The sequence below is a fragment of the Neolewinella xylanilytica genome (assembly GCF_002934605.1).
Classification (GTDB): domain Bacteria; phylum Bacteroidota; class Bacteroidia; order Chitinophagales; family Saprospiraceae; genus Neolewinella; species Neolewinella xylanilytica.
In genome coordinates this window covers 1,727,742-1,843,084 of the sequence record NZ_PTJC01000006.1, presented here as the reverse complement: position 1 = coordinate 1,843,084, position 115,343 = coordinate 1,727,742, and the positions used below count along the sequence as shown (strand labels likewise).

Below are 115,343 nucleotides of genomic sequence, written 5' to 3'. Positions count from 1 at the left end.
CGTAGAGATCTAGGTCGCCATCTCCATCGGCATCGAAAAGGGCCATTCCGGCATCTTCGGTTTGACTTACTTGCTGCAGAACGGCTTGCTCCGATCGAATTAGCTTTCCACCACGCTGGAGGTAAAGCTGACCGGATTGATTGCGGGCACCCCCGACGTACAGATCATCCAGGCCATCCCCGTTGATGTCCCCCGCCACTGCCTGAGGCCCCTCTCTGCCGAGGGTGCGAATGACAAGCCCCTCGGCGAGTAAATCCTGATAGTGGTCCTCCTCGTGAGGTACTAAATCCAGGGCCACCGATCGCAGGAGGGGAGCCGATGGTTCGATCAGGTCGGCAACCGGCTGGGGAAGCACGGCCGTTCGGTCGACCGCGTCGAAAGCAATGTAGATACTGTCCGATGATTCCCCGGGGACAACCATCGACACCGAGCGGTCGGGCCATACCACCCGAATCGAATCGACTTCTTGCCGACACCCAAAATGTTGTCGGTAGTCCACGCTGGATTGAAATCCGCGACTGGGCATAACGGCCGAGCTAAGCTGCTGATCCCCGGCAAAGACCGTTACGGTGGCACCGACGGCGAAGGGGTTCGTGGACGGGTCTCCCTTCAGGACCACGGTTAACCCACGTACGTTGGGCAGCTCGGTGGCGCCGTTGCGCAGGATCGTAAGCGGTTGGTTAACGTTATTAATCACCAGGTCTTGATCCCCGTCGTTGTCGAGGTCTCCGTAAGCAGCCCCATTCGAAAACGTAGAATCGGGCCTTACCCACCGACCGGACACATCTTCAAAAGACAGATCGCCACGGTTCCGGTAAAATTTATTGGGTAAGGGTTCGGAAGGCATTTTCTCGATGATCCGTTCCACCTCTTCCTTCTTTCCGGTAAGGGCCATCTTGCGAACGATGTCGTCCGCAAAAAAATCGATGAAATCCTGGCTCGTCAGGTTGTGATAAATTCCATTGCTGACGAAGATATCGCGGTACCCATCCAGATCCGCATCGAAAAGCAAGGCACCCCAGCTCCAGTCGGTGGCTTCCACGCCGGCATACTGTGCGATCTCGCTGAATGTACCGTCGGCATTATTCAACTGGAGCGTGTTGTGCATGTACTGGTGGTAGAACCCCCGCTGCAGCTTCAATTCGTGGCTATTCAGATTTTCGAACTGCACGGTCGTTTTTCGACGGTAATCGGATTCAGGGAGCATTTCCGTAGTGAAGAGTTCGGGATATCCATCATTGTTGATGTCGGCCAAATCGGCTCCCATGCTCGCCAGACTGAGGTGGCGCATATACTGTTCGACTTCCTCCCGAAAGGTTCCGTCGCCTTGATTGATGTAGAGGTAGTCCCGCTCGAAGAAGTCGTTCGATACATAGAGGTCGGGATAGTAGTCGCCGTTGACGTCCCCGACCGTGATTCCCAGACCGAATCCGATCAAACTGCCATAGATACCGGCCGATTTGCTTACATCGACGAAGGAGCCGCCATCGTTACGTAGCAACCGGTCGCCCCCGCCCTGCAAAAAAGGTTGCACGTCCCAGTCCGCCGCGTATCGTTCCCGCTGATTACTGAAATTGAGGGTGTTTACGGGGATGAAACTGTTATTGAGCAGGTAGACGTCCAGATCGCCGTCCAGATCATAGTCAAAGAAGGCAGCGTGGGTCGAATAACCGTCATCGGCTAAACCGTATTCCGCCGCGGCATCCTGGAAAGTCCCGTCCCGTTGATTGATGAACAGGCTATTGCGTTGGTTGACCCCTTTCTGAAAACCGGCATTACAAACGTAAATGTCCAGCCAGCCGTCAGCGTTGATGTCGACCAGGGTTACCCCGGTGCTCCAGTGGTCGGAGAGTTCAATGCCGGCGCGTTGGGATACGTCTTCAAAGTTCCAGTCGCCGCGGTTGAGATACAGCTTGTTTGGCCCCTGATTAGCGGTTAGAAACAGGTCGTTAAGCCCGTCATTATTCAGATCGCCAATCCCCACGCCACCGCCATTATAGAAGTTGCGGTAGCTGAAAATGTTGAAGTCTTCGGTATTTCGAACGGTGTTGGTAAACGCTATTCCCGTTCGGGAAGCATCCATTGACTCAAACAAGGAGGGTGCCGCTTCTCCGGCACTTGGTTGAGGAGTATCCTGGGCACACTGAAACATCAGCGGCAACATCAGGTAAATAATATACCGGTGAGCACCAGAATGAAGCATAGGGGTAAAAGTAAAAAAGAGCGAGCAGCCGGGCTGCTCGCTCTCCTGAAACACCCCGGGTGAGGAGGTAGATTGTCGGCTAGTAGCCAGGATTCTGGACCAGGTTCGGGTTAGAGTCCAGGGCCTGCTGTGGAATGGGGAAAAGCACCCGGGTAGGGTCCGTGACGGTCTTGTGATCCCAGGTATCGGTGAAGGTTCCGAAGCGGATTTGGTCTACCCGGCGTAGGCCTTCCCAGTAGAGTTCGAAACCGCGCTCCATCAGCATCCCATCGAGGTCGATGGAGGAAAGCTCGGGGGTTCCGCGAGTGGCGCGCATGGCGTTGACCGTTTCGAGTGCCCCTTCGGCGTCTCCCAGGCGCAATTGAGCCTCCGCTTTGTTGAGCTGTGACTCGGCATACCGGATGAGGATGTACTTCCCGGAGCGGGCGGGGTGATACTTGATTACCCGAACGCCGGCATTTGTGGGCACACCGGCCAGATCAACCTCCTCCGTGAAGAAAAGTGGCTGCTGGGTCCGGGTGTCAATCAGGACGTTGCCCTGGTCGTTTACCTGCTGCCCCTGAAGGAAACCGGTTCCGATACCGGAAGACGGCGTTCCGTCCGGGGTAGGCTCGTTACCGATGCGGGGGTCCGCCGGATCGAAGGAGTTGTAGAAATCTGCCAGGGTGGTAAAGCCGTTCCAGCCGGATGGTGTTTGGCTGTAGTGAAGCGTCATCATCCAGCGGTTTTCGGGCGTTCCCTGATTGCTGACGAGAATAGGTTCGTGATCGGAGCCAGCCTCGAAAATTTCAAAGTAATTCGGGTCGAAGCTGTAGCCTTCTTCCGTTACCATATCGGCGTAGTCAATTACCTTCTGAAGGTCTTCGGGATTGTGCTCGTAAGGACCTGCCGGGTTCTGGGCCAGGTACACCGCTTTGTTCAGGTACATGCGGGTAAGCATCGAATAGGCAGCAGCCTTGGTACCCTGAATGTTCTCCCCCGGGCCGGCACTCGGTAGACTATCGATAGAGGCCTCCACCTGGTCGATCGCCAATTCAATCGCTTCGCTACGGGGGATTACCCGGGGAAGCTCGTCAACTCCCTGTTCGAATTCGCGGAAAGGAACCACTCCGTAAAGGTCCAGCACGTGCCACATGAAGTACCCCTGGAGAAACCGACCGTGCGCTTCCTGTCGGGCATTCGGATTTGCCGCCAGAATCTCGGCCGTATTAAATATGCGGCTATTCAGCGTATTCCAGGCATTCAATACCTGGGCGTGGGTGGCATCCCAGGTGTGGGCATGGAGGGTGCGCCACACACCATTATCTCCCCAGTCGACTCCCCGGGTGGGCGGGATCAACTCGTCGGACGGGTGTTCGAAGAGGCTGTAGGTATTCGCCTGATCCGTGAAAGTGGAGAGGCCGTTGTACACCGCTTCTACGAGCTGCTCGGGATCCCCGGCAACCTGACCGGACCCGGTATCCTCCACGATAATAGAGTCAACCTCCTCGATCTCGAGATCGGTGCAGGCGGTGAGCACCAGCAACGTGCCAGCGACCGGTGCCATAATTCCCCACTTAAAAAGTTGAGATGTCATGATGTTATGATTTTGGTTATCGAAGTTCAGCCGAGGCGCCATCCGATAAGGGTAGGTTAGTTTTAGAAAGAAGCACTTAGTCCAAAGGTGATGGTACGGGCCCGGGGATACGCCGTGTAGTCAATACCAACCGAGGGTACGCCATTGATTGGTTTGCTGATGCTTACCTCGGGGTCCTGCCCGCTGTATCCCGTGATCACGAAAAGGTTCTGACCGGTTACGGACAAACGCATGTTCGACAAAATACCGTCACCGGTCGGCAGGGTGTATCCGATACTTGCGTTTTGTAAGCGCACGAAGTCTCCTTTCTCGACAAATCGGGTGGAAACATCCGGGGCGTTGAGATTGCCTTCTCCATTGCCGACAACCTCTTCCGAAACGTTCCGGCCATTCGCCAGGGCGCCGGCCGTAAAGAAGGCGTTGGCCGTGTTGTTGTAGATGTAGAACCCGAACTGGCCGGTAAAGAAGAGATTGACATCGAAGTTGCCAAAACCAAATTGATTCGTCAATCCACCGGTATATTTCGGTAGTGGGCTCTGGCCGGTAAACTGTTGGAAGTCGCCCTCCGGGTAGATGGAATTGCCTTCGGCATCGTACCCCCCGAATTCCCGCAAAAAGAAGGCGTACAAGGGCTGCCCGTTGGCAATACGCTGAGCGAATGCGCCGGTAAGCCCCTGGCCGCTAATTTCTCCGGTATTGATAAGGCCGTCAAAATCCTTGACGATATTGTTGTTGTAACCAACGTTGAAAATGACGTCCCAGGTGAAGTTGTCGTTGTCTACCGCGATGTAGTTAATCGCGAGTTCAACGCCTTCGTTGACTACGTTCGCATCGAGGTTCTGCCAGACGAATGGTTGGACGGCAGGTTGTGCCGAGGTGACCTGAATCAAGAGGTCGTTCGTGCTTTTGTAGTAATAATCGATCGAGCCGCTGATGCGGTTATTGTTGAAACCCCAGTCGATACCGGCGTTGATCTGGGAAGTAGATTCCCACTTCAGGTCCGGGTTAGCAAAGGCTACGGTTCCCAGACCGCCACCGTCGATGGTCGTCGTACCGGCATTGTATCCGTAGTTTCCATAGCGCTGCCTCCGCTGGTACTGGTTGTGGGGAATTTCCTGATTACCCGTTACCCCGTAGCCAATCCGCAGGCCGAGGTCCGAAAATGCCTCAGGAGCGAAAAGCTCTTCCAGCAGGCGCCACTTAAAGGCGAAGGAGGGGAAAAGACCGTACCGGTTACCATCGCCAAAACGGGTGGATCCATCCGCACGCAAGGTGGCGGTGACGAGGTATTTGTCTGCAATGTCGAAGTTGATGCGACCGAAATAAGACTGCAGCTCGTCCAACGTCCGAAAAGAGTTACCGAAGGCCCCCGTGCCGTTTACCTGATCGGCCGAGGAGACGTTGTTGATCATGATGTCAAGATCGGAAGTGCGGAAATTCGCGTAGCTAGCACCCTTACCGATCCGCTCAAAGCGTTGGTAGGAATACCCCAGCAGTCCCTGAAAATCGATAGCACCGCCGAGGGGGGCATTGAGCGTGAAGTAGTTTTCCCAGAGGTCGTTGTTTACCTGAAGGTCGTTCAAGCTAAGGCGGCCAATGTTTTCGACGCCCTGAACGCGCTGGTCACGCGACTGTGCATCGGTGCGGCTGGAAAAGGAGCGGTCGATACCGTAAACGGATTTAAAGCTCAGTGCATCGGTGATGGCGAATTCAGCCGATACGTTGCCCAGTAGCCGCAGGGTGTTGGTAAAGCCCTCGTACAAATTCAGCAGCGCCAAAGGGTTAGGTTCCGTCTGGCTTACCTGATTAAAGGTTCCATCGGGGTTATAGATCGGCTGGGTAGGGTTGGCTTTTAGCACGTTACCCAATAGATCGCCCTCGAAGCCGGCGTTGGTCGTGATCGGCACGTTGTCGTCGTGGATATCCGAGACCGTCACCTGAGTCGCTAAACCGAGGCGATCATCGATGAAGCGCTTGCTACCGTTAAAGCGTGCGGAAATGCGCTGAAGCGCCGATTGCTCCACGATACCTTCCTGGTCGAGATAGGATGCGGAAAACCGGTAGCTTCCATCCTCTCCGCCACCGCCAAAGGAGAGGCTGTGGCTCTGGGTAAACGCGGTGCGAAAAAGCTCGTCTTGCCAATCTACCTCCGCGCCACCATCGAGGGCCTCGGTGGCGGCGTCGCCATTAAAGCTGCGGTAAGCATCCAGAAACTCTTGCGGGCCGAGAACATTGTAGCGCTTGGAAATCTGGTCGATCCCGATATTCGTTTCGTACGTCAGAATACCCTGACCACCGGCACCGGACTTCGTAGTAATGATTACCACGCCGTTGGCACCCCGAGAACCGTAGATAGCCGTGGCCGAAGCGTCTTTCAGCACGTTGATGCTTTCGATATCGCTGGGATTCAGGAAGTTGAGCGGGTTACGCGCGCTGGTGTTCCCCAAACCGCCAATGTTACCATCTGCGGACGTATTCTCGCCACTCAGGGGAACCCCGTCGACCACGAATAAGGGGTTATTGTTTGACCGAACGGAAGAAGTGCCCCGGATCCGGAAATTTACGCCGGCCCCCGGTTCACCGCTCGTTTGCGTGACCTGTACGCCCGCGGCGCGACCCTGGATCAACTGCTCGGGTGACGTAATTACCCCCTTGTTGAAATCCTCTTCCGACAGTACCGTAACCGCTCCGGTTAAATCCTGTTTTTTGACGGCACCGTAGCCGACTACGACGACCTCCTGCAGGAGCTCGCCGGACGTTAATTGGATATCGTAGGCAGTCTGCCCCTCTACCAGCGGGATTTCCCGCGATCCATACCCGGTATACGATACGGTGACGGATGCTGCGGCTTCTGGTACACTTAGGTTGAAGTTGCCGTCAAAATCGGTGACGGTTCCCGTCGTAGAACCCGTTATGACTACGCTGGCACCGATCAACGGGTCACCCGATTCGGCATCCGTTATGGTACCCGTGATGGTTTGTTGGGCTAATCCGGTCGCTGACGTTAAGAGTAACATCAACACGAACCCTAGCCCGCTACGGATGTGGAAGAAGTTAAGCTTCATGTTCAAATATATGTTTTTGTGATGTGTAAATAGTTGTGGCCATGACGGTCCCATTAGGAGACCCATGATTGCCTGCGTGCTGCCGCTCAAGACAGCACCTACGTATGAGCGGGGAGATTTGCAAAGGAGTGTGATTACATGATCGAATATAAGCCGGCAAGCCGTAGTACAAAGATGCGAAATGATTGTCACGTATTAAATCGTCTCACCAATTAAACTATAACATCTAAACAAGTTACTACGCATTACTTTGGAAAACTAAAGGCTTGCACCAACTTCTCAACGCCCTGAAACCGGAAACGCTGCCCGCTGTTTTGGATTTCCAGCTACCGATCGCCCACTAGCAAACTGCTCCCTTCCTATGATTCCACGATGTTCCCGCGCCTGCGTCCTGACCCTCTGGGGCGTCTTATGCGTGGCGACGTCCTGGGCCCAACGGCTGGACATGAAAGTTCTCGGGAATTACCGGCAGATTGAAATCCCGTTTGACGTGGAGAATGACTTTATCGTCATTCCCATCCTGATGAATAACCTTATTCCGCTACGCTTCATCGTCGATACGGGAGCCGAAAATACCGTACTGCTGGACCGGACCATGACCGACCTCCTGGAGGTCAATTATATGCGCACCTTCCAGGTCCGCGGTTCGGACATGAACGACGTGCTTACCGCCTATTTGGCTACCGGCATCCACATGCGCCTCGCCGACCGGCTACTGGCGCGGAATCGAACGATCCTGGTGCTGGAAGAGAATTACTTCAATTTCGAGCGGATCACGGGTACGACCATCCACGGCATCCTCGGCGCAGACTTCCTGATGCGGTTCATCGCTGAATTCGATTTCCGGCGCCAGGTGATGATCCTGCACGATCCATCCGAATTTCGTCTGCCCCGCGCTTACCGCGAAGTGCCCTCCGATTTCATCCGCAACCGCCCCTTCCTTCACATCGACATCGGGGTGCTGTCCGGGAAACCTACCTCGCGTCGCCTCCTGATGGACACGGGGGCGGGGCTCAGCCTGCTGCTTCACACCTATCCGGATTCCAATCACATCGATCTGCCGGAACAGACCATTCCTACCTACATTGCCAGCGGATTGGGCGGCACCCTCCAGGGGAGTGTCGGGCGAAGCCAGTTAGTGAGCCTGGCAGACCGCAAGATGAGCAACGTGGTGACTTATTTTCAGGAAATGGACTCCACTGCCATATCCTATATCGGCAACCGCGAAGGCATTATCGGAAATCAGATTCTCCGTCGATTTCGCGTCCTCATCGATTACGTGAACCGCAAGGTGCACCTGCGCCCCGAAGGTGGACGGTGGAAGCAAAAATTTCGCTTTGACCGGTCGGGGCTGAGCTTGCTCGCCGGCGGCGATAACCTGCGCAGTTATACGGTCAGCAATGTCGTCCCGGGGAGTCCGGCCGATCTGGCGGGAATCCAGGTGGGTGACCGGGTCCGGACCGTGAACGGCGTACCGGTGACGCTGCTTACCCTGGAATCGATTATCCGGAAGCTGCAGCGTCGGGTGGGTAAACGGATTCGGATGCGGATGTACCGGGCGGGTCGCCTGTACGAGGTAGAGTTCCGATTACAAAACCTGATCTAATTTGGCCGCTCATGACTTACCCTACTTATCCCCCTCCCCGACGACTTCTCCTGGGTTGGCTGCTCCTGCTCCTTTCCTGCGCCCTGAACGGCCAGCTAGTCGGCGACCGCCAGAACGGGCTGGCGAGCTATTACTCGCCGGAGTATGACGGTGCCGAAACGGCATATGGGGTGATTTACGACCGGACCGAACTGGTCGCGGCCCATAAAACCTACCCACTGAATAGTACGGTGCGCGTAACCAATGAGAATAACGGAAAGTCGGTTGTGGTCCGCATCGTCGATAAAGGGCCCTTCATCCGCGGCCGGATCGTTGAATTGAGCGAACGCGCCGCCGACGAGTTGGGCATGTTAGGGGAACGCACGGTTCCGGTGGAGCTGCAACTACTCGCTACGCCGGATCAACGTCCGCTGGACCAGGCTACTCCCCCGCCAGTCCCGCCAGCCAGTGAGGTAGTCTCCGCACCCGCGCCCCGGCGCCCGGAACCGTTACAGGAGGAAGCCGTGGTGCCCGAGCCAACCCCCTCCCCCGATGTGGCAACCCCCGGGTTTCCTGCGGCTACGCCCCCTTCCACCAGTGCAGCGAAGGGCTCCGGTTTGGGTAATCGGCGCGACTTCGGTCCGGGATTGTACCGGGTACGGCTGGAAGGATCGGATACGGGTCGGTTCGGCGTACAGGTGGGGAGCTTCAAAAACCTGGAAAGCGCCATGGATATGATCGTCAACCTACAGGGTCGCTACTTCGACGAGATCCTGTTGCACAAGGAGTCCGCGAGCGCTGCATTCAATTACCGGGTAATTTTGGGCACCTTCGCGGACAAGGATAGCGCCAAACATTATGCCGCTTCCCTGAAACAACGCTACGGGATCAACGGGTTTACCATTGACCTACCCCGCTAAGCAACCGATTCCTATGATCCCGCGCACGCTGTTATTGCTTCCCCTGCTGATCCTCACCGCCTGCGTTCCTAAAGCGCAGTACGACTCCCTGGCGACGGAACGAAATTATTACCGAAATCTGTCGACGCAAACCGATAGCACCACGTCCGCCCGCCTGGGAACGGTAAACGACAGCCTCCAGCAGGGTCGGACGGTGCAGCAACGCCAGCTACGACAGATCGAAGACCTCACCGCGACCAATCGCTCCCTGAACGACCGCATCACCGACCTCACCGCTCGGTACGAGTCCATACTAGACCAAAACCGAGCGCTGGTAGAAAACCTCGGGAGCGACGGCAACCCCCGCCAGGAAATGCTCGACCGGGAGGCCGAGCTCGACCGTCGGGAGGCCATACTGGATCGTCGCGACCAACAACTACGGGCTAGGGAAGAAAGTCTGACCAGCCTGGACCGGATGCGGAACGACCAACCGACCGCCTACGATTCCCCCGCGGATGCGCGCGGTGTCAGTCCCGTAGATCCGGAATCCGCCAGTCAGTTACAATTGGATAACCTACAGGAGGAAATGCGGCAACTCCTGCTCGCCCTGACCGATTCCGGCTACGTGCTTCGCCGACCCGATGCCAATACGCTGGAAGTCATCCTGGGGGGTGAGTTGACGTTTGAAGACGCCAACGTCGTCAGTCTGGAAGGGCAGCGGATCCTGCGGCGACTGGGCGGGACCCTGCGCAATTACCCCGGACTGCGCTACACCGTCGTCGGTCACGCGGAAAGCATCGAGGGAGACCCCCTACTCGCCTACCAGACCAGTACGGCACGCGGCGTACGGGTGGCCCTGCAACTGGCACAGTTCGGCATCGACCCCGGCGCGATCGTAGCCGCCGGACAGGGCTTTTATGGCCCCGACGATACCCCCGAGCTGAGTGGGCTGGACCGGGAAAGGCGCACGGAAATTATCATTCGCCCGGCGGAGTGAAGGCGCGCCGGTACCCCTCCACCATTCGTACCACCCGGCCGTAGTTTAACAGGCCCTCTTCAATACCCTGCGCTTTTAGGTAGGCCGTATACGTAGCATCCCGCAGGACGGGCGCAATGTCGCGGTATTGCTCCCCGTTGGCGTAGATGGCTTCCAGGTCATTGCGTATGCCAGGGGCTAGCCGGCTTTCTCGCCACTCGAGGTAGCCCTCGGGGTCGGCGTAGCGAAGCAGGCCGGCGATATGCCGCCAGTAGGCCAGTTCGAGCGCGTAGCGCAGGAGGGGATCGTCCGACTCGTCCGCCGCCAGGTACCCCCAGAACGAGCAGGTACCTTCGTCACCGAATCCGTAAGCGTGCGCCAGTTCGTGCGCCATGACCGCCGGCTTCTGCAGGGGGTGCAGGCCAGCGTCAATATTCCCCTGCCCCGCCCAGGGCCAGTACACTCCGGCGGTGCTCAGGCGCAACAGAATGCCATTCGGCAGCAATTCCCAGGCCCGGGGCGCCCCGGGAGCGGGATACCGGTGGCGTTCGAGGGCGGCGGCCACCAAGGGGCGCACGGATACCTCCAGGTCGGTTGGAAAGCGGTCGATGGAAATGGCAACCGTATCATGGGTAACCGCGGCGCGGAGGTGCGCCAGGCGATCGCCCATCCGGAAGACGCGTTCCCGCAGCTCGGGCAGGGGCGGCTCGTAAAGCTCGAACGCCAGCCGCTCCTCTACGGGCTGGCGACCGTAATTATAGCCCCACAACCATAAGAAGGCAATGACCAGCGTGATGAGGTAAGCCAGTAGATGCAGGCCGACGGCCAAGGCGGCGCGCCGCTTCCGTTTCTCTGTCGCCGCGGAGCTGATCCGGCGAAAACGGCGCATTTCAAGGACGATCAGGCCGATGATCCCGGCCCAAAACAGGTAAAATACCGGTACGGGAACCAGGCCGATTGAATGATCCCAGACCGATCGGAACAGGGGAAACAGGCCCCGACTATAGGCAATCTCCAGCACCGAAGCGGGTAGCAAGACGCGCAGCGCTAAACTGACAACGAGCAGTCCACCGAGCCAGGGAAGGGCGGCGGTGCGCAGGTGCGGAAAATTACGGGGATGGGGCACGTTTAGGGGCGAAGATCTTTGTACATACAACTATCAGGTCCCCCTGGCGTTTAATTGTCGTGCGTTTTGCACGAATAATTTAAATTATACTAGCATGGCTTTTACCCTAACGGACAGCAACTTCAAAGCGGAAGTACTCGAAAAAAAAGGCATCGCGCTCGTAGACTTTTGGGCGGAATGGTGCGGCCCCTGTAAAATGATCGGCCCGGTCGTAGAGGAGTTATCCCAGGAATACGACGGTAAAGCACTGATCGCCAAAGTCGACGTTGACGAAAACGCGGAACTAACCCAACGTTACGGCGTCCGGAACATCCCGACCATCCTTATCCTGAAAGACGGAGAGGTGGTCGACAAGCACGTCGGTTTCGCAACGAAGGAGGCACTCGCCAAAAAGATCGAAGCACAACTGGAAGCGGCCTAACCGCCTCCGGTTTTCTATCTTGACTAAGGGCCTCTCCGGACTACCGGGGAGGCCCTTTAATTTGAATAAATCTAAATAAGTACCCGTCCGGATACGGCCCGCAACCACACTATTGGTCTACGGATTTACTTGTTAGCTTTGCTGCTCACAAAAATCGAGTACTTGGTATGGCGACAAAAACTGCAGATCGTACGGTGTCCCGCGTTGGCTGGTTTCAAAAAATGATTACGTCCAGCGTAGGCCAGAAGATCGTCATGTCCCTCACCGGCCTATTCCTGATCACCTTCTTGGTGGTGCACTTGATCGGCAATCTTCAGTTGATCCTGGTGGAGGATGAAGGCTATAGTTTCAATAGCTACGCCTACTTCATGACCAATAATCCGGTCATTAAAACCACTTCGATCCTCCTTTACGCCTTTATCATTATCCACGCCGTACAGGGCCTTGCGCTTTGGTATTACAACCGGAAAGCGCGTGGCACGCAACGTTACGCCGTCAAGGTGGACCGCACCGCCGGGGCCAGCAAATCGTCCGTTTACATGGGATCGCTGGGGATGGTAATCCTGGCGTTCATCATCGTACACATGGTGCAGTTCTGGGGGCAGATGCACTTTACCGACAACGTCGGGGCCTTTGAGGCCGAAGGGTACAAAGGCGCCAAGAATCTTTACGCGCTCGTCAGTGCCACCTATGAGAATATTTGGATGGTGATCTTTTACGTGGTAGCCATGATCTTCATTGCTTTCCACCTCTGGCACGGTTTTCGGTCCTCCTTCCAGTCCCTGGGACTGAACCACAAGAAGTATACCCCCCTGATCAAAGCGGTCGGGTACGCCTACAGTGTGTTGGTGCCGTTGGGTTTTGCCATCATCCCCATCATCATGTACCTCCGCAATCACGGGGCCCTATAATCAGCTGAAGTAAGAATCTATGCCATTTCAATCCAACGTACCCTCCGGGGAATTGTCTGAAAAGTGGAAGCAGTATCGCTCTTCCATGCCCTTGGTTGCGCCGAACAATAAGCGCCGCCTGGAAGTGATTGTCGTCGGCACGGGACTTGCCGGTGGAGCCGCCGCCGCTACCTTTGGCGAGTTGGGCTACCGGGTCAAGGTATTTACCTTTCACGACAGCCCCCGCCGTGCGCACTCCATCGCCGCCCAGGGAGGCATTAACGCGGCTAAAAACTACCAGAACGACGGCGACAGCGTCTACCGACTCTTCTACGACACCATCAAAGGAGGCGATTACCGCAGCCGGGAGGCCAACGTACACCGTCTTGCGGAAGTGAGTGTCAACATCATCGACCAGGCGGTTGCCCAGGGTGTCCCCTTCGCCCGCGACTACGGTGGACTCCTCGCCAACCGCTCCTTCGGTGGCGTGCAGGTCAGTCGTACTTTCTATGCGCGGGGACAAACCGGTCAGCAATTGCTGCTCGGTGCCTACCAGTCGCTGAGCCGCCAGATCAGCCTCGGCAACGTGGAGCTGTTCAACCGCCACGAAATGGTGGACCTGGTCATGGAAGATGGCAAAGCGCGGGGCATCATCGCCCGTAACCTGCTCACCGGAGAAACCGAACGACACGCTGCCCACGCGGTCGTGCTCGGTACGGGAGGGTACGGCAACGTCTTTTACCTCTCCACCAACGCCATGAATTCCAACGGTTCGGCCGCCTGGCGGGCCGTTAAGCAGGGCGCCTACATGGCAAACCCGTGCTTCACCCAAATTCACCCAACCTGTATCCCCGTCAGCGGAGAATATCAGTCGAAACTGACGCTGATGTCGGAATCCCTGCGGAACGACGGTCGGGTGTGGGTACCCAAAAGCCAGGAAGACGCGGCCGCCATCCGGGAAGGTCGTAAAACGGGCCTGGACATCGCCGAAGCCGACCGCGACTACTACCTCGAGCGCCGCTACCCCGCCTTTGGCAACCTGGTACCCCGCGACGTCGCCAGCCGGGCCGCTAAAACCGCCTGTGACGAAGGCCTCGGCGTCAGCGCTACGGGTTTGGCCGTTTACCTGGACTTCGACGATGCGTTCGTGCGCTACGGTAAATCGCGGGCGCACAGCCTCAACGAGCCCAATGCAAGCAAGGACCGCATCCGTCAGCTGGGCGTAGCCGTAATCGAAGAGAAATACGGCAACCTCTTCGAGATGTACGAAAAGATCACCGGGGAAGATCCCTACGTGATGCCGATGAAGATTTACCCCGCGGTGCACTACACCATGGGCGGCCTGTGGGTAGACTACAACCTACAGACCAATATACCGGGGCTCTTCGCGATCGGGGAGGCCAACTTCAGCGACCACGGCGCCAACCGACTGGGAGCTTCCGCCCTGATGCAAGGCCTGGCCGACGGCTACTTCGTTCTGCCGTACACCATCGGCACCTTCCTGTCGCAGGAAATTCGTAACCCGATGGTGGATCCCGATGGTCCCGCCTTTATGGAAGCCGAAGCGAAAGCTAAAGCGCGCATCGACCGGATCATGAACATCCGGGGTACGAAGTCCGCCGAAACCTTCCACCGGGAGTTGGGCAAAATTATGTGGGAGTACTGTGGTATGGCCCGCAACGCCGAAGGGCTGCAGAAAGGACGACGCATGATCCGGGAGCTGCGCAAGGAATTCTGGGAATCGGTTTACGTACCCGGCCAGGTTAAGGAATACAATCCGGAGCTGGAAAAAGCCCTGCGGGTAGCCGACTTCCTCGAGTTGGGAGAATTGATGATGCTCGATGCCCTCGATCGCAACGAAAGCTGCGGCGGTCACTTCCGGGAAGAGTACCAGTCCGAAGACGGCGAGGCCCTACGGCGTGACGACGAGTACGCTTACGTCAGCGCCTGGGAATGGGACGATACCGACCCCATCCTGCACAAGGAAGAATTGATTTTCGAAAACGTGGAACTGAAGACCAGGTCCTACAAATAATTCGCCATGGAAAACATGACACTGAAACTGAAGATCTGGCGTCAGGGAGGAAAATACCCTAAGGGAGAGTTCGTGAACTACACCCTCGACGGCGTAAATACCCACATGTCCTTCCTGGAGATGCTCGACGTACTGAATGAAAAGCTCATCCAGCAAAAAGAAGAGCCTATCGCCTTCGAACACGACTGCCGCGAAGGAATATGCGGTACCTGTTCGCTCGTCATTAACGGCTACCCTCACGGACCGATGCAGCAAACCACGGCCTGCCAGCTCCACATGCGGCATTTCCGCGACGGTGAGACCGTAACTATCGAGCCCTGGCGCTCCCGGGCCTTCCCGGTAGTGAAGGACCTCGTCGTGAACCGGGATGCCTTCGACCGCATCATCCAGGCCGGTGGATACATCAGCATCGATACGGGCCAGGCTCAGGATGGCAATGCCATCCCGATTGAAAAAGATCAGGCCAGTCACGCCTTCGACGCGGCAACGTGTATCGGTTGCGGTGCCTGTGTAGCCGCCTGCCCGAACGCCTCGGCCATGCTTTTCGTGGGCGCCAAGGTCAGTCACCTGGCACAGATGCCCCAGGGCAAGGTAGAAAAGGATACGCGCGTTCAACGCATGATCGCCCAGCACGACGCCGAAGGGTTCGGCCGTTGTTCCAACATCACCGCCTGCGAGGCGGAATGCCCCAAGGGTATTTCGGTAGAGCACATCGCCCGCCTCAATCGCCAGTACATCGGCGCTACGTTGGGGAGTGAAAAGGTAGCGAACTAAGCCGATCCCATCCGGAAGCGCAAACGGTAACGGGAGCCTTGGGTGAACCGAAGACATGTTTCTTCGGAATTCACCTAAGGCTCCTTTTTTTAATGTACCTCCCTGAAAGGCCCGCGGCTACGTACCGGGGACACCAGCGGACGGTTTCCCTTCCCTCCAGCTTGTGACGCGGCTATTCCTGCCCACGCCGTACCGGACCAAGCGTTACCGTAAGCTTACTGCACCTTGAAATTGTAACTGATGCGACCGCACTGCTCGGCGGGGGCAAGTTCATTGGCCGCGAAGCGCCACCGGAGGGCGTTTTTACGTGCGGCTGCGACAAGGGCCGGATCGGCGGTGCTGCTGCCATTCTGGGTGTAGTCGGCGCGACTGATCTCACCGCGGGGATTGACGCAAACCTCGATAACTACGGTACCGGACACCTGGCTGTTTTCCTGGACCGGAGGGCTGGCGAGGACGCCACGACCGCTCAATCCACCACTCACGCGACCACTACCGGTGGAAATACCACTCAGGCGATCGGCGTTGGGATCTCCGTTATCGACGCCCTGATTGCCGGGGCGGCCGGTATTGCCGTTACCCGATCCTTGCCCGAAGGCGCCACCGAGTTGTCCCTTGAGTGCATCCGCTTCCGCCTGCCGGCGGCGGGCGGCCTCCGCCTCAGCCTGGCGCTGCCGTTCGGCTTCCGCTTCCTGCCGTCGGCGGGCCTCGGCCTCGGCTTGCTGTTTCCGCCGTTCCGCCTCCGCCTCTTGCTGGATGCGGCGTTGCTCGGCCTGCCGTTGTGCTTCTTCCCGTGCCTTTTGCTTCCGTAACGCGACTACTTCCGGATCTTCGGTCACGACGACTTCGCGTTGCTCCGGTTGCGGGTCCGGATCGACCCGGGGCGGTGGCGGTGGCGGATTCTGGGGAAGGGGGGGCGTAGGCACGACCACTTCCTCGGGCTCCGGCTCAGCGGGGGCCGGGGCATTCTCTTCGCCCTGCCCCATATCCACGATACCGAGGTTTACCAAAATACCGGGTTGCCCCGGGGGTGGGTTCTGAAAAAAGAAGATGGGCCATAGCAGCAGGGCTACGATCAGGATGGCCCCTACCGTGGCGACGATCTTGCCGGTGCGGTCGCCACGCTTTTCACTTTCCGTTAGTGTAATGTCCATTTGCTTCAATTTATCCGCTAGATGCAGAACACCGCGGGATTGCATAATAGTGTACCACGGGGAGTACTTTACGGATTTGACAACACCCTTACACCCGCGCGCGGCGCCCTACCCTCTTCGGGCTTCCCACACCAGCCATCCGATCAAGAGAAACTGGAGGAGTAGCCGCAGAACGGCAATCAGCTTGCTTCCGATTACCGGTCGATCGCGGAGCAAATCTACGACATGGATGGGCAAGAAGAGCGCCATAAGAATAGCCGCCGACCAGAGAGAAAGTTCACGAGTGGCGGGAACCAGCATGCCCAATCCGATGAGAATCTCGGCTACTCCGCCGGCTACATTGGCCGCTACCCGCGGCATCCAACCGGGGATAATGGGGTAGTAAAAGGAAGGATTCACAAAGTGGTAGATGCCGGCGGCGATCAGGATCACCGCGAAGCCATAAGCAAAAAGCGTCATAAAGGGGAATTATCGGGTTCCGTGAAAACGGTGGCCCAGAATCAACTCGATGCGGGTTTCGTCCACTCTCGTATCCAAAGTCTCCGTGGCATCGTAGCTGGGAAGATAGGCCGCGGTAATGGCAAGGTAGTTGTGCCGGCCATTATACCCGAAGGCCAGTCGCGTGCGAAACCGCAAACTGAGCCGCACCCCCTCTACCTCGCGTTGGGATGCCACCGGATCGTAGTCTACGAACCGAACTTCCGGGCCTACTACGGCCAGCGGCGTAACGAATAGATTTTTGCCGAACAGAAAGGTGTAGGCGTAGCCCAAACCCACCCCGAATTTTACCTGGGAATACCGGTCAATGACCAATGCATCGGATTCCGGGGCGGGCAGCGTAAGTTGGTTGGCTGTAAGTACCTGCCGGTTAGCCATGCCGGCCAACAGAAAAGAACCCGAGTTTTTCAACTGTCTGCTGCGCTGCCTAAAGGCCGAACCGAGGCTGAATTCCTTGGAATTGAGGATACGGAACCCGTACACCAGGATATTCAGGAACTTAATGTCGCGGCGGAAATAATCGGGATCTCCCGGGCTGCGCCGTACGAAGCCGACCGTGCGTCGGGCATTGAGATTCAGGTAAAACTTATCGCGGTAAAGCTGCAAGTTTACGCCAAGTGAAGTGGCGTCCCCCAGCTCGCTGTCGGTGCCCAGGTCACTCACGGGAATGCTAAAGGTGTAGCCCAACCACTTGTAACGCCCACCGAACCGGACGGCCAGCCCCTTATTGGAGAGCGTAAGCGACTGCGCCCCACCGACGGATATGCTGGCTGAATTGTCCCGGTAGCGAAGGCCGCCGTTGACGCGGGTACGGGAGGCGAACGTTTCCACGTACGTACTATCGAACTGAGCCACTGCCGTGGCCAGCTGCAGCATGCCGATCAGTAGGAAAAGGCACCGTAGGGCTCTACTTCCCATGCTCACTCCGCAGGTAGTCCAGGGCTAAGTTAGTGTAAAGCTGGACGCCATATTTCAGGCCTTCCTCGTCGATCACGAAATCCGGGGTATGGTGACCGGGAGCTTCCGAACGATCCATGTCGGGCGACATGCCTCCCAGAAAGTAAAAGACGGAAGGAACTTCCAGGGCGAAGTAGGAAAAATCCTCGGCACCGGTGATCGCGTTCACCAGGTGGACGTTATCCTCTCCCAGCGTGGATTGTACCGTTGGCAACATCCGCTGGGTCATATCGGGATCGTTGTAGGTGACCGGATAGCCCTTGTCGATGGTTACCTCCGCGCTGGCACCGGAGGCTTCTGCGATGTTCGTCGCGGTGGCCCGGATGCGCTCGAATACCTCCTGTTTCATGTCCTCGTCCAGCGTACGGATGGTGCCGATCATGGTCACCGCTTCGGGAATAATGTTGTTGCGAACGCCCCCCTCGATGACGCCCAGGCTGATAACCACCGCCTCCTTGGTCAATTCGCTTTGGCGGGAGACGATCAGCTGCAGACCAGTGACGATCTGGGCGGCTACGGTAATGGGGTCGATCCCCGCCCAGGGGGTGGACCCGTGGGCTTGTTTACCCTTTACCGTGATCTCGAACCGATTGGCGGCGGCCATCATGCCGCCGGGTTTGTAATTGACGTGTCCGACGGGGGTTTGCGAGTTGATGTGAATACCGAAGGCTGCTTCCACGTCATAGTCACGGAGGACCCCCTCCTTAACCATCAGCTCCGCCCCGCCTTCTTCCCCCACCGGCGCGCCTTCCTCGGCCGGCTGGAAAAGGAAAACAACTGTGCCGGGAAGCTCCGCCTTCCGTTCACTGAGTAACTGGGCGGCGCCCATGAGCATGGCAACGTGGGTATCGTGACCGCAGGCGTGCATTACGCCTACCGTATCCCCCCGATAGGTACCGGTGGCCTTGCTCGCGAAGGGCAGATTGGCGCGTTCCGTAACGGGCAGAGCGTCGATATCCGCCCGAAGCGCCACCGTCGGTCCCGGCAGTTCTCCTTTCAGGATGCCGACCACACCGGTGTGGGCGACGCCCGTTCGTACCTCCATGCCGAGCGTACGTAAATGGTCGGCGATGTACTCGGCGGTTTTGAATTCCCGGTTGCTGAGTTCCGGATACTGGTGTACGTGCCGGCGCCATTCGACCACCTTGCCGTCAATGGCCTCGGCGGCGCTGGCTACGGAACCGTAATCGGATTGGCCATGGGCAACAGCGGCAAGGCAGAGCGACAGTACGATAGTTGGGATACGCATAGGATCTCGTATTTACCCGGTAAGATACGTAGCCACGGTGCTGGCTAGCAAACCTTATCGGCACAGGCCGAGGATGCGAACGCATCGGGCTTGGCCTTGAAGACGAAGCCCATCCCCAGGATATAGCCCATCGCTTCCTTAAGCGCAACGTTGCTTTGGAAGTGGGGGTCGGTATTGATGTCGGCGTGCACCTCCAGTTCGACTTGGTGGCGGTCCAGGATGCCACACAGCGCGTAAGCGATCTCCACCGACCGGCCGACTTCCAGGATCATGCGTTCCCGCAGACTCATCCTCGCTTCGCTTTTGTAATTGGCGATGAACATGAATCCGCCCCGCTTTTCCCGCAGGAAGACAATGACGGTAGCAAATTCCACGGTCTTACCCCGTACCTGGCTATCGGTACCGATGCAGACCTTGAGGCGGTGCCCGGCGGCAACCTCCCGGACGACGGTCTTTTCCACCGCTTCCTGGATGTCGCCCTCAATCCGACGGCCGTCATAGCGACGCCACTTCATTTCAGTTAACGCCTTGGTATTCATCCGTTTTGCATTTGGTTGCTGATACGGTGAAGATAACCAACCCCCTAGCTTGGGAAGTTGCAAAGCATATGACCAATAGGTTAAAATTTATCCTCCCGTGTTAACCCGGCTTACGTCCTTAAACGCGTACATTACCCACATGCGGGAATCCAAAGCAAAAACCGCCGGCGGCGCGAACTTTAAGTTTCGCGAACTGAAGGTGTATAACTCGACGGAGTACCTGTGGGACAACGTCAAGAAGTATCGCCAGGTGTTCGACCGGTTCGAGACGGCTTACGTCTACGCCGAATTATCGCTGTACAACAAAGCGTTCGATGTCCAGGATTGGGCGTTGCGGATTGAATTGAAGTGCTTCCGGGTAGAGGACCAGAACCGGACGGAAATCTGCAGCCTGACGATTGACAAAGAGATCAGCCGCTTCGACCCCACCGTTTACGTCCGCGAAGGCTGGGGAAATCAGAAGAAAGGAACCTTTTGGAAAGCCGGCACCTATTTCTGGGAGGCCTACATCGGCGGCCAAAAGGTGGGAAGCAAATTCTTTTACATCATCGAGGCGGAAGACGACGACAGCCCCGACGAAGACGAGGAACGGATTGCGGATCAGTACCTTAAGCTGCAGTCCGTAAAGATGTACGAGGGGCCCTACGACGACGTATCCTCCGATGACCGGACCTACCTCAAACAGTTTTCCAGCCAGGAGACCCGGTACATTTATCTCGAGCTGGACTTCCTCAATTTACAGCCGAGTCAGGATTGGCACCTCGAGCTGTTTACCAAGTTCCACAACCAGACCAGGGAGCTGAAGGGACAGGTATCGCGGTTGATTCAGGTCGAGCCCGAGAAAGACCGTATACAGCTCACCGTCGGTTGGGGAGCCGCTACGCCAAACCTGTGGCGGGAAGATCAATACACCGCGGAGATCGTATTCCTCGATTCCCTCATCGCCACGGTTCACTTCGAGGTGAGCGACGAGTCGATGGAAGGTAGCCCCAAAGTGTACCTCCCCGGTCGGGATCACCCCGTGCTCCTGAACGCCGAAGGGGAGGATAGTGAGGAGTTCGAGCACATCATGGCCGACCTGGATGCCCTCATCGGCCTACAGGAGGTGAAGCAACAGATGCGGGAACACGCCGTCTACATCCAGTTCCTGCAATTGCGTCAGAAGCGCGGGTTCGCTATGGATACGGGCATCGACGTGCACGCCGTCTTCAGCGGTAACCCCGGTACCGGAAAGACCACCGTTGCCCGAATGATGGGCAAGCTATACCAAAAGATGGGCCTGCTGAGCAGCGGCCATACCGTGGTTGCCGACCGGGTAGACCTGGTGGGGGAATACATCGGGCAGACGGCACCCAAAACCCGGGAAGTCATCGAAAGCGCGAGGGGTGGCGTCCTCTTCATCGACGAGGCTTATTCCCTGGCTCGTAACAACGACGACGGCAAAGATTTCGGCCGCGAGGTCATTGAAATCCTGGTGAAGGAAATGTCGAATGGTGCCGGCGACCTGGCCGTCATCGTGGCCGGCTATACCGACGAGATGAAGCGGTTCCTCGACAGCAACACGGGCCTGAAATCGCGTTTCAAACTCTTCTACGAGTTCCGAAATTTTTTACCCCAGGAGTTAAGCCAGATCGCGGATTACGCGGCAACGCGCCTTGGCGTAACGATGACGCTCGCCGCGAAGGCTCTGATCAACGAAACGATCACCAAATCTTTCCGCGAACGCGATCGCACTTTCGGAAACGCCCGCTACGTACACGACCTCATCGAAAAAGCGAAAGTGCAAATGGCATTGCGGATCATGGCGCGCGACGACAGCGGGGAATCGCTCAGCGACGAGTACCTCAGCACCATCGAAGCCGAAGACGTAGTAAAGCTTACCCCATCGACCGTCCGCGAACGACCTACCATACCCGTCAATGAGGATTTACTGACCAGTGCCCTGGCCGAACTCGATGTCCTGATCGGCATGGACGCGGTGAAGGCCCAACTCCACGAGCTGGTCCGGCTGGTCCGGTATTACCGGCAGTCCGGCCGCGATGTCCTCAATGCCTTTCACCTCCATACCGTCCTGGTGGGCAACCCGGGAACGGGCAAAACCACCGTTGCCCGCATCCTGGCCACCCTCTACAACGCCCTCGGCATCCTGGAACGCGGGCACATCGTGGAAACCGACCGCCAGGGACTAGTGGCCGGCTACGTAGGTCAAACCGCGGAGAAAACGGCCAAGGTGATCGAGGAAGCCATCGGCGGGCTGCTGTTCATCGACGAAGCCTACGCCCTTACCCAAACCCAGGCCGGACAGCGGGGTGACTTCGGTGACGAAGCGATTCAAACCCTGCTGAAACGGATGGAAGACCAGCGGGGAGAATTCTTCGTCTGCGTCGCCGGGTATCCCGACAATATGGAAACCTTCCTCAAAGCCAATCCGGGCCTGAGTAGCCGCTTCGACAAGATTCTGAAGTTCGAAGATTACAATCCGGAGCAACTCGGCCGCATCGCCGACGAGATGTTCCGCGACCGTGGGGTCCTGTTATCCGCTCCGGCCCGGCAACACCTCCAGGCTTACCTGGCCTTCCTGCACAAGTACCGGGACGCTTACTTCGGCAATGCACGTACGGTCCGCCAGCTGGTGGTGGATATCCTGCGCCGGCACGATCTACGACAGGCGGAAAGCGGCAAAGGAAAACGGTCGCCGAGCGCGCGGATTTCCCGCGCCGACGTCGAGCATCTTAAACTGGATACGAAGGAACTCTCGATCCAGCGGAAGCGCATCGGTTTCTAGAACTCGGTGAAGACCGATTCGTCCATATCGTTAGTAACGGAAATGTCCTGCAGTTGAAAGCGTCCGCCCCGGTCGCCGGATAGCATGACGCCGGCGTAATCCTGGTAGCCGTCAAAGGGGGTACTGATGGCGGGCTCCGCATCGTCCGCGGTCCGAAAAAACTGCCAGGTGTTTATGCGGTAGTTCTCCTTGTCTACGTAAAGGCGATACTTGTTTCCGGGAGTGTCGCCGACCTCGGTAAAAGTCAATTCGAGGATGTCCGAGGGGCGATTTTTCTGGGGGTCCTCCCCTTCACCGGCGTACTTTAGGGTGACGCCGCTGTCCTTCAGTTTAAAGGGTTGAACGAGCCAGTAACTGTCGTTGATCCACATCGAGTAGGCATCCTGCAGGTAGAGATCGATGCTATCGGGCTCGGTCATCTCCATACCGTTCTTGCTGACCGCTCCGGTGAGGTCGTCGTCGCTGAAGTCCAGCAGATAGATCATGCTGTCGTTGGGAACGTCGATCCGAACGCGGTCTTCTTCCTTATCCCAGGTTAGCCGTCGGGCCCCGAAGAAATTCCACTGTAAAAACCGCACGTCGTCGTACGCCTTCCGCCCGCCGTGGTACTTCACCACGCTATCCGCGATGGCAATGGCCTGGGGGTCGGAACCGGCCAGATCGAAGCCTTCCGCCGCCGGATTGATCTCGCTGGAATCGCTCGCGCTGGATTCGGTGGTGGAATCGGTGCTATCACAGCTGCTGATGCCTAAGAGGCCGAGCAAAAGGAGGGGGATGCTGAATTTCATACGGGCCATAACACTAAACTACCGCAGCAGTTCAGCTTCCAGGTAGACGGGTTGATGATCGCTGAATTGAAAGTCCTGGTCGATCGTCTTAATTCGTCGTAACCGGATATTCGGGCTGCACAGGAAGAAGTCGATAACGCTCTTTTCCGACCGGTGGGAATCGTAGGCTTCGTCGGACTTCCGGACGGTAGCCGCCGCCGGGTCGTACGCCCAGGCCCACCCGGGTGGCAGGTAGTCGAAATCGATGCCCGGGGGAAGGATCGTTTCCTCTACGGTGGGGTTTAGGGAGAACCAGCTAAAGCCGGGTGGAATCTGATTCCAGTCACCACCAGCTACTACGTAGTTGCCCGCCGCATAATCTTCCAGCACTTGTTCCCGCAGGTAACGCATTTGCTCCCGCCGCAGGCTTCCGTCGCTGTCGTAGGCCGAAAGGTGTAGGTTGTACACCACCAGATCCGGACCGAAGGCGGTGGTGAAAACCTGGCGCAACGCGCAGCGATCGAGCTGAAACAGCCGGGTCGGCCAGGGAAACTCCCCCGGTAACTGAAGGCGTTCGGACCGCGTGGGACGGTAGCGGGAGAGAGTCACCAGGCCGGATTGTACACCCCCGTAGTGGTCCCAGGGTTGAAACAGGGGAATGGGTACGCGGTTACTTTGGAAATTGGGGGCGTAATAGGCCGAGTAATCGGGACGAGCCTCGCGGGCGGCGGCGAGTTGATTGATGAAGTAGCTACGCCGGCTAGCGGTGTCGACTTCCTGCAAAAAGAAGAAGTCACTCTGGGTACTGGTCACCGTGAGCTCCTGGCCGGCAACGTAACGGGTTACATTCGCTTCGGGCGATCGGACTTTGCCGAGGTCGGTCCAGAAAAAGTCACCCCGGTTGTAGAAAAAATAGTCATCGGCGCCGAGCCCGCCATAGCCCACGTTCCAGGTTAGGAAGCGAAGCAGGGAATCCTGGATGACCGTTTCCGTTCCCGTCCGTCCGGCGCTGGCATCCAATGGAGTGACGCCGGTAGGTTGCCAGTCGGTAGCCGTACCGTAGATCAGGATGACCGAAAGGTAAAGGACCAGGATGGCCAGCGGAATACGCAGGAAGCGCCAGAGGTTACGCATGCTCAAAGGTAAGCCGCCCCGCCCGCCCCGCCGCGGCTTGCAAACCTTTGGTCGGTTATGTTGTAAACAAAGCCATGAAAATAGAGCGCATACCCTTCACCGAAGTTCCCCAGTTTTCCCAGCGCGATGTGGCCTATGCCACGGAGAACGAAGCCTTACGACCGTTTTACAAGTACGGCGTCACCAAAGCAGCCTTCGCCTCGGTAATCGAGGACAAAGCCGCTGACGAAACCGACCGCGAGCTGCTTGTGGATACCCTCCTGGCACAGTATGAATCCCTCGGTTTGCAGGATGAAGTTCCCGAATCCCTTTCGCTCCTGCGCTCGACGCAAACCTATACCGTAATTACGGCCCACCAGCCCGCCCTCTTCACCGGACCGCTTTACTACATTTTGAAGATCTGCTCCACCATCAACCTGGCGCGGCAGCTAAAGCAGGCTTACCCGGACAACGACTTCGTACCCGTCTTCATCAGCGGCGCCGAAGACCACGATTTCGCGGAAATCAACCACGCCCAGGTGTACGGCAACCGGATCGAATGGAAGCAGGACGCCGGTGGACCCGTGGGCGCCCTCTCCACCGATAGCCTCACCGAAGCCCTGGCGGAACTGAAGGAAATTTTGGGCGACCGCCCCACCGCCCAGGACATCTACGCGCGCATTGAGCAGGCCTACACCCAACACGATACGTACGGTGCGGGCGCCGCAGCGCTGGTGCACGAGCTGTTCGCGAAGGAAGGATTGATCGTGGCCGACATGAGTCACCAGGCCTTCAAAGCCGCCTTTGCCGGGTTCATGGAACGGGAGATCTTCGAATCCGTCAGCCAACCCCTGATCGAAAGCGCCCAATCCCGACTAGAAAAGCTCGGCTACAGTGGCCAGGCCCACGCCCGCGAGATCAACCTCTTCTACCTCACCCCGAATCGCCGCGACCGGATCGTGCGCAAGGATGGCGGCTTCGCGGTACTCGATACCGACAAGATCTTCACCGAGGAGGAACTGCGCCAGGAGCTACGCGACCACCCCGAACGCTTCAGCCCCAACGTGGTGATGCGCCCCCTCTTCCAGGAGCTGATCTTTCCGAACCTCGCTTACATCGGCGGCGGCGGGGAGATCGCCTACTGGCTGGAGCGGAAGGAACAGTTCGAAACTTTCGGCCTGAATTTCCCGATGCTGATCCGGCGCAATTCCGTGCTCTGGATCGATAAAGGGAACCAGAAAAAGCTCGAAAAACTAGACCTCGATTACCGCAAGCTCTTCCAGCCGGCGGACCTCATCATCCGCGACTACGTAGCCGAACAGTCGGAAAACGAACTGAGCCTGGCGGACGAACTTCAGCAACTGGAACAGCTATTCAAGGGCATCGCCGACAAGGCCGAAGGCATCGACCCCACCCTGGCCAAGGCGGTCATGGGTGAACACGCCCGTCAGGCCAAGGCGGTAGAGAACCTCGAAGGCCGGCTGCGCCGCACCGAAAAGCAGCGCTTCGAAACCTCTATGAACCAAATCCGTTCGCTTCGCGACAAACTCTTCCCCGACAACGGCATGCAGGAGCGCTACGACAACTTCCTGAATATTTACCTGCAGGAAGGCGAGGAGATGTTTCAAACCCTGATCCAGCACCTGGATCCCCTGGAGCCAGGTCTCGTGGTCATCCAACCCTAGCGCTTTGCCCCGGAGGTGACGATCTCAATGGCCCGCTCTAACTGGGGGTCACGGCCATGGAGCCGGTCGAGCATGGTATTATCGACGGTGACGTCGGGTTCCACGCCGGTCTTTTCCAGGTTCTGTCCTTCCAGGGTGTAGCATCCCCAGCTGGGCAGTCGGTAGGATGACCCGTCGACCAGGCCGCCGCCGCTGGTAAAGATGATCCAGCGGTAGGTAGGCATGCCGACCGTAGTACCGAGGCCCAGTTGCTTGAAGCCTTCGGCCGTCATTTCGGCGTCGCTGAGGCTCTGCTCGTTGATGAGCAGTACGATAGGCTTGGCATCGGGAATGAAGTTCGGCTGGAGGGTTTTCTCTCCGCCGCGGTACCCCCATTTGAGGTAGGGACGCTGGCTCAGGAATTGGAGCACGTCGTTGTGCACGTTGCCGCCCGTGTTGTAGCGTAGGTCCAGGATCAGCGCATCGCGGTTGTGGCCTTCGGACACCATTTCGTTGAGAAAGTTGTCGAGTTCGCCGCCGCCCATGTTTTTCATGTACACGTAGGCTACGTTCCTATCCGTGGCTTCGTCCACGCGGCGCTGATTCTCGTCCACCCAGGCGTCATAGCGGAGGTCCCGGCCCTGACCGTAGGAAACGGGGTGCAGCCGCACCAAGAATGGCTTCCCGTCGCGTTCGAAGGTCGCTTCGACCTCCGCGTCGACGCTGGGGCGGGTGAAGTAGGCTTCCCGGTTTTGGGCGGGGTCGATGGGTTGGCCGTCCAGCTCGACCAGCCGGTCGCCGGGCCGCAGATTGATGTCGTAAAAGTCGGCCGGGCCGTCGGGAATAACCGATTCCACCACGTAAGGTGCATCCGCCCGGAAGGCAATGCCCAGGTCGAAGGTCTTCGATCCGAAGGTGGTCTCCTCCTCGTCGCCGCTGGAGTAGAAGCCGAAGTGGGAAGTATTCAGCTCGCCGAGCATATCGTTGATCAGTCGCCGCAGATCGCCCCGGGTGCTGACGTAGGGCAGAAAACCGGCGTAGTGCTCCCGCACCTCCGCGAAGTCGACGCCGTGGAATTCGGCATCGTAGAAGTTTTCTTCCAGATTGGCCCAGGTCTCGTAGTACATCTGCTCGAACTCGGGCCGCAGGCTCCGGCGGAAAGTGTAGTCGAGTTCGATGGGCTCGGCCTTGTTCTTGTCGAGGTCCAACTTGAGGATCTTACCGCCACCCAGGAGGTAGTGCTTGCCGTCGGCGGTGACCAAGTCATCCGCCCCACCGGCTCCCTTCGCCTCGATGGATTCGGTCTTGGGATCCTCGAAGGGACTAAGTACGGTCTTAAAGAGCTGGGTTTTTCCTCCCTCCTGATCGCTGCCGTAGATAACGATCTGCTTTTCGTCGTCCTGCACTACCGCCAGGCTGCCCTGGTCGCCAAAGGCCGTGCCGATCTGCTCGATCCGTTCCATGATGCCCCGGGGCTCGATGATGGTGACGGAATCCTTCTCCGTTTCTTCTTCACTAAAGATCTCCGCGAAACGGGCCGCCCGGAAGGGCTCCCGCATCCGGCGCAGCGGCAGGCGGTAAACGTTGGCGTCTCCCCCACCCCGCGGATAGCCGGGCTGGTGGCGGGAGGAGTGAAAGTAGAGATACTTACCGTCTGGCGACCAGTAAGGCCCCCACTCCGACACGCCCGTTTCGGTCAGGTTTTGGTGGGTCTTGTCGTCGACGTCATAGACCAGGATGTCCATCTCAAAGTCGCGACGGGCGTTCACGGCCACGTAGGCATCGTCGGGCGACCAGCGGGGAAGCGTGTTCTGGATGGCCCAGAATTCGTCGGTCAAGATCGTCTCGCTGCTGAAATCGGAGAGGTCGAGCATCCGCAGCTCGTCCCGGCCACTGAAGTACACCGCCATGGTGGTATCGTGGTTAATCACCACGTGACGATTGTTGCGGTTCTCGTTGGTGTGCTGTTGCATTTCGCCGCTGCCGTCGGCCGGAAGCGTGAACCAGTTCAGGTAACCGGCCACGGTCTGATTGAAAAGTAGGGTGCGGTTGTCCTTTAGCCACTTTACCTCCCGCACGCGACCGGGACCGGTGTTAAGTTGGCGAATGAATTTCCCTTCCTCGTCGGCTACGAAGAGTTCGCCGCGGGAAACAAAGGCGAGCTTTTTGCCGTCGTGGGCCACGTCGAAGGCCGTGACGTTGCCGGCCGTCTTAAAGTCCTGCTGCTTGGCCAATCCCTCGAACCCACTGACGGTCACCGGCACCTTGCGCTCCTGGCCGCTGGCGGGGTCGTAAGTGTAGAGCTGATAGTTCTTCACGTAGGCCAGTCGGCTCCCGTCGGCGCTTACGGCCGGGGAAAAGATAGACTGGTCGCTGGCCACGAGGCGCTCGGTTTCCCCATTCCCGTCGAGGCGATACAGATTATATTCCTCGTTATCGCGGTCGGAAACGAAGTAGATCGTCCCTTCCCGGTCGATAACGGGCAGCATGTCCTTGCCCTCCCAGTCGGTGAGTTTGGTATAGGTGTCCGTAGCGGCGTCATAGCGCTTGATGTCGGGATTGAAAGGCCCGCGGTAGCGTTTGCGGTGGACGAACAGGCTGCTCTCCCAGCTCTCGTTGAAGTAGACGCTGCCGTCGGGATGCTCGGCGACGTTGTGAACCGTATTGAAGTAGTTTTCCCCGAAGTGGCGGCTCGGGGTGCCGCCGGCCAGGGGTACCGTATAGGTGGACATGCGGTTTTCCCGCCCCGAGGTGAAATAGATTCGGTCGTTGTCCCAGGACCAACTTTCGACCTTATCGTCGGCCTCGTGAAAGGTAAGCTGGCGAATCTCGCCGCCTTCGAGGGGCATCAGGTAGACGTCGAGGTTGCCGTACTGATTACCACTGAACGCCAGGTAGCGGCCGTCGGGACTGATGGACGGGTTGGTTTCGTTGCCCTCCAGGGCCGTAATCCGCACGGCCATACCGCCGTCAGTGGGTATGCGCCAGAGGTCCTGGTTATAGCTGAATACGATCTCGCTACCATCGGGGGTCAGCGTAGGCTCGTCAACGAAGTAGATATCCTGGGCGGTCAGGCTGCCGCAAAGCAAGTAAAGCAGGGGAAGAAGTTTCATCGGGCCGGGTTGGGATTGAATGCCCAAATTACAAAAGCCCCGCCGGCAATTGCCCTATCCGAGCACGGTTCCTTCCGCGACGTCGACCCCCCGGAGAAATTCCTCCACGGCCATGCGCTTCCGCCCCGCTAGCTGGAGTTCGTGGATGTACAAGTAGCCATCCTGGCAGGCGACCTTCAGCTGGGTTTTGCCGTCGGTCACGACGGTGCCCGGTGCTCCTTCGGTGCGCGCAGCTTCCACCCGCGTGCGGATCACTTTCAGCTGCTCGCCCCCGAGGAGCGTCCAGGCGGCGGGCCAGGGGCTCAGGCCACGCACGAAGTTGTGCACCTCCCGGACGGGCCGGTCGAAATCGATGCGCGCCATTTCCCGGTTCAGCTTCGGGGCGGGGGTGGCGGCCGTGTCGTCCTGTTTACGTAGTTCGTAGTCGCCGGCTTCGATCTGGCGGACGGTGTCGACGACGAGGTTGGCCCCGTCGTGCATCATGCGGTCGTGGACGTCGCCGGCGGTGTCGTTCTCCCCGATCGGGATACGCAGCTGTTGGAGGATGTCGCCTGTATCGATCTCGTGGCGGATGAAAAAGGTCGTGGCGCCGGTCTCCAGCTCCCCCTGGATCACGGCCCAGTTGATGGGGGCGGCCCCGCGGTACTTCGGCAGCAGCGAGCCGTGCAAATTAAAGGTCCCCAACTCGGGCATATCCCACACCGCTTCGGGCAGCATGCGGAAGGCAACGACGATCTGAAGGTCGGCGTTGAGGGCGCGCAGTTCGTTCTGAAAACCGGGGTCCTTCAGGTTTTTGGGTTGCAGGACGGGGATCCCCAGCCGCTGGGCCGCAACTTTTACCGGGGACTCGAGGAGCTGCTTTCCGCCGCGGCCGCCCATTTTATCCGTGGCCGTGACCACGCCCACCACCGGATAACCGGCCTCGACGAGCTTTTCCAGACTGGGAACGGCGAATTCGGGCGTACCCATGAAGACGATGCGAGGCGAAATTTTCATGGGCACAAAGGTAGGAATTGGGCGCCGGGGCGCGGGAGCAATACGGTCAACGTACCTTGCCGTACGTTATGGACGAATTTCACTGGAAGAACGAGGAGGGCCTGCGCATCTACGCCGTCGACTGGCACGTAGACAATCCCCGGGCGATTGTCGGCATCATCCACGGCCTGGGCGAACACTGCCGCCGCTACGAAGGGGTCGCCGAATTCTTCAACGCCCACGGCATGGCGGTTATCGGCTATGACCGTCAGGGGTTCGGGCGCAGCGAAGGCCGGAAGGGCTACGCTAAAAATTACCGCAGCTACCTCGACGGGGTGGCCCAGCTGATGGTCCACTGCGAGCGGCGCTACCCCCACGTGCCGGTCTTCCTCTACGGCCATAGCATGGGCGGTCAGTTGTTGTTGCACTACCTGATCCACCGCAAGCCGGCGATCCGGGGCGCGATCGTTTCGGCCCCCCACATCGCGGAAGCCTTCAAACCCAACCCCCTGGTGGTGGCGGTGGGAAAACTGATGCGCCGCGTCTACCCCACCTTTACCCTGGATAACCAGTTGGACCTGTCGGCCCTGAGTCGGGACCCGGCGGTCATCGAGGCGTACCGGAAAGACGCCTATGTGCACACCCGACTGAGCAGTCAGACGGGTATCGACTTGCTCGACCGCGCGCTATTTCTGCAACGGTACGCCGGCGGGCTACCGGTACCCACCTTGCTCCTGCACGGTAAGGGCGACCGGATCACTTCCCCGGACGCGACCGCTGGCTTCGCCGAACGGAACCCCGGTGGCGTGACGCTGAAAGTTTACCCCGAGGCCTTTCATGAGTTGCACCATGAGCCGATAGCGGCCACCGTGCTGGCTGACGTACTGGATTGGATGGAAGCAGGGCTCGCTGAAAGTGTGGGGAAACCTACCACTCCCTGAAAGAAAGGGGGGGCGGTAATTTGTGAATGATACTCCCACTTTATCCGCAATCTTATCCGGTGGTCGGAACAATGGTGGGCATTCCGGCCGGTAGCTACGTGACTGTGAATATGATACTAGCTCTTTACCGACTTGTTGCCGGTACCCAGCATTTTCACCGACGCGCGCGATTGACCATTCCCTGGAAAGCGAAACCAGGATAGTATGACCTGTCCGAACTTTAAGGCAAACATCGATCAAGAATTGCTTTTCGTGCCTCGGCACGGGCCGGTTTTCTCCTATTCGTTTACATCGGGCTCGCGGAGTGGCTAGTTCTCCGAGCCCGTATGTTTTTCTGCACTATGAAACAGCTTTCGGAGCTGGTAGGGCTACTGGGTGCGGACCACGCGTTATGCACTTGTAACCTCGCCAATCCTTCCGCGCTCACTACCCTTTACGCCTACTTACAGCATACCGAACACCCTTGCGCTGACAGCGCCGCTGCACAACTGGACCTGGAAGCCGGCGATCCGGCATTTCGGAAGGTTAAGCATCGATTAAAGTTGCAGCTGTTTAATGCCCTGACGGCCATTAAACCTACTGAGCGGACGGCGGATCGACGGGAGCGGGCCCACGCTTACGTCTGGAAATTGATCGCGATCGCCAAGCAGTTGCGCACTTCTCTAGCTTCCTCCGTACTGCTACCTTACCTGAAGGAAGCCTTTCGCATCGCCGAGCAGTTCGAGCTGGTCGATGCGGCTTACCAATGCGCGGTGATGCTACGCCGGCAGTACGCCAATCGCCACTTCGATCCGGAGAAGTACGCCCATTACGCGGCGGAAGCGATGCGCTACCAGCAAATATCCCGGTGCTACCAGGATGTCGTTGCCCGCTTCAATTACGTTGCCTACTTGCGCAACACCCATTCAACGGCCGAGGAAATTCAGGAAGCGGCCCGAAGCGCCTACCTGGAGCACCGGCACGCGATCGAGGCTTACGATCTGGCGCTGATTTCCTACATCGTTTACTTGCTCGAACTTAACATCCACCTGGCCGTGCACGACTACGAGGCGGTCATTGAAGTGGCCAACAAGGGATTGCGCTATCTCGATGGAAAGGCGACCGCCCAGCCGATCATGTACCAGGTCTTCGAAGCCAATCTGACCGTAGCCTATACCCAGCTTAACGATTACGAGCGAGGTACGGATTTCGCCCGTCGATTGCTGGAAAAAACGGATCCGTCTGCCTTCAATTACCTCAAGGTTTACGAGCTGCTCCTGCTCCTCGCTTTGCGCGCGGGTAAGTTCCAGGAGGCCTACGACTCCTTCCTGACCATTCGCCCGGATACGCTCACCAAGAATTTGCTGTCCTACTACAACGAAACCTTCCGGATCATCGAAGCCTACCTCTACCTCCTCGTCCGCATGGGTCAGATTCGCACCCACCCCGATGACCGTACCTTCCAGCGGTTCCGGATCAACCGCTTTTTGAACTCTTTCCAATTCGCTAGCGGGGAAAAGAATAGTCGGAACGTTCACCTGTTGATCATTGAAATCATCAATCATGTGCTCCACCGCCGCCACAGCAAAACGGTGTACAGCATCGAGGCAATCAATAAGTACGCCTCCCGCCATCTGAAGGGAAAGAGCTTCGAACGGATCCGCTACTTTCTCAAGGCATTGGCCCAATTGGCTACCCAGCAATTCCACCGCGCCGCTGTAGAGCGACACACGACGCGCTACATCCGCATGATGCGACGCAAACGGATCGAAGACACTAACCTGGATTATTACCTGGAAATCGTACCCTACGAAATGCTGTGGGCACTGATCCTGGACGAGTTGGGATACAAGCGTATTCGCATTCGACAAACGGGGGAGGATAGAAAGTAGGGAAGCCTTTCCAGGCTGCACGCTCAGGTCGCTTAACTACCACGCGCACCGCCTCACCCTGGAAGGGTTCGACCTGGGAGCGTTACCCCTATCCGGCAATATTCCAGGTTCGAGGGCCCTCTGGGCCGAGAGGCCACACACACAACGTCTCACCTTGCAAGGGTTCAACCTGGGAGCGTTACGCCTATACGGCAATATTCCAAGGTCGCGTGCCCTCCGCGCCGAGAGGCACGGACACCGTCCTAACCTGCAAAGGTTCAAGTTGGGAACGCAAGTCAGCGGCCTGATAGATCCAAGGTCGAAGCCCTCCGGGCTGAGATGAGGCGGCACGCAGCAACCTATACTTTGGAAGGGTTGGCCCCAGGACCGGCTGTGCTGATCCCTGGGATTGGGCCCCTCCGGATCCTCGATCGTAACGCCTTACGAGGCTAAAACAACGAGCCCCCGCCGGCTTACAAGCAACGAATTGCTCGACGTCGGCGGGGGCTTGATGGCTACGCCGGCGGCGCAGCCAAAGCTATGCGGAGGAAGAGGGATTCGAACCCCCGGTACCTTTCGGTACGTCGGTTTTCAAGACCGGTGCATTCAACCACTCTGCCATTCCTCCGGAGGGTGATCTATTCGGGCGGCAAAGGTACGGAAGCCGGGGGAAGTTGCCAAGTGCCCTGGTATCGGGGCCGGTAAATTTGCCGAAGGAGAAAGGAAGCAAAGGTAGGGCAATCACCCCCGCACCGCCCTCCCACCCGGGAAACAGTAGGCGGCTTAGTTACGGTCGCCGATGGAGGAAGAGAATATTCCGCTTCCGGTCATCGCACCTGCGCTCCGGCGCCCATATTGCGTGCGGTCGTGTTATCTTTGCCCGAATTTTGAACCACGCACTCCCCCATGCCAAAGGACACTAGCATTAAATCCGTGCTCATCATCGGGTCCGGCCCCATCATTATCGGCCAGGCCTGTGAATTCGATTACTCCGGAACGCAGGCCAGCAGGAGCCTGCGGGAAGAGGGCATCGAGGTCACGATCATCAATCCCAACCCGGCCACGATCATGACCGACCCGATGACGGCCGACCACGTGTATCTGCTGCCGCTGGATATCGAGCACGTAGAGCAGGTCCTGAAGGAGCAACCCCAGATCGACGCGGTGCTGCCCACGATGGGCGGCCAGAGCGCGCTGAACCTGGCCATTGAATGCGGCGAGGTGGGCCTGTGGGACAAATACAACGTCCGCCTCATCGGCGTCGACCTGGAAGCCATCGAGCTCGCAGAGAACCGGGAACTCTTCCGCAAGCACATGGAATCGATCGGGCTCAAGTGCGCCCCGGCCATGATCGCCAACTCCTTCCTGGAGGGCATGGAAGCGGCCCAGGAGATCGGCTTCCCGCTGGTCATCCGGCCCAGCTATACCCTGGGCGGCTTCGGGGGAGGCTTCTGTTTCAACGAAGACGAATACCCCGAAATGCTACGGCGCGGCCTGGACGCCAGCCCCACCCACGAGGTGCTGATCGACAAGGCCGTACTGGGCTGGAAAGAATTCGAGCTGGAGTTGCTGCGGGACGCGGCGGACAACGTCGTCATCATCTGTACGGTCGAGAACTTCGACCCGATGGGCATCCACACCGGCGACTCCATTACCGTTGCGCCGGCTATGACGCTCTCCGACACCGCCTACCAGGATATGCGTAACCAGGCGATCAAGGCCATGCGCTCGATGGGAAATTTCGCCGGTGGGTGCAACATGCAGTTCAGTCAGAATCCGGAAACGGAGGAGCTGATCGTCATCGAAATCAACCCCCGCGTAAGCCGCTCTTCCGCCCTGGCATCCAAGGCCACCGGCTATCCGATCGCCAAGATCGCCGCGAAACTAGCCCTTGGGTACCGCCTCGACGAACTGAAAAACCAGATCACCAAAACGACCTCGGCCTTCTTCGAGCCGACCCTCGACTACGTGATCGTGAAGATTCCGCGCTGGAACTTCAACAAATTTCCCGGTGCGGACCACCGGCTCGGGCTGCAGATGAAATCCGTCGGCGAAGTGATGGGCATCGGTCGAAACTTCCTTGAGGCGCTGCAGAAGGCCTGCCAGTCGCTGGAGAACGGCCGCGCCGGCCTCGGTTCCGATATCAAGGAATGGATCAAGACCGACGATATCCTGGAGCGGCTGGAGAACGTGAGCGACGACCGCCTCTTCCGCCTGAAGGACGCCCTGCGCCTCGGCGTGCCCCGCAAGACCATCCATAAGCTCACCAAGATCGACCCCTGGTTCATCAACCAGATCAAGCGACTCGTCGACTACGACGCGGAAGTATTGAAGTACAACGTGCCGGAAGACCTGCCCGAAGCCCTCTTCCGCGAGCTCAAGGAAGTCGGGTATTCCGATATCCAGATCGCCTACCTGCTGCGGGTAGACGAAGAAGCCGTGACCCAACAACGCTACAAGCTCGGTATCCGCCGCACCTATAAAATGGTCGACACCTGTGCGGCCGAGTTCGAATCCCATACCCCCTACTTCTACTCCACCTTCGACGGGGAAAACGAAAGCGAGGTGTCCGACAGGGAAAAGATCATCGTGCTCGGATCCGGTCCGAACCGAATCGGTCAGGGCATTGAATTCGACTACTGTTGCGTCCACGGACTCAAAGCGGTCCAGGAAGCCGGCTTCGAGGCCATCATGGTCAACTGCAACCCGGAAACGGTGTCCACCGACTTCGACACGGCGGATAAACTCTACTTCGAACCGGTCTTCTGGGAACACCTTTGGGAGATCATCGAACTCGAAAAGCCGGTGGGTATCATCGTACAGTTGGGCGGCCAAACGGCCCTTAAGCTCGCCGAGGAGCTCACTAATCGCGGCATCAACATCGTCGGATCCAAATACGACGCCCTGGACCTGGCCGAGGACCGCGGCCGCTTCTCCACCCTGCTGAAGGAACTGGATATCCCCTACCCCGACTTCGGCACCGCCAAGGACGCCGACCAGGCGCTCGAAGTAGCTAACCGGGTGAAGTACCCCGTACTGGTGCGCCCGAGCTACGTACTCGGCGGGCAGGACATGCGGATCGTCATCAACGACGCCGAGCTGGAGCGCCACCTGCTTTCCATCTTCAAGAAAGCGCCGGACGACGAGGTACTGGTCGACCACTTCCTCGACCGCGCAAAGGAAGCGGAGATCGACGCCATCTGCGACGGTGACGAAGTGCACATCATGGGCATCATGGAGCACATCGAGCCGGCGGGGATTCACTCCGGTGACTCCTGCGCGGTGCTACCCACCTATTCGCTGAGTGTGTCGGCGGTGAACCTGATGCGGGAATACGCCGAAAAGCTGGCTTTCGCCCTCAAGATCAAGGGGCTGCTAAACGTTCAGTTCGCCATCAGAACCGACAAGGTGACCGGTGAGGAGATCGTCTACGTGATCGAAGCCAACCCACGCGCCTCCCGCACCACCCCCTTCATCGCCAAGGCCTACAAGGTTCCCTACCTCAACATCGCCACGAAGGTGATGCTGGGCACGCACAAACTGAAGGATTTCGACATCAATCCCCAGCCCAGCGGCTACGCGATCAAGGTGCCGGTATTCAGCTTTAACAAGTTCCCGAACGTAGACAAGCAGCTCGGCCCCGAGATGAAATCTACGGGCGAAGCCATCCGCTTCGTGGTGGATATGACCGATCCCTTCTTCCGGGAATTGGACCGGAATCGGAGCCAGTATTTGACCCGGTAGGGCTTCACCAGGCCTAGCGAAGGAACGCTGACAATGCCTAGTGCTTCAAGACCGAAATAAGCTGCACCTTGACTTGCCATCGCGGCGCTGCAGTTCGCTTCGCGGCTGCCTCCGGCGGTCCCGGCCAAATATTTACCGTAGCTATGGCTATGGTGAACTTTTGTCCACTCGTTCAGCACCACGCTATCGGCGTCAAGCTATTGCTTAGTTCAATCCTGAAGCACTAGTCTGCCCGACTGGGTGCGGCACTTCCCCGTCGGAATTGGCCACATTGGTTAACTTGTGGTATGACAACGTTCGGAAATAGCACCGTAACCTACGAATCGATGGACTTTACCGTCGAGCGGTACCACGCTATGGTTCGTTCGGCGGTGATCGGTCCGGAAGACAGGGTCGAGTTATTGCGGGGTAAAATTGTACCGATGAGTCCGGTGGGTAGGTTGCACGCCGCCTGTGTGCTAGGGTTTCAGGAAATTCTTTATGCCAGACATCTCGGTCAGCTGACGATCCGGACACAGGATCCGATCACCATTCTGCCGCTCTCCGAGCCTGAGCCGGATGTAGTCGTCGCTCGCTACGATGCGCAACGGTACGCCTCCGGGCATCCCACCCCGGAGGATATCCATCTGGTGGTTGAAATCAGTGACTCCACCCTCGAGAAGGACCGTAGCTATAAATTCGGCATCTACGCCGACGGCCAGATACCGGAATACTGGATTGTGAATCTGGTGGAACGGCAGTTCGAAGTGTACACGGTTCCCATCCCCGGCAGTGGGTATACCAAAAAAGCAGTTTACCTGGAAGGGGAATTATTTACGCATGCGCTGCTGGGAGAAATCCGTCTGAGCGATTTTTTTCCACCCCCCATTATCGTATCCCGGGTCTAGTGCCCCGCCGCCTGCCCGTCCTTCCGGCTCTCGGATGCACCGTGGTAAACGCCGTTTACCTAGTCGGGGAGTAGCGGCGACTTCAGTCGCCAGGCTGCCCGGTATACCTGCAGCTAGCCGGCTGAAGCCGGCGCTACTAGTAGCCCGCTGCCTGCCCGTCCTTCCGGCTCTCCGAGGCACCGTGGTAAACACCGTTTACCGGGTCGGGGAGTAGCGGCGACTTCAGTCGCCAGGCTGCCCGGTATACCTGCAGCTAGCCGGCTGAAGCCGGCGCTACTAGTAGCCCGCTGCCTGCCCGTCCTTCCGGCTCTCCGGGGCACCGTGGTAAACACCGTTTACAGGGTCGGGGAGTAGCGGCGACTTCAGTCGCCAGGCTGCCCGGTATACCCGCAGCTAGCCGGCTGAAGCCGGCGCTACTAATAGCCCGCCGCCTGCCCGTCCTTCCGGCTTTCGGATGCGCCGTGGTAGACGCCGTTTTCCGGATCGCGCAGAATTGCCTGGTACCCACCGTAGCCGTCGCGGGTAAATCCGACGTCATGCCCCCGGTCGATCAGGCCCCGGATCGTCTCGTACGAAATACCCGATTCCACGCGGATCCGTCCCTCGCTGCGCGCATCACCCGTCGGTGACGTACCGCCCGTATGGTCCCAGCGGGTGGCGTCCCCGGCTTCCTGCAGATTCATGCCGAAGTCGATGAGGTTCATCACGATCTGGGTGTGGCCCTGGGGCTGGAAGTCGCCGCCCATGACGCCAAAACTGACCCAGGGCTGACCGTCCTTGCTAATGAAAGCGGGGATGATCGTGTGAAATGGACGCTTGCCCGGTGCGTACGTATTTGCTTTTCCTGCCTCGAGAGTAAATAGCTCGCCACGATCTTGCAACATGAAACCCAGGCCGGGCGGCACCATACCGGAACCCATGCCGCGGTAGTTGCTCTGAATGAGCGAAACCATGTTACCGTCCTTATCGGCGGTGGTCAGGTAGATCGTTTCGCCTGCGCTGATGGCACCGGCGTGGTAGACCGTCGCCCGGTCGCCAATTTGCTTCCGACGTTCCTCCGCGTAGGCTTTACTGATCAATTCCTCGACGGGCACCGTGGCAAAATCCATGTCCGCGTAGTACTGAGCCCGGTCTTCAAAGGCGAGCTTCTTCGCCTCGGTGAACAGGTGGAGGTGTTCCGCGCTGCCGAAGGGGATATCGCTAAAGTCGTAGCCCTCCAGGATCGCCAGCATTTGCAGTGCGGCAATGCCCTGTCCGTTCGGAGGGAGCTCCCACACGTCGTAGCCCCGGTAGTTCACCGATACCGGGTCGACCCATTCGGACTCGTGAGCGGCCAGATCGGCTTCGGATAAATAACCTCCCTGCTCCTGGAGGAAGTCGGCGATGGTTTTCGCGATCTCCCCGCGGTAAAAGGCATCGCGGCCGCCGGCGGCGATGCTGCGGTAGGTGGCGGCCAGGTAGGGATTGCGGTAGATTTCTCCCTCCTTCGGCAGCGCTCCCCCGTTCTGTTCGAGGTACGTTTCCCGTATGTTCGGAAAACCGCGCGCGATGTACGCCGGTACGGAGCGCTGCATGTACCAGGCAATCAGCTGCGTCAAGGGAAAGCCTTCCTCCGCGTACGCGATGGCCGGGGCCAATAAGCTGTCCATCGGCAGACTTCCGAAACGCTCGTGGAGGGAAAACCACCCGTCGACCGCGCCCGGCACGCTGACCGGTAGCGGACCCAGGGAGGGAATCTTGTCCAGTTGCTTCGCCTTCAGGTCGGCCAGGGTCATGCCGGCGGGCGACCGGCCGCTGGCATTCAGACCGTAGGCCTGCTGAGTTTCCGCGTCCCAAACAATCGCGAACAGATCGCCCCCCACCCCGCAGCCGGTGGGCTCCATCAGTCCGAGAGCGGCGTTGGCGGCAATGGCCGCGTCGATGGCGTTGCCGCCGTCCTTCAGGATTTGCAATCCGATCTGGGTGGCCAGGGGGTGAGAAGTGGCCACCATCCCCTGGCGGGCGAGCACTTCGGAGCGGGTAACGTCGAGGGAGCCGGTGATGCGATCCTGGGCCATAAGGATGAAATTCGTAAGGAAGCAAACGGACAGTAGGTAAAGCCGGAGTTGCATAGGCAGGTTCTTGGCTCGTAATATATCGAATCCTGACCGGCGTGTGCGGGTGTCAGGCACACCAATTTCCCCATTCGGAGAAGTCGGTATGCCTTACCTTGGCGTAAAGTCGATCGAAAAGCATGAACCGTTACCGCCACCTCTTTCTGCTCGCGCTCCTGAGTTGCCTTACTTCGGGCGCCGGAGCGCAGGAACTGCAATTCGGATTTTCCGTGACCACCCAGGTCGAAAACGGCACGCTCGAGGGGGAATACAGTACCCGTACCGGGGTGCAACGCTACCTGGGCATTCCCTTTGCCGCCCCGCCCACCGGCGAGCTACGGTGGCAACCTCCCCAACCGGCCACCAATTGGGATGGCGTGCGGATGGCCAAGGAGTTCGGTCCGCGGCCCGTACAACGCTACGTTTACGACGACATGCGCTTTCGTTCGCCGTCGGTCAGCGAAGACTGCCTGTACCTCAACGTCTGGACGCCGGCGAAAGCGGGTGAGACCGGCCTGCCCGTCCTCGTCTACTTCTACGGCGGCGGCTTCCAGGCCGGATCGGGCGACGAGCGCCGCTACGACGGGGAAACGTTGGCCCGGGAGGGCGTGGTAGTAGTGACTCCCAACTACCGGCTCAACATCTTCGGCTTCCTGGCCCACCCGGAGCTTTCCGCGGAGTCGGACTACGGTGGTTCGGGCAACTACGGCTTAATGGACCAGGCCGCGGCCATTCAGTGGGTGAAGGACAACATCGAAGCCTTCGGTGGTGACCCCGATAAGATCACCATCGCCGGCGAAAGCGCCGGATCGATGTCGGTGAGCGCCCAGACGGTTTCGCCACTCGCCCGCGACCTGCTGGCCGGCGCGGTAGGGGAAAGCGGCAGTGTTGTCAATCCCCAACGCCCCGTAGTCGCTCTGGAGCAAGGGGAGCAATGGGGCGAACGCTTCCTGGAGGCCAACGACTTCGCCTCCCTCGCCGACCTCCGGGCCGCGTCAACCCGCCGCATTTACGAAGCGTACAATAGCGGTCAGCTAGGCGGCCCGCCGGTGGTCATCGACGGACATTTCTTCACCGAAGACCCTACCGCGACCATGATGAACGGCGATCAGGCGCAGGTGCCCCTGCTGGTTGGCTGGACAAGTACCGAACGCCCCTGGGGACGCTTCCCGGAAACGGAGGAAGCTTTCCGTTCGCTGGTCGCGGAGCAATTTCCGAACCGGGCGGAGGAGCTGCTCGAATTCTATCCGGCGGACCAACCCACCCGCTCCGCCATCGAGCTGGCTTCGGATACCTGGATCGTGCTCGGCACCTGGAACTGGGCGGACCTCCATCGCCGCAACAGCGACCAACCGGTATATCGCTACCGTTTCGACCAAATTCGTCCGCCGCTGAAGGGACAAGAACATCCGATGGAGATGCCGGGTGCCGCCCACGCTACCGATATCGAATATTTCCTGAATACGCTGGACGTTTCCGATGGCTACGACTGGCAGGAAGCCGACCGGAAAACCGCCGAAACCATGCTCACCTATCTCGCCAATTTCGTGAAAACCGGCAATCCCAACGGCGAAGGACTACCGGAATGGCCCGCCCTCAGCGAAGGGGAAACTCCGGAAGTGATGATCCTCGACGCCGACAGCGAAGCCGAACCGTTCCAGGCGGAACCGCGCTACCGCTACCTGACCAAGCTCTATACTGAGTCGCGGAAGTAGCGGGCTGCCGATCCGTCACTTTTGGTCGAAACGTACCCACCGTAAGCGGTCATCGAACAGGTACAGCACGGGGCGGTCATGCTCGGTGGACGTCAGGAAGGTATATCCCCTGGTAACCCACATCCGCTCCGTGAAGGGTTCTACTACTAACGAATCTCCTCCAAGGACCATCGTGCGGTCGCCAGGCCCGAAGGACACGGTCAGTTCGACCCCCGTTTCTGTATTGTGGAAAGAGCCGGAAACATCAGCTCCTGGTATAGTCGTTTCCTCTACCGGCGGATCGGCTTTGGAAAGGGAGTACGGGGCATGGATCGGGTGATACAGCGTAATTCGGTCGCTGCCGTCCGGGCCGCGGTCGAAAGTCTGGTAAAAAGTGGTATCGGTAATTTCGCGATAGATCCCCTCGTCCACTGGTTCTACCCTTATATCCGACCGGCCGTACCGGTGGAGGATGAGGGTGTCACCGTTTTCCGCTTCGATCCGGATCGCGTAGCCTTCCGTAGCACCGTAGATGCCCACGGGGGCCACGTTCGCATCGGGGTGAAAATTTGGTTCGGGAACGGATGGGTACCGTTCCCGCTTCAGGATGCCCGCCAACAATACATCGGCCACGTCGCGGGCGAGATCGTAACTAAAGAACTTCCCGCTGTTGTTTGTCACCACAATGGCGAGATCGAACTCCGGAAAGCGCAATACCGACGCTTTCCAGGCCCCCGTGCTACCGTTGTGAAAGCTGATCGGTTGGCCGCGATAATCCCCGTACTCGACGCCAAAGCCATAGGCACCGGGATTCGGCCACGGGAGTCCCTGACTCCTGATAACCGCCCTAGCGAGCGTAGAATCGACCGCGTCCGGCCGGGTGCGCAGTTGCTCGTAGTGGAGCTGATCGCCTAGTGTGGTGAAGAGCGCGCCGTCACCGTGCAGATCGCTGAGCCATTCGTACGTCTGCCAGGTATCGAAATTGAAATAAGGTCGGGCCAACTGGGGGACCGGTAGGCGGTGATCGGCTAAAAAAGTGGTTTGCCGCATCCCCAGGTCGGAGAAGAGCCGGTCGGCGTAGTTGGTAAATGACACGCCGGTTATCGCTTCCACCAGCTTAGTAAGCAGCAGGTAGTTCGAGTTGCTATAGAGGTAGTGGCTCCCAGGATCGAAATTCAGATCGGTTTGCTTTAGCAGGAGTTGGTATGCGTCCTCGTTGGATAGCGTCTCTTTCCACCAGGTGATGCCCTGCAGCGACCAGAGATTGTATACGTCGCGGATCCCGCTGGTGTGGGTGACCAGGTGCTCGATCCGGATAGCTGAATCTATGCCGGGTAATACATCGGGGAGGTAGCGCCGGATATCGTCCTGCAAATCCAGTTTCCCTTCCTCCGCCAGCCGCAGCACGCAGAGGGCGGTGAACTGCTTGGCGTTGGAGGCGACGTTGAAGCGGGTAGCCGGGCCGATGGGGGCTTCCGTTTCCAGATCGGCCAATCCTACGTAGGCTTCGAAAATCACTTCGCCCCGATGCACGACACCCAGCGCGCCGCCGGGCCCACCCTCCGGGACATCAGCCTGCAACAACGTCCGGAGGGAATCCTGCCAGCCGGTTGGAAAGGTATTCGGCTGACCGATAAGGGCCACCGGGAAGCACAGCAAAAGGAGTCGGAGCATGGGTCTGTTCTTAATTGGCTGCAAGTACCCGGAATTCCACGGTTCCTGCGCCCCGTCGCACGATTTGGCACTACTTTTTTGCCAGGGATGCCACGTATTGTCGGGGCGTTTGGCCGGTCTCACGCTTGAAGACGCGGTTGAAGGTGGTTTTTGAATTGAACCCGGCCTCCAGCGCCAGTGCCAGCAGGGTACGTTGGCGGTGCTCCCCCCGGTCGATGGCACGGCTGACCGCGCGGATGCGGTACCGATTGATGAAGTCATTGAAATTGCAGGCAAATTCCCGGTTGATCACGGCCGACGTCTGCCGGCGGGTCAGGCCGAGCTGTTGCGCCAGGTCGGTCAGATTGAGTTGAGCGTTCCGATGGGGCTGCTGCTCGTCCATTAGCGTGGTCAGACGGATCTTCCAGTCCGCCAGGTCAGCCGCGTCCATTTCGGGATAGGGGGTCTCCTTTTCGGTCTCAGGCGGCTCCGGCCCGGGTAGTTCGGGCACGGCTAAATGTCCGCTCGCTTCGCGCCGGATGGCTTCGGTATAGCCGGCTACCGCGACCATCATGCTGACGGCACCGAAGGCCAGGTAATACCAGAACTTCTGCCCGAAACTCCCGAAGTCGGGATAGGCGATCAGGAAAGTGAGCCGTAGCCCGACCAGTAGCAACAGCAGGAGCAAATACCTCCTTACCCAACGATAGGTAATGGCGTCGGAGTAGCTCACCTCCGAGACGATGTCGCGGCGATAACGATGGTAGCGCCGTATGGACAGTAGGGTGTAGATCAGCAAACTGGCAAAGCCCACCGTCTGATACCAGGGGTCCAGGTCCCGGTCCCGACCGTCCCCGTAAAAGGAATAACTCCCCGCGGCGAAAGCATCCCACAGGAACATGACCAGGCTGTACAGCAGGTATACTAAAGCCGGCAGAAAGTGCCACCACCCCCGCCCCCGGGTGCGATGACCGGGATTCAGCAGCGCACGTACGTAGGCGTAGACGCAGGGACCGATCAACAGCAACTGCTGGAAGGGAACGTAGAAGAGCAACTCGCGGTAGCCGTCGCGGCCGTACCAACCCAGATGTCCGGCCGCCCAGGGTACGAGGTAAAGGGTAGATAACAACAGGATAAGGGCCAGCCACCCGGCCGCCGGGCGAGGGGTTAGCAAGGAATGCCGGAGTAGCAACAATCCAAACAACAGGCAGAAGGCCATTTCGGCCAGCAGCAGGGCGGATTGAAGAGGGAGGGAAAGGAGCGAAAGATCCACCTGGTCGGGGGGCAAGCTTATGGCAGGATTACCGCTGCAAAATATACATGATCCGACAAGGTTACCGCGTGCCGGAAGCGGGCATTAGCTGTCTATCACGCCGCGCTGTTGCGGTGGTGCTTCCCCTAAATTTTGTTGTTATGCAGTATTTTAAATTGATCGGCTACGCCCTGCTGGCGGCCCTGTACTTCACGTCCTGCGACGGAATTTCGGACGACGATGAGGTTGATGAGAATGGCTTGATCCCCGATGTAAGACAATTCGTTTCAGATGCAGTCATCGACGGACTAAAGGAACTCGGACATCCCATTTACGGGGGTGTTCATCCACCGGACATCACCGGGACGTTTGACATGGCACCAAGATTCATCACCGGCTCCAACCTTCCAGGTGATACGGTACCCATGGGTACGGAGGCAGTACCGATTACCGCAATTTTCGCCGACACCACCGAGAACTTGAATATTGACTTTAGCTATCACCTGCCCGGTGGCCAAGTCATTCCCGCCAGTTACAGTGTTATCGTGGGAAGTGACTGTAAATTCACCGTATTCAGCGTGTTTGACCTTTATAGCAATTCCGGTTATCTTAACTCCGACCTAATGGTGACCTCCGGTTGCCTTACCGAAGAAGGAATTGAGGATGCGGTGGTATCCTACGTACTACTGGATGATCCAAACCAGCGATATAACGGTGAACGGTTACCCGGACAGGGTCGAATCATAACTGAAGGCGACGGTCTAGCCGAGCGCCAGTAGCCTACTCTACCATAGCGTACACCAGTTTCCGGATACAAACATCCTGGTAATTCATCTTGCGCCCCGTGGCCGCCGTAGCCCCCCAGTATACCTTGCTGTTTCCGCCGAAGATATCGTTGATGATATCGCCGGTGTAGGTGGCTACGGTTTGGCCGTCGAGCGATACCTGCAGGGTTTGGTTGCCGGGGTTCCAGGCGATGGTGAGGGGCCGTTTGGCGCCATTCTCCAAGTTAGGCAGGTCGATCGGGCCCACCATGCTCCGCGCGTGGTGGGCCTGTCCGTGGGGCATAATCGCCACGTGGTCGGCGCTGGGGTCACCCAGGTGGTAATTCTGGTAGGTATCGAATTCAATGCCAAGGGATGGATAGAGGCCGGCGAAGCCCATGCCCTCGCCGCGGTAACCGGTCTGCATGGTAGGGTGAAAGACGAAAACGATGCCGTCGGCGCCGAGCTCGTCGTTTTCGCCCAGGACGAGGTCGACGGTAAGTTCGAAGGGGTACTCCAGGTCCATCGGGTTCTGAAACCAGGCCGAGCCGCTGACGTAAGGCGTTTCCGGCGTTAGCCGGATACACTCCTCGTTGAGAATTTCCGCGCTCCCGCCCAGCCTAAATTCCTTCACGCTGCTTTGGGCCCTACCGATCTGCCCGATGGACAAAGCAATGAGCGTAAGAAGGATCGGTCGGAGCGGAATGGACATAGACGCTTAGTTTACAGTGGCTTGTAACAAAATACGGAATACCGCCATTTGTTGTGATTTTACCGGCATTAGGGCGGGGAAAACCGGGTGAATCCGCGAGCAAGGTCGGCGGCAGGCCATTCCGGCCGACCTGGTTAGCCAAATGACCGAATGTTGACCCTGCCCCGCAACGGTCCGGTTACCTTAGCGTTTGAATAGCACCTTTTCAGTCAAAGCTTTACGGTACCATGAAGAAATCCTACATCCTTGCCGTCCTGCTCGTCATCATCGCCGTGGTCCTGTTGTTTCAAACCGGCAATGCAACCAGCGAGTACGCTAATTTCTCCAAGGCCGCGGAAACCGGCGACAAGGTCCAACTCGTCGGCACTTACGTGAAAGACAAACCTACTGTTTACGACCCCCTAACGGACCCGAACTACTTCAGCTTCTTTCTGGAAGACCTGAGTGGAACCGAACGCGAAGTCGTGCTGCTGATGGGCAAGCCCCAGGATTTCGAAATGAGCGAGAGCATCGTACTCACCGGCCGGATGCAAGACGAGCGGTTCATTGCCAGCGACATCCAGATGAAATGCCCCAGTAAGTACAAGGACGAGGAAGAGATGATCAAGAACCTGACCGAGAGTTAAGCCTGCATGGAAGAAATTCAGTATATCAACGAGCACCTCGGTCCCCGCTATGTTGGCCACTTCGCCATCCTGCTCGCTTTCTTCGCGGGCATCCTCAGTATGGTCAGTTATTTCCTGGCCACCCAATACCGGGGGGAAGTGCTGCGCAGCCGTTCCTGGCAGCGCCTCGGGCAGCTGTCCTTTCTCGCCCACGGGGCGGCGGTCTTCACCGTAATCGGCTGCATCTTCTATGCGATGCTCAACCAGTATTACGAGTACCAGTACGTCACCGCACACGTAGACGGGCAGCTACAGCAACGCTACATTTTTTCCGCCTTTTGGGAAGGACAGGAAGGCAGCTTTCTGCTGTGGACGTTTTGGCACGTCATCCTGGGCTACGTGCTCATGGTGACGGCGCGCAGTTGGGAGAAGCCTGTCATGGCGGTGGTGTGCTCGGTCCAGGTAGTGATCGTGTCGATGCTACTGGGCGTCCACTTCGGCTTCGGTGACTTTTTGCTCAAGCTGGGCTCCAACCCCATGTTATTGCTGCGGGAGACCGTGAACGCCCCGATCTTCCAACAGGCGGATTACGTCTCCCTGCTCCGCGGCAACGGGCTCAACCCGAGTCTGCAGAACTACTGGATGACGATCCATCCCCCCACCCTGTTCCTCGGCTTCGCCAGCACCGTGGTACCCTTCGCTTACGCCGTGGCGGGACTCTGGACGGGCCGCCACCGCGAGTGGCTGCGTCCCGGCCTCAAATGGAGCCTCTTTAGTGCCGGCATTTTGGGTATCGGCATCCTGATGGGTGCGGCGTGGGCGTACGAAGCCCTGAACTTTGGTGGGTACTGGGCGTGGGACCCGGTGGAGAACACCAGTCTCGTGCCCTGGCTGATGCTGGTAGCCGGCATCCATACCAACCTGATCAGCAGGGCAACCGGCCAGGGTATACGGGCTACGTACATGTTCTACCTCGGCACTTTCGTGCTGATCGTTTACAGCACCTTTCTTACTCGTTCGGGGGTGCTTGGCGATACCAGCGTCCACGCGTTCACCGAAATGGGTCTGGAGGCGCAATTGCTGTTCTTCCTGGTGTTTTATTTCTTGCTGAGTTTGGGCTTGGTCATCTGGCGGTGGTCGCACATTCCCGTTCCGGAGCAGGAAGAGGCCACCAGCAGTCGGGAATTCTGGATGTTCATCGGAAGTCTCACGCTGTTTATGTCCGCGATTCTGATCACCGGTTCGACCAGTTTGCCGGTATACAATGAAATTCGGGAGTGGATCAACCCGGTGTACGACGGACTTACCCTCACCGATCCCGAGGCCCATCATAACCGCTTCCAGATCTGGATTGGCATTTTCATCGGCCTCATGAGCGGTGGGGCGCAATACCTGCGGTGGCGCGAACGCAATTTCCGCCAACATGCCAAGTACTTTGCCCTGCATACCGGCCTGGCGATCCTGGCCGCGGGAGTACTTACGTTTTTGACCCTCCTCTGGATACAGGCACCCACTTTCGTTTTTAAGGCCATGATCTTTGCCGGCTGGTTCGGGGTGTGGACCAATTTGGACTACCTGCTTTTCTTTATCCGTAAAGACCCTAAAGTTGCGGGAAGCGTAATCAGCCACCTCGGCTTCGGCATCATGCTCGTCGGCATTATGGCGAGCTCCGGCAACAAGCGCACCATCTCCCAAAACCAGTTCCTTATGGAGGGCCTCACCGAAGACGAGCAACTGGCCCGAACAACGGTGCGGCTCTACGAAGGCGTTCCGCTTGGGATGGAAGATTACGTCATCACCTACACCGGGGATACCATCGAGGGGATGAACCGTAAGTACCGGGTGGATTACGAACGGATGAACGACTCGGGGAAAGTAGTCGAAACCTTCCAACTCGAACCCAACGTCCTCTACGATAAAGGTTTCGAGAAGATCGCCATCACCAACCCCAGCACCAAGCATTACTGGAATCGGGACGTATTCACCGTCATTATGGGCTTGCCACCGGAAGAGCAAAGCGTAAAGGTGCGCCAGGAAACGGAAGATAGCCTGCAGTACCGGTTGCTACCGCTGGCTCCCGGGGAGGATGTTTCCTTCCGGGACACCGTGTCCATTCCCCAGCGTAACACCTCCATCATCTACACCTATACGGTCGGTCTGGAAGACTTCCGCCGCCAGATCGATCACCCGGAGTACAGCTTCGAACCGGGCGACATCGGTCTAGCAGCCACCGTGCGGGCGCTCCGCAGCGGCGGTATCGCTAACCATGACACCACGGCAACCGTAGCCATCGTCCTGCGGGAAGGACTGCTGTACCACTACCCCGCCCAGATCAACGATATGTCCTTACGGATCAAGATCGACGAATCGGTTTTCGAGCGGCTATTGGTGAAGGACGACGATCTGGATTACGATGAATTCGTGGTCGAACCCGGGTCGACATTTACCGTTGACGGCCAGCAAATTACCTTCCGCCAGTTCATCTCCCAGCCCCAAGTGGATCACTTCAGCGCGAAGGACGGCGACATCTGGGTGAGTGCCCTGCTCGAAGCCGATGGCCAGACGATGCAACCGGTCTTCCTGATCCGGGGCAACCAACCCAGTGGGGTACGCGACGAAATTCGCGACTTGGGCCTCTACGCCCACCTCACCAGCCTGAACCCCGAGACGAACGAGGCTACGCTGCGGGTGGCCAAAATCCGGTCGCAGGCGCCCCTCCAGATTCCGCTGGCCGTCGCACCGCGTAGCTACCGGACGGACTACATCACGCTCCAGGCGATCGAGTTTCCCGGTATTAACCTCTTCTGGTTCGGGTCCACCAGTATGATGCTCGGCCTCCTCATCAGTATGGTTATCCGAATGCGGGATAAGCGACTGAATGCCCCGGAGTAGTCGCCCCACCGTATCGATTTCCGAGAAAGGCATACTGTTGTAATCGAACATAAGCCCCTTTTCGACGTGGCCTCGGGCGGTGCCGCAGCGTACCTCTAATCAGCAACAGGTCGCCGGGCCGCAAATGAGCGTGCAAATGCAGGGCTGGCGCACCCCATGCCACGCACTCGTGGTTCGTCGCCACCCCATGATCGTCTACGGTAGACAGGGTAAACCGCGCGAGGTCCTGGGCCTGGGGCGTACAGAAATACCGTGGGGAATGCAAGACCTTCCCGATCAGCGTGACCCTATTCACGGTGACCATAACTAGGGCGATCCGTTTCCGCCACGGCCGACATTTCCGCGTGCATTCGCCGGTCGAGTACCGCGAAATGATCGACGTGAATCTCCGTCCGGACCTGAGTAACCCCTTTACATTCGAAGCGCCGGTAAAGTAACTTCCCCTGGATCAGGAGGCGGTCTCCGCGGCTAACCCGTACCTGAAGCTGACGAGCAACCCCGGACCAGGCCACTAAATGATGAATCTGCGGGTCTTCCTGCTGCGTTCCCGAACGCCCATTCTGGTATAGCCGCAACGTACTCCGGTGAGTGCCATCGGAAAGCGTGAGCAATTCCGGATCGTGTCCGGCGCGGCCGATAAGCTGTAATTGATTGGTGAAGGGTAACATGCTTCCTGGATTGGTGATGGACCAAAAGTGCCAGCATCGCCGGGAAACAATCGTCAATTAGACGTATATATTCGAATAAAGACGTTTACAAACGGGTGCTACCGCTTCATTAGAACCGGAAATCTTTATTCCAGACATCGATGAGGTCGAAGCTAACTTTATAGGTCACCTCGCTGCTGCTTATGGTATCGTCCGCGGTGACTCCGTAAAGTCCTACCCGTAACCGTCGCCGCGCGCCGACCTTGAAGACCCGCTCGATGCCGGCAAGTAACTCCTGGTACCGGTAGCCATCCTGCTGCAGGTAAAGCGCGCCCGCCCCGACCACCGTCTGAATGCGGGTTTTCTTCAAAAGCGGAATGTTATTGATCAATGCCCCGCTGAAGTGGTGGAGGTAATGAAATTCGAGATGGGGGCCACTGGTAGCGATGGAGCTGTTGAGCGCCTGGAAGGTCTGCAGGGGGTCGGATAAGAGCAAGGGGTCCGATTCCCGGAACCGCCGAATGTCCACGAAGCGAAGATCCTCGGTGTTTGTAAACGTACCGCCAACCAGCCGGTAGCTGGATTGCCCGAGTGCGCCCAGGTTGAACTGCTGATCGATCGAGAATTGCAAGTAGTCGAAGCGGATGTCACTGGACAGTACGGTCGACCACCCCCTGCGGTAAGTCAGGCCGAACGTCGGCCAGTCGCTTCCCAGTACCACCTTCCGGGTCGGCTCCCGTAGGTACCGCTGTGCCGGCGTATAGCGTACGGAAAGGTCCGACACGAACGCCTGGTACCGCTCGAAGTCTACCGGCGCGTCTTCATCGGTGATGATCTCGTCGAGGATGGACCCCGTTTCCAAACCGGTGATCGGCCGGCGGTCCGCCAGCGAGGCATGGACTTGTACGTACAGGCCATTCAGTAGCTCCCGGTGGCTACCGATGTCGGCCATCTCCTTGAGGTAGTAGTTGGAAGCTTTGAGTTGATTAAGATAGGCGTCGTTAGGATTAAAGGCCTCGAATTCCCTACCGATCCAGAAGGAGACGTCGCCGAGGTGGAAGGGGTCGTACCGATGCCATCCAAACACCTTCCCCTGCAAATCCATATTCTTCAGACCGAGACTAAAGGTTCCGGAAAGATTAATTTCCTTGCCGTTGGGCAACCGGCGGTACGTTGACAGGTAGGGACCGACGCGCCATCCGCCTACCGGCGAGAGGTCAATGAGGTCGGTCACCGGCCCGACGTACCACTGCCGTTGCTTGCGGTAATCGCGAAAGCCCACGCCGTCCAGCGCGAGCTCCAGTAGCGTGATCCGATTGTACAGTCGCTCCATACTATCACGGTAGGCCGGTGAGGTGACCACCGCCTTGACGCTGTCCCGCAGGTAGACCATCCGTTTCTCCTCCTCGGTGAGGGCGACGGTACGCCCCCGGTTCCAGTAGGTACTATCCCGCACGTAGGCTTCGGCCGTGGTGACGGCCACTTCGTTGCCAAAGAACTTATCGGGGAACGTTACATCGGGCGTGTAGTCCGTATAGCTGAGCGTTGTCGTCCCGTGAAAGGTTTTCTTCTTCCCCTGCCGGCTGGTGTAATCGAATACCTGCTCGCCGACGTACCAGCGGCCGTCTTCCGTACGGTCGTAGCGCTGGGTGATGCGGAACCGATCCGCGATCAACAGACCACCGGCGGGCAGCGTGAAATCCAGCCGGTTGATGCTATAGTCCGCGGCGTTCACGTGCAGTATCCCGCTCACCGTACTGTTGCCCTCCTTTCTGGGAGTAACCTGAATCCGGTACACGACCTGGCCGTCATCCACGTCGCTATCAAGCAGTTTGAAGGCGTAGGTGAGCACGGAGGTTTGGGACAGCGGACTAATGACCGGCGCGAGGGAGATACCGGGTAAGGAAATCAGGTTACGGTAGAAGTTAAAGTCCGTTTCGGCGAATACGGGCACGTAAAGTCCGCGGGTATCGCCGTAGGATTCGTAGGCAATCCGTTCCTCCTTGTAATGGCGGGGCAGGGCGTGGCTGAGGATTAGCTTCATCTCCACCATGTTCAGTCGGTCCAGCAACTCGCCCGGTGCTACTGACGGAAGGTCGGAGAAGGGCGACGGGGGCGCAGGTGCGGTAGTTTCCAATTGGGGTGATACTTTCCCGCCAAGATCCTCGACCTTCTCCACGGCTTTGACGTATACCTCGGTCTGGTAGCTACCGATGGAACCGGCATTCGCGTCCTTGCGGGCGATCATCTCGCGGATAATGGCGTAGGCCGGATCGCGCCCGGCGGCCGAAACGGTAATTTGCTCCAGTTCCACCCCGGAGGTCAGCAGGCGCACGTCGTACGTCTGTGGTTCCAGGCGCACGACCAGGGTGATGGTCCGGCTTTCGTAGCCCAGGCTGGAAAAGGTAAGTTCGTATTCCCCGTCGATCCGAAAATTCAACTCGTACTCCCCCGCATCGCCGGTGACCGTACCGCTGCCCGTTTGCCGCACGAAAACGTTGGCGAACGGCACGGGCTCGTCGAACTCATTGCGCACGACGCCCCGGACGGACTGGGCTACCAGAACGGAGCAGACCATCGTCAGGCAAAGCGTTATAAAAGGTCGTAAAACGGTCATTCCCCGGCAACTGCCTTTGGTACGTCACAAGGACGACCGAGCGGCCGGATTCGTTGTGCGGCGGCCGGGTTATTAAGTATACTTTAGGAGGTGGCTACACCATCCGGCTGTGCCAACTGTCTTCGAGCGGGCGTTCGAAGATCTGCCGGAGCTCCCCCAATTCCTTTACCAAGGGGTCGAAGACGATGCTGTCGTTTTTGAGCAACCCCTGGGAATAGAGCAGTTTAAATTCTTCCCGGCCCACGGTGTGGATCTTTCCGGCATCGTCGCGGTAGCTAAACCGCATGCGGTTGAAAAAATCAACGCCAATTTCCGCACCGAGCGATTTTACGAAGTTGACGCTGCCATCAATCGAGCAGCCGCTGGCTTCGGCCTGGGTTTCATCGACGGCCAGCACCAGGAAACGGTTGTGCATGACATCCGCTCCGGCGGTGAGATCCCGGGCATGACTGACCCACTGGGCCACGAACTCCTGCGCCCGCTCGCGTACCAGTTTCGTTTCCTCTTTCGTGAGTGCACGCTCGGCACCGTAAATCCAGATACGACTCTCGGGGGCTAAAGCATCAAGGGATTTTGGCATAACATCTTCGTTTCAGGCCACAAAGATACTACTGTCTGGCAACCCGTACGGCGCGGCCATCGATTGATTTACGGCACCGAGGTACCTTTGTCCCATGTCCGTGTCCCTAAACAAGTTCGTGGCCGCCACCGGGATCTGTTCCCGGCGGGAAGCCGACCGTTGGATCGAGGCGGGACGGTTGACCATTAATGGGCAAATCGCCACCAAGGGCAATCGCGTCGAAACGGGCGACCGGGTAGCACTCGACGGCAAGCTCATCGGAGCCCAGCCCGATCGGGTGTACCTAGCCTTCCACAAACCCGCGGGCATTACCTGCACGACGGATGCACGCGACCCGGACAACATCGTCGACTTTCTCAATTATCCCGACCGGATCTTCCCGGTAGGCCGATTGGACAAAGCATCTACCGGGCTCATTTTTCTTACCAACGACGGGGACGTGGTGAACGAAGTGCTGCGGGCCGAGCACGAGCACGAGAAGGAATACATCGTGACCGTCGACCGGCCCTACGACGATCGCTTCCTGGAGCGAATGGCAGGGGGCGTCCCCATTCTCGGTACCCGCACCAATCCCTGCCAGGTGGAACGACTCGGTAAGCGTCGGTTCCGGATCGTACTGACCCAGGGGCTCAACCGTCAGATCCGTCGCATGTGCAAATACCTCGGCTACCGGGTTATGACGCTGAAGCGCGTTCGCATCATGGACATCACGCTGGGCGACCTTCCGGTGGGCGCCTACCGCGAGCTGGAAGGCTTCTTTGCCGGAGGGCATTGAAAACGCATTCCTTCCCGGGAAAGGGAAGTGGATAATCGACGCTCCTACCCGGTAGTGGATGGATACCGCACCCGCGCTTCGGCGCCCCGATACAACCTATATCAACCCTACCGCTCCGGGAGTGTTAGCTGGGTAACGTACTTTTGCCGCCCCAAAACTGAACATTAGCATGGGAAAAGATCCCCTGAAAACCGTCATTATCGGTTCCGGACCCGCCGGATACACCGCTGCCATTTACGCCGCGCGGGCTAACCTGAGCCCCGTGATGTACACTGGGAAAGAACCCGGAGGCCAACTGATGATCACCACCGACGTAGAGAACTTCCCTGGCTACCCGGACGGCGTGATGGGGCCCCAGATGATGGAGGACCTGAAGAAGCAGGCCGAACGCTTCGGTACCGAGATCAAGTACGAGCTGATCGATCGCGTCGAGCTGGAGGGGGAGGTCAAAAAGATCTACACCGAAAGCGGAGAGGAAGTGGCGGCCCATACCGTCATCATCTCCACGGGTGCCAGTGCCCGCTGGCTGGGGCTGGAGAGTGAGCAGCGGCTGGCTAACAATGGCGTCAGCGCCTGCGCGGTCTGTGACGGATTCTTTTACCGTGGCAAGGAAGTAGCCATCGTCGGTGGTGGGGATTCCGCCTGCGAAGAGGCGCTCTACCTGAGCAATCTTTGCCCCAAGGTGCACATGATCGTGCGCCGCGACGAACTTCGGGCCTCCAGCATCATGCAGGAGCGAGTAAAGAAGCAAGCGAATATCCACATCCTCTGGAACACGGAGACGGAGGAGATTCTCGGCGAGAACGAAGTGACCGGGGTACGCCTGCGCAATAATGAAAGCGGGGAGATATCGGAGATTCCGATTGCCGGATTCTTCGTTGCCATCGGCCACATTCCCAATACCAAGATCTTCAAGGGCCAGCTTGACATGGAAGAAAGCGGCTACCTGATCCACCAGCCAAACAGCACGCATACCAACGTCGAAGGGGTATTCGTGAGCGGCGACGCGGCCGACCACGTCTACCGCCAGGCGATTACCGCCGCGGGCACCGGTTGCATGGCCGCCCTCGACGCCGAACGCTACCTGGGCGAGAAAGGCATCATTTAGCCTTACTCGCCTGTAGGGTATTCATCATCAGGCTCACGATCGTCATGGGCCCTACCCCACCCGGCACGGGGGTGATGGCACTGACTTTGTCCTTCACTCCAGCGTAATCCACGTCGCCCGCCAGTCGGTATCCCCGGCTGCGGCTGCTATCCTCGACGCGGTTGATACCGACGTCGATGATCACCGCTCCTTCCTTGACCATGTCGGCCGTCACCATTTCCGGAATACCGATGGCCGCAACGAGGATGTCGGCGCGGCGGCAGTGGGCAGCGACGTCCTTCGTGCGACTGTGACAGATCGTGACCGTTGCGTTGCCCGGGTTCGCCTTGCGGCTGAGCAAGATGGTCATGGGGGTACCTACGATGTTCGAGCGTCCCAGGACGACTACCTCCTTGCCGCTGGTTTCCACGCCGTAGCGCTCCAGCATGATCATGATCCCATTCGGCGTGGCGGGCAGGTAACAATCCAGTCCGAGGGTCATCCGGCCCACGTTGTCCGGGGTAAATCCGTCGACGTCCTTCCGCGGGTCAATGGCCAGGTTGACCGCTTCCTCGTCCAGGTGGCCGGGGAGCGGGAGCTGTACGATAAACCCGTCGACGTCGGGGTCCTCGTTCAATTCGCGGACTACGTCCAGTAACTCCGTTTGGGTGATGGTCGCGGGCCGGCGCACAAGGGAGCTGCGAAAGCCCACCTGCTCGCACGCCCGGACCTTATTGCGAACGTACACTTGACTGGCCGGATCCTCACCGACCAAAACTGCCGCGAGATGGGGTATCTTGCCGGCGGCCTGTCGGATGGCGTCCACTTCGGCCTTCAATTCGTCTTTAATTGTCTCAGCGAGCGCCTTCCCGTCCAATACTTGCATAGCCTTTTTCGTTTTGCGCCAAAGATAGCAGCCCAACACCGCACTCCCTTAGCATGAAGCAGGTTTACCCCGCTGGTTTCCTTTTCTGGTTCTGTATCCTCCTAAGTTTCTACGTATCGGCCCAGACGGTGACCATCGATCGGGGCGGAACGGTGCAAAGCTGCGGAGGGCTTTTCGTGGATAGCGGGGATACGACCGCCGTCCATGCACCCAGCGGGACGCGGCAGGTAATTACCCTTTGCGCGGACGACAGCTCGATCGGCACCCACGTCCAACTCGACTTCACCGACATCGATATCCAGGGAACGCTGACCGTCTTCAACGGTACTTCCACTGCGGCTGACACCCTGCGTACGATCACGCGGGCGAACGTAGGGGATCGGCTATCGCTGGCCGCTACCCTGGCCAATCGTGGCGGCTGCCTTACCCTCGAATTCATCAGCACGGGCGTTGGCAATGGCTGGCGTGCCGACATCAACTGTATCGTGGCCTGCCAGCCGATCGTGGCCCAACGTGCTTCCAGCATACCCGAAGCCGTACCGTCGACGAACGGGTACATCGACGTGTGCGTCGGAGAGCCGATCACCCTCAGCGGCAGGGGCAGATACCCCGAGAACGGAGCGACCTACACCCAGTCCGACGTGACGTCCTCCTTCCTATGGACCTTCCAAAACGGTGACCAGGCCGCCGGGCAGACGGTCACCTACGCCTATGACCGCCCCGGTGCCTACGTGGCCGAATTGTACATAACCGACAACCGCGGCTGCGTGAATGCAAACCGGATCAATCAACGTATCCGCGTGGCGGCGCCTCCGAAATTCGACGCCCCCGACCGGGCCATTCCGCAGGTCTGCCCCGGGGAATCTATCGCGCTGTTGGCGGGCACGGACAAAACCGGACCGAACGCCTACCGTCCTACCCCGCAGGCGGTCAGCTTCAATACTACCCAGACGTTTTCCGAACAGATCAGTATTCCCGACCGACAGGATGAGGTGTACCAATCGGCTTTGGACATTCAACTCTTCAGCCCCGGGCAACGGGTGAATTCCGGCGCGGATATCGCCCAAGTTTGCGTCACCATCGAGCATAGCTTTCTGACCGACCTGGACATGTGGATCGAGTGCCCGGACGGCTCGCGGATCACCCTGCTCGAACAAAGTGCGGGACAGGGAGGCGTCGTCAACCACCGTTTCGGCTACGGGGAGACGGACGGTACGGGACCGGAACCCGCCGAAACGTACTGCTGGACGGCTTCCGCCGCGCAAACAGTAGTGGATTACACGCGAGGACAATCGAGCGGGGGAACATCACGCCCCATCCTACCCTTCGACCGCGACTACCTGCCCGTAGAAGGTAATTTCGACGGCCTCACCGGCTGTGCCATGAATGGGGAATGGCGGCTGAATGTCGTTGACAACTTCCTGGAAGACGACGGCACCGTTTATTCCTGGAACATCACCTTTTCGGACGAACTGGTCCCCAGCGAAGAAGCCTATACGGTACCGATCAGAAGTACCCGCTGGGAAGACGACGGGCAGTTCAGCTTTTACCGTCCGGACAGCGTGATCTATACGCCAGTCCATCCCGGCTACGCCAATCACCGGCTCACGGTGACCGACGATTTCGGGTGCACGTACGATACCCTGATCCGGGTGGACGTCGTCTCCCCATTCCGAAACGATTGCTTTGCCTGTGGCGAGGTGAGGCAGCTCACCCCACGCGACACCCAGGTTTGCGTGGGGCAGGAGGTCCAGCTGGATCTAAGCGAAGCCTTTGCTTTCGATACGCTTGTCCGGTGGCAAGCCCAGGTGCGGCAGCCACTGACCGGATCCCACACCAGCTTCCTCCGCATCTCGGATCAGGCGCCCGCCGTGTTTGCCGAACCGTTGGCGGATCAGTTGGCCGGTGTCTGCCTGGAACTTACGGCCGATCTGCCACTGAGCGGCGTGGAAATAGCGCTTATTCCCCCGGGAGGTACCCCCTTCGTGCTGGTGCCCCGAGGATCGACAAACGGTACCCGGATCGATAATTGTTTCCGCCCCGGGGACGGACTCAACTGGAACGTACTGGTCGGCCAGGCGCTGAATGGCGAGTGGGCGCTACGCATCGATGACGCTTCCGGGCAATTAAGCGGCGAACTCGTAGCCTGGTCCGTGGAACTGGTTGACCGCCCCACCCTAAGTTACTCCTGGAGTGCGGGCAACGACGAGTTGAGCTGCACCGATTGTCCGAATCCCACGCTAACCCCTTCGGAAGCGGCCACGTATACCCTTACGGCGACTAGCTCCCGAGGCTGTAGCCAGCGCATCGATTACCGCATCGAACCGTTAAGCGCGGAGGTCGATTACGAAGCCACGATCGACCACGGCTGTGCGGACCAACCGGACGGGAGCATCATCCTAAGACCGCTGACGGCTACTCCCGTAAGCAGCTATACCTGGAGCACGGGGGCGGTTACCCGCGACCTTGCCGGCTTGGAAGCCGGTCAGTATGAACTGACCGTGACCACGATCAACGGGTGTACCAAAGCGTTTACCTACGAGGTGGCTCCTCCCCCCGGGATTACCGTCGCGATCGATACCACCATTGCCGTTAGTTGCTTCGGAGAAGCGGATGGCAGCATCCGCTTGCGTGTGGAGGGGGGATACGGCGGCTACGAATTCGCCTGGAGCGACAACGACCGCCGTTCGGGAAGCACCGCCGAAAATCTCCTGGCCGGCAACTACGGTGTGACGGTTACCGACGCCGCGGGTTGCTTCGCTACGGCCACGGTAACCGTGCCGAGCCCCGACCTCCTGACCCTGGACCTCACGGTACGGGACGTAAGTTGCCGCGGCGGTAGTGACGGGGAGATCGTTCCGATGATCCAGGGCGGGTCGGTTCCCTACGCCTACCGGTGGAGCGATGGTTCCACGGATCCGTCGCTGGTTTCCCAGCCGGCGGGAACCTATAGTCTTACGGTGACGGACGCCAATGGCTGCCGGCAAACGGCCGAGGCGACCATCTCCCAACCCGATATCCCCCTTTCGGCCCGGGTGGTCAACGAAGTTGCGGGGTGCTTTGCCACGCGAACCAATCAGGCTACGGTACTGGCCAGAGGGGGTAACGGAGACTACCGGTACGTCTGGAGCAACGGAGAAACCGGCGCTACTGCCTTTACCCTGCCCGCCGGTCTCAACAGCGTACAGGTAACGGACAAAAGCGGTTGCACCTACCTCTACGACTTCGAGACAGTGAGCCGTCCGCAGATCATACCCACGATAACGCTCGCTTCGGGAGATGCATGCCGATCCGTTTACGACCGAACGTTGGAAGCGCGGGCACCGGGCAACTACTTTGCGTACCGCTGGTCGACGGGGGCCAACGGATCCAGGCTTTCCCAGTTGCAGCCTGCCACCACCTACACCGTCACCATGACGGATGCCGAGGGCTGTGCGGGAGTGGCTACGTACACTACGGAGGCGCATGTACCCTGGTCGATCGACCTGGAGACCACGCCCGTCACCTGTTTCGGGGATCGCGACGGGGCGCTCCGCATTCTTTCGGCATCCAACCGGCAGGGAACGTCCTTCACTTATCAGTGGGGAGCCAATACCGGCTTTGCCGAGGGGCCGGCCATCGTCGAGCGCCCGGCTGGTGCGTATGCGCTGACGATGACCGACGCCATCGGCTGCACTTTTGACACCCTGCTTCCCCTCCCGGGGCCGGCATTGTTGCGCCTATCGGAAACGATCCAACCGGTTAGCTGCTTCGGAGCCAGTGACGGCAGTTTGTCAATAACCCCCTCGGGGGGCAACGGTGCCTACGGCTTCGCGTGGTCTACCGGTAGTTCGGAACCCAAAATCACCGGACTGAATCCCGGGGAATACCGACTCACCGTAACCGACGCAAAAGGATGTCGCGAGGAAGTGGGTTACGCCATTGCCGCTCCCGAGCAAATCATCCTTGACATTTCCACCCAGGGGCCCGTATGCGGCGGGGAATACAACGGTCGCATCGATCTCACGGCCGTGGGCGGGCAGGCTCCTCTCGAATTCAGTCTGGACGATGAACGCTACACAAAAGCTTCCACCTTTTCCGGTTTGGGGGGTGGCAATTACACCGTATACGCAAGGGACGTGCTGGGTTGTACCGTCAGTCGGATCGTGACCATCGAGGACGGCCCCCTATTTTCGGTGGACCTAGGACCGGATCGCGAGATTCTTTTCGGAGACAGCCTGGTTTTATCCGCCGATATCCTGGGCGGGGGGGGTGACCTCGATTATGCCTGGGAGGCGAGCTACGAGGGCACGCTAAGCTGTACCGACTGCCCAGCACCTACGGCGAAACCGCAGTACGAGATAGACTATCGACTGGCGTTGATGGATGCGGTCGGCTGCTTGGCTGAAGACAGGGTGCGAGTGCGGGTACGCAAGGTCCGCGAGGTAGCGGTCCCGACGGCCTTCACCCCCAACGATGACGGCAACAACGACCGCCTTTTGGTGCACGGTCGGCCGGGAACCCACGTGATATCCTTTTCCATTTTCGATCGCTGGGGGGGCTGGTTATATACCGGCCAGGACTTTCCTGTAAACGATGAGGATGCGGGGTGGGACGGTCGCAACGAGCGTGGCAAGGAACTCGACTCCGGGGTGTACATCTTCAAACTGGAAGTGGAACACGAGGACGGTTCCCGGGAATTACTGTCCGGTCAAACTACCTTAATCCGCTAACATGGCCACGTACCGAATACCACCACGCTACGGGCTGTTCCTGGTCATTTGCCTCCTCTGGACCGCGGGGCGGGCCCAGGATGCATTATTTAAACAACTCGGCGCCACGCCCCTCTTGACGAATCCGGCCCTGACGGGGGTAATGGACGGTCAGCTCCGGCTGCAGCTAAACTACCAGGAACTGTATACCCGACTGACGACCGACGAAGCTTACCGTAGCGTGGCCGCCGCCGTGGATATCCGCCGACCCGTCAACCGGGGAAATTTTGCCGGATTTGGCTTATTGATCCAACACGACCAGGCCGGCTCCAGCGATTACGTCCGCAGCCAGGGCCTCCTGAGTGCCAGCTACCAGCAGCAACTGGCGGGCTACGGCCGCGGAAAACGCAATGCGCATTACCTGAGCGGGGGCGCCCAGCTCGGAGTTGGCCAGCGGGGTTTCGACCTGAATAAAGTATGGTTCTCCGAGCAATACTTTGTCGACCCGGCGAGCCGGCAAGCCTACCTGGATCGAAGCTTGCCAAGTAAGGAAGCCTTCAGTGGCATGAGCGGCGACGTGTACGTGGACATGAACGCCGGCCTGGCCTGGTTTGCTTCACTCGGCGATCGACGTAGCGCGTACTTCGGGGGGGCGACTTACCACCTGAACGAACCGAATGTCTCTCCGTTGCCTGAAAGCCAGGACGTACTCTACCGCCGCTACGTTATCCACGGTGGTGGTGAAATTCCCCTGGGAGCCCACTTTTCAACCTTCCTTCCCTCCTTTCGCTGGTCCAGTCAGGGTCCCAGTCAGACCCTGCTCCTCGGGGGGAGTCTTCGGTATACCCAGCGGGAGTGGCGCGAAATCGCCCTGCGCCTGGGTAGTTACGGGCAATTAGCGGCCCAGGAGGGAAGCGGTAGTGGGTTATCCTCCTTAATCGTGCTGGCCGCGCTGGAAATGGAGCGGGTGCAGATTGGCGTGAGCTACGATTTACGTACGGGTGACCTCAATCCCGTCACCAATAGCCGTGGAGGTTTTGAAATTAGTATTGCCTATCGACAGGAAGCGGCGTACCCCAGCCGGGTTCGCTGCCCTACTTTTTAAAAGAAGGCCGATAAAAATGTCATAGTGACATTTACTAACAATTGTAGTGGCATACAAAATTAATTCGCTTTTTTGTTCTAATTTTTCACACTCCTGCGAACGTACGACGGGGATCTCAGGTTAGACCTACACGCCTAACCTGAATGATCATGCAAAATCACTTATTTGGGAAGGACAGCGAAATTGTAAGTAAAGCCCATTACAATCCGGACACGGAAACGCTCTTCCTCACCTACCTAAGCGGGCCGACGACCATCGCTTACCGCAATGTACCCGTCACCCTGTATAACGAGTTACTTCGTTCGGCCTATCCGGATGTATGTATCCGCTTCAAGATTCAAGCCCGCCACCCTTTCCGCCGCGTTGGAAAGTCGTACGGTGCCCTGAACTACACCTTCATGAAGTAATCAACCTACCTTTGCCGGCAAAATCACCGGTAATGGATAAGGAAGGATTGGTTCGAAGGATCGTGGAAAAGCAAAGCTTCTTGTGCGTCGGTCTAGATCCGGATCCCGACAAGATGCCCCCGTCCTTTAACGGGGACGTGCTCGCTTTCAATCGATCCGTTATCGATGCGACCCGTGACTATTGCGTAGCCTACAAACCCAATACCGCGTTTTATGAGGCGCTGGGAATCGACGGGATGCTTATCCTGCAGGAAACGATCGCTTACATTGGCAAAGACCATTTCGTGATCGCCGACGCCAAAAGGGGCGATATCGGAAATACCTCCCGTTATTACGCCCGCTTTGCCTTCGATACCCTCGGCGCGGACGCCATTACCGTAGCACCCTATATGGGAGCGGATAGCGTCGGTCCCTTTCTAGATTATCCCGGAAAGTGGGCGATCGTCCTCGCCCTCACAAGCAATTCCGGTAGCGCGGATTTCCAGCATACCGTACAAGAAGGAGACAATGTACCCTTATACGCCAAGGTGATGCGCCGGGTAGCGGAATGGGGCGACCCGGATCGCCTGATGTTCGTATGTGGTGCCACCCAGGCCGAAAAGTTTGCCGAACTGAGGGATCTTTGTCCGGACCACTTTTTCCTGGTGCCGGGCATCGGTGTTCAGGGGGGGGACCTGGCGGCCGTCTGTCGTTACGGAATGAACCCCAGCTGTGGACTACTGGTCAACAGCAGCCGGGGTATCCTCTACGCGGAAGATCCCGGGGCGGCGGCGCGCGGGTTACAACGGCAAATGCAAGAAGCAATGAAGAAATTTTGCCCGGAGCTTTCGCGGTAAGCAGGAACTTTTTACCTTTGCGTCGCTTTCCAAGAAAGCAGCTTAATCTGGTGGTTGTAGCTCAGTTGGTTAGAGCGCTGGATTGTGATTCCAGAGGTCGCCGGTTCGAACCCGGTCTTCCACCCCCAGACCGCGCCTTCATCCTCGTCGGATGAAGGTGCGGTTTTTTGTTTTTGGCAAACCCGGCAGTGTGTTACCGGGCAACGAAACCGCTCTCCCCGCCGGCGTGGCCGCCCGGGATTGGTTGGCTAAATCGTCGGGATATCCATGGCTCCTGCGCTCCGCCGCCCGAACGAAAACAAGAAAAAAAGCGCCCCGCCTGAGTTCAGGCGGGGCGTTGCGTAATTATCTCTCAAGTTATGTAGCCGCGAAAATGTGTTGTCAAACTAAATAGTGTCTATACATCAAACGGCAGCCTTGACGTGGAATTGCGACTTAGGTACTTTTTCACCCTAAGTAGGTCCCGGCGTGAATGGCGATGCCCCACCGGCTACCCACAAACAAGCAAAACCGGCTCCTGACTTTTGGCTGACGGGAGCAACGCTGCACCAGATGGATTTCCCTAGCAGCTTTTTAACCTGGGTGACACGGTGGTTTGGGGAGGCGGAAAACGGGAGCTACGTGTCCGAAAAGATAATTCCAGCGCGCCGCAGCGAAGACGGCCGCCGGCAGGGTACATTCGCTTCCAGCTTGCCAACGGTTCCAAGAGATCGGGGCCGCGTCGGTTAAAAAGCGCCAAATTTATCGGGTATGCTACTTTCACTCGGATTGATTGCCGTGGGCTTTGTCCTCCTTATTTTCGGGGCCAACTGGTTGGTCGACGGGGCCTCCAGCCTCGCCAGAAAGTACCGGGTATCCGACCTCGTGATCGGTCTTACGATCGTATCCTTCGGCACTTCGGCGCCCGAACTGGTGGTAAATCTGATTGCCTCGGTTCAGGGGTATTCCGATATCGTTTACGGCAACGTAGTGGGGAGCAACAATTTCAACCTCTTCGTTATCCTGGGCATTGCCGGCCTGATCTTACCGATCACCGTACAGCGAAGTACCGTCTGGAACGAAATTCCGATGTCACTCGGCGTAGCTGTCCTGCTACTGCTGCTCTCGAACGACTTTTACGTAGGATCATCCGACTTACTCCTTTCCCGGACGGATGGCCTGCTGCTAATTGCCCTTTTCCTAACCTTCCTCTTCTATATATTCCGGCAAATACAGTCGGAACCGACGGTAGCGGATTCTCCGTCAGCTGCTTACCCTTCCGGGGTAAAAATTACCGCCCTGATCGTTTTCGGTCTGGTGGGCTTAGTTCTCGGTGGCAAACTGGTGGTCGATCATGCCGTTACCATTGCGACCAGCCTGGGCGTAAGCGAAAAGATTATCGGACTGACCATCATCGCGGCGGGTACCTCCCTGCCCGAACTGGTTACCTCAGCCGTAGCGGCGCTCAAGAAAAACAGTGATATCGCCATCGGTAACGTAGTGGGCTCCAACATCTTCAACGTGCTCCTCATCATTGCCGTGAGCGCGATCGTGCAGCCCATCGGCTACAATGCATCCTTTAACCGCGAAATCTTTCTACTGATCGGGGGTACGCTTTTCCTATTCGTCGCCATGTTTCTGGGTGGCCGTCGCAGACTAGACCGCTGGGAAGCTGCCCTGCTCCTCCTGGTTTATCTGGCGTATACCGGCATGCAGATTGCCGCCGAAATGTAAGTAAGCTCCTACTATACCACGCATCGGTAATTTCCTTTGGCAGGTTGGTCGTCCTCCGCGTTGGCCAGCAGAATGTGGTTCCGTGCGCAGGTGTACCGAGGAGGAAGTACAGGAACATACCTCGTTCGCTATTCGAAGGCACTTTCCAATCATGACTTGGCAGGCAAGCTCCATGACTGGTATTCAAAATCCCGTACGTTAACCGCTAGCTAACAGGGTTGTACCTGGCCAAGGATGCGCAATTGCCTGGCCACCAAATCGGCGCGTGCCGATCGAAGGCCGCATACGGAACAGCATCGGACACACCGCTCCCGTCCCCTAGATCCTACATCGCCGACAGCCCTTGCTGCCGCGCCGTTCAGCGATATCCGGTGGCGGCCTTCTCACTGCGGACGTATGGAAAAACATGGTCTAGGTCACGATCCAACGGCTCGGCCGCCTGTCATATCTTTTTCCAGAGCAGGGAGTGCTTGAAGGCGCCACCGCGGTTTGCAGGCCGATCCTTGTCTTATGGATTTTGGCCGTTGGGTCGAATCCCGAGCCGCAGACTGACTACGTGACTGTAGGTGGAACGGCCCTCGTTGTCACCGAGATCGGTATAGGCATAATCTACATTCAGCTGGCCGACCTTGAGTCCCAAACCGAGTGCCGGCCGTGACTGCAGCGCTTCGGTACCGCCAAAATCCTGAATGCGTTGCAATTGACTGACGCCCGCCCGGAGAAAGACAAAGTCGCCGTAGTCCGCTTCCAGTCCGAAGGCCGGATCGAGACTCACCGGATCGGCACTGACCAGCGTATTGCGTTTTCCGTCGGTGGTCGCGATGAGGTTCACTTCCGTCGTCAGTCCGATCCGCTCGGCAAGGCTGAACCGCCGCGCTACGCCGAGCATGATTGTCGGGTTGGTGATCTCCACGCTCTGGGGCGTCACCTCGTTGCCGGTCAGTTCGAGCACCGCCCGGTCTTCCTCGCTGAAGCTAATGCTCCAGGCATTGAAGGTGGTGGTGACGTCGCGGGCAAGTAACGCAAAGGTCCAGTCACTGCGTTGGTACTGCGCCCCGAGGTCGAGCCCGAACCCCCAGCTGGAGGCGAAGGAACCGATGCTGCGGTGGATCACCTTCACGTTGCCGCCCACCCGGAGAATGCCCTTGCTTTTGAAAAAAGCGCGCGCGTAACTACCCAGGAAGGCGTAATCAGCAGCCGAGAACTCCGTGACGTTGTCGAAATTGATGGTTCCATCGGCCTCGTAGAGCGAAAGGGTATTCGGTATCTGATCGATTCCGAAGCGGATGAGGCTGAAGCCGAGCCGCTGGTTTCCGGTCGACAGGGGTAAGGTAATACCGATGAAATCGTAGTTCCCTACCCCACCGAACCATTCAGCGTGCATGGCCCCAATTTCCAACCCCCGCTCGGCTTCGATCGCGGCCAGCCCGGCCGGGTTCCAGGCCGCCGCGTAGACATCGTTCTGCGTAGCCGTTACGGCGGTGCCCATCCCCTGGGCCCGGGCCCCTACCCCGATGGACAGAAATTCATTGCTGTATTTCTGGGCCGCCACGGTACAGGAAAGGAGGGCCAACAGTAAAACGAGTCGTAAGTGTAACGGCATAGGTAGCGAAGGTAAAGGTCCGACTGCGAACACGGTATGGAGTGGGTAGTCAGCTTCCGGACATGAGCATAACGAAGGGATACCCCCAACCGTGTTTTCGTCGTCGGCAAATTGCCCGCCGAAGAATAAAAATGCGCTGACAATCAGCCATACCGAACACCAGCCGACACGGAAGGTAATACATGCACGTTACCGAACCGAGTGGTTCGGTCCCCTTAACTGTAGGTGCATGCCCCTTGAAAACAACATGATCATCCGCAAGGTCAAGCGGAATATTTTCTTCATCCTGGTTGCGCTGACCACCTTCGCATTTTTCTGGTTGATCGGCCCCTTCATCCTCACCGTTTTCTGGGGAGCGGTACTCGCCGTTATCTTTTTTCCCGTATACCGGCGGATTCGGATCACCTTCCGGGGGCGGGATGCCCTGGCCGGCGCAATTACGACCTTACTGGTAGTCCTCTTCGTTATCGTTCCCTTCACCCTACTCGCGATCGCGCTGGTGAATCAGGCGATATCGCTCTACGAAAACGTCCAGACGGGCGACATGAACACGACGGTCATTCTCGACTACATCGATACCCAGTTGCCGAGTGTATCGGACGCCCTGAGCGATTTCGGCGTCAGCACCGCCGATCTCCGGACCCGGCTTAACACCACGGTAGCCCAGGTCAGTCAGTTTCTGGCCACCTGGGCCATTGGATTCGGAGGGAGCATTCTGAATATCATCATTCAGTTTACCCTCGTCATCTACCTGCTTTACTTCTTTCTAGTGGACGGCTGGAACATTCAACGTACGCTGGTGCGCACCATTCCGATGGGCGACAACCGCGAACGTGCCCTCTTCGAGCGCTTCGCCCTCGTTGCCCGTGCCACCCTGAAGGGAACGCTGATCGTCGCCTTCGTGCAGGGCGCGATCGGTGGCATCATGTTTGCCATACTGGGTATTCCGGCCGCCTTGCTCTGGGGAGTGTTCATGATGCTTCTCGCTTTGCTTCCCGTAGGCGGCAGCGCGATCGTGTGGGTACCGGCCGCCATCATCATGTTCATCCAGGGCAATATCGCCTCGGGCATCATCATCGTGGTAGTGGGATCGCTGATCATCGGCTTGGTGGACAACCTGCTACGTCCCCTGCTGGTGGGCAGAGACACCCACATGCCCGACTGGGTCGTACTGATTTCCACCCTGGGCGGCATCGCGATGTTCGGCCTCACCGGATTCGTGATCGGGCCTACCCTGGCGGCGCTGTTCATCACCGTCTGGTCGATGCTCGGGCAGGACTACGGCGGTAATCAACCGTAAGCTAGAGGCCCCGGCGGGCAACCTCCTCGTCGAGCATCCGTAGCTCCCGGCCGGCCTCCCCGGTGACCGAGGTATTCTCTTCCGCGCGGCGCACCAAATAAGGCAAAACTTCGTGCACGGGTCCGTACACCATGTATTTGCTCACGTTGTAGCCGCCTTCCGCCAGGTTGAAGGTCAGGTTATCGCTCATACCGAGTAGCTGGGAAAACCGGATGTTCGGATGGTCGCGAGCAACGCCCATGTCCACCATGCGCCGGATGTGCCGTACGACGCTTTCCTCGTTGTGGCTAGCTAGGCAGCAGGCAATGTCCTGGTGGTGCTCCAGGCAGTACTCAGCGGCGGCGTTAAAGTCGCGGTGGGTAGCTTCCAGCGTAGGCTGGATGGGCGTACGCAAATCGAAGGTGCGGGCGCGTTTGTTTTCTTTATTCATGTAAGCCCCCCGTACGATCTTCAGCGCGAGGTTGAAACCATTTTGGCGCGAACGCAGGTGCAACGCTTTCAGATAGGCTAACCGATCGTGGCGATACATCTGGCAAGTGGTGAATACGGTGTGCCGTTCCCGGTTGTAACGGGCCATCATGTATTCGGCGATCTGATCCACGGTCGATTGTATCCAGCTTTCCTCGGCGTCGAGGTATACCTCCGTCCGTTGCTCGTTGGCCAGTTTACAGATGCGATCCAGGCGGGCGATACCTTCCTTCAATTCCGGATCGGTCACGTTCTCGAAATCGATCACCTTGTCGTTGTAGGATTCCAGGATGGAAAAGCGGACCAAACCACTCAGCTTTACGACCGAGCCGATGGCGGCATCGGTCTTCGCGCAAAAGTCCGTAGCCCGGAGGACCTCCTGCATCGACGCATCCATTCCGGAACGGGTATGCTTGCCCTCCGCGCCGTAGTCCAAAATGCTGTCCACGCCACGCTTGGCAAGCTGGGCGATGGATTGCTGGGCGTCTTCAAAATCGGTGCCGCCGACGAACTGCTTGTAAACGGTATTCCGCACCATCCAGCTCGCTCCCGGGAGCGACCATTCGACGGCGCGCATGCCCAGAGTACCCATCAACTTAGTGAGGTAGCGATTACCCATCAGGCGGAAAAGCCGGCGGGTACCCAGCAATCGGGAATCGCTAAGGTGGCGAAACGTGAGGGCCGTATCGGAGAAATCCGGTAACGCCCGTTGTTGCTGCTCCGTAAAATCCTTCCGAACCTGCTCCGCCAGCGAAAAGTCACGGACGGGGCCTCCACCCTCTTTCATATGTATGCAGTTGAATCGCCATAGTTGCAGCGACAAGCTTTAAACGGCAAGGTAGGTTCTTTGGTTTTGCGGTCACTCGGTTGACTCGCGACGAATACCAAGGCCAGCCGTCGTGCCCAGTAGGGGATGCTGCGCGCCGGCCGCCGCGACCATCATCTCGCCGCCCAACAAATAGGTAGCTCCGAAGGTGATCTGACCCGGGGCCGTGCGGAAGCCGAGACGAAGTTCCACCTGCCGGACGGGGGCATAGCATAAACCCAGCCGCGTAGAGAGCCCCCGGAAACCGTCGTAGACTTCGTCGACGAGCAGGTTTACCCGCTCGCTAAGCTGGTACTTCAGTCCGACCGTACCCAAAAAGGGCAAATCCCCGGCCGCGGCCGGTTTCGTCAGTTGCAGACCACACACGAGCCGCTCCGTTGCGCTGAACTGCACCCCGATGGCGGGAAGGAAGCGGGTTTGGGCGGGATATCCCCGAACCGATTGCCGCAGGGCTACGAGTGCCCCCCCGATCCGCCAGTTAGCGGACACCGATCTGCCGTAGACCACGCCGAATCGATTGGCCCGGTAGTCGCCAAATCCCTGAGCGGCCAGTTGTAAACCAAACCCCCGGTAGAGAACGCCCCCGGTCACGAGCCGCAATTCCGACAGGCCATACGGCTGAATCACCGATGCACCGAACGATAATCCACGGCCGGAGGCCAGGCCGGCGGGGTTAAGCCAAAGGGCCGAAAGCCCACCGGTACCGACCCCCGCCCCGGCCAGGCCCACCGTACCGGCGTCGGTTACGGACAACAGGGGATTTTGGGCGGTGAGGTAGGCGGGCAGCAACAATGTAGCCCACAGGACCAAGCGAAACAAGGTGGGTATTTTCCTTAAAGCTAAGCATTGCCATCAAGATCGGCCGGGTCGATACCCTACCTTTGCGGGATGACCCCCCAACTGACCGCTTTTCACCGATTACTCACGATCATGGACGAGCTGCGCGAGCAGTGTCCGTGGGATCGGAAGCAGACCTTTCAGTCGCTCCGCAAACTGACCATCGAAGAAACCTACGAACTGGCCGACGAGATTCTCTCGGAGGACCTGAACGGCATCAAGGAAGAGGTGGGCGACTTACTCCTCCATATGGTCTTCTACGCCCGTATCGCTTCGGAACGGGGGGCCTGGGACATTTCCGATGCCCTGAACGGGGTGTGCGAAAAGTTAATCCAACGGCATCCCCACATCTACGGTGACGTGGTAGCCGAGGACGAAGCGGCCGTAAAGCGGAACTGGGAACAGATCAAGTTAGCCGAGGGAAAAGGGAAAAAGACCGTCCTTTCCGGCGTGCCTACCGCACTGCCCGCCATGGTCAAGGCGATGCGCATGCAGGAAAAAACCGCCCAATTCGGTTTCGACTGGGACAACCAGGAACAGGTGTGGGAAAAGGTCCGGGAAGAGATGGAGGAATTCCGCACCGCCACGACGGATGCGGACCGGGAGGCGGAATTCGGCGACCTGCTCTTCAGTCTCGTGAACTATGCGCGGTGGCAAGGTATCGACCCGGAAACCGCCCTGGAACGGACCAATCGCAAATTCCGCCACCGCTTCGAATACGTGGAGTCGCGCGCCCCGGAAAGCGGGCTGGCATCCATGTCGCTGGAAATGATGGAAAAACTCTGGGTAGCCGCCAAGGAGGGTACGGACAAGGCACGTCAAACGGATTAAATTGCCCGACATACGTTGCACCCGCGCCCCGCCGCCCAACAATTATTATCTTTGCCCGCCCGTAGCGGGGACCGGCCAGATAAACCTTGCCTTACCCTCGCCCGTTAGCAAATATCTGAACGATTTAGAGCATTAATGATGGATAAGATTGAGCTAAAAGTAATGGCAATCAGCCGTAGTGTAACCCAATCGCTGAATTACGCAGTAGTACTGGGCGAGCTCAATGGCCCGCGCCGGCTCCCCGTCATTATCGGCAGCACGGAAGCCCAAGCCATTGCCATTGCCATCGAGGGCATGAGCGGCCCCCGACCGATGACCCACGACTTGTTTAAGAACACGCTGGAAACCCTGCGCACCGATCTGCGGGAAATCATCATCAGCGACATAAAGGAAGGCATTTTCTACGCCCGCCTGGTGCTTGACCGCGACGGAGAGATCATTGAGGTTGACAGCCGCACCAGCGATGCCTTGGCCCTCGCGACTCGCTTCGACTGCCCGATCTACACCTATGAACTCATCCTGCAAAACGCGGGGATCGTGCTCGAGGGAGAAGGCGAGGAAGAAGATCTGCAAATGCAGGACGTTTCGGAAGGCCCCGCCGGGCAGCATAAGGACAATCTGTCCTCCTACACCGTCGGCGAGTTGACGACCATGCTCGAAGACGTGCTGAACGAGGAAAACTACGAGCGTGCCGCGGAAATCCGCGACGAGATCAACCAGCGGAAGGCCAGCTAAACCGCCTACTCCATTTGGTCGACCGTCAGGTGACGGTCCACTTTCTTGATCAGCCCGGCGAGCACTTTCCCCTTGCCCCCCACTTCCACGAAGCGGTCGATGCCATTGGCCTGCATTTGCTGAACGGTCTGGGTCCACCGAACGGGAGCGGTAAGCTGGCGAATAAGTTTTTCCTTGATCTTTTCCGGCGCGACGCTCGCCCCCCCGTCTACGTTCTGGTAGATATCGCAGCCGGGCGGCCGGAAGTGGGTAGCTTCGATGGCTTCCTGTAGCTTTTCCCGGGCGGGCTCCATAAGCGGACTGTGAAAGGCGCCGCCGACCTTCAGCGGGATCACCTTGCGGGCTCCTAGGTCGGAAAGGATCTTGCTGGCCCGCTCTACTCCCTCCCGGGAGCCGGAGATCACCAATTGTCCGGGGCTGTTGTAGTTGGCCGGCACGACGATATCGTCGATACGCGCGCAGGCTTCCTCGATCATCGCGTCGTCCAGGCCGAGCACGGCAGCCATGGCCCCTTCCTGCCGGTCGGCCGCTTCCTGCATGGCTTGGGCGCGCTGGCTGACGAGGCGCAGGGCATCCGGAAAGGCGATGGCACCGGCGGCGACCAGGGCGGAAAACTCGCCCAGGCTATGACCGGCCACCGCGTCGGGGTTCGGGGTCTCCTCTGCCGCCAGATAGGTAACGGCGGAATGGACGAAAATGGCGGGCTGGGTGATGCGGGTCTGCAGCAGCTCTTCCTCCGACCCCTCGAACATCACCTTGGACAGGGAAAAACCGAGCACTTCGTCGGCCTGTTTGAACAGCGTCTGGGCGTATTCATTGACGTCGAAAAGGGATTTTCCCATGCCGGGAAACTGGGCGCCCTGCCCGGGGAATACGTAAGCGGTCATACGTGGGTTGATTGATGAAATGCTCGGAAAGCGCCGCGAAGGTAGGAACCAAAGTGCCATAATGCGGTCAGAATCGGGTATCGGTCCGCTGCGCCAATGCCCCAGGCGATAATTTCGCGGCATGAATCAACAAGGAATAATCCGGGCCGCGGCTATTCTCGGTGCCCTTTCCGTCGGACTGGGGGCATTCGGTGCCCACGGCCTGGAACGGTTGGTGACTCCGGACCGACTGGAGATCTTTCATACCGGTGTACGCTACAGTTTCTACCACACCTTCGCCCTGGGTCTGGCTGCGGCACTATACGGTGCTCCGGGGGTCGATGTACGTCGGCTATCGGCGGCCGTTTGGCTGTGGCTCATCGGTACCCTGCTCTTTTCCGGCTCCCTGTACTTGCTCAGTCTGCGCGAGGTCCACGGACTTCCCGTAGCCTTTCTCGGTCCGGTAACCCCCATCGGCGGTCTCCTCCTTATCGGTGGGTGGATCAGCCTGCTCTTCTCCCCTAAATCTTCCGTGCGGTGATAATGCGACTACCATTCGCGGCCACTTCGGCCCTGCTCCTGGTCGCCCTCACGGGTTGCCAACGCCCTATCGGACAGCCGGCCGTTCAACCGCAATACTACGTGGTGACCGCGGCCATCGAACCAGACTCCACCGATATTTCGGCATCCCGCGTCGCCGACCTGATCGCGCCTTACTCCGTCCAGCTGGAGGATGCGATGAACCGCGTGGTGGCCGAAGTCGCGCTTCCACTGGTGAAGGCGCAACCCGAAAGTCCACTCGGCAACTGGACGGCCGACCTGCTACTCGCCGCTGCCCGCGATCTCTTTCCCGATTACGAGGTGGCTTTCGCCGTGCAGAACTACGGTGGGCTCCGCATCTCGGAGATCGGCCCCGGTCCGCTGCGGGTATATAATCTGTACGAGCTAATGCCGTTCGACAACGAACTGGTACTGGTGGAGGTAACCGGCAGCGAGCTCACCGAATTCGTATCCCACATCCTGGCCGAAGGCGGCTGGCCGGTCAGCGAAGGGCTCGCGGCTACCCGCCGCGGCACTACGGTGGAGATTATGGTAGGCGGCCAACCCGTGGTCGACGACCGTATCTACTACCTCGCGGTGCCGGATTACGTCGCTAACGGTGGAAACGATTCGGAGATGCTGACCGAAAAGCGGCAGATCCCCAGCGGACGGATGATCCGCGACTTACTCATCGACTACGCCGCGAAGGCAAACGGCCCCATTTCCGTGAAAAGCAACGGAAGCCGAATCAAAATCCTGGACTGATGAACCGCAGAGACTTTTTAGGAAAAGCCACGGTGGGCACCGGGCTGTTGCTCCTGCCGCGGCTGAGCGCGGCGCATCCGGTTCGACGGGCGCGGCGGCTCACCATCTTGCATACCAACGACTGGCACAGCCGCATCGATCCCTTCCCGGATGACGGGGGCCGGAACGCCAACCAGGGCGGTGCGGCCAGAAGGGCGGCGCTGATCGCCGATATCCGCTCCGTAGAGGAGGAAGTACTGTTGCTCGACAGCGGCGACATCTTCCAGGGAACGCCCTACTTCAACTACTTCCTGGGCGAAGTGGAAATGAAGCTGATGTCCGAAATGGGCTACGACGCGGCCACGATCGGCAACCACGACTTCGACGGGGGCATGGAGAATCTGGCTACCCAGCTCCAGCACGCAAATTTTCCTCTGCTCAGCGCGAACTACGACTTTACCGGGACGCCGCTCGCCGGACGGACGGAACCCTACCGGGTATTCGACAAGGGGGGAATTCGGGTCGGGGTATTCGGTCTCGGAATCGAACTGGCCGGGCTGGTGCCGGAGCAGCTTTACGGCGCGACGACCTACCAGGATCCGATCCACCGCGGCAACGAGATGGGGCGGTACCTGCGCACCGCCGAAAAATGCGACCTGGTGGTCTGCCTAAGCCACCTCGGATTCCGCTACCGTGACGAAAAAGTGAGTGACGTTTCGCTGGCGACCGCCAGCGAGCACATCGATATCATTCTCGGTGGCCACACGCACACCTTTCTCGACCAGCCGGTGACCGTAGCCAACGCGATAGGGGCACCGACCATCATCAACCAGGTCGGGTTCGGGGGACTTCGTCTCGGTCGACTCGACGTGGCGTTCCCCAAAAAAGGGGAGACACGTTGCGTGGCTTGCAGCAATTTGCATGTATAGAAGGCGCGATAGTCGCTTACTGCTTATGCCAAAATTGCCGCTTTTCCGAAAAGCGCATGCCAAAGAAGATTTTGTGAGAAAAGTGTCCCAATCTTTTGTCCAACTGCCGGGTTAAGCCTCATATTTGCTATCCGCCCGGCGATCCCGGTGCAGGCTAAACTACCGGAAAAGAGGCTAGATTTTCTCGTACTGAACCCCTCAGGCTTTATTGCTATGGGGCTATTCTCGGCAGCCTTTCGTATTAGCGCTTACTGATATTCCAATTAGCTTTTTATTAACCACCCGGGCGGTAGGCTCCGCAGTCGGGAAGAACTTTTACTGTGCAACTGGGAACACACATGGACCACACCGCCGTTTGGGATAATTGTCTGCAAACCATTCGTCATAGCGTTGACCCGCAGAGCTACCAGACGTGGTTCGTCCCAATCCGACCGGTTGCTCTCAACAGTAACGAACTGACCATTCAGGTACCTCATCGCCTTTTTTACGAATTTCTGGAGGAGCACTACATCGACGTGCTGAAGCTGAGCCTGCAACATGCCCTGGGAACCGCCGGCCGCCTGCAATACCGGATTAAGACCGCCCGCCAGGAAAACGGCCAAGCACCGTCAACCAGTAAAACGCCTCGGGGCCACCAAAGCCCCCCCCCGAGCAATCCGTTCGTCATTCCGGGTATGACCCGGCCGCGCATCGAGAGCAACCTGGACGGTAAGTACACCTTCGACAACTTCATCGAGGGCGACTGCAACAGCCTGGCCCGGAACGCCGCCAAGGCCGTTGCCGACAACCCCAGCAATACGGCCTTTAACCCCCTGGTTATCCACGGACCGGTGGGCCTCGGTAAAACGCACTTGCTGAAGGCCGTAGGCAACCGCATCACGGAAAAGTATCCCAACAAGTCGGTCCTCTACGTCACCACCGACACCTTCACCAGCCAATTGGTGAGCAGCATCGGCAACAACAGCACCAACGACCTGGTGAACTGGTACCAGAACGTCGACGTCCTGCTGGTGGATGACATCCAGCAACTGATCAACCGCAAGAAAACCCAGGACGTTTTCTTCAACCTCTTCAACGTATTGCGTCAGAATCAGAAGGCGATCGTGATGACCTGCGACCGGCCGATCATCGAACTCGACATCGAGGAGCGGCTGCGCAGCCGGTTCCAGTGGGGTCTGACGGCGGACCTCAGTGCCCCCGCCCTGGAAACGCGTATGGCGATCCTGGCGTCGAAGGCAAGCGCCAACCAGGTGGATATGTCACCCCAGGTGATGGAATTTATCTGCTACCACATCCAGAACAACATCCGCCAGCTGGAAGGGGTGCTGAACAACCTGGTGCTCCACCGCGGCGTCAATAACAATAAGGAGATCGATCTCGAGCTGGCCCGCCAGGTGCTGAAAAACTTCGTCACCGAGATCAATAAGGAGATCACCCCGGAGGTGATCCAGCGCACCGTGGCCGAATACTACAACCTCGACGTGGAAAAACTGGCCAGTGCCACCCGTCGGCGGCACGTGGTGCTGGCCCGGCAGATCAGCATGTTTCTGGTCAAGCAATTCACCGACCAAAGCCTCAAGGGGATCGGACGGCTGTTCGGAGGCCGCGACCACGCTACGGTCATCTATTCCATCAAGACGGTCAAAGACCTGATGGAAACGAACGACGACATCCGCAAAGACCTCGAAGACCTCGAGCGGCGGATACGCGCCGGCCACGGAGAAGGTTCCACAACCATGCTGTAGTCCAGCGGTTGGTAGAGGTAAACACCGGATGCCACGCTACGTAGTCGTCTTTCTTATTCTGGCGGGAATGCTCGCCCTTCCCCTGGCCTGTGGCAAGACCGAGCATCTGCAGGGAAAAAGCCTGTACCTGGAACACTGCGCGAACTGTCATTTCGAGGAAGGTCAGGGGCTACGGCAACTGATGCCGCCACTGGCCGGCGCCGATTATTTACGGGACCGCCCGGCCGACGTAGTCCGGGGTATCCGCCACGGCATGCAGGGGCCGATGGAAGTGAACGGCGTGCTCTACAACGCCGAAATGCCCGCGAACAAGGAGTTGTCCGATTTCCAGATCGTCAACATCATGAACTACATCAACCAAGCGTGGGGCAACGACTACGGAAACGTCACCGTGCAAGAAGTGAGAACCTGGCTGGGAGAATAGCGGGGGAATGACGAAGGCGGCGCGCGCGGGTGCGGGAGCCATTGGTAAAATTCGTACTTTGCCCGCCCAACCATCAGCTGGCGCCGACTTATGATCCAAAAACAATTGCTTGCTTTCCTGGCTCTTATTTTTTCGGTTTCCGGGATCGGCGCCCAATCACCCTGTGGGACGCTTACGATCACTAACGGCGACGAGGTGGCTATCTGCTCCGGTCAGACCGTGGAGCTTTCGGTCACCACCGACATCGATAATCCGACCTATAGCTGGTCACCCGCCTCGGCGCTGGTCGATCCCGCTACTGATCCAAGTCCACGGGTCCGCCCCACCAGTAGTGGCTTTATCCGGGTACGGGCAACGGGATCCAATGGCTGCTCGGTAGTAGACAGCGTCTACTTCGACGTCGACCGCCTCGTGGTGCCGGAGCTGATCGAGAATACCACGGTGTGCGAAGGTACCCCGATCGACCTGCTGCAAACCCCCGTTACCGATGTCGGCAACACGATCTACACCCTGCGCGGGGGTGATTCCCTCCTCGCGGTGACCGATGATCCGAACTTCACCTTTACCCTGTTCAAGGACACTATTTTCACCCTCCTGGCCCGTTCGGAGAACGGGGAGTGTGAAGTAGAACAGGTAGTGAATATCAACGTCACGCCGGCTCGTTTTGACGTACAGCAGGATACGGTACTCGCCTGCCTGGGGACGGATTCCATTACCCTTTCCGTGGCTACCTCCGCCACCTCGGTTACCTGGCGACCGGCCCGGTTCACCGGAGCTTCGACGAGGGGAAGTTCCATCAGGGTATTGCCGACCGCCGACATCACCTACTACGCCGAAGCGACGATCAACGGATGCCCCCGCATCGATTCCGTCGCCGTCCGTCTCGATAGCCTTCCCCAGGACCTGAGCATGATGCTCGAACCGGAAAAGGATCCGTACTGTCAGGGAGATACCTTTTACGTACTATCGCCCGTCTATGACGTGGGCGACTTTCCGCTGATCACCCACGAGTGGAGCCCGGCCCCCGGGCTGCAGAGTCCGGACGATCTGTACAATGCGGTTTTCATCGGTCAGGACACGGCGGAACTGGTCCGGACGACCACGAATGGCGCATGCGTTGATACCACCAGCATCACGGTCAACGTAGTGGAACCTCCCGTAGTCACCTTCGAGCCCGCCAACCCGGTAGTCTGCCCGGGCCAAGAGCTACAAATAACGGCCACCTTCCAGAGCGGCGAGGGTACGCTCAGCTGGGAAGATCCCCTCGGTACGCTAAGTTGTACCGACTGCCTCAACCCGATAGCCACGGTGCAGGAGACCACCCAGTATACCATTCAGACCGAGACGGATGCCTCCGATTGTAGTTCGGAACTGACCTACACCATCGAAGTAGTGCCCAACCTCGAACCCCAGCTTACGGAAGCGACCCTGCTCTGTCCGGGCGACACCCGGCAGCTGATTGTCGGTGGCGTGGTACCGACCTACACCTACCGCATTACCGGCGGCGGTATTGACGTCAGCGACCCGGCTACATTCGTCACCCCCACGGAAACGACCACGTACACCATCGAAACGACCAGTGAATGCGGCGTGAGCGAACAGACCATCCAATTGGTCCTGGCTACCGACTATACGGTCGAGGCTACGGCTCCGACCACGGTCTGCGCGGGCCAGCCCCTTACCCTCACCGCCGCGGTAACACCATCCGAAATCACGGGAACCTACGTCTGGACGTTGCCCAGCGGCGTGAACCAGAGCGGCCAGCGTATTTCGGTCGACGACCCCGCCCCCGGCGTCTACACCGTTACCTTCACTGACGCGCTCGGCTGTACCACCGCTACCGATACGGTGACGGTAGAGATACTCGGCGCGGACCTCGACCCCCAGGTGCTGATCACCCTGCCCGACGGAACGGTGGTCCCGAACGGGGGCAGCGTTTTCGCCGGCGGCAGCGTAACGCTGGAAGCTTCCGTCCCGGGTGACCTGAACTTCTCCTACTCCTGGAGCGGCAACTACGATCCGTCATCCGCCAATGGCCAGACCATCACGGTCGATATTCCCCGTGCGGACGGAGCGCCGGAGCCCCTTAGCTATACGGTGACGCTAACCAGCGAGCAGGGTGGCTGCGTATTCGAAGCCACGGTGTTCCTCAACGTTGAACAATCGCGGGTAGAGGTTCCGGACTTCTTTTCGCCCGATAGCGACGGCCGGAACGACCGCTTTCGGCTCTTCTACAACGGCACCATCACCGACTACACCATGATCGTGTACGACCGCTGGGGCCAGAAGGTCTTCACCAGCGACGACCCGCAGGAAGGCTGGGACGGGACGAAGGACGGAACGCCCCAGCCCGCGGACGTTTACCTGTACCTCGCCAAATTTCGCCAGGACGGCGTAGAGCTACAGGAGGACGGAGAAGTGACGCTGGTGCGGTAACTTCGGGAGCATGACGCAGCAGCCGGAACAGCGCAAACCCAAGTGGCTCCGCAAGATGGAGCAGGAGAGTTGGCAGCCGGAACTCATCATTTCCGGTGCGGCGATCCTCGGGAGCCTGCAGCTTCCGGGCCTGCTGATGCAATTCGAGAATTACTGCCTGCTGAATTTTGACCGCGATACGCTTTTCATCGCTTACGTCACCGTGGTCTACTGGCGGCTGCTCGCCACCGGCCTGATCTTCACCTTCATCTTTCACTTCATTGTGCGGGCGCTCTGGATCGGACTGATCGGCCTGAATTCCGTGTACCCGGGCGGGTTCAAGACCAACGATAAATTCAGCGCCCACTACCAGGAGCATATGCGGGAAGCCTACGGCGACATCGACGGCTTCATTCAGCGACTGGACCGACTGGGCAGTGGCATTTTCGGCGTGGCCTTCGGGATCGCCGGGGTGTTCGTGAACTTCGGATTGGTAGGGCTCGGACTGGTATTCGTCCATTCCTGGCTGATGGGCATGGGGCTGGACCCCCGGCAGATCCTACTTTTGATCGCCTGCGTACTCTCCCCCTTGCTGTTAATCAGCGTCCTGGTAATGCTCAGCCATACCAGGCGATTTCGGGATACCCCCTTCGTGCGTCGGTACCAGTGGCCGGTCGCCATGTTGATCTCCCGCTTTACCTACCCCGTGGCCCGGCGTTACATTACTACTTCCACGAATCTGGTAACCTCTTACTATGCAGACAGTAAAGCCTTCGTCCTGTACTTCGCCGGGGGGATGGTGCTGATCATCGTAGTAGGTATGGCCACCATGTTGACGGATGATAACGTCCCCTTCTTCCTCGACAGGGTATATCACCGGATGGCCAATGACTCGACACGGGTGATGGACGCCTATCCGGAAGAAGGCGATTATACGGGCATCTACTACCGCCCGGAACTGGACGAATCCGTCTCGGTCAGCGATTCCGTACTCGCGGTCTGGATTCCGCTGCCCGACCGGGAGACGGCCTTTATGTACGCCAATTGCAGTGTGGCCGAGGTGGACAAGGATCTCCCACCGGAACAACGTAATCCCCGGGAACGCGCCCGAACCCTGGCCTGCGCCCGCGAGTACCTAAGCCTGCAGTTGAATGGCCGGCCCATCGAGCGATTCGATCTGCGCCGGCAGTATCGCCACAACGAGGCGGGCAAACAGTTCGGGGTACTGGCTTACATCGCCCAAGCCCCCCTGGTGGAAGGCCCCAATTTGCTGCGGGTGACGGCAAAGTACCCGGAAGAAGAAAGCGGGGAACCCAGAATCAGCTATCTCACCTTCTATTCCCAGGAATAACTTGGTTTATCGGGTGGTTTATCTTACCTTTGCGCCCACTTTGAAACGTCCCTAAGGTGCCAATGGGTGCCATTCCGGTTCAAAACGATTACGCTATGTCTACTCCATCCGCTTTTATACTGCCTCTGAAGGGGCTTGGAAAAGGCTTTTACGAGTTTGATCTCCGGGTGGATCGCGACTTTCTGACCAACTTTCCCGAGTCGCCTATTCAGGTTGCGGATATCGATCTGCACCTGATCGTTGACAAGCAGAGTCGGGAGATGGTCGTCGACCTCAACTTCGCCGGCACCGTGGCCACTCACTGCGATCGTTGTTTGGCGGATATCGATTTGCCGGTGAGCGATCGCAGCCAGCTGATTGTCAAGTTCACGGCGGAAGCCAACGAACAGCAGGACGAGGGCGAGATCGTATACCTTCACCCGGATACGAACGATTTCAACCTGGCCCCCTTCGTTTACGAGGCGGTGGTTTTGTCGATCCCGATGATCCGTACCTACGATTGTCGGTCCGGCGAACCGCCCTACCCCTGCGACGAAGACCTTTTGAACCGCATCGAAGCTTCCTACGATAACGCCGAGGAAGCTCCCCTGAAAACCCAGGAAGACGACGAAACGTCAAGCCCCTGGGACGTACTCAAAGACCTGAACAAGAATTAAGCTTTAAAATAGATATACGTTATGGCACATCCTAAGTCCCGGATCTCGAAGCAACGTAAGCGGAAGCGCCGGACGCATTACAAAGCGACTGCCCCTACCCTCACCACCTGCCAGACCACCGGCGAACTACACCGCCCCCACCGTGCCTATAAGGACAGCGAAGGCAATCTCTACTACAACGGCAACATCATCGTGAAGGCGCCGGAGATCGTCGTGGAGGATACCGAAGACAACACCGAAGACGAAGACTAACTCTAACTAGGTTACCTTTTTCTCATCGCTAGCCCGCCGGCACCGCCGGCGGGCTAGCCGTGTTTTATCAACTGCGGCTATCTTACGGCCAAATTACACACTATGCCCAAACAAATCATCACCACCGGGCTCGCCCCGGCACCCGTAGGAGCCTACAATCAGGCGACCCTGGCGAACGGCGTGCTTTACGTCAGCGGCCAGATCGCCCTAGACCCCCAGTCTGGCGACCTGCTCACCAGCGATATCGAAACGGAGACCCGGCGCGTTCTGGACAACCTCAAAGCCATCGTGGAAGCCGGTGGGAGCAGCATGGAAAACGTACTTAAGTGCGAGGTCTTCGTCAGCGACATGGAGAACTTCGGCCGCATCAACGCCGTCTACGCTACGTACTTCGACGAAGCAACCGCACCGGCTCGGGCGCTCGTTCAGGTTGCCAATCTTCCGAAATACGTCAATGTCGAGATCAGCTGCATCGCCCTGGTCGACTAACGCCCAGCGATGATCACGTTTCTCCGCTTCTCCCGCGCCCATACCCTGATCGGCACCACCGTGTCGCTACTCGCTTTGTACCTCATGGCGGCCCGGCACCTGGATACCAGCAACTGGGCCCTTTTCGGGATCACGCTCTTCAGCTGCCTTTGTGCGAACGTTTACATCACCGGGCTTAATCAGCTGACGGACGTAGAAATAGACCGCATCAACAAACCCTACCTACCACTGGCCAGCGGGGCCTACTCCATCACGACCGGCTACGCGATCGTCGGCTTGGCGCTCATCCTCGCCGTCGCTACGTGTTTCCTGTACATGCCCTTCCTCCCCGCTACCGTGATCGCCAGCATCCTGATCGGGACGGCCTACAGCGTACCGCCCATCCGGCTCAAACGCTTTCATTTCTGGGCGGCCTTCTGCATCATCGTAGTGCGGGGGTTGATCGTAAACCTGCTGCTCTACCTCCACTTCCGTTGGTGGCTGGGGGAAAACCCGGTCGTTCCTACGACCGTGTGGCTGCTTACCATCGCCATTTTCACCTTTGGTATCGTTATCGCCTGGTTCAAGGACTTGCCCGATACGGAAGGCGACGCGGCCCATGGCATCCGCACGCTGTCGCTGGTGAAGGACCGCCGCTGGGTGTTCCTGGTCGGTGCCTTCGTTTTTCGTGCTACGTTGCTCGGTGTCGGCATATTCGCCTGGCGAATCGATCATCTCGGTATTGCTTTGGGCCAGTTGGCGCTGCTTGCGGGTTTTGAATACCTTGGCCGCAGGCTGGATCTGGATGATCAGACCTCGATCGGTCGCTTTTATCAGGGGGTCTGGATGCTGTTCTTTTTGGAGTACGGGATCTTTGCGGTGTTTGGATAGGGCGGCGGAGCGCTGGTGCAGGCGGGTTTTCGGATGGTGGTGGTTTTCTGAACTTTAGACCTGGCTGGTCCCGCGAATGCTTCGCGGGGTCAACGGGTTTGACTGCGCTGCAGTCTGGAGGGCCTAATCCGTTCGTCGTTCGGTCAACCGCTATCGGTTGGCTGCGTTACTTTGCACCCGCGCTCCGCCGCAGAAAAAAACAGCATATGACCCCACCGAAGGCCCGTAAAGTCAAGAAAGAACTACTACTGCACGGCGATACCCGCTCCGACGACTACTACTGGATGAACGAGCGGGACAGTCCCGAAGTCATCGCCCACCTGGAAGCGGAAAACGCCTACTTCGAGGACAAGATGGCCCACCTGAAGCAGTTCCGGGAAGACCTTTTCCAGGAAATGAAGGGGCGGGTGAAGGAAGACGACAGCAGCGTACCCTACACCAACCGTGGCTACGTATACCTGACCAAGTATGAAAAGGGCGATCAATACCCCCGCTACTTCCGCCGGCCGGTGGAGGAGAGCGAGGATCAGTTGATGTTCGACGTCAATGAGATGGCCGAACCCTACGACTACTACCACATCGGGGGCATGGCCGTCAGCGACGACAACCGCTACGTGACCTACGGGGAGGATACGATCAGCCGGCGCATCTATACGATCCACATCAAGGATATGCTAACCGGACAGAACCTGCCCGATCAGATACCCAACACCACCGGCGGCAGCGTCTGGAGCGCCGATGGAAAGTATATCTTCTACTCCGTAAAGGACGAGGCCCTGCGCCCCTACAAAATCATGCGCCACGAACTCGGTACCGCTCCCCAGGATGACGTGGTCGTCTACGAAGAAACCGACGAAACCTTCCGCGCCTACGTCTACCGCAGTAAATCGCGGAAATATATCATCATCGGATCGGCCCAGACCGTGAGCACCGAATATCGCTTGCTGGAAGCGGATAACCCCCTTGGCGAAGCCCGCATCTTTCAGCCGCGGGAACGCAAACTGGAGTACGCGATCGAGCACATCGACGACCGCTTTTATGTCCTCACCAATCTCAATGCTGAAAACTTCCAGCTGATGGTGACCCCGGAAGACGCTACCGGAAAGGAACACTGGAAAACCGTGATTCCCAACCGGGACCACGTCCTGCTGGAAGGTATCGACGTCTTCCGGGACTTCCTGGTGGTGAGCGAACGCGACCGGGGCCTGAATAAGCTGCGCATCCGCCCCTTCGAGGGGGAAGAGCATTACATCGATTTCCAGGACGAGGCCTATATGGCCTACACCAGCGTTAATCCCGACATCGAAAGCGAGGTGGTCCGCTTCGGCTACCAAAGCATGACCACCCCGCCGAGCACCTTCGACTACGATATGCGGACGCGGGAGCAAACCCTCTTAAAACAACAGCCAGTGCTGGGCGACTTCGACCCGGAGAACTATGAAAGCCAGCGCGCCTTCGCCGGGGCGCGGGACGGCACGCAGGTGCCCCTGAGCATCGTGTACCGTAAGGGCACGCCAAAAGACGGTTCCGCGCCGCTGCTATTGTATGCCTACGGTAGCTACGGCCATAGTCTGGACCCGAGCTTCAGCATCACCCGACTTAGTCTGCTGGACCGCGGCATGATCTTCGTGATCGCCCATATCCGCGGCGGGGAAGAAATGGGCCGACGCTGGTACGAGGAGGGCAAGCTGCTGAAGAAAAAGAACACCTTCACCGACTTCATCGACGCCGGCAAGTGGCTGGTAGCACAGCAGTACACTTCCCCCGACTGCCTGTACGCCATGGGCGGCAGCGCCGGCGGCCTCCTGATGGGCGCCGTGGCTAATATGCAGCCGGACCTGTGGGCGGGGATCGTAGCCCAGGTACCCTTCGTAGACGTGGTTACCACCATGCTCGACGACAGCATTCCCCTTACCACCGGCGAATACGATGAGTGGGGGAACCCCAACGAAGAGGAATATTACCACTACATCAAAAGCTACAGTCCGCTAGACCAGGTTACCGCCCAGGCCTATCCGCCGATGCTGGTCACCACCGGCTACCACGATAGCCAGGTACAGTACTGGGAACCCGCTAAGTGGGTGGCCCGGCTCCGCGAACTGAAAACCGACGATAACGACATCCTCTTCCACACGAATATGGAGGCCGGTCACGGGGGCGCGTCCGGGCGCTTCGAGCAGATGCGGGAGACGGCGCGGGACTACGCTTGGGTGCTGGACCGGGCGGGGCTCGTAGAACGAAAAGCCCCCCTCCGGAATCTCCGGAGTGAGGGCAAATAACGGGAAATGACGACTAAGTTCGTCGAACTCATATCAGCTTGCGGCTATCCGCAAGCCGTTGCTGTAGAATGGGCTTGAGTACACTGGCGGCGTCGAGCACCAGCTGCTCGTCGGAGGGAAACTGCCGGGGGGTGTTGCCGATCCGTTGGCGGGATTCCCGGGAAAGTGCGCGCTTGTCCCCGTTGAACGTACTGGCGTAGTTTTCAAAGCGGGCTTCCGCGGTAAGCTCCTCGTCGTCCACTACCCTGCCCTGACGGACGTCGTAGAGTTGCATGCTACCGGAAACGATGGCCGTTTTTTGCTGTAATACTTCCACGACGCGTGCACTCACCCGGACGATCCTCGGTTGCTTGATGTCGTTACCTAAGGAATCTTTGGCTACGTTCCCCTTGTCATCCAGCACGTATTCTTCCCCGTCCGTGACTTCCTTTTCTTCGGTGTAGGACCGCTCGGATAACCGCTCCGGGCTGACGTCGATGTCACGGATCACCAGGCGGGCCCGGTAATCGTAGGTACCGTCGTCGGCCGGGCTCAAATTGTAGACATGCCAGCGATCGTCCATTTGGGCGGTTTGGATGCGGAGCAGTTCTTCCTCGAAGCCCCGCGGCAGGAAGGCCTGGCTTTCGTTAGCTAATTCCACGGCTACGTACACGCGGCCGAGCGCTTCGGCTTCCAGGGCGAGCTGTCGACTGTCCAAATGGTCCGGGCGGTAGCGCTCCACGGTTTCGAAGGTGCTCCAGGCTTCCCGGGCGGCGGCCTTGTCGCCGCTACGGCCCGCCGCTAGTAGCCTGACGGCTTCCGCGTAGAGCTGGTCGGCGGCCCGATCCTCGGCGTCTACCACGAGTTCCTCGGCGCGAACGAAGCGGAAGGTAGCCTTGCGCCCGTTTTTATCATAGAGGGGGAGCAGGGGCCGCAGGGCATCCTGGCGGCGCTTGATGTTATCGTAGATGGCATGGACACGCGTCCAGTCGGTGCCATTCTTCTGCTGCATGAACTCGGCGCGCTCCATGTCACGCTCGTTTGCGCGATTAACGGCCTGCTCGAGGGCGGCTACGAACTTGGGATTTTTCTTGTCCTTGCCGGTCAGCTTGCGCTGAGCCAGAGAAATCGCCTGCTCGTAGTTGCCACTTTCTACGAGATTGTCGACGGATTTACATCCGGGGGCGCTCAGAACCAGGGCACCCACCACTAGCAAAATTAGCGGTATCTGCGGGGCTTTCATGTCGTCTCATTTGTTACGAAACTACGGCTAGAGCTCCTACATTGTGTGATAACGCTTAGTTAAACCCGCTTAAGATTGGTTAAGGAAGATCTCCCCCAGCATACAGCGGGCACTACCACCGCCGTAGCGTTCGATGGTTTCCAAGGCCGCGTGGACGATCCGCATCCCTTCCGGTTCGACCAGAGCCTGCCGCTGGATTTCGTCCAGGCTGTGAAAAGCGGCGGAGGACATGATCCACACCGGCCCCTCCGGCGTGACGGCTTCCAGGGCATTGCCGGCGAAGTGATCGATCTGCTCTAGCGACAGGCCGATGATGCGTTTGCCACTCAGGGCGAGGCTTTCCCGCACCTTCGCCCGTTCGGCTTCGTCGCGGATGGCATCCAGGCAGATCAGGACGTCTTTCGTACCGATAGCCATCATCACGTTGGTATGGTAGATCACTTCTCCCCGCGCATCGTGGCCATGGAAGGTGATCGGTTGGTACTCCATGAGCTCGCACCAGCGGTGCAGGGCTTCCGGGCTACAGCGTTGGCTCAGACAGGCGTAGGCCACGCGGGCGCGTCGGTCGAGTAATACCGAACCCGTGGATTCCAGAAACAAATCTTCCGCCTCCCACACCGATAGATCTAGATGCTGAGTCACATCGAAGTTGTCCCGAAAGTACGTGAGGATATCCTCCCGGCGTTCGAGCCGCCGCTGGGGCCAGAAGCTAGGGTACGTGATGATCGTACCGTTTTCGTGAGTGGAGAACCAGTTGTTCGGAAACACGGCGTCCGGTTTGACGGGCTCGGGTTGGTCTTCGAAAACGTGGGTGGTTACGCCCACGCGGTTCAGCAGACCGACGAAATGGTCGAACTCCGCAATGGCCCGCCGGCCGATCTCGCGGAAGCTTTCGTTGGAGACGGGTTCCTGGAAAGAATTGTCCGCCACGGTTTCGCTGGCGCGGGCAAAATTAGCGGGGCGTACCAGCAGCAGGTGATTGGTGGTTTGCATGTCGTAAGGTTAGGTAAGGCGAAGTTGCAACCTATTCCGCTAGTAGCGAAATCGACGGTTGCTTCATTACATTGTGGGAGCAGTCTTCCGCTGGCCGGCGAGACGTGCTCGCCCATCCCTCACCCACTACACCCCGAAAAATGAAGCAGCTATACTTTCTACTTTGCTTATTACTAGTCGGTTGTCGCTCGGAACCTAAAGTCGACTACGAAGCACAGAAGTCCGCCACCTTTACCACGGCGGCCGTCGCGGGTCCCCATCCCCTGGCTACGCGTACGGCGGTAGAGGTACTACGTCGGGGGGGCAACGCCATCGATGCCGCGGTGGCCATGCAGTTTGCCATGGCGGTGGTCTTTCCCCGCGCCGGCAACATCGGCGGCGGGGGTTTCCTGGTTTACCGGGCCGCGGACGGAGCAACCCTCTCCCTGGACTACCGGGAAACGGCTCCGGCCGCCGCCAGCCGCGACATGTACCTGGATACGGCGGGCAACGTCACCGAAGGGTTGAGTACCCGCGGTCACCTGGCGGTGGGCGTACCCGGGACGGTGGCGGGCATCGCGGCCATGCACGAACGGCTGGGCACCCTGCCCTGGGCCGAACTGCTGCAGCCGGCCATCGACTTCGCCCGCGATGGCTACCGCCTAAGTGAATCGGAAATTGATCGCCTTAAGCGGTACCACGCGGACTTCAACGAATTCAACGAAACCACGCCTTTTTCCGACAGCACCTTGGGCGCCGGAGCGCAGGTAAAGCAGCCGGACCTGGCCGCCACGCTCATCCGCATCCAGGAGGCCGGTCGCGACGGGTTCTACACCGGGGAAACGGCCGACCTCATCGTAGCCGAAATGGAAAGTGGCGGCGGCCTCATCACCCGGGACGACCTGGCGGCGTACGCGCCAGCCTGGAAAGAACCGATTACGAAAGACTACAAGGGGTACCGGCTCCTTTCCATGCCTCCCAGCAGCAGCGGCGGCGTAGCCCTGGCGCAAATGGCCGAAATGGTGGAGCCCTACCCGCTGGGTGATTACGGTTTCCAGAGCGTGCGCTCGGTGCAGGTGATCGCCGAAGCGATGCGGCGAGCTTACGCCGACCGCGCGGAATACCTGGGGGATGCCAAATTTTACCCCGTGCCGGTGGATTCCCTGCTCGATGATGCCTATCTGCGGCAGCGCATGGCGGATTTCCGCTTCGATACTGCCGGCACCAGCGTGACTACCGTAGCCGGACAGGTAGCCATGAAAGAGAACTTCGAGACTACCCACATCAGCATCGTGGACAGCCTCGGCAACGCGGTCTCGATCACCACCACGCTCAACGGCAACTACGGTAGCAAGGTGATGGTGGACGGTGGCGGCTTCTTCCTCAACAACGAGATGGACGACTTCAGCGCCAAGCCCGGCGTACCGAATATGTTCGGCCTGGTAGGCAAGGAGGCCAACGCCATCGAGCCGGGCAAGCGGATGCTGTCGAGCATGACTCCCACCATCGTGGAGAAGGAGGGCGAGCTGTTCATGGTCATCGGCGCTCCCGGCGGATCGACCATCATCACCGCGGTGCTCCAGACTTTCCTGAACGTAGCGGAGTACGGTATGGAACTGCCCGAAGCGGTAGCCGCGCCCCGCTTTCACCACCAGTGGTTGCCGGACCAGATTCTGTACGAAACCGATGCCCTCGCCGGCGGGGTGCTGGATAGTCTGACGGAACTCGGTTACCAGTTTCGGGAAGTAAACTCGATGGCGGTCATCAAGGCCGTGCGGGTATTGCCCGACGGTAGCTTGCAGGCTGCGGCCGACCCCCGGAATCCGGATGACGACGTGGAGGGGTATTAAGAAAGGTATGCGGAAAAGCTCAGCTCAGCACCCTTCGACCTTGGGAACGGCTGGTCGGCCGCCGGCCTGGTGCAACAGCATGCTCTCCACGGCTGGCAGGTAATTACCCGTGTCGGGGCCTTCCGGAGTCGGGGCTTTCTTTTCAATCCATTCGTAGGTTCCGTCGCCTACGGGCCGCCAGATAGTGTGGAAGTATTTCTTCGTCCACAAATCGACCTGATAGTCGTGGATGCCGGCATTCTTAGCATTACCTAGCAGTCGGCTTTTGTGGTGATGCGCAAAATCTTCCGCAGTAAACTCACGGAGGGCATCATTGTCAATACGCGTTCCGTCCACCCAAATTCCGAAAACCTCGGGATCGCGCCATTCTACCAGATCCACATCCATTGGTGGGTTGGCCCGCATGGGCTTCATATTTGCCAGGACGCTTGCCGGAGGCGGAGGTGGCGGCAATATGGTATCGTGGCTAAACAACTCTACAATCTTCGCAGGCGAGGGAGTCGGGAAACCTAGTGTCGTTGGACTGGCTAAAAACGCGTCCGTCGATGCCGAAGTGCGCCCGCCGAGAGAAAGAGCGGCGAAGAGCGTTATTCCGAAAACGAAAGTATAGCTACTCAGGCGCCGTAGTGGTGAGGGTTTGGATTGGAGCATCATGGAGAAGCGTTTTTTAGTAAGGGAATAGTCGGCCGTACTGGCCAGGTAGAGCGCCGGGCCGGTATGCCGCAACGCGTTCAGTAGTTGTCGCTGGTAGTCCGCAACCGGATGACCCGACAGGATTACGGCCCGATCGGCCAGCAATTCGTGGTTTTGCGCCATACAGCGTGAGTATCGGTAAAGCAAGGGATTCCACCACCAGGCTGCGCAGAGCAAAGCCATCAGCAGGCGATCGAGGGAATGCACCTGCCGTGCGTGGGCGTGTTCGTGGGCGAGAACGGCCGGTGTTGGGCGGGCCGCCTGACCGTAGAAAACCCAGCGGAGAAAAGTATGGGGAGCAGTGGCGTCTGGCAGCACGACTTCCGTAATCCAACCGGCCGAGTGGTGCTTGCCGTGCCCAAGGCGTAGGCATACGTGAAATAGAAAGTAGATTACGCGGACCAACTGGTACATCACCCCGATTCCGTGTACCGTCCATAGGGAGAATGCCAACCAATTGATACGGGAAACCTTCTCGGTAACTGGAGTGACCATGAAAATGTCCGGATGGACCGTAACGAATGGCTCTGGAAAATCCTGGCCTACACTTGCCATGGTTGCGGCGGGCCATACGGGCAGATACGGTATCAGAAACGAAAGGGCTAACGAAGCCAGGAGGTACCACCTCTTAAAGTGACCCAAGGAGGTCCGATCGAGGACGACGTAGTAAGCGCCCAGGAATATTGCCTGTGCGGCCGCCACTTTTGCGAGGTACATCCAGGTGATCATTTGGTCTCCGCTATTTGGTCTTTAATCATACGCTGCAGTTCTTCCAATTCTTCCCGGGAGAGTTCCGCCTGCCCCGTAAGGAAGGAAGCGAACTCGAAGGAAGACCCGCCGAAAAATTGGTTGACCATGCCCCGAATACGGCGCCCGAAGTACGCCTCCTTGGAAATCTTCGGGAAGTACTGCCGGCTGTTACCGTGGGTCTCGTAGCCTACGAGATCCTTGTCTACCATCCGACGTAGCAGCGTAGCCACGGTGGTCTTTGCGGGCCTGGGCTCCGGGAGGTCGTCGAGCAATTCTTTCATATAGGCCCGGCGCAATTTCCAGAGGTGCTTCATGATGCCCTCTTCCGCGGGAGTAAGCTCTGCTTGTGACATTTGTAGTTATTGTTCTACAAATGTAGTGCATAAAGGGGTAAAATGCAAATCTCCTATTGGATAACGATGTTCATAGGTAGACGAGAGAATTCAGAAGCGTGGAGGAACCACCAGGCTCGGAGACCTACCCTCTCGGCTTAGCAAGCCTCGGCCTGGGAACGTGGCCGGCGGAATACGAGAATCCAGGGTCGAGCGCCTTCCAGGCCGAGACACGAAACGCACCATCTCGGCTAGCAGAGCCTCAACCTTGACAAATGACTGGCGGAATACGAAAATCCAAGGTCGAGCGCCTTCCAGGCCGAGACGCGAAACGCGCCATCTCGGGTTAGAAAGCCTCGACCTGGGAACGTGACTGGCGGAATACGAGAATCCAGGGTCGAGCGCCTTCCAGGCCGAGACATGAAACCCACGATCTCGGCTTAGCAAGCCTCGCCCTGGTAACGTAACCGGCGGGCAAGAAAAGACCAAGGTCGAGCGCCTTCCAGGCCGAGACGTGAAACGCATCATCTCGGCTTAGCAAGCCTCGCCCTGGGAAAGTGACTGGCCAGCAGGAAAATTCAAACGAACTACCGCCTTACAGTCCTAGATTACTTGTAGGCTTAGTAAGCGGACCAATCAGCTAAGCGTACCCAGGGCCGAAGCGATCCGCTCCACCGCCTGCTTCAGCTGCTCCTCACTGGCCGCGTAGCTGATCCGCAGGCAGTCGGCGGCACCGAAAGCGCCGCCACCGACCGTGGCGACGTGAGCCTTGACCAGGAGGTATTCCGCCAGCTCGTCGGCATCCTTGATGGTGGTTTCCCCGTCGGATTTGCCGAAGAAGGCGCTGACGTCGGGAAAGAGGTAGAAGGCACCCTGGGGGCGGTTCACCTTCATCCCTTCGATTTTTTCCAGTCCGTCGATGATCAACTCCCGCCGGCGGGCGAAAGCTTCCTTCATAGCCACGGTCGGGGCGAGATCGGTATTCAGCGCATGGGCACCTGCCGCCTGGGCGATGCTATTCGCGCCGCTGGTGTTCTGCCCCTGGAGCTTGGTGCAGGCGTCGGCGATATCCTGCGGGCCGCCGATGTAGCCGAGGCGCCATCCGGTCATGGCAAACCCTTTCGAAAAGCCGTTGACGGTGATGGTGCGGTCCTTTACCTCCGGGAAGGTGCCGATGCTGGCGTGGTCTCCGGTGAAGTTGATGTGCTCGTAGATCTCGTCGGAGACCACGTAGACGTCGGGAAAATCAGCCAGCATTTTAGCGATGGCTTCCAGTTCGTCGGCCGTGTATACCGAGCCGGTGGGGTTACACGGGCTGGAGAAGAGAATGAATTTGGTCCGGTCGGTGATCGCGTCCCGGATGGCCGCGGGCGTCACTTTATAATCCTGATCGATCCCCGCACCGACGATAACGGGCTTGCCGCCGGCTACTTCAACCATGGCCGAATAGCTAACCCAGAAGGGGGCCAGGATCACGGCCTCGTCACCCTCATCCAGCAGAGCGAAGCAGATGTTCGCGATGCTCTGCTTGGCGCCGTTGCTGACCACGATCTGGGAGGGAGCATAATCCAGCTTATTCTCCCGCTTGAATTTCTCGGAGATGGCCTTGCGGAGTTCCAGCGTTCCCGAAACGGGGGTGTACTTGGTCTGTCCGGCGTCCAGCGCCTTCTTGGCGGCCTCCTTGATGTGGTCGGGGGTATCGAAGTCCGGCTCTCCGAGACTGAGGCTAATCACGTCGTGGCCCTGAGCCATCACCTCCCGGCCCAATTGGGCCATGCGAAGGGTAGCGGACTCTTCCATGTTGCGGACGCGCTGGGATAAGAGGGAAGCGGTGGTTGTAGACATGCCGTACGGTGGTTTTGTGGGAAGCGCGAAGATAACCACCCCCGGGGCCAATTCCCCAGCGGCGGGCTGCGGAATAATTTGCACTTTTGACGGGAATTATAACTTCTAAGGGTTGAGGGGAGCTCCACCGGGTTCTACCTGTCCCAATTTTCCATTCAGTTCGTGTATCGGTCATGTCAACAATATCCATCGGCTCCTACAAGCCCCGGCTGGGGTTCTGGGAAATCTGGAACATGAGTTTCGGCTTTCTCGGTATTCAGTTTGGCTTCGCCCTACAGAACGCCAACGTCAGCCGCATTTTCGAAACCCTCGGTGCCTCGCCGGACGAACTGCCGATCCTATGGCTAGCCGCCCCGGTGACGGGTCTGCTCGTCCAGCCCATTATCGGCTATTACAGCGATCGCACCTGGAGCGAAAAATGGGGCCGTCGCCGCCCCTTCTTCGCGATCGGGGCAATCCTCGCCACGGTAGCCCTTTTCCTGATGCCTAACAGTACGGCCCTCTGGATGGCCGTCCTCATGCTTTGGCTCCTGGACGCTTCCATCAACATCAGTATGGAACCCTTCCGGGCCTTCGTCGGCGACATGCTCCCCAACGAACAGCGGACGAGCGGTTTTGCGATGCAGAGTTTCTTCATCGGCACCGGAGCGGTGATCGCCTCCGCCCTGCCCTACATCTTCACCAACTGGTTCGGGCTTACGAATACCGCGGCGGACGGGGCCATTCCCGATTCCGTCCGCTGGTCGTTCTACCTCGGCGGCATCGCCTACTTCAGCGCCGTGATGTGGACGGTCTTCAACAGTAAGGAATACCCACCCGACGACCTGGACCAACTGCGGGAAGAAAATGCGGCCCAGGGGATTTACGACGGCATCAAGGAATCCTTTCTCGGCATCTTTCGCATGCCGAAGACGATGGTGCAGCTCTCGGCCGTCCAGTTTTTTTCCTGGTTCGCCCTTTTCTCGCTTTGGATCTACATGACCCCCGCGGTCACCAGCCACGTTTACGGCACCAGCGACACCAACTCGGTAGCCTACAACGAGGGTGCCGACTGGGTCGGGATATGTTTCGCGGTCTACAACGGCGTAGCGGCCCTCGTTGCCTTCCTGCTACCCGTGCTTGCCCGCTACTTAAACCGCAAAATCACCCACCTGCTGGCCCTCTTCTGCGGTGCCCTCGGCCTCGGGAGCATTTACTTTGTCGGCGATCCCAAGCTGCTGCTGCTCTCGATGGTCGGCGTAGGTATCGCCTGGGCGAGCATACTCTCCATGCCCTACGCCATCATCAGTAGCATTCTTCCTCCCAACAAGATGGGCTACTACATGGGGGTTTTTAATTTTTTCATCGTGATCCCGCAGATCGTAGCAGCGGGTTTGCTCGGCTTCATCCTCACCACCTTCCTTGGCGGCGTGTCCATTTACGCGCTGTTGGTCGGAGCTGCCTCCTTCGCCCTTTCCGGCCTGCTGTGCCTGATCGTCGACGATAATGACGTGGCGATCGGCGATACGCCTCCGGAAATCCCCATCGAACCGATCACCTAGGTATCCCCCGCTATCGGCGGGCTTCGGGTCGAAACGGTAGAGGGCTCGGAGGCTTTTAGGGCGGCGGAGCGCGGGAGAAGCGCACCAGCCCCCCACCCTCATTCCAGTGGGTTGGGCCTTCTAGTGCCAGGTTAGCTCGATCCGATATCCAACGGGAGCGAAGCCGACCGGCGGGTGGATGATTTTTATCATTGCGAAGGCGGAGATACCGCAGCTAACACCCCCGGGGCGGGCGGTAAGTTGGTAGTAACAAAATACCACCACTCATGACAAACTGGAACCAACAAAGCATGAGCTCATTTTTTCCCAACATGGCCCGTTTCGCCAGCCCGCACGGACCGGTAGGAGACTGGCGGATGCAGATCGCCTTTCCGCCGGTCAACATCGCCCGGGAAGAAGAAGCCTTCGTCGTATCCCTCGCCGTACCGGGGTACGACAAATCCGACTTCACGATTTCGGCCACCAACGGGATGCTAACCGTCTCGGCCGAGCACGGGGAAAGTCTGGAGGAACAGACCGACGATTACCTCCACCGCGAATACGCCCGCCAGTCCTTCGAACGGCAGCTAACCTTACCCGCCGACACGATCGAGGAAGCCATCACCGCTACCTACGACAAGGGGATCCTGGTGATCACGGTACCCCGCCGGGCGGATGCCACGGATGTCAAAACAATAGAGGTAACGGTCGATTAGCTTGATCGGCTCGGAGTCTGGATTCCGTTACCTTACCCCAAGCCATTCCGGGAAGAAGATTACGGTAGCCAACAATAGTATCTGGATGATTAGGAAGGGTACGATGCCCCGGTACAGATGGCCGGTAGTCACCTCCGGAGGGGCTACGCCCTTTAGGTAAAACAGCGCGAAGCCGAAGGGAGGTGAAAGAAAGCTCGTCTGCAGGTTGATACCCAGCAGAATACCTAGCCAAATCAGGTCGGTACCGTAGGCGACGAATACCGGCGTGACTACGGGCACAATGATGAAGACGATCTCGATAAAGTCGATGAAGAATCCGGCAATGAACACGACCACCATCACCAATGCCAGGAATTGGTATTCGGGAAGGTCGCTGCGTTCGATCAGCGCAACCAGAAAACGATCGCCACCCAGCTCGCGAAAAACCAGGGAGAAGGTGGTGGCGCCCAGCAGGATCATAAAGACCATACTCGTTAGGTGGGTCGTATCCCGGCAGACCGTATCCAGGGTTGTCTTATCCAGCCGGCCTTGCGTCCAGGTGAGCAGCATGGCACCTGCCGCGCCGACGCCCGCCGCTTCCGTTGGGGAGGCCAGTCCGACGAGAATACTGCCCAGTACCGCCAGGATCAGCAGCAACGGCAGGAACAGACTCTGCAATACGTTCAACCAGAATTTCCGGTCGCGCGGCAGCGGTTCATCGCGTTCGGGAAACTTCTTCGGTCGCACTATTCCGAGCAACAGGATGTAAACAATATACGCGCCGACCAGCAGCAAACTCGGATAGAGCGCCGCCCGGAACAGGCTGCCGACACTCACCTGGAGCACGCTCCCCAGCAACACTAATACCACCGAAGGGGGAATGATCTGCCCCAGCGTACCCGAGGCGGCGATCACGCCCGTAGCGAGCGGTGCCGGATACCCCCGTCGCAGCATGGGCGGCAGGCTGATAAGCCCCATCGTAATCACCGTCGCCCCAACTATACCGGTAGAAGCCGCCAGCATGGCGCCCACCACCACCACGGAAATCGCCATGCCTCCGCGCACCCGCCCGAATAGGCCGGCCATGCTGCTGAGCATCCGCTCCGCCAGTCCGCTCTTTTCCAGCATGATGCCCATGAAGATGAAGAGCGGTACGGCCAGCAGTACGGAGTTTTCCATCACGCCCATCACCCGGTTCGGCAGCAGGGTGAGCACGTTCAGGTCGAGAAAACAAAGGGCGTAGATCAGGCTCAGGCCGCCCAGCGTGAAGGCCACCGGGTAGCCGTACAGCACCAGCAGGAAGATGCTGACGAACAGCAGCAGAGCGAGTGCGGCCAGACTCATATCCGGTCGGATTGCCGTAGCTGCCGGACGGCCCGCCACGCTTCGACCAGTCCCTGCAGGATGAGCAAGGCCGCGGCGAAGGGCACCACCGATTTGATCGGGAAGAAGTAGGGAAGCCCGTTCGGATTGGGGCTACCCTCCCCCGACGACCACGATTCGTAGGCATAGTTGGCGCTGGTGTAAAGCAGTACGATGGCCCAGGGAATCAGGAACAGGGCGGCACCGACCAAATTGACCATGCCCTTGTCGCGGGCGGTAAAGTCCTCGTAGAAGAGGTCCACCCGCACGTGGCGGTCTTGCTGGAGGGCGTAGGGAATGCCGAGCAGGAAGATGAGGGAAAATAGGTGCCATTCCAGCTCGATGACCCAGGCCGCCGTGAGGCTGAAGAACCAACGCAGGAGCACGTCGACCACCACGATCACGATGAGCAGGACGTTCAACCAGCCAACGGCGCGGCCGATGGAGGCTACCAGGCGGTCTATGGCGTCAACCATCGCTTTCACCGCAGCGCGAGGATTTCCCGGGCAATGACGGAGGGGTCCGCATCGCGGGCTAGGAAGCGAATCAACTCGGTGGCCCCTTTGCGATCGGCGTAGTGGGCGTAGGTCTTATCGTAATACACCAGGGCGATGCGAGCGGCTGCGGCGTAGTCCCGTTGGTCGAGTAGCTCCAGGGCCCGCTGCACGTGCTGACCGCCGAGTCGTTTACGAAGGCGCTTAAAGGCCTCCTTGAGTTCGTCGATCGGATAGCCCGCGTAGGCTGCTACCAGATTCGCTACCCGCCAGTCGTCGGCTTGAACTATTTCTACCACGGGGGCGGCCAGGAGCCGCTGGTAAAAGGCCTCCGGCTGGCAGACGGTGCCGATCATGCGGCTTTCATCTTCTACCCAAACTTCGTTCCCGGCCGGAATACCGTACAATTTCTCAAAGAGCAGATTCTCAAATGCCTCAGTCGTAGGCTGTTCGTCCTCTCCTATGGCACCGAAGGATGAACCTTTATGATTGGCCAGGCCTTCCAGATCGACCGTGGCCGCGCCCATCCGCGCCATTTCGTGGAGGATGCGGGTTTTCCCGGATCCCGTCGGCCCGCTGAGCACCCGGAGCGGGTGGTGCGGCTGCTCCAACCAGCCGCGGGCGTAGGTCCGGTAGGCTTTATATCCGCCCTCGAGTTGGTAGACCTCCATGCCCGCCTTGTCCAGGAGCCAGGCCACACTCGCGCTGCGCTGCCCGCCCCGCCAGCACTGCACGACCACCCTGCCGCCCGGTGCCAGGGTGCGGGCGCATTCGACGAGGTCGCGCATTTTCCCGCCGGCGATTTCCAGTCCGCGGAGGAGGGCCGAGTCCGGGCTATCTTGTTTGTACAGCGTACCGACTTCGGCGCGCTCATCGTCCGAAAACAGGGGTAAGGAAACCGCTCCGGGAGCGTGACCGTTCTGGTATTCGCCGGGACTACGCACATCGAGCAGGACGGGCCGGTCGTCCAGATTAAAGAAGCGTTCCACGGTCAGCGTTTTCATCGACGGCTCGGGTAAATCGTGTACCGCCCAAGATAGCCAAAAGGCGTCTTACCTTTGCCGCCATGCGGATTACCGTCTTCTCCCGTGGCCCCGGCCTGTACAGTACCCGCCGGCTCGTCGAAGCCGGCGAGCAGCGCGGTCATGCGATTAGCGTCGTCGACCATTCGCTCTGCAGCCCTTATGCGGACGGCGAAAAAAGCAGCATCCTGATGAACGGGCTGCCCTTCGACGAACCGGAAGTAGCTATCCCGCGGATCGGTGCCAATATCACCACCCGGGGCGTGGCCCTCATCCGCCAGCTGGATGTAATGGGCGTTCCCCACGTCCTGGATGCCAACGCCCTGTTACTGGCACGTGACAAAATGAGTTGCCTCCAGCGACTCACCCAGGAAGGGATCGGGGTACCCCGCACCGTGCTTTGCTTCAGTGTCTACGAGGTGCGCAAGGTGGCTAAGCGACTGGGCCCCTTCCCGGTGGTGGTGAAGCTCCTGGAAAGCACCCACGGAGTGGGGGTCGCCCTCGCCCATAACCTGTATCAGCTGGAACGGTTAGCGGAGGGATTCCTTCAGCTTCAGGACCGCATCCTGCTTCAGGAGTACATCCGGGAGAGCAAGGGCAGCGACCTGCGGGCCTTCGTGGTCGGCGACCGGATCGTCGCCGCGATGCAGCGAAAAGCCGTAGCCGGGGAGTTTCGCGCCAACATTCACCGAGGCGCCACCGCCACCCCCGTTACCCTCAGTCCGGAGGAGCAAGCCCTCGTGCTACGGGTGGCTTCCGTCATCGGCGTGGAGATTGCCGGGGTGGATCTCATCCACAGCCACCGCGGCCCGCTCGTGATGGAGGTGAACGCCAGTCCCGGACTGGAGGGCATTGAAGGAGCTACCCGGGTCGATATTGCCGGAGCCATTATTAGTTACGCAGAAAGCAAAGTATGAGCGACATTACGCCCCTGACGGTAGCGGACGGTGAGTTTTACCCCGGGCAGTCCGGCCTCGTGGAGCTAGTGGCCGGCCAGCTGCCCAGTGGCAACGAAGTATCGATTAAAGCCCACGTCTTCCGCAGTTTCCGCGACGGCCCCACCCTGCTCTTTATTGCCGGGGTCCACGGCGACGAGATCAACGGCGTGGAGATTCTACGGCGGGCGATCCGGCAAAAAATCTTTAGCAACATCATCGCGGGTACCGTAGTGGCGGTCCCCCTCCTGAACGTCTACGGCTTCAACAACTTCAGCCGCGACGTACCCGACGGCAAGGACGTCAACCGAAGCTTTCCCGGCACCGCCACGGGCTCGCTGGCCAGCCGCATCGCCGCCGGATTAAGCAAGAACCTGCTGGCTAATTGCGACCTGGCCGTCGACTTCCATACCGGCGGCCGCGGCCTGTTCAATTATCCCCAGATCCGTTATTCTCCCGGTGACCTCCAGGCATTCGAGGCGGCAAAACAATTCAATCCACCGGTGATGGTAGCCTCGAAGGCCCCTTCGAAATCGCTACGCCGATCCGCCCACAAATCCCTCGGCCTGAGCGTACTCACCTACGAAGGCGGAGAAAACCTGCGCTACGACGGTCACGGTATCGCCGAAGGGCTTGACGGGCTGCGCCGACTGCTCTATGCCCGGGGCATGGCCAAGCATCAGCCCGAAAGGCCGCAGCGGGAACCGCTGACCGTGAGCGCCAGCAGCTGGGTCCGCGCCAGCCGGGCGGGCCTCTTCCAATGGAGCAAACGAAGCGGGTTCGCCGTCCGCCGCGGAGAGCCGATCGGCATGATCTACGATCCCCACGGCATCAAACCGAGCAAACGGATACTGTCGCCCCGCGAAGGCTTTATCATCGGCCACAACAACGCCGCCGTTGTGAGCCAGGGCGACGCCCTGTTTCATATCGGCTACTAATTCGCCCGCTGCCAACGTTCTTCGTTTTCGAACTGTCTCTTGTCTGTTCCCTTAACTTCTCTACCATGTCTGTCACCGTAACCGATCTGACCAAGCTGTACGGCGAGCAGCGCGCCATCGATGGCATCAGTTTCCAGGCACGTTCGGGAGAGGTGCTGGGGTTCCTGGGCCCCAACGGCGCCGGCAAGACGACCACCATGAAGATCCTGACCTGCTACCTGAGTCAGAGTAGCGGAACGGCGGAGGTCTGCGGCCACTCCGTCGAAACAGATAGTTTGGCGGTACGCCGAATGGTGGGTTACCTGCCGGAGCATAATCCGCTCTACAAGGACATGTACGTCCGGGAATACCTCACCTTTGCCGCCGACGCCAACGGCATCCGCCGGCCCCGCCCGCGCATCGACGACCTGATCGATATGACCGGCCTGGGCCGGGAGGCCCACAAGCTCATCGGCGCCCTCTCCAAGGGTTATCGCCAACGGGTGGGACTGGCGCAGGCCATGCTGCACGATCCCGAAGTACTGATCCTGGACGAGCCGACGAGCGGACTGGACCCCAACCAGCTGGCCGAGATTCGGGTGCTGATCAAACGGCTTGGCAGTGAGAAAACCGTCATCCTGAGCACCCACATCATGCAGGAAGTCCAGGCGCTCTGCGACCGGGTTGTCATCATTGACCGGGGTAAGTTGGTGGCCGACGACCCCATCGACCGGCTGCAGCGGCGGCTTAACGGAGACACTTCCCTCCTGGTTCAATTCGACCGGGAGGTTCCGCACCTGGAACTACTGACCATCAAGGGAGTAAGCAGCGTGAAGCCAGGAAAAGAACCGTACGCCTATCGCCTCCTCTTGCGCGGGGATGCCGACCCGCGGGCGGAGGTCTTCCGCTTCGCGGTGGCCAAAAATTGCGTACTGCTCGGCATGGTCAGGGAAGAGCTTTCGGTAGAAGAAGTTTTCCGGGCCCTAACGGTGGCGGGATGATCGTACCTTACCTTTGGTCCATCATGCGCTGGTTCCTCCTCCTTTTCCCCCTCTGGCTGACCGCCCAACGGGAAGTTCCCCTCGACGCGGACTTCCGTTTCCACGATGGCGTGTACTTCACCCCGGAAGCCCTGCTGGCCAACGAGCCCGACGCTGACTGGAGCGACATCAGCGGGGAGATGGTGCAGCTTCCGGAAGACTTTCGCGTACAGATCGACAGTTTCGGATACAAACAGCGACGCTACACCCAGCCCTACGCTATCAGTCTGGACGGACTGCCGTACCTACTGGTACGCCGGGACGGCCAGCGGACGTTTTACGAATTTGCCGGCCTTCGTCAGGTGGGTCGGTACGCGACCGTGCGCTACGATACGGTTATGCATACCCGCCAACTCATGCGGGCCTATAACCCCGCCACCGGCCGTCCTTTTCGCGAAGGGTGGGTGGAGCGCAACCGCCGCCGCGAGGTACACCGCATCGTCGACATGGTCACCGGGCACCGCTACCCCCTCGAACTGCCTACCGTTAGACAGCTGGTGGCTACGGAACGGGATATTCACGACGCCCTGAACCGCTCTTCGTCGGAAGAAGAAGCCAGGATGATTCGCGCCCTAGTACTGTACAACGAGCGGCATCCGTTGCTAATCCCCCTACAGCAAGCCAACGATTAGATGACCGCCATTTTCCGCAAGGAGCTCAATGCCTTTTTCGCCAGCCTCATCGGGTACGTGGTTATCGCGGTATTCCTGATCGTCATGGGGCTTTTCCTGTTCGTTTTCCCCGACACCAGCCTCATCAACTACGGCTACGCCACGCTGGGCCCCTTCTTTTCCCTGGCCCCCAATGTGCTCCTGTTCATCATTCCGGCCATTTGCATGCGGGCCTTCGCGGAGGAACGGCAAACGGGCTCCATCGAATTGCTGGTTACCCGACCGCTGCGGGACATCGATATCGTGATGGGTAAGTTCCTGGCCTGCCTGACCCTGGTGGTGATCGCCCTGGTCCCTACCGTCCTGTATTATTACACCATTTACCAACTGGGCGAACCAGTGGGCAACATCGACACCGGCGGCACTATCGGCAGCTACCTCGGCCTGCTTTTTCTGAGCATGGCTTTCGTGGCGATCGGTTTATTCGCCAGTTCCCTGACGACCAATCAAATCGTCAGCTTCCTCCTCGCGCTAGCCATCACCTTCTGGTGCTACTTTGGCTTCGACTATCTGGCATCCCTCCCCGTCTTCTACGGCAACGGCGACGCCTTCATCGGCAGCCTGGGCATGCAGGAACACTTCGAAAGCCTCGGTCGCGGCCTCATCGATACGCGGGACGTCATCTACTTTCTCAGTATAACCGCCTTCTTCATCCTGCTGACGGTACTGAGCCTGGAGCGGCGCAAATGGTAGGGGGCGCCGGAGCGCGGGAGCAAAATCCTCCCGGAAAACGTCGACCTAGAACGCGGCCGCCGGTATGCTAAAGGTGCCCACCGCGCCAGCGTCCAGGCGGACCGGCATGCTACGCTGCCGGCTTCCGATATCGAAACTAACGGGCGCGTCTCCGTCGTTCAGGACGACAACTACTACCCGGTCGTCCGGCGTCAGGAAGGCCACGTTCGGTAGGCTGGGATTTTCTCGGCTGTCGATCCGGTACGAACCGGGCGGAACCGCGCGGGAGGCGTGGCCGATGATGTAGTAGGCCGTATTGCGGTGCACGTTTCCGTTCTCGATCGTCAGGGCTCCGAGACAGCGGGAACAGCCGCCCTCGGTGTGGGGATCCTGATTGGCGTCCGCGGCGAGGTTCCACTCCAGTACGGTTTCCGCCCAGTTACGGGTGGCGCCGATAATGAGTTCGCGAACGTGCCAGCGCAAGTCCTCGGCAAAATCGCCCGGGGCGCCGATCCACTGCTCCGTGAAGTAGAGGTGTTTGTCGGGAAAGGCGCGGTGTACTTCCGTCAACGCGTCAATGCTTCCGCCGTACAGGTGAAAGGCGGAGCCGTCGACGTAGGGGCGGGCGGTCGAGTCTTTCAGGATGGTCAGGGGATAGTCGGGCCGGTCGGCGTTGTGGTCGTAAATGACGATACGGGTATCGATGCCGGCTTCGGCGAAGGCCGGGCCCAGGTGCTTGCCCACGAATTCCGCCTGGTCCTCCGGCAGCATCAACAAACTGGGGTTGTTGCCCGGGTGCAGCGGTTCGTTCTGTACCGTTATCGCATCGATCGGAATGCCTTCCGCTGCCATACCCTGTATGTACTTCACGAAGTAGCGCGCGTAGGCCGGGTAAAATTCCGGAAGCAGGCTCCCTCCCTTCGAGGTCCGGTTATCCTTCATCCACACCGGAGGCGACCACGGAGAGGCCATCAGGCGGATATCCGGGTTGATCTCCAGTATCTCTTTAAGTACCGGAATCAGATGGCGGCGATCGGGATCCAGGGAAAAAAGCCTCATTTCCGGGTCGGTCTCCCCCGGAGGTAGGTCGCTGTAGCTGAATACGGCGGGATCGAGATCGGAGGCACCCAGGCTCAACCGCAGGTAACTGACCCCAAGGGCGCTATCATGGTTAGCGAAGAGCTCCTCCAGGAGCTCGCGCCGCCGTGCGTCCGGCAACTCGTGAATGAGTTGGGCACTGCCGCCGGTGAGGGTATACCCGAAGCCCTGCACTTCCTGGTAGCGCAAGGACGGGTCGACGAGTACCTCCGGAACCGAATCCCCGACGGGTACGAGCTCGATAGGTCCCCGTACCTCCAGCAGTTCCGAACTGTCCGCGGTGGTGACCCAGGCCCGGGCTAATCGATCGGTGGGCGCCAGCAGGTCCACTTCCTCCAGCCGGGGGCGGCAGGTCGTCAGCGTCACCGCCGTGCTAAGTAGGAATAGGTATCCGTACCGCATGAAATTCATTTTGCAGTAAAATTGGTGGACGGTCCCCATTGTTTAGCCAGCCGACTTGCTCCTCCCGGTCTCCGGCGAAAAGGCAAGTCTCCGGTGACTGAGGGCAATTTTACCGACCTTCGTCGCACCCGCGCCCCGCCGCCCACTTATGCAGCAACCGCAAGACATCCTCCGACAGTACTGGGGCTACCCCGCATTCCGTCCGCTGCAGGGGGAAATCGTCGACCACGCGCTGTCGGGAAAGGATACCCTGGCCCTGCTGCCCACGGGCGGCGGCAAAAGCGTCTGTTTCCAGGTGCCCGCGCTGGTCCTGGACGGAGTCACCCTGGTGGTCTCGCCCCTGATCGCACTGATGAAGGACCAGGTACGCCAGCTCCGCGAACGGGGCGTCGTGGCCGAAGCCGTGTACAGCGGGATGCGAAACACCGATATCGACCGCATCTTCGATAATGCCGTCTACGGCAATACGAAGCTACTGTACCTGAGTCCGGAACGCCTGATCACCGACCTGGCCCGCGAGCGCATCCGACGCATGCCGCTGGCGATGGTGGCGGTAGACGAAGCCCACTGCATCAGCCAGTGGGGGTATGACTTCCGGCCGCCCTACCTCCGGATCGCGGAGTTGCGGGAACTGCACCCGGAGGTGCCCTTCATCGCCGTGACGGCTACCGCTACCCCCGAAGTTATCGAAGACATCCAGGAGAAACTGCAATTCGGGAAAGGCGCCCGGGTTTTCCGGCAAAGCTTCGCGCGGGATAACCTGGCCTACATTGTCCGCCGGCCCCCGGGCAAGGAAGACCAGGTGCTGGAAGTACTCAAGGGCGTTGCCGGCACGAGCATCGTGTACGTCCGCAGCCGCGGGTTGACGAAAGAGATCGCTCATAAATTGGGCAGGCGGGGCATCTCCGCCGGGGCCTACCACGCCGGACTAGAGCCGGAAGACAAGGATAAGAAACAGGCGGACTGGATCGACGACAAGCTGCGAGTCATCGTGGCGACCAACGCCTTCGGGATGGGCATTGACAAGCCGGACGTACGAACGGTGATCCACTACGGTCCGCCGGACAGTCCCGAAGCATACTTCCAGGAAGCGGGGCGGGGTGGACGGGACGGGAAACCCGCCTACGGGGTGGTGCTTTATCACCCCAGCGACGGCGAGCGGCTGATCCGCAACTGGGAACACAGCTACCCCCCCGTGTCGGAAGTCAAGCGGATGTACCGGGCGTTGGGCAGCTTCCTCCAGCTGGCCGTGGGCGGCGGAAAGGGAGAAGCTTTTGATTTCGACCTGACGGGGTTCGCCCGCAACTTTGGCTTCGATGTCCGTCAGGCTTACAGCGGACTCAAGGCCCTGGAAAAGAACGGGTACATACTCCTTACCGACGATATGCGCCAGAGTGCTTACCTGCAATTTATCGTCCGCAAGGAACAGCTGTACGATTACCAGATCAAGAACCCGCAGGTCAACAAGCTAGTCAAATCGATCCTGCGCACCACCCAGGGAGCCTTTCTCAACCCCGTGCAATTGCGGGAAGGCGCACTGGCTAACTTCCTGGGCATCACGGCGGAAGACCTGCGCCGGGTATTCAGGAAAATGCAGTCCGAGGGCATCATCGATTACACCCCGGAGCGAGAGGGGCCGCAGCTGGTCTTCCTCGAGGAGCGCATCGACCCCGATAACCTGCGCATCGACGAAAAGCAGTACAACTTCCTGAAGGAGCGGGCGCGCCACCGCATCGATACCATGATCGCCTACTGCGAATCCGACGAGCACTGCCGCTCCCAGCAGCTGCTACGGTACTTCGGGGAGACGGATGCGCCGGTCTGTGGCATCTGTGACGTGTGCCGCCGCCGGAAAACCACCCTGCCCGACCGGAAGACGGTGTACGAAACCCTCCGCGCCCGCATCGAGGCCGAAGGAGACCTGGAAATGCGGGAGGTGCTCACCAGCTTTGGACGCCTCCGCTCCCGCGACCTGGCGGAGGTGTTGCAGGACCTGCTCAACGAGGGGCTGCTAATCAAGGACGCCAACAAACTACGTCTGCCGTGAGGATCGTCTGCCTGGTAACCAACGACCTCAGTCACGATCAGCGGATGGATCGGATCTGCAGCAGCCTGCAGGCGGCCGGTCATGCGGTCACCCTGGTCGGTAGATGGCTCCCGGAAAGTCCGCCGCTTCCGGAAAAGACGTACCGACAGCACCGGGTCCGCTGCCGCTACAACGTGGGCAAGCGCTTCTACGGCGAGATTAACTGGCGGCTCTGGCGGACGGTCCGCAACTGGGATTACGACGTCATCTGCGCCGTCGATTTGGATTCCCTCTTGGCGGGGACCTTACTCCACCGACCGGGAACCAAGCTGGTGTATGATGCCCACGAGTGGTTCAGCGAGACGCCCGAAGTCGCCCCCCGGCCGCTGATCCGCGGCACCTGGCGCGGACTGGGCCGCGCCCTCGTACCGCGTACCGATGCCCGCTATACCGTGGGCCCGGAGCTAGCCAAAATGCTGGAAACGGACTACGGGGTGGCGTTCGATACGGTAAGAAACGTACCGCGCAGGGGTCAATATTTAAATAAGGAAAATACTGGAGGAGTAATCCTTTACCAAGGTATGCTTAATCCGGGCCGCGGCTTGGAAGTGGCAATAGGGGCCATGCAGTTCCTACCCGATCATGCCCTGTGGATTGTCGGATCGGGCCCCGAGCGGGCGCGGTTGGAGGAATTGGCGGCTGGTATGGGCATCGTTGACCGCGTACGGTTCGTGGGCTTCCAGCCACCCGAAAAATTACCGGAGTTCACCCTTCAGGCCTGGCTGGGCATCAATCTGTTGCGCGCCGACAGTCAAAGCTATTATTACAGCCTGGCGAATAAGTCGCTGGATTACATCCAGGCCCATTTACCCAGTATCCAGATGGACTATCCCGAATACCGGGCATTGCACGATCGGTACCAATGCTTTTCCCTGTTGCCGGAACTCTCCGCACCCGCGCTCGCCGCCCAAATTCGGGCACTCGCCGAAAACCCTGAGGCTTACCGGCAGCTGCAGACCAACTGCCGGCTCGCCGCGGAGGAGCTGTGCTGGGAGCGGGAGGAAGCTAAACTGCTGGCGATCTACGCGGGGTTGACCGTGGACTAATCGAACTTCAGGGCGATCTTGCCGCCTTCGATGCTGAGCTTGAGTTCGTCGAAGTGCTTCAGCCACTCCACGAAATCGTCGCCGAGCAATTCCCGGCGCCATCCGGACCCGAGAATGGAGCGGCGCACGGCGGCTTCCTGCTTCATCCGCCGGATGGCATTGCGGGGCATCACGAGAGCGTGGCTGATGTCGGCTTCGCTGGCGCGGTACTTCATCAGCAGGTAGAGCAGTTCGACGATCATATCGTCTTCCTCGTCATCCTGAATGTTGCGCTGGATCTGCTGCACGACCTCCATTTCTTGATCCGTAGCCGGTTCGGTATACATCTCCACGAACAGGTCGCCGTAGCGCTGCACCGTCTTGCCGGGCAGGCGGCGGTTCTGCTTCATGCTTTCGGTGCCGCCACGGACGCCACGGACGAGCTGGCCGATGATCTTTTTGGGCAGGATCATCTCCTTGCTGTAGTTACGCTGCTCGGCGAGTGAACGCCGCCATTCGTACAACCGCAGCAAAAACACCTTTTCCTTGGTACGGCTGGATTTGGCGATGTTGCTGTTGAGCAGTTCGTGGTGGGGATCGCGGTAGAAGTAGTCCTCCTCCGTCATGAGGGCGCATTCCTCTAGGGCCCAGTCCAACCGACCGTTTTTCTCCAGCTTCGCGGTGATCGTATCGTATAACTCCCGGAGGTAGACGACGTCGTAGAGCGCGTACTTGAGTTGCTTTTCGCTCATCGGGCGTTGCGACCAGTCGGTGACGGCGTAGCCCTTGCCCACGCTGTTGCCGGTTTCGGCCTCGACGAGCTTGGCGAAGCTGATCGGATAGCGGTGGCCGATGAAGGCGGCGGCGACCTGGGTATCGAAGACGTTTTGGGGCACGATACCGTGACTGCGGTAGAGCAGCCGGTAATCGTTGTCGCCGGCGTGGGTGACCTTGACGATGTCGGGGGACTCGAGCAGGAGCAGAAAGGGCTTCAGGTCCTTCACCGCCAGCGGATCGAGGAGGTAATAGCCGTGCTCGGTGCTGATCTGGATCAGGCAGAGCAGCGTATGGTAGCGCTTCTCGCCGATGAATTCGGTGTCGAAGCCCATCCAGCCGACATCCTGATTTTTTTGGAAGAATTCGTCTAACCCTTCCTGGGTATTAAGTAGAGTATAGTCAATACCGCCGACGGTCATACAAAGAATGGATTTGGTGCGTTGTGGTGACGCAAGGTAAGCCGAATCGTCTAGAGGCAACCAACTACGTCGTGCATCAGTTGTTTTCTATCAAACCTACCCCATGAAATTAGCCAAACGCATCCTCATCGGTCTGCTTGTTTTTATCGTCCTGCTGGTCGGTATCCTCGCTTTGGCCCCCGTTATTTTCAAAGACGAGATCGTGGCCAACGTCAAAAGCGCGGTGAATAACGCCGTCAACGCTGAGGTCGATTTCGCGGACGCGAACGTCAGTTTCCTGCGCAGCTTTCCCGATATCGCCCTTACGGTCGACGAATTCAGCGTTGTCGGCATCGATACCTTCGCCGGCCTGCCGCTGGTGAGCGGGGAACAGGCACGGGTGGACCTCGGATTTTGGTCGGTCATCGCCGGCGACGGTAACTACAATATCGACGCCGTCATCCTGCAGGCACCGGACGTCAATCTACTTGTCCTCAACGAGCAATTGGCCAACTACCTCATCGTACCGGAGTCGGGCGCCGAGAGCGCGGGAGCAACGGATACCGCAACGAGTAGTGCCCTGATTACCCTCGATCACTTCGAGATCAACAACGGACGGCTGGTCTACGACGACCGTACCACCGAAACCTACGTGCGGCTTGCCGGCCTCCATGCCACCGGGGAGGGGGACTTCACCGCCTCGATCTTCGACGTGGTGACCCAGGCAAGGGCGGACGAACTGACGTTGCGGCAGGGCGGAATGACCTACCTTGACGGAGTGCGCATGACCGCCGACGGTACGGTCAACGTGGACTCCGACAACATGCGCTACACCTTCACGGACGCCGACGTGACGCTGAACGAGCTGGCCTTGGTGATGAACGGCAGCATCGACCTGGAGGAGAACGATGATATCCTTTTCGACCTCGCTTACGAGGCTCCCGCCAATGACTTCCGCCAGCTGTGGAGCTTGGTCCCCGCGGCCTACACCGAAGGCTTCGAGCAGGTCCAGACCTCCGGCACCTTCACCCTGAACGGCACGGTCGACGGCGCCTACAACGGAGAAACCGAAACCTACCCGGCCTTTACCGTCAACAGCCGGATCGACGACGGTGGCGTACAGTACCCCGGCAAGCCGGTCGGGATCAACGGCATCGACGCCGAACTGGCGGTCAACAGCCCCAGTAGTGATCTCGACCAACTGAAGGTGAGTATTCCCCGCTTCAATTTCACGCTGGGTAACGACCCCTTCGAGGGTAGTTTCCGACTGGCTACACCCCTCTCCGATCCCGACGTGGACGCTCGTCTGAACGGCACGCTCGACCTGGGGAACTGGGCCTCCGCCATCCCCCTGGACGGGGTCGAGGAACTCGCCGGCCGGATCGTTGCCGACATTACCATGAACAACGTTCGCCAGAGCGCCATCGAAGCCGGGCGCTACGCGGAAGTGAACCTGACGGGAGACCTGCTCGTCAGCAACCTGATCTACGTAGCCGAAGGCACCCCGCCGGTCCGCATCGCCCAGGCGCGGGCCGACTTCAGTCCGCAGGCCATCGACCTCCAGCAGTTCTCCGCTACGCTCGGCAGCAGCGACGTATCCGCCTCGGGCAAGATTGACAACATCCTGGCTTACTTCAGCCCGGAGCAAACCATGCGGGGCAGCTTCACCATGCGGTCCAATTACTTCAACGCCGACGAATGGCTGGCGGAGGAGGGAACGGACCGGACGGCCAGTCCCGCCGAAATGGAAGTTGCCACGGCCGAAGCGACCACGGAAGTCTTCGACCGCTTCGATTTCGACCTCGACGCGGAAATTCAGGAGCTCGCCTACGGCACGTACCAACCCACCGACCTGCGGGTCGCCGGCAACATCAAACCGAACCGGCTGGTGATCGACAATGCCAGCGCCACCCTCCAGGAGAGCAGCTTCAACGCCTCCGGCACCATTAATAACCTTTTCGACTACACTTTCGGCGAAGGGGTGCTGACCGGCAACCTCGCCGTACGCTCCGGCTTCTTCAACGTAGCCGACTTCATGAGCGACGAAGCGACTATCGAGCCGGCCCCCACCCCAACGCAGGATGGCAGCGGAGCGGCCACGGCCGAAACCGCCCCCATACCCATCCCCCGCAACATCAACCTGGAGGTGGATATGACGGCCGACCGGGTACAATACACGGACATCGTGATGAACAACGTTCGCGGTCAACTGCTGGTCCGCGACGGCTCCGCGATGATCGAAGACGGACGGGCCAACCTCTTCGGCGGCTCGATGGGCTTCCGCGGTGCTTACGATACCGGTGAAACGGGGCAGCCCGTGTTCCGCTTTGCCTACGATATGCAGGAGCTCGACTTCGGTCAGGCCTTCGGTGCATTGAATACCTTTTCGGCCCTCGCTCCGATCGGGAAATTCGTGAATGGCAACTTCAGCAGCGAGCTGATGATGGAAGGCCGGCTGGGTAACGACCTGCTACCAATCCTCAACACCATCGACGCCGAGGGATTGCTGCGTACGGCCGAAGCGAGGATCGCCTCCTTCAAGCCACTGCAGGTACTCGGCCGGGCCCTGAACGTAAAGGAACTCCGTGAAAGCGCCACGCTGAAGAACATCATTGCCGCCTTCCAAATCAACGATGGCATGGTGACCGTAGAACCCTTTGATTTTTCGCTGGCCGGTATCGGCATGACGGTCGCCGGTACGCACGGTTTGAACACGGATATGGACTACCGCATCCGGGCAGCCGTGCCGCGTAACCTGGTCGAAGGAAACATTGTCGGGGGGGCCGCCCTCTCCGCCCTGGAGAATCTGGCCGGGCAGGCCAAGCGGCTGGGGCTCGATATTTCTCCCGGGGATACGCTGAATCTGGACATCGCCCTGACCGGCTCGATCTCGGATCCGAAAACCGGTATCAATCTGCTGGGCACCGGCTCCGGCCAGAGCGGTAGCGGTGCGGGCGCGGTGGCCGGTGCGCTACAGGACCGAGCCGAGGAAGAAGTGCGCAACCGGGTGGATTCGGCGCGCGCCATGGCCGAGACCCGGGTCGAGGAATTCCGCGACACCCTGGAACGGGCAGCCGCTGACCAGGCCAAACGACTGGAGCAGGCGGCAGCCGATCGCGTCCGGGGCGCGCTAGGCCTGGGCGATACGACCTCCACCATTGCCGACAGCCTCGACATTCCCGGCATCGGCAAGGATGCCGTGGACGACGTAAAGGCCAAGCTAGAGAAGTTCAATCCCTTCAAACGGAAGAAAGAGGGCGGCGGCAACGAATAACAGCCCTCACCCAAAACACGAAAACCGGCACTCCCATGGGTAGTGCCGGTTTTGGTGTTTTAATGCTCTTGGAGCCGGGCAAAAAAAAGCCGTTACCGACTTTCGTCGATAACGGCTTTCACTATGTAGCGGGGGCAAGACTCGAACTTGCGACCTTCGGGTTATGAGCCCGACGAGCTACCAACTGCTCCACCCCGCGGTGTTAATTTTACCACGTTACCATCGTAACGGGGTGCAAATATACATACAATTTCGAAACTTCAAAAGTTCGAGAAAGATTTCTTGAATTATTCTTCCGCTTCGGGGGCCAGCTGGATCCGCAGCCCGTCCAGATCGTCGGTGATTCGCAGTTGGCAGCCGAGGCGGGAGTTGTCCTCCACGAAAAAGGCCTGATCGAGCATGTCCTCCTCGTCGTCCTTCATATCCGGCAGCTCGGTGTCGGAAAGAATGTAGCAATGACAGGTACTGCAGAGGGCCATCCCGCCACAAGTTCCCTTCACCGGTAGCTCGTAGGCTTTGCAAACTTCCATGACGTTCATGTTCATATCCGTCGGCGCTTCCAGTTCGTGGGCCTCACCGTGGCGGTCGATTACCGTAATGACAATATTTCCGGGCTCTGCCATGCTGTTGTTTTTTGGGTGGGCGAAGATAAGCATGTCGGCAGGATGCACGATGCGGATAAGGAGCTTTGGGCTTTCCGGGGTGGACGATTTACCCTACCTTTGCGGCCGCTAAGGCTAGGGGGAAGTCGATCGAAATAGTACATACCGCGGATAATGCACGGCATTATCGGAGTAAGCCATTGTCAAACAGATGGAACGATACATTAACTTATTTGATTTTACGCAGAAGGTCGATTACAAGACCGAGATCCTCTCCGGACTGACGGTCGCGCTCGCCCTGGTGCCGGAAGCGGTCGCTTTCGCGTTCCTCGCCGGTTTGCCACCCCTTACGGGACTGTACGCCGCTTTCGTGATGGGCATCGTGACGGCGGTCTTCGGTGGCCGCCCGGGTATGATCAGTGGAGCTACCGGTGCCGTAGCGGTCGTGATCGTGTCGCTGGCGCAGTCGCACGGCATCGAGTACATCTTCGCTACGGTGGTGCTCGCCGGCCTGTTCCAGCTGGCGGCGGGTTTTCTGCGCTTGGGGAAACTGATGCGGCTGGTCCCCCACCCCGCCATCTTCGGATTTGTGAATGGATTGGCAATCATCATTTTTATGTCGCAGCTGGATCAGTTCCGCAACCCGGATACGGGCGCCTGGCTGTCCGGCAACGCACTTTACCTCTTCGGCGGGCTGGTGCTGATCACGATGTTGATCATCTGGGGACTGCCGCGGTTGACTAAGGCGGTACCCGCCTCGCTGGTCGCCATTCTTACGGTCTTCGGCATCGTATGGGGCTTCGGGATCGACACCAAGACGGTGGGCGACATGGCCAGCATCGCGGGTGGCTTCCCGCCCTTCCACATTCCCAATGTTCCCTTCACCTTCGAAACGCTGCAAGTCATTACCCCTTACGCCCTGGTGGTGGCCGGGGTCGGCCTCATTGAGAGCCTGCTGACCTTGAACATCATCGATGAGATCACCGAGACGCGGGGGCGCGGGAACAAGGAAGCCGTTGCCCAGGGAGCGGCAAACGTGCTATCCGGTTTTCTTTCCGGTATGGGCGGTTGCGCGATGCTGGGTCAGAGTTTGATCAACATTAGCTCCGGTGCCCGGGCTCGGCTGTCCGGGATCGTGGCGGCTACGATGCTGCTGGTGTTTATCATGTTTGGCAGCAGCCTGATCGAACTCGTACCGATGGCGGCGCTGACCGGACTGATGATCATGGTAGCCGTAGGTACCTTCGAATGGGCCAGTTTGCGGACTTTCGGCAAGATGCCAAAATCGGATTTATTGGTGATGGTACTGGTTACGCTGGTGACGATCTTCCTGCATAACCTGGCCCTGGCGGTCATCGTGGGCGTCATCATCGCCGCCCTTCGCTTTTCCTGGGAGAGCGCCAAGCGTATCCGGGCACGGAAGCGGATCGACGACAACGGCGTCAAGCATTACGAGATTTACGGCCCGCTCTTCTTCGGATCGGTGGCCGTATTCAACGAGAAGTTCGACGTGCTGAACGACCCCGAGGAGATCGTGATCGATTTCGAGGAAAGCCGCGTCGTGGACATGTCGGCCATCGAGGCCCTGAACAAACTCACCGAGCGGTACCACAAGGTGGGGAAGAAGGTCCACCTCAAGCACCTCAGCAAAGACTGTCGCCGCCTCCTCGATAAGGCGGGGGCCATCATCGAAGTAAACGTAGTCGACGATCCTACGTATAAAGTAGCGGTGGATCAATCCGTGTAGGCCTACCTTAGCGGCCGGCATGGCACTTCGTATCGGGATCACGGGCAACATAGGAGCTGGTAAGACGACCGTCTGCCGAGACTTCGAACGCCTCGGGGTGGCTGTCTACTACGCCGATGTGCGCGCAAAGGAACTGATGAACGAAAATCCGGTGCTGCGCCGGTCGATCGTCAATGATTTCGGACCGGATAGCTACGGACCGGACGGCCGCCTCGACCGGGCCTACTTGGCGGAGCGGGTGTTTACCGATCCCGCCGCCCTGGCGCGACTGAATGCCCACGTCCACCCCACCGTAGCCGAGGATGCCGCGGCCTGGCACCGGCGGCAGAGGGGGCCCTATACCCTCCACGAAGCGGCCATCCTGCTCGAGATCGGCAGCCGCGACCAGTACGACGGGATGATCGTAGTAAGCTGCCCCTACCCGATCCGGATGGCGCGGGTCATGCAACGCGACGGCATTTCGGAAGAGGACTTCGCCGCCCGGGCCGATAAGCAATGGACCGACGAACGCAAGGCCGCCGCGGCCGACTTCCTCATCCACAACGACGGTCGGCAATTGCTGCTGCCCCAAATCCTGGCCACCGACCGTCAACTGCGGCGGCGTGCGCACCAAAGCCTTCCCGCCGGCGTTTGACGGGAACCAAACGATCGAGATGCGCTACCTACTTCTTTTCCTCTCCGCCTTCCTTTTCGCCGCCTGTGCCGCCGACGTGGCCCTGGAGGACGAACCGATCGACGATATCTTTCCCGTTGCCGAGCCCGCCCCGGCGGCGAGCGGAGCCGATACCCTGAGCGCCGCGGCAGCCGAAGCAGCTCCCACCCCCTACGGCATGGTGATCGAAGACGAAGCGGCCGACCAGCAGGCCAAAGGCGTGGCGGCCCGATCCGCGGCACCTGCGCTCGCCGCGCAAAAATTACTCACCGGCAGTTGGGTGAATACCACCGACAGCGAAGAGGTCGTTGAGTTTACGCCCACCCACTACAAGACCTATTACGACGGCGAACTGCTGGTAGAGGAAGACATGACCTTCCACGGCAATTGTCCCGAGGCCTGTAGTGGAGGAACCGGAACGGGTGCGCCCTGCTTCACCATTTCCGGACCCGCGCAGACCGACTGCTACGGGATCGTGCGGCTGACCGACGATGTGCTCGAACTTCAGGTACTGGGCGTCAGCACCGAAACGGTGGTGTATCGGCGGGCGGACTAAGAATCCAGCATCCCCAACGGTATTCAACCGTTACCCTTAGGACAAACGCTACCATGACACGCTACCTGCCGTTCCTTTTCGTTTTCATTTCGCTTCCCGCTCTCGCCCAGCTTAACGCCGTTGAACGGTCGAATGTAGATTTTGGCGTAGGTATCAACGATGTGTGGGGTTACGTCAGCCCGGACGGCACGGAATACGCCCTAGTGGGTTTGGACACCGGCGTGGCCATTGTTTCCCTTGCCGATCCCGACGCGGCCGAGGTCGTCGGCGTTGCCAGCGGCGTGCGGAGCGTCTGGCGCGATATGAAAACCTACGGGGAGTATGCCTACGTCGTTTCCGACCAGCGCGACGACGGCCTGACGGTCATCGACCTGCGGCAACTACCCGATACCTTCGCCGTGACCCACGTCCGGGATACGGTGCCCGGCTTCAATCGTCCCTTCCACCGGGCGCATAACCTCTACATCGACACGACCCGCGGACTGGCCTTTACCTCCGGTGGCGACGGCAATATCAACGCCGGCGGAATACTAATCTTCGACCTGAAGGCCAACCCCCTGCACCCGCCCATCATTGCCCGGGGCCCCGCCATCTACAGCCATGACGTCTACGTTCAGGACAACCTGATGTACGCGTCGGAAATTGTCCAGGGCGAGCTGGCGATCTACGACACCAAAGACTTGAACAATATTAGGGAACTGGGTCGGGTCCGGACACCCACCACCTTCACCCATAACGCCTGGACCAATACTACCGGCAGCACCGTCTTCACCACCGAC

General features: G+C 58.9%; 91 protein-coding genes and 3 tRNA genes (2 of these 94 cut by a window edge). 55 read left to right on the top strand and 39 right to left on the bottom strand.

The window, feature by feature from the left end; translation table 11 throughout:
- The 3 genes from CLV84_RS16885 to CLV84_RS16875 form a co-directional block, all read right to left on the bottom strand.
- A protein-coding gene (locus CLV84_RS16885) for a CRTAC1 family protein (protein ID WP_104420927.1) crosses the window boundary here: on the bottom strand, positions 1-2,203 show its 5' portion. Its footprint begins 1,163 nt before the window's first position; 2,203 of the gene's 3,366 nt are visible here — the first part of the coding sequence; it begins with the start codon at positions 2,201-2,203; the stop codon falls past the left edge of the window.
- A gap of 79 nt (positions 2,204-2,282) precedes the next feature.
- Positions 2,283-3,779, bottom strand: a complete 1,497-nt coding sequence (locus CLV84_RS16880; protein WP_211295278.1) for a RagB/SusD family nutrient uptake outer membrane protein — start codon at positions 3,777-3,779, stop codon at positions 2,283-2,285.
- Positions 3,780-3,841: 62 nt separating this feature from the next.
- Entirely contained in the window at positions 3,842-6,844 is a 3,003-nt protein-coding gene (locus tag CLV84_RS16875; RefSeq protein WP_211295277.1) for a SusC/RagA family TonB-linked outer membrane protein, read from the bottom strand.
- 361 nt (positions 6,845-7,205) lie between these two features.
- Here CLV84_RS16875 and CLV84_RS16870 point away from each other — a divergent pair, with 361 nt between their 5' ends.
- The 3 genes from CLV84_RS16870 to CLV84_RS16860 are packed head-to-tail and all read left to right on the top strand — an operon-like array spanning position 7,206 to position 10,325.
- Positions 7,206-8,450: an aspartyl protease family protein gene (locus tag CLV84_RS16870; RefSeq protein ID WP_104420925.1), complete on the top strand. Its 1,245-nt coding sequence runs from the start codon at positions 7,206-7,208 to the stop codon at positions 8,448-8,450.
- 11 nt (positions 8,451-8,461) lie between these two features.
- On the top strand, positions 8,462-9,349 hold the full coding sequence (locus CLV84_RS16865; RefSeq protein ID WP_104420924.1) for a septal ring lytic transglycosylase RlpA family protein: 888 nt from the start codon (positions 8,462-8,464) through the stop codon (positions 9,347-9,349).
- 13 nt (positions 9,350-9,362) lie between these two features.
- Positions 9,363-10,325, top strand: coding sequence for a hypothetical protein (locus CLV84_RS16860; RefSeq protein ID WP_104420923.1), 963 nt, complete (start codon positions 9,363-9,365; stop codon positions 10,323-10,325).
- Here CLV84_RS16860 and CLV84_RS16855 read toward each other — a convergent pair.
- Positions 10,306-11,430, bottom strand: a complete 1,125-nt coding sequence (locus tag CLV84_RS16855) for a DUF3810 domain-containing protein (protein ID WP_170067753.1) — start codon at positions 11,428-11,430, stop codon at positions 10,306-10,308. The two genes, CLV84_RS16860 and CLV84_RS16855, sit on opposite strands and share 20 nt — an antisense overlap.
- Positions 11,431-11,524: 94 nt before the next feature.
- Between CLV84_RS16855 and trxA the strand changes: the two genes are divergently transcribed.
- From trxA to CLV84_RS16835, 4 genes are all read left to right on the top strand, one after another.
- A complete protein-coding gene (gene trxA / locus CLV84_RS16850; RefSeq protein WP_104420921.1) occupies positions 11,525-11,851 on the top strand; it encodes a thioredoxin in 327 nt (108 codons plus the stop codon).
- Positions 11,852-12,072: 221 nt separating this feature from the next.
- A complete protein-coding gene (locus CLV84_RS16845) occupies positions 12,073-12,762 on the top strand; it encodes a succinate dehydrogenase cytochrome b subunit (protein WP_245911541.1) in 690 nt (229 codons plus the stop codon).
- A 19-nt stretch (positions 12,763-12,781) separates the two neighbouring features.
- Complete coding sequence (locus tag CLV84_RS16840; protein WP_104420919.1) at positions 12,782-14,776, top strand: fumarate reductase/succinate dehydrogenase flavoprotein subunit; 1,995 nt, start codon at positions 12,782-12,784, stop codon at positions 14,774-14,776.
- A gap of 15 nt (positions 14,777-14,791) precedes the next feature.
- A complete protein-coding gene (locus tag CLV84_RS16835; RefSeq protein ID WP_104421231.1) occupies positions 14,792-15,550 on the top strand; it encodes a succinate dehydrogenase/fumarate reductase iron-sulfur subunit in 759 nt (252 codons plus the stop codon).
- A gap of 215 nt (positions 15,551-15,765) precedes the next feature.
- On the opposite strand, the gene CLV84_RS16830 is transcribed toward CLV84_RS16835, so the two are convergent.
- The 5 genes from CLV84_RS16830 to CLV84_RS16810 form a co-directional block, all read right to left on the bottom strand.
- The gene (locus CLV84_RS16830; protein WP_104420918.1) at positions 15,766-16,704 is read right to left on the bottom strand and encodes a cell envelope integrity protein TolA; all 939 of its coding nucleotides are present in this window, start codon (positions 16,702-16,704) and stop codon (positions 15,766-15,768) included.
- 108 nt (positions 16,705-16,812) lie between these two features.
- Positions 16,813-17,163, bottom strand: a complete 351-nt coding sequence (locus CLV84_RS16825; protein ID WP_104420917.1) for a DoxX family protein — start codon at positions 17,161-17,163, stop codon at positions 16,813-16,815.
- Between the two features lie 9 nt (positions 17,164-17,172).
- Positions 17,173-18,120, bottom strand: a complete 948-nt coding sequence (locus CLV84_RS16820; RefSeq protein ID WP_104420916.1) for a DUF4421 family protein — start codon at positions 18,118-18,120, stop codon at positions 17,173-17,175.
- Positions 18,110-19,408, bottom strand: coding sequence for an amidohydrolase (locus tag CLV84_RS16815; protein ID WP_104420915.1), 1,299 nt, complete (start codon positions 19,406-19,408; stop codon positions 18,110-18,112). The genes CLV84_RS16820 and CLV84_RS16815 overlap by 11 nt, the downstream gene beginning before the upstream one ends.
- Before the next feature lie 44 nt (positions 19,409-19,452).
- Positions 19,453-19,923, bottom strand: coding sequence for a ribonuclease H-like YkuK family protein (locus CLV84_RS16810; RefSeq protein WP_104421230.1), 471 nt, complete (start codon positions 19,921-19,923; stop codon positions 19,453-19,455).
- Positions 19,924-20,086: 163 nt separating this feature from the next.
- On the opposite strand from CLV84_RS16810, the gene CLV84_RS16805 reads away from it, so the two are divergent.
- Positions 20,087-22,732 carry an AAA family ATPase gene (locus CLV84_RS16805; protein ID WP_104420914.1) on the top strand — a complete coding sequence of 882 codons (2,646 nt, stop codon included), beginning with the start codon at positions 20,087-20,089 and terminating at the stop codon, positions 22,730-22,732.
- Here the strand turns inward: CLV84_RS16805 and CLV84_RS16800 are convergent.
- Together CLV84_RS16800 and CLV84_RS16795 are read right to left on the bottom strand one after the other, a co-directional pair.
- Complete coding sequence (locus CLV84_RS16800) at positions 22,729-23,529, bottom strand: hypothetical protein (protein WP_104420913.1); 801 nt, start codon at positions 23,527-23,529, stop codon at positions 22,729-22,731. The genes CLV84_RS16805 and CLV84_RS16800 overlap by 4 nt on opposite strands.
- Before the next feature lie 9 nt (positions 23,530-23,538).
- Complete coding sequence (locus CLV84_RS16795) at positions 23,539-24,633, bottom strand: endonuclease/exonuclease/phosphatase family protein (protein ID WP_104420912.1); 1,095 nt, start codon at positions 24,631-24,633, stop codon at positions 23,539-23,541.
- A 74-nt stretch (positions 24,634-24,707) separates the two neighbouring features.
- On the opposite strand from CLV84_RS16795, the gene bshC reads away from it, so the two are divergent.
- Positions 24,708-26,297 carry a bacillithiol biosynthesis cysteine-adding enzyme BshC gene (gene bshC / locus CLV84_RS16790; RefSeq protein WP_104420911.1) on the top strand — a complete coding sequence of 530 codons (1,590 nt, stop codon included), beginning with the start codon at positions 24,708-24,710 and terminating at the stop codon, positions 26,295-26,297.
- Here bshC and CLV84_RS16785 read toward each other — a convergent pair.
- Together CLV84_RS16785 and fmt are read right to left on the bottom strand one after the other, a co-directional pair.
- Positions 26,294-29,389 carry a S41 family peptidase gene (locus tag CLV84_RS16785; protein WP_104420910.1) on the bottom strand — a complete coding sequence of 1,032 codons (3,096 nt, stop codon included), beginning with the start codon at positions 29,387-29,389 and terminating at the stop codon, positions 26,294-26,296. The genes bshC and CLV84_RS16785 overlap by 4 nt on opposite strands.
- A 54-nt stretch (positions 29,390-29,443) precedes the next feature.
- Complete coding sequence (fmt, locus tag CLV84_RS16780; protein ID WP_245911540.1) at positions 29,444-30,385, bottom strand: methionyl-tRNA formyltransferase; 942 nt, start codon at positions 30,383-30,385, stop codon at positions 29,444-29,446.
- A gap of 68 nt (positions 30,386-30,453) precedes the next feature.
- Here fmt and CLV84_RS16775 point away from each other — a divergent pair, with 68 nt between their 5' ends.
- Both CLV84_RS16775 and CLV84_RS16770 read left to right on the top strand, forming a co-directional pair.
- Positions 30,454-31,305, top strand: coding sequence for an alpha/beta hydrolase (locus tag CLV84_RS16775; RefSeq protein ID WP_104420908.1), 852 nt, complete (start codon positions 30,454-30,456; stop codon positions 31,303-31,305).
- Between the two features lie 341 nt (positions 31,306-31,646).
- Positions 31,647-33,176, top strand: a complete 1,530-nt coding sequence (locus CLV84_RS16770) for a hypothetical protein (protein WP_104420907.1) — start codon at positions 31,647-31,649, stop codon at positions 33,174-33,176.
- Between the two features lie 522 nt (positions 33,177-33,698).
- Here the strand turns inward: CLV84_RS16770 and CLV84_RS16765 are convergent.
- Positions 33,699-33,783, bottom strand: a tRNA-Ser gene (locus tag CLV84_RS16765).
- Between the two features lie 278 nt (positions 33,784-34,061).
- Between CLV84_RS16765 and carB the strand changes: the two genes are divergently transcribed.
- Together carB and CLV84_RS16755 are read left to right on the top strand one after the other, a co-directional pair.
- Complete coding sequence (carB, locus tag CLV84_RS16760; protein WP_104420906.1) at positions 34,062-36,899, top strand: carbamoyl-phosphate synthase large subunit; 2,838 nt, start codon at positions 34,062-34,064, stop codon at positions 36,897-36,899.
- 287 nt (positions 36,900-37,186) lie between these two features.
- Positions 37,187-37,786, top strand: coding sequence for a Uma2 family endonuclease (locus CLV84_RS16755; RefSeq protein WP_104420905.1), 600 nt, complete (start codon positions 37,187-37,189; stop codon positions 37,784-37,786).
- A gap of 416 nt (positions 37,787-38,202) precedes the next feature.
- Here CLV84_RS16755 and ggt (CLV84_RS16750) read toward each other — a convergent pair whose 3' ends face one another.
- Positions 38,203-39,897, bottom strand: a complete 1,695-nt coding sequence (gene ggt, locus CLV84_RS16750) for a gamma-glutamyltransferase (protein ID WP_104420904.1) — start codon at positions 39,895-39,897, stop codon at positions 38,203-38,205.
- Positions 39,898-40,019: 122 nt separating this feature from the next.
- Here ggt (CLV84_RS16750) and CLV84_RS16745 point away from each other — a divergent pair, with 122 nt between their 5' ends.
- A complete protein-coding gene (locus tag CLV84_RS16745; protein WP_104420903.1) occupies positions 40,020-41,594 on the top strand; it encodes a carboxylesterase/lipase family protein in 1,575 nt (524 codons plus the stop codon).
- A 15-nt stretch (positions 41,595-41,609) separates the two neighbouring features.
- On the opposite strand, the gene CLV84_RS16740 is transcribed toward CLV84_RS16745, so the two are convergent.
- Positions 41,610-43,247, bottom strand: a complete 1,638-nt coding sequence (locus CLV84_RS16740) for a serine hydrolase domain-containing protein (RefSeq protein WP_104420902.1) — start codon at positions 43,245-43,247, stop codon at positions 41,610-41,612.
- 70 nt (positions 43,248-43,317) lie between these two features.
- Positions 43,318-44,514: a helix-turn-helix domain-containing protein gene (locus CLV84_RS16735; protein ID WP_104420901.1), complete on the bottom strand. Its 1,197-nt coding sequence runs from the start codon at positions 44,512-44,514 to the stop codon at positions 43,318-43,320.
- A 32-nt stretch (positions 44,515-44,546) separates the two neighbouring features.
- Here CLV84_RS16735 and CLV84_RS16730 point away from each other — a divergent pair, with 32 nt between their 5' ends.
- The gene (locus tag CLV84_RS16730; RefSeq protein WP_146088842.1) at positions 44,547-45,257 is read left to right on the top strand and encodes a hypothetical protein; all 711 of its coding nucleotides are present in this window, start codon (positions 44,547-44,549) and stop codon (positions 45,255-45,257) included.
- Position 45,258: 1 nt separating this feature from the next.
- On the opposite strand, the gene CLV84_RS16725 is transcribed toward CLV84_RS16730, so the two are convergent.
- Positions 45,259-45,954 (bottom strand): L-type lectin-domain containing protein, encoded by a 696-nt coding sequence (locus CLV84_RS16725; protein WP_104420899.1) that lies wholly within the window; start codon positions 45,952-45,954, stop codon positions 45,259-45,261.
- Positions 45,955-46,181: 227 nt separating this feature from the next.
- Here CLV84_RS16725 and CLV84_RS16720 point away from each other — a divergent pair, with 227 nt between their 5' ends.
- A complete protein-coding gene (locus CLV84_RS16720) occupies positions 46,182-46,580 on the top strand; it encodes a cytochrome c maturation protein CcmE domain-containing protein (RefSeq protein ID WP_104420898.1) in 399 nt (132 codons plus the stop codon).
- Positions 46,581-46,586: 6 nt separating this feature from the next.
- A complete protein-coding gene (ccsA, locus tag CLV84_RS16715) occupies positions 46,587-49,451 on the top strand; it encodes a cytochrome c biogenesis protein CcsA (RefSeq protein WP_104420897.1) in 2,865 nt (954 codons plus the stop codon).
- Here ccsA and CLV84_RS22340 read toward each other — a convergent pair.
- From CLV84_RS22340 to CLV84_RS16695, 4 genes are all read right to left on the bottom strand, one after another.
- A complete protein-coding gene (locus tag CLV84_RS22340; RefSeq protein ID WP_104420896.1) occupies positions 49,411-49,755 on the bottom strand; it encodes a single-stranded DNA-binding protein in 345 nt (114 codons plus the stop codon). The two genes, ccsA and CLV84_RS22340, sit on opposite strands and share 41 nt — an antisense overlap.
- Positions 49,739-50,119, bottom strand: a complete 381-nt coding sequence (locus CLV84_RS16705; protein ID WP_104420895.1) for a single-stranded DNA-binding protein — start codon at positions 50,117-50,119, stop codon at positions 49,739-49,741. Before CLV84_RS16705 ends, CLV84_RS22340 begins: the two co-directional genes overlap by 17 nt.
- 109 nt (positions 50,120-50,228) lie before the next feature.
- Complete coding sequence (locus CLV84_RS16700) at positions 50,229-52,676, bottom strand: DUF5686 and carboxypeptidase regulatory-like domain-containing protein (protein WP_104420894.1); 2,448 nt, start codon at positions 52,674-52,676, stop codon at positions 50,229-50,231.
- A 133-nt stretch (positions 52,677-52,809) separates the two neighbouring features.
- Positions 52,810-53,295, bottom strand: coding sequence for a hypothetical protein (locus CLV84_RS16695; protein WP_104420893.1), 486 nt, complete (start codon positions 53,293-53,295; stop codon positions 52,810-52,812).
- 94 nt (positions 53,296-53,389) lie between these two features.
- On the opposite strand from CLV84_RS16695, the gene CLV84_RS16690 reads away from it, so the two are divergent.
- Entirely contained in the window at positions 53,390-54,070 is a 681-nt protein-coding gene (locus CLV84_RS16690) for a pseudouridine synthase (protein ID WP_104420892.1), read from the top strand.
- Between the two features lie 169 nt (positions 54,071-54,239).
- Positions 54,240-55,178 carry a thioredoxin-disulfide reductase gene (trxB, locus tag CLV84_RS16685; RefSeq protein WP_104420891.1) on the top strand — a complete coding sequence of 313 codons (939 nt, stop codon included), beginning with the start codon at positions 54,240-54,242 and terminating at the stop codon, positions 55,176-55,178.
- On the opposite strand, the gene folD is transcribed toward trxB, so the two are convergent.
- Positions 55,171-56,043 carry a bifunctional methylenetetrahydrofolate dehydrogenase/methenyltetrahydrofolate cyclohydrolase FolD gene (gene folD, locus CLV84_RS16680; protein ID WP_104420890.1) on the bottom strand — a complete coding sequence of 291 codons (873 nt, stop codon included), beginning with the start codon at positions 56,041-56,043 and terminating at the stop codon, positions 55,171-55,173. The genes trxB and folD overlap by 8 nt on opposite strands.
- 53 nt (positions 56,044-56,096) lie before the next feature.
- Here folD and CLV84_RS16675 point away from each other — a divergent pair, with 53 nt between their 5' ends.
- From CLV84_RS16675 to CLV84_RS16650, 6 genes are all read left to right on the top strand, one after another.
- Complete coding sequence (locus CLV84_RS16675; RefSeq protein ID WP_104420889.1) at positions 56,097-60,755, top strand: proprotein convertase P-domain-containing protein; 4,659 nt, start codon at positions 56,097-56,099, stop codon at positions 60,753-60,755.
- A gap of 1 nt (position 60,756) precedes the next feature.
- Positions 60,757-61,839 carry a PorP/SprF family type IX secretion system membrane protein gene (locus CLV84_RS16670; RefSeq protein WP_104420888.1) on the top strand — a complete coding sequence of 361 codons (1,083 nt, stop codon included), beginning with the start codon at positions 60,757-60,759 and terminating at the stop codon, positions 61,837-61,839.
- A gap of 149 nt (positions 61,840-61,988) precedes the next feature.
- Positions 61,989-62,246 (top strand): KTSC domain-containing protein, encoded by a 258-nt coding sequence (locus CLV84_RS16665; protein ID WP_170067752.1) that lies wholly within the window; start codon positions 61,989-61,991, stop codon positions 62,244-62,246.
- A 32-nt stretch (positions 62,247-62,278) separates the two neighbouring features.
- The gene (gene pyrF / locus CLV84_RS16660; RefSeq protein ID WP_104420886.1) at positions 62,279-63,082 is read left to right on the top strand and encodes an orotidine-5'-phosphate decarboxylase; all 804 of its coding nucleotides are present in this window, start codon (positions 62,279-62,281) and stop codon (positions 63,080-63,082) included.
- A 49-nt stretch (positions 63,083-63,131) separates the two neighbouring features.
- A tRNA-His gene (locus CLV84_RS16655) sits at positions 63,132-63,210 on the top strand.
- 622 nt (positions 63,211-63,832) lie between these two features.
- Positions 63,833-64,795 carry a calcium/sodium antiporter gene (locus CLV84_RS16650; RefSeq protein WP_104420885.1) on the top strand — a complete coding sequence of 321 codons (963 nt, stop codon included), beginning with the start codon at positions 63,833-63,835 and terminating at the stop codon, positions 64,793-64,795.
- A 508-nt stretch (positions 64,796-65,303) separates the two neighbouring features.
- Here CLV84_RS16650 and CLV84_RS16645 read toward each other — a convergent pair.
- Positions 65,304-66,398, bottom strand: a complete 1,095-nt coding sequence (locus tag CLV84_RS16645) for a putative type IX sorting system protein PorV2 (RefSeq protein WP_104420884.1) — start codon at positions 66,396-66,398, stop codon at positions 65,304-65,306.
- Positions 66,399-66,627: 229 nt separating this feature from the next.
- Here CLV84_RS16645 and CLV84_RS16640 point away from each other — a divergent pair, with 229 nt between their 5' ends.
- Positions 66,628-67,698 carry an AI-2E family transporter gene (locus tag CLV84_RS16640; RefSeq protein WP_104420883.1) on the top strand — a complete coding sequence of 357 codons (1,071 nt, stop codon included), beginning with the start codon at positions 66,628-66,630 and terminating at the stop codon, positions 67,696-67,698.
- A gap of 1 nt (position 67,699) precedes the next feature.
- On the opposite strand, the gene CLV84_RS16635 is transcribed toward CLV84_RS16640, so the two are convergent.
- Together CLV84_RS16635 and CLV84_RS16630 are read right to left on the bottom strand one after the other, a co-directional pair.
- Positions 67,700-68,953 carry a proline dehydrogenase family protein gene (locus CLV84_RS16635; protein ID WP_104420882.1) on the bottom strand — a complete coding sequence of 418 codons (1,254 nt, stop codon included), beginning with the start codon at positions 68,951-68,953 and terminating at the stop codon, positions 67,700-67,702.
- Positions 68,954-69,025: 72 nt separating this feature from the next.
- Positions 69,026-69,811, bottom strand: coding sequence for a hypothetical protein (locus tag CLV84_RS16630; RefSeq protein ID WP_146088841.1), 786 nt, complete (start codon positions 69,809-69,811; stop codon positions 69,026-69,028).
- A gap of 69 nt (positions 69,812-69,880) precedes the next feature.
- On the opposite strand from CLV84_RS16630, the gene mazG reads away from it, so the two are divergent.
- Both mazG and CLV84_RS16620 read left to right on the top strand, forming a co-directional pair.
- Positions 69,881-70,660, top strand: a complete 780-nt coding sequence (mazG, locus tag CLV84_RS16625; RefSeq protein ID WP_104420880.1) for a nucleoside triphosphate pyrophosphohydrolase — start codon at positions 69,881-69,883, stop codon at positions 70,658-70,660.
- A gap of 138 nt (positions 70,661-70,798) precedes the next feature.
- Positions 70,799-71,395 carry a bifunctional nuclease family protein gene (locus CLV84_RS16620; protein ID WP_104421229.1) on the top strand — a complete coding sequence of 199 codons (597 nt, stop codon included), beginning with the start codon at positions 70,799-70,801 and terminating at the stop codon, positions 71,393-71,395.
- A 5-nt stretch (positions 71,396-71,400) separates the two neighbouring features.
- Here the strand turns inward: CLV84_RS16620 and fabD are convergent, their stop codons facing one another.
- Positions 71,401-72,282, bottom strand: coding sequence for an ACP S-malonyltransferase (gene fabD / locus CLV84_RS16615; RefSeq protein WP_104420879.1), 882 nt, complete (start codon positions 72,280-72,282; stop codon positions 71,401-71,403).
- Between the two features lie 121 nt (positions 72,283-72,403).
- Here fabD and CLV84_RS16610 point away from each other — a divergent pair, with 121 nt between their 5' ends.
- From CLV84_RS16610 to CLV84_RS16555, 12 genes are all read left to right on the top strand, one after another.
- Positions 72,404-72,802 carry a DUF423 domain-containing protein gene (locus tag CLV84_RS16610; protein ID WP_104420878.1) on the top strand — a complete coding sequence of 133 codons (399 nt, stop codon included), beginning with the start codon at positions 72,404-72,406 and terminating at the stop codon, positions 72,800-72,802.
- A 2-nt stretch (positions 72,803-72,804) separates the two neighbouring features.
- Positions 72,805-73,566, top strand: a complete 762-nt coding sequence (locus CLV84_RS16605; RefSeq protein ID WP_104420877.1) for a 5'-nucleotidase C-terminal domain-containing protein — start codon at positions 72,805-72,807, stop codon at positions 73,564-73,566.
- Entirely contained in the window at positions 73,566-74,474 is a 909-nt protein-coding gene (locus CLV84_RS16600) for a bifunctional metallophosphatase/5'-nucleotidase (protein ID WP_104420876.1), read from the top strand. Before CLV84_RS16605 ends, CLV84_RS16600 begins: the two co-directional genes overlap by 1 nt.
- 338 nt (positions 74,475-74,812) lie before the next feature.
- A complete protein-coding gene (dnaA, locus tag CLV84_RS16595; protein WP_104420875.1) occupies positions 74,813-76,219 on the top strand; it encodes a chromosomal replication initiator protein DnaA in 1,407 nt (468 codons plus the stop codon).
- Between the two features lie 28 nt (positions 76,220-76,247).
- Positions 76,248-76,643 (top strand): c-type cytochrome, encoded by a 396-nt coding sequence (locus tag CLV84_RS16590; RefSeq protein ID WP_104420874.1) that lies wholly within the window; start codon positions 76,248-76,250, stop codon positions 76,641-76,643.
- Positions 76,644-76,733: 90 nt separating this feature from the next.
- A complete protein-coding gene (locus tag CLV84_RS16585; protein ID WP_104420873.1) occupies positions 76,734-79,079 on the top strand; it encodes a T9SS type B sorting domain-containing protein in 2,346 nt (781 codons plus the stop codon).
- 10 nt (positions 79,080-79,089) lie between these two features.
- The gene (locus tag CLV84_RS16580) at positions 79,090-80,409 is read left to right on the top strand and encodes a hypothetical protein (protein ID WP_104420872.1); all 1,320 of its coding nucleotides are present in this window, start codon (positions 79,090-79,092) and stop codon (positions 80,407-80,409) included.
- Positions 80,410-80,504: 95 nt separating this feature from the next.
- Entirely contained in the window at positions 80,505-81,065 is a 561-nt protein-coding gene (locus tag CLV84_RS16575) for a YceD family protein (protein WP_170067751.1), read from the top strand.
- A 21-nt stretch (positions 81,066-81,086) separates the two neighbouring features.
- Positions 81,087-81,317, top strand: a complete 231-nt coding sequence (rpmF, locus tag CLV84_RS16570; protein ID WP_104420870.1) for a 50S ribosomal protein L32 — start codon at positions 81,087-81,089, stop codon at positions 81,315-81,317.
- Positions 81,318-81,419: 102 nt separating this feature from the next.
- Positions 81,420-81,806, top strand: a complete 387-nt coding sequence (locus CLV84_RS16565; protein WP_104420869.1) for a Rid family detoxifying hydrolase — start codon at positions 81,420-81,422, stop codon at positions 81,804-81,806.
- A 9-nt stretch (positions 81,807-81,815) separates the two neighbouring features.
- Positions 81,816-82,676 (top strand): homogentisate phytyltransferase, encoded by an 861-nt coding sequence (locus CLV84_RS16560; RefSeq protein WP_104420868.1) that lies wholly within the window; start codon positions 81,816-81,818, stop codon positions 82,674-82,676.
- Between the two features lie 206 nt (positions 82,677-82,882).
- Positions 82,883-84,955 carry a S9 family peptidase gene (locus tag CLV84_RS16555; RefSeq protein ID WP_104420867.1) on the top strand — a complete coding sequence of 691 codons (2,073 nt, stop codon included), beginning with the start codon at positions 82,883-82,885 and terminating at the stop codon, positions 84,953-84,955.
- Between the two features lie 28 nt (positions 84,956-84,983).
- Here CLV84_RS16555 and CLV84_RS16550 read toward each other — a convergent pair whose 3' ends face one another.
- Positions 84,984-86,177 carry a hypothetical protein gene (locus CLV84_RS16550; protein WP_104420866.1) on the bottom strand — a complete coding sequence of 398 codons (1,194 nt, stop codon included), beginning with the start codon at positions 86,175-86,177 and terminating at the stop codon, positions 84,984-84,986.
- A 69-nt stretch (positions 86,178-86,246) separates the two neighbouring features.
- Complete coding sequence (ctlX, locus tag CLV84_RS16545) at positions 86,247-87,170, bottom strand: citrulline utilization hydrolase CtlX (RefSeq protein WP_104420865.1); 924 nt, start codon at positions 87,168-87,170, stop codon at positions 86,247-86,249.
- Positions 87,171-87,310: 140 nt separating this feature from the next.
- Here ctlX and ggt (CLV84_RS16540) point away from each other — a divergent pair, with 140 nt between their 5' ends.
- Positions 87,311-88,999: a gamma-glutamyltransferase gene (gene ggt, locus CLV84_RS16540; protein WP_104420864.1), complete on the top strand. Its 1,689-nt coding sequence runs from the start codon at positions 87,311-87,313 to the stop codon at positions 88,997-88,999.
- A gap of 24 nt (positions 89,000-89,023) precedes the next feature.
- On the opposite strand, the gene CLV84_RS16535 is transcribed toward ggt (CLV84_RS16540), so the two are convergent.
- The 3 genes from CLV84_RS16535 to CLV84_RS16525 form a co-directional block, all read right to left on the bottom strand.
- Entirely contained in the window at positions 89,024-90,187 is a 1,164-nt protein-coding gene (locus tag CLV84_RS16535) for a M56 family metallopeptidase (protein WP_170067750.1), read from the bottom strand.
- Between the two features lie 230 nt (positions 90,188-90,417).
- Positions 90,418-90,795 (bottom strand): BlaI/MecI/CopY family transcriptional regulator, encoded by a 378-nt coding sequence (locus CLV84_RS16530; RefSeq protein ID WP_104420862.1) that lies wholly within the window; start codon positions 90,793-90,795, stop codon positions 90,418-90,420.
- A gap of 615 nt (positions 90,796-91,410) precedes the next feature.
- Entirely contained in the window at positions 91,411-92,619 is a 1,209-nt protein-coding gene (locus CLV84_RS16525) for a pyridoxal phosphate-dependent aminotransferase (RefSeq protein ID WP_104420861.1), read from the bottom strand.
- 173 nt (positions 92,620-92,792) lie between these two features.
- Between CLV84_RS16525 and CLV84_RS16520 the strand changes: the two genes are divergently transcribed.
- Positions 92,793-94,160 (top strand): MFS transporter, encoded by a 1,368-nt coding sequence (locus tag CLV84_RS16520; protein ID WP_211295275.1) that lies wholly within the window; start codon positions 92,793-92,795, stop codon positions 94,158-94,160.
- Positions 94,161-94,450: 290 nt separating this feature from the next.
- Positions 94,451-94,855 (top strand): Hsp20/alpha crystallin family protein, encoded by a 405-nt coding sequence (locus CLV84_RS16515; RefSeq protein WP_170067749.1) that lies wholly within the window; start codon positions 94,451-94,453, stop codon positions 94,853-94,855.
- A gap of 27 nt (positions 94,856-94,882) precedes the next feature.
- Here the strand turns inward: CLV84_RS16515 and CLV84_RS16510 are convergent, their stop codons facing one another.
- From CLV84_RS16510 to mnmH, 3 genes are read right to left on the bottom strand one after another with little or no spacing between them, the layout of a single operon-like run.
- Positions 94,883-96,178, bottom strand: a complete 1,296-nt coding sequence (locus tag CLV84_RS16510) for a TRAP transporter large permease (protein ID WP_104420859.1) — start codon at positions 96,176-96,178, stop codon at positions 94,883-94,885.
- Complete coding sequence (locus tag CLV84_RS16505) at positions 96,175-96,672, bottom strand: TRAP transporter small permease subunit (RefSeq protein ID WP_104420858.1); 498 nt, start codon at positions 96,670-96,672, stop codon at positions 96,175-96,177. Before CLV84_RS16505 ends, CLV84_RS16510 begins: the two co-directional genes overlap by 4 nt.
- Before the next feature lie 5 nt (positions 96,673-96,677).
- Positions 96,678-97,694: a tRNA 2-selenouridine(34) synthase MnmH gene (gene mnmH / locus CLV84_RS16500; RefSeq protein ID WP_104420857.1), complete on the bottom strand. Its 1,017-nt coding sequence runs from the start codon at positions 97,692-97,694 to the stop codon at positions 96,678-96,680.
- 62 nt (positions 97,695-97,756) lie between these two features.
- On the opposite strand from mnmH, the gene CLV84_RS16495 reads away from it, so the two are divergent.
- From CLV84_RS16495 to gldF, 5 genes are all read left to right on the top strand, one after another.
- Positions 97,757-98,629: an ATP-grasp domain-containing protein gene (locus CLV84_RS16495; RefSeq protein WP_104420856.1), complete on the top strand. Its 873-nt coding sequence runs from the start codon at positions 97,757-97,759 to the stop codon at positions 98,627-98,629.
- Positions 98,626-99,585, top strand: a complete 960-nt coding sequence (locus CLV84_RS16490; protein ID WP_245911538.1) for a succinylglutamate desuccinylase/aspartoacylase family protein — start codon at positions 98,626-98,628, stop codon at positions 99,583-99,585. The genes CLV84_RS16495 and CLV84_RS16490 overlap by 4 nt, the downstream gene beginning before the upstream one ends.
- Before the next feature lie 65 nt (positions 99,586-99,650).
- The gene (locus CLV84_RS16485; protein ID WP_104420855.1) at positions 99,651-100,565 is read left to right on the top strand and encodes an ATP-binding cassette domain-containing protein; all 915 of its coding nucleotides are present in this window, start codon (positions 99,651-99,653) and stop codon (positions 100,563-100,565) included.
- A 23-nt stretch (positions 100,566-100,588) separates the two neighbouring features.
- Entirely contained in the window at positions 100,589-101,236 is a 648-nt protein-coding gene (locus CLV84_RS16480) for a hypothetical protein (protein ID WP_146088840.1), read from the top strand.
- Positions 101,237-101,968 (top strand): gliding motility-associated ABC transporter permease subunit GldF, encoded by a 732-nt coding sequence (gene gldF, locus CLV84_RS16475; protein WP_104420853.1) that lies wholly within the window; start codon positions 101,237-101,239, stop codon positions 101,966-101,968.
- Between the two features lie 45 nt (positions 101,969-102,013).
- On the opposite strand, the gene CLV84_RS16470 is transcribed toward gldF, so the two are convergent.
- Complete coding sequence (locus CLV84_RS16470; protein WP_104421226.1) at positions 102,014-103,447, bottom strand: glycoside hydrolase family 30 protein; 1,434 nt, start codon at positions 103,445-103,447, stop codon at positions 102,014-102,016.
- 148 nt (positions 103,448-103,595) lie between these two features.
- Between CLV84_RS16470 and CLV84_RS16465 the strand changes: the two genes are divergently transcribed.
- Positions 103,596-105,494: a RecQ family ATP-dependent DNA helicase gene (locus CLV84_RS16465; protein WP_104420852.1), complete on the top strand. Its 1,899-nt coding sequence runs from the start codon at positions 103,596-103,598 to the stop codon at positions 105,492-105,494.
- Positions 105,491-106,579, top strand: a complete 1,089-nt coding sequence (locus CLV84_RS16460) for a glycosyltransferase family 4 protein (protein WP_104420851.1) — start codon at positions 105,491-105,493, stop codon at positions 106,577-106,579. The genes CLV84_RS16465 and CLV84_RS16460 overlap by 4 nt, the downstream gene beginning before the upstream one ends.
- Here CLV84_RS16460 and CLV84_RS16455 read toward each other — a convergent pair.
- Positions 106,576-107,754, bottom strand: a complete 1,179-nt coding sequence (locus CLV84_RS16455) for a ribonuclease D (RefSeq protein ID WP_104420850.1) — start codon at positions 107,752-107,754, stop codon at positions 106,576-106,578. The two genes, CLV84_RS16460 and CLV84_RS16455, sit on opposite strands and share 4 nt — an antisense overlap.
- A 103-nt stretch (positions 107,755-107,857) precedes the next feature.
- On the opposite strand from CLV84_RS16455, the gene CLV84_RS16450 reads away from it, so the two are divergent.
- Entirely contained in the window at positions 107,858-111,007 is a 3,150-nt protein-coding gene (locus tag CLV84_RS16450; protein WP_104420849.1) for an AsmA-like C-terminal region-containing protein, read from the top strand.
- A 126-nt stretch (positions 111,008-111,133) separates the two neighbouring features.
- On the opposite strand, the gene CLV84_RS16445 is transcribed toward CLV84_RS16450, so the two are convergent.
- Positions 111,134-111,206, bottom strand: a tRNA-Met gene (locus CLV84_RS16445).
- Positions 111,207-111,294: 88 nt separating this feature from the next.
- Positions 111,295-111,630, bottom strand: coding sequence for a 2Fe-2S iron-sulfur cluster-binding protein (locus tag CLV84_RS16440; protein ID WP_104420848.1), 336 nt, complete (start codon positions 111,628-111,630; stop codon positions 111,295-111,297).
- Positions 111,631-111,820: 190 nt separating this feature from the next.
- On the opposite strand from CLV84_RS16440, the gene CLV84_RS16435 reads away from it, so the two are divergent.
- The 4 genes in view from CLV84_RS16435 to CLV84_RS16420 are tightly spaced (at most 53 nt apart) and all read left to right on the top strand, a layout consistent with a single transcriptional unit that may run on beyond the window.
- Positions 111,821-113,356: a SulP family inorganic anion transporter gene (locus CLV84_RS16435; RefSeq protein ID WP_104420847.1), complete on the top strand. Its 1,536-nt coding sequence runs from the start codon at positions 111,821-111,823 to the stop codon at positions 113,354-113,356.
- Between the two features lie 19 nt (positions 113,357-113,375).
- Positions 113,376-113,990 (top strand): dephospho-CoA kinase, encoded by a 615-nt coding sequence (coaE, locus tag CLV84_RS16430; protein ID WP_104420846.1) that lies wholly within the window; start codon positions 113,376-113,378, stop codon positions 113,988-113,990.
- A gap of 19 nt (positions 113,991-114,009) precedes the next feature.
- Complete coding sequence (locus CLV84_RS16425; RefSeq protein WP_146088839.1) at positions 114,010-114,564, top strand: hypothetical protein; 555 nt, start codon at positions 114,010-114,012, stop codon at positions 114,562-114,564.
- A 53-nt stretch (positions 114,565-114,617) separates the two neighbouring features.
- A protein-coding gene (locus CLV84_RS16420; protein WP_104420844.1) for a choice-of-anchor B family protein crosses the window boundary here: on the top strand, positions 114,618-115,343 show its beginning. 879 nt of this gene lie beyond the right edge of the window; only the first 726 of its 1,605 coding nucleotides appear in the window; its start codon is at positions 114,618-114,620; its stop codon lies off the right edge, out of view.

What these genes read in the sequence shown, in the direction of transcription:
- CLV84_RS16775 (WP_104420908.1), top strand. Translation starts at nt 30,454, where the DNA reads ATGGACGAATTTCACTGGAAGAACGAGGAGGGCCTGCGCATCTACGCC.
- CLV84_RS16605 (WP_104420877.1), top strand. Translation starts at nt 72,805, where the DNA reads ATGCGACTACCATTCGCGGCCACTTCGGCCCTGCTCCTGGTCGCCCTC.
- CLV84_RS16875 (WP_211295277.1), bottom strand. Translation starts at nt 6,844, where the DNA reads ATGAAGCTTAACTTCTTCCACATCCGTAGCGGGCTAGGGTTCGTGTTG.
- fmt (WP_245911540.1), bottom strand. Translation starts at nt 30,385, where the DNA reads ATGAAAATTTCGCCTCGCATCGTCTTCATGGGTACGCCCGAATTCGCC.
- CLV84_RS16480 (WP_146088840.1), top strand. Translation starts at nt 100,589, where the DNA reads ATGCGCTGGTTCCTCCTCCTTTTCCCCCTCTGGCTGACCGCCCAACGG.
- CLV84_RS16830 (WP_104420918.1), bottom strand. Translation starts at nt 16,704, where the DNA reads ATGGACATTACACTAACGGAAAGTGAAAAGCGTGGCGACCGCACCGGC.
- trxB (WP_104420891.1), top strand. Translation starts at nt 54,240, where the DNA reads ATGGGAAAAGATCCCCTGAAAACCGTCATTATCGGTTCCGGACCCGCC.
- CLV84_RS16820 (WP_104420916.1), bottom strand. Translation starts at nt 18,120, where the DNA reads ATGGGAAGTAGAGCCCTACGGTGCCTTTTCCTACTGATCGGCATGCTG.
- CLV84_RS16810 (WP_104421230.1), bottom strand. Translation starts at nt 19,923, where the DNA reads ATGAAGTGGCGTCGCTATGACGGCCGTCGGATTGAGGGCGACATCCAG.
- CLV84_RS16740 (WP_104420902.1), bottom strand. Translation starts at nt 43,247, where the DNA reads ATGCTCCGACTCCTTTTGCTGTGCTTCCCGGTGGCCCTTATCGGTCAG.
- CLV84_RS16865 (WP_104420924.1), top strand. Translation starts at nt 8,462, where the DNA reads ATGACTTACCCTACTTATCCCCCTCCCCGACGACTTCTCCTGGGTTGG.
- CLV84_RS16525 (WP_104420861.1), bottom strand. Translation starts at nt 92,619, where the DNA reads ATGTCTACAACCACCGCTTCCCTCTTATCCCAGCGCGTCCGCAACATG.
- CLV84_RS16705 (WP_104420895.1), bottom strand. Translation starts at nt 50,119, where the DNA reads ATGTTACCCTTCACCAATCAATTACAGCTTATCGGCCGCGCCGGACAC.
- CLV84_RS16495 (WP_104420856.1), top strand. Translation starts at nt 97,757, where the DNA reads ATGCGGATTACCGTCTTCTCCCGTGGCCCCGGCCTGTACAGTACCCGC.
- CLV84_RS16435 (WP_104420847.1), top strand. Translation starts at nt 111,821, where the DNA reads ATGGAACGATACATTAACTTATTTGATTTTACGCAGAAGGTCGATTAC.
- dnaA (WP_104420875.1), top strand. Translation starts at nt 74,813, where the DNA reads ATGGACCACACCGCCGTTTGGGATAATTGTCTGCAAACCATTCGTCAT.
- CLV84_RS16610 (WP_104420878.1), top strand. Translation starts at nt 72,404, where the DNA reads ATGAATCAACAAGGAATAATCCGGGCCGCGGCTATTCTCGGTGCCCTT.
- CLV84_RS16650 (WP_104420885.1), top strand. Translation starts at nt 63,833, where the DNA reads ATGCTACTTTCACTCGGATTGATTGCCGTGGGCTTTGTCCTCCTTATT.
- fabD (WP_104420879.1), bottom strand. Translation starts at nt 72,282, where the DNA reads ATGACCGCTTACGTATTCCCCGGGCAGGGCGCCCAGTTTCCCGGCATG.
- CLV84_RS16690 (WP_104420892.1), top strand. Translation starts at nt 53,390, where the DNA reads ATGTCCGTGTCCCTAAACAAGTTCGTGGCCGCCACCGGGATCTGTTCC.
- CLV84_RS16745 (WP_104420903.1), top strand. Translation starts at nt 40,020, where the DNA reads ATGAACCGTTACCGCCACCTCTTTCTGCTCGCGCTCCTGAGTTGCCTT.
- CLV84_RS16695 (WP_104420893.1), bottom strand. Translation starts at nt 53,295, where the DNA reads ATGCCAAAATCCCTTGATGCTTTAGCCCCCGAGAGTCGTATCTGGATT.
- folD (WP_104420890.1), bottom strand. Translation starts at nt 56,043, where the DNA reads ATGCAAGTATTGGACGGGAAGGCGCTCGCTGAGACAATTAAAGACGAA.
- CLV84_RS16515 (WP_170067749.1), top strand. Translation starts at nt 94,451, where the DNA reads ATGAGCTCATTTTTTCCCAACATGGCCCGTTTCGCCAGCCCGCACGGA.
- coaE (WP_104420846.1), top strand. Translation starts at nt 113,376, where the DNA reads ATGGCACTTCGTATCGGGATCACGGGCAACATAGGAGCTGGTAAGACG.
- CLV84_RS16825 (WP_104420917.1), bottom strand. Translation starts at nt 17,163, where the DNA reads ATGACGCTTTTTGCTTATGGCTTCGCGGTGATCCTGATCGCCGCCGGC.
- CLV84_RS16795 (WP_104420912.1), bottom strand. Translation starts at nt 24,633, where the DNA reads ATGCGTAACCTCTGGCGCTTCCTGCGTATTCCGCTGGCCATCCTGGTC.
- carB (WP_104420906.1), top strand. Translation starts at nt 34,062, where the DNA reads ATGCCAAAGGACACTAGCATTAAATCCGTGCTCATCATCGGGTCCGGC.
- CLV84_RS16490 (WP_245911538.1), top strand. Translation starts at nt 98,626, where the DNA reads ATGAGCGACATTACGCCCCTGACGGTAGCGGACGGTGAGTTTTACCCC.
- trxA (WP_104420921.1), top strand. Translation starts at nt 11,525, where the DNA reads ATGGCTTTTACCCTAACGGACAGCAACTTCAAAGCGGAAGTACTCGAA.
- pyrF (WP_104420886.1), top strand. Translation starts at nt 62,279, where the DNA reads ATGGATAAGGAAGGATTGGTTCGAAGGATCGTGGAAAAGCAAAGCTTC.
- CLV84_RS16465 (WP_104420852.1), top strand. Translation starts at nt 103,596, where the DNA reads ATGCAGCAACCGCAAGACATCCTCCGACAGTACTGGGGCTACCCCGCA.
- CLV84_RS16530 (WP_104420862.1), bottom strand. Translation starts at nt 90,795, where the DNA reads ATGTCACAAGCAGAGCTTACTCCCGCGGAAGAGGGCATCATGAAGCAC.
- mnmH (WP_104420857.1), bottom strand. Translation starts at nt 97,694, where the DNA reads ATGAAAACGCTGACCGTGGAACGCTTCTTTAATCTGGACGACCGGCCC.
- CLV84_RS16720 (WP_104420898.1), top strand. Translation starts at nt 46,182, where the DNA reads ATGAAGAAATCCTACATCCTTGCCGTCCTGCTCGTCATCATCGCCGTG.
- CLV84_RS16485 (WP_104420855.1), top strand. Translation starts at nt 99,651, where the DNA reads ATGTCTGTCACCGTAACCGATCTGACCAAGCTGTACGGCGAGCAGCGC.
- CLV84_RS16590 (WP_104420874.1), top strand. Translation starts at nt 76,248, where the DNA reads ATGCCACGCTACGTAGTCGTCTTTCTTATTCTGGCGGGAATGCTCGCC.
- CLV84_RS16800 (WP_104420913.1), bottom strand. Translation starts at nt 23,529, where the DNA reads ATGGCCCGTATGAAATTCAGCATCCCCCTCCTTTTGCTCGGCCTCTTA.
- CLV84_RS16860 (WP_104420923.1), top strand. Translation starts at nt 9,363, where the DNA reads ATGATCCCGCGCACGCTGTTATTGCTTCCCCTGCTGATCCTCACCGCC.
- CLV84_RS16845 (WP_245911541.1), top strand. Translation starts at nt 12,073, where the DNA reads ATGATTACGTCCAGCGTAGGCCAGAAGATCGTCATGTCCCTCACCGGC.
- CLV84_RS16665 (WP_170067752.1), top strand. Translation starts at nt 61,989, where the DNA reads ATGCAAAATCACTTATTTGGGAAGGACAGCGAAATTGTAAGTAAAGCC.
- CLV84_RS16585 (WP_104420873.1), top strand. Translation starts at nt 76,734, where the DNA reads ATGATCCAAAAACAATTGCTTGCTTTCCTGGCTCTTATTTTTTCGGTT.
- CLV84_RS16730 (WP_146088842.1), top strand. Translation starts at nt 44,547, where the DNA reads ATGATCCGACAAGGTTACCGCGTGCCGGAAGCGGGCATTAGCTGTCTA.
- CLV84_RS16670 (WP_104420888.1), top strand. Translation starts at nt 60,757, where the DNA reads ATGGCCACGTACCGAATACCACCACGCTACGGGCTGTTCCTGGTCATT.
- gldF (WP_104420853.1), top strand. Translation starts at nt 101,237, where the DNA reads ATGACCGCCATTTTCCGCAAGGAGCTCAATGCCTTTTTCGCCAGCCTC.
- CLV84_RS16700 (WP_104420894.1), bottom strand. Translation starts at nt 52,676, where the DNA reads ATGGTCTGCTCCGTTCTGGTAGCCCAGTCCGTCCGGGGCGTCGTGCGC.
- CLV84_RS16455 (WP_104420850.1), bottom strand. Translation starts at nt 107,754, where the DNA reads ATGACCGTCGGCGGTATTGACTATACTCTACTTAATACCCAGGAAGGG.
- CLV84_RS16535 (WP_170067750.1), bottom strand. Translation starts at nt 90,187, where the DNA reads ATGGTCACTCCAGTTACCGAGAAGGTTTCCCGTATCAATTGGTTGGCA.
- CLV84_RS16835 (WP_104421231.1), top strand. Translation starts at nt 14,792, where the DNA reads ATGACACTGAAACTGAAGATCTGGCGTCAGGGAGGAAAATACCCTAAG.
- CLV84_RS16560 (WP_104420868.1), top strand. Translation starts at nt 81,816, where the DNA reads ATGATCACGTTTCTCCGCTTCTCCCGCGCCCATACCCTGATCGGCACC.
- CLV84_RS16505 (WP_104420858.1), bottom strand. Translation starts at nt 96,672, where the DNA reads ATGGTTGACGCCATAGACCGCCTGGTAGCCTCCATCGGCCGCGCCGTT.
- rpmF (WP_104420870.1), top strand. Translation starts at nt 81,087, where the DNA reads ATGGCACATCCTAAGTCCCGGATCTCGAAGCAACGTAAGCGGAAGCGC.
- CLV84_RS16450 (WP_104420849.1), top strand. Translation starts at nt 107,858, where the DNA reads ATGAAATTAGCCAAACGCATCCTCATCGGTCTGCTTGTTTTTATCGTC.
- CLV84_RS16555 (WP_104420867.1), top strand. Translation starts at nt 82,883, where the DNA reads ATGACCCCACCGAAGGCCCGTAAAGTCAAGAAAGAACTACTACTGCAC.
- ggt (WP_104420904.1), bottom strand. Translation starts at nt 39,897, where the DNA reads ATGCAACTCCGGCTTTACCTACTGTCCGTTTGCTTCCTTACGAATTTC.
- bshC (WP_104420911.1), top strand. Translation starts at nt 24,708, where the DNA reads ATGAAAATAGAGCGCATACCCTTCACCGAAGTTCCCCAGTTTTCCCAG.
- CLV84_RS16620 (WP_104421229.1), top strand. Translation starts at nt 70,799, where the DNA reads ATGGATAAGATTGAGCTAAAAGTAATGGCAATCAGCCGTAGTGTAACC.
- CLV84_RS16770 (WP_104420907.1), top strand. Translation starts at nt 31,647, where the DNA reads ATGAAACAGCTTTCGGAGCTGGTAGGGCTACTGGGTGCGGACCACGCG.
- CLV84_RS16600 (WP_104420876.1), top strand. Translation starts at nt 73,566, where the DNA reads ATGAACCGCAGAGACTTTTTAGGAAAAGCCACGGTGGGCACCGGGCTG.
- CLV84_RS16755 (WP_104420905.1), top strand. Translation starts at nt 37,187, where the DNA reads ATGACAACGTTCGGAAATAGCACCGTAACCTACGAATCGATGGACTTT.
- CLV84_RS16675 (WP_104420889.1), top strand. Translation starts at nt 56,097, where the DNA reads ATGAAGCAGGTTTACCCCGCTGGTTTCCTTTTCTGGTTCTGTATCCTC.
- CLV84_RS16520 (WP_211295275.1), top strand. Translation starts at nt 92,793, where the DNA reads ATGTCAACAATATCCATCGGCTCCTACAAGCCCCGGCTGGGGTTCTGG.
- CLV84_RS16580 (WP_104420872.1), top strand. Translation starts at nt 79,090, where the DNA reads ATGACGCAGCAGCCGGAACAGCGCAAACCCAAGTGGCTCCGCAAGATG.
- CLV84_RS16645 (WP_104420884.1), bottom strand. Translation starts at nt 66,398, where the DNA reads ATGCCGTTACACTTACGACTCGTTTTACTGTTGGCCCTCCTTTCCTGT.
- CLV84_RS16440 (WP_104420848.1), bottom strand. Translation starts at nt 111,630, where the DNA reads ATGGCAGAGCCCGGAAATATTGTCATTACGGTAATCGACCGCCACGGT.
- CLV84_RS16640 (WP_104420883.1), top strand. Translation starts at nt 66,628, where the DNA reads ATGCCCCTTGAAAACAACATGATCATCCGCAAGGTCAAGCGGAATATT.
- CLV84_RS16550 (WP_104420866.1), bottom strand. Translation starts at nt 86,177, where the DNA reads ATGAAAGCCCCGCAGATACCGCTAATTTTGCTAGTGGTGGGTGCCCTG.
- ctlX (WP_104420865.1), bottom strand. Translation starts at nt 87,170, where the DNA reads ATGCAAACCACCAATCACCTGCTGCTGGTACGCCCCGCTAATTTTGCC.
- CLV84_RS16880 (WP_211295278.1), bottom strand. Translation starts at nt 3,779, where the DNA reads ATGACATCTCAACTTTTTAAGTGGGGAATTATGGCACCGGTCGCTGGC.
- mazG (WP_104420880.1), top strand. Translation starts at nt 69,881, where the DNA reads ATGACCCCCCAACTGACCGCTTTTCACCGATTACTCACGATCATGGAC.
- CLV84_RS16575 (WP_170067751.1), top strand. Translation starts at nt 80,505, where the DNA reads ATGTCTACTCCATCCGCTTTTATACTGCCTCTGAAGGGGCTTGGAAAA.
- CLV84_RS16425 (WP_146088839.1), top strand. Translation starts at nt 114,010, where the DNA reads ATGCGCTACCTACTTCTTTTCCTCTCCGCCTTCCTTTTCGCCGCCTGT.
- CLV84_RS16785 (WP_104420910.1), bottom strand. Translation starts at nt 29,389, where the DNA reads ATGAAACTTCTTCCCCTGCTTTACTTGCTTTGCGGCAGCCTGACCGCC.
- ggt (WP_104420864.1), top strand. Translation starts at nt 87,311, where the DNA reads ATGAAGCAGCTATACTTTCTACTTTGCTTATTACTAGTCGGTTGTCGC.
- CLV84_RS22340 (WP_104420896.1), bottom strand. Translation starts at nt 49,755, where the DNA reads ATGGTCACCGTGAATAGGGTCACGCTGATCGGGAAGGTCTTGCATTCC.
- CLV84_RS16565 (WP_104420869.1), top strand. Translation starts at nt 81,420, where the DNA reads ATGCCCAAACAAATCATCACCACCGGGCTCGCCCCGGCACCCGTAGGA.
- CLV84_RS16870 (WP_104420925.1), top strand. Translation starts at nt 7,206, where the DNA reads ATGATTCCACGATGTTCCCGCGCCTGCGTCCTGACCCTCTGGGGCGTC.
- CLV84_RS16635 (WP_104420882.1), bottom strand. Translation starts at nt 68,953, where the DNA reads ATGAAAGAGGGTGGAGGCCCCGTCCGTGACTTTTCGCTGGCGGAGCAG.
- CLV84_RS16805 (WP_104420914.1), top strand. Translation starts at nt 20,087, where the DNA reads ATGCGGGAATCCAAAGCAAAAACCGCCGGCGGCGCGAACTTTAAGTTT.
- CLV84_RS16470 (WP_104421226.1), bottom strand. Translation starts at nt 103,447, where the DNA reads ATGCGGTACGGATACCTATTCCTACTTAGCACGGCGGTGACGCTGACG.
- ccsA (WP_104420897.1), top strand. Translation starts at nt 46,587, where the DNA reads ATGGAAGAAATTCAGTATATCAACGAGCACCTCGGTCCCCGCTATGTT.
- CLV84_RS16510 (WP_104420859.1), bottom strand. Translation starts at nt 96,178, where the DNA reads ATGAGTCTGGCCGCACTCGCTCTGCTGCTGTTCGTCAGCATCTTCCTG.
- CLV84_RS16725 (WP_104420899.1), bottom strand. Translation starts at nt 45,954, where the DNA reads ATGTCCATTCCGCTCCGACCGATCCTTCTTACGCTCATTGCTTTGTCC.
- CLV84_RS16840 (WP_104420919.1), top strand. Translation starts at nt 12,782, where the DNA reads ATGCCATTTCAATCCAACGTACCCTCCGGGGAATTGTCTGAAAAGTGG.
- CLV84_RS16815 (WP_104420915.1), bottom strand. Translation starts at nt 19,408, where the DNA reads ATGCGTATCCCAACTATCGTACTGTCGCTCTGCCTTGCCGCTGTTGCC.